The 115,343-nt window shown below is 37.7% G+C and carries 92 protein-coding genes and 1 tRNA gene (1 of these 93 running past the window's edge); 37 read left to right on the forward strand and 56 right to left on the reverse strand.

Annotation, left to right across the window (positions count from 1 at the left end; all coding sequences use genetic code 11):
* On the forward strand, window positions 1-1,009 hold a 1,009-nt coding region (locus tag GQR44_RS04080), incomplete at its 5' end, for an IS30 family transposase (RefSeq protein ID WP_240923555.1).
* Here GQR44_RS04080 and GQR44_RS04085 read toward each other — a convergent pair.
* The 4 genes from GQR44_RS04085 to GQR44_RS04100 form a co-directional block, all read right to left on the reverse strand.
* Entirely contained in the window at window positions 1,006-1,737 is a 732-nt protein-coding gene (locus GQR44_RS04085) for a hypothetical protein (RefSeq protein ID WP_166369549.1), read from the reverse strand. The two genes, GQR44_RS04080 and GQR44_RS04085, sit on opposite strands and share 4 nt — an antisense overlap.
* An 83-nt stretch (window positions 1,738-1,820) precedes the next feature.
* Complete coding sequence (locus tag GQR44_RS04090; protein ID WP_166369551.1) at window positions 1,821-2,366, reverse strand: hypothetical protein; 546 nt, start codon at window positions 2,364-2,366, stop codon at window positions 1,821-1,823.
* A 414-nt stretch (window positions 2,367-2,780) separates the two neighbouring features.
* Entirely contained in the window at window positions 2,781-3,386 is a 606-nt protein-coding gene (locus GQR44_RS04095) for a DUF1043 family protein (RefSeq protein ID WP_166369553.1), read from the reverse strand.
* Window positions 3,387-4,011: 625 nt separating this feature from the next.
* A complete protein-coding gene (locus tag GQR44_RS04100) occupies window positions 4,012-4,503 on the reverse strand; it encodes an Hsp20 family protein (protein ID WP_166369555.1) in 492 nt (163 codons plus the stop codon).
* A 425-nt stretch (window positions 4,504-4,928) separates the two neighbouring features.
* Between GQR44_RS04100 and GQR44_RS04105 the strand changes: the two genes are divergently transcribed.
* The gene (locus GQR44_RS04105; RefSeq protein ID WP_166369557.1) at window positions 4,929-5,270 is read left to right on the forward strand and encodes a winged helix-turn-helix domain-containing protein; all 342 of its coding nucleotides are present in this window, start codon (window positions 4,929-4,931) and stop codon (window positions 5,268-5,270) included.
* Window positions 5,271-5,368: 98 nt separating this feature from the next.
* Complete coding sequence (gene arsB / locus GQR44_RS04110; RefSeq protein ID WP_166369559.1) at window positions 5,369-6,421, forward strand: ACR3 family arsenite efflux transporter; 1,053 nt, start codon at window positions 5,369-5,371, stop codon at window positions 6,419-6,421.
* A gap of 314 nt (window positions 6,422-6,735) precedes the next feature.
* Here arsB and GQR44_RS04115 read toward each other — a convergent pair whose 3' ends face one another.
* Window positions 6,736-7,635: a LysR family transcriptional regulator gene (locus tag GQR44_RS04115; RefSeq protein ID WP_166369561.1), complete on the reverse strand. Its 900-nt coding sequence runs from the start codon at window positions 7,633-7,635 to the stop codon at window positions 6,736-6,738.
* A gap of 123 nt (window positions 7,636-7,758) precedes the next feature.
* Here GQR44_RS04115 and GQR44_RS04120 point away from each other — a divergent pair, with 123 nt between their 5' ends.
* The gene (locus GQR44_RS04120; RefSeq protein ID WP_166369563.1) at window positions 7,759-8,907 is read left to right on the forward strand and encodes an alpha-hydroxy acid oxidase; all 1,149 of its coding nucleotides are present in this window, start codon (window positions 7,759-7,761) and stop codon (window positions 8,905-8,907) included.
* A gap of 116 nt (window positions 8,908-9,023) precedes the next feature.
* Here the strand turns inward: GQR44_RS04120 and GQR44_RS04125 are convergent, their stop codons facing one another.
* From GQR44_RS04125 to queC, 5 genes are all read right to left on the reverse strand, one after another.
* Entirely contained in the window at window positions 9,024-9,728 is a 705-nt protein-coding gene (locus GQR44_RS04125; protein ID WP_166369565.1) for a DUF3581 family protein, read from the reverse strand.
* Between the two features lie 389 nt (window positions 9,729-10,117).
* Window positions 10,118-10,774: a cupin domain-containing protein gene (locus GQR44_RS04130; protein WP_166369567.1), complete on the reverse strand. Its 657-nt coding sequence runs from the start codon at window positions 10,772-10,774 to the stop codon at window positions 10,118-10,120.
* Window positions 10,775-11,069: 295 nt separating this feature from the next.
* A complete protein-coding gene (locus GQR44_RS19955) occupies window positions 11,070-12,182 on the reverse strand; it encodes a methyl-accepting chemotaxis protein (RefSeq protein ID WP_166369569.1) in 1,113 nt (370 codons plus the stop codon).
* 85 nt (window positions 12,183-12,267) lie between these two features.
* Complete coding sequence (locus GQR44_RS04140) at window positions 12,268-12,459, reverse strand: hypothetical protein (RefSeq protein ID WP_166369571.1); 192 nt, start codon at window positions 12,457-12,459, stop codon at window positions 12,268-12,270.
* A gap of 231 nt (window positions 12,460-12,690) precedes the next feature.
* Window positions 12,691-13,350: a 7-cyano-7-deazaguanine synthase QueC gene (queC, locus tag GQR44_RS04145; protein ID WP_166369573.1), complete on the reverse strand. Its 660-nt coding sequence runs from the start codon at window positions 13,348-13,350 to the stop codon at window positions 12,691-12,693.
* Window positions 13,351-13,523: 173 nt separating this feature from the next.
* Here queC and queE point away from each other — a divergent pair, with 173 nt between their 5' ends.
* Window positions 13,524-14,201: a 7-carboxy-7-deazaguanine synthase QueE gene (queE, locus tag GQR44_RS04150; RefSeq protein WP_166369575.1), complete on the forward strand. Its 678-nt coding sequence runs from the start codon at window positions 13,524-13,526 to the stop codon at window positions 14,199-14,201.
* Between the two features lie 190 nt (window positions 14,202-14,391).
* Entirely contained in the window at window positions 14,392-15,342 is a 951-nt protein-coding gene (locus tag GQR44_RS04155; RefSeq protein WP_166369577.1) for an AEC family transporter, read from the forward strand.
* 179 nt (window positions 15,343-15,521) lie between these two features.
* On the opposite strand, the gene GQR44_RS04160 is transcribed toward GQR44_RS04155, so the two are convergent.
* From GQR44_RS04160 to GQR44_RS04170, 3 genes are all read right to left on the reverse strand, one after another.
* Complete coding sequence (locus GQR44_RS04160) at window positions 15,522-16,544, reverse strand: zinc-binding dehydrogenase (RefSeq protein WP_166369579.1); 1,023 nt, start codon at window positions 16,542-16,544, stop codon at window positions 15,522-15,524.
* A gap of 604 nt (window positions 16,545-17,148) precedes the next feature.
* The gene (locus GQR44_RS04165) at window positions 17,149-20,283 is read right to left on the reverse strand and encodes a multidrug efflux RND transporter permease subunit (RefSeq protein ID WP_166369581.1); all 3,135 of its coding nucleotides are present in this window, start codon (window positions 20,281-20,283) and stop codon (window positions 17,149-17,151) included.
* Window positions 20,283-21,458 carry an efflux RND transporter periplasmic adaptor subunit gene (locus GQR44_RS04170; protein ID WP_166369583.1) on the reverse strand — a complete coding sequence of 392 codons (1,176 nt, stop codon included), beginning with the start codon at window positions 21,456-21,458 and terminating at the stop codon, window positions 20,283-20,285. Before GQR44_RS04170 ends, GQR44_RS04165 begins: the two co-directional genes overlap by 1 nt.
* A gap of 129 nt (window positions 21,459-21,587) precedes the next feature.
* Here GQR44_RS04170 and GQR44_RS04175 point away from each other — a divergent pair, with 129 nt between their 5' ends.
* On the forward strand, window positions 21,588-22,532 hold the full coding sequence (locus GQR44_RS04175; RefSeq protein ID WP_166369585.1) for a LysR family transcriptional regulator: 945 nt from the start codon (window positions 21,588-21,590) through the stop codon (window positions 22,530-22,532).
* A 171-nt stretch (window positions 22,533-22,703) separates the two neighbouring features.
* Here GQR44_RS04175 and GQR44_RS04180 read toward each other — a convergent pair whose 3' ends face one another.
* From GQR44_RS04180 to GQR44_RS04195, 4 genes are all read right to left on the reverse strand, one after another.
* The gene (locus GQR44_RS04180; RefSeq protein ID WP_166369587.1) at window positions 22,704-24,044 is read right to left on the reverse strand and encodes a DUF2254 domain-containing protein; all 1,341 of its coding nucleotides are present in this window, start codon (window positions 24,042-24,044) and stop codon (window positions 22,704-22,706) included.
* Window positions 24,045-24,217: 173 nt separating this feature from the next.
* Window positions 24,218-24,649 carry a hypothetical protein gene (locus GQR44_RS20025; RefSeq protein WP_346774322.1) on the reverse strand — a complete coding sequence of 144 codons (432 nt, stop codon included), beginning with the start codon at window positions 24,647-24,649 and terminating at the stop codon, window positions 24,218-24,220.
* Window positions 24,650-25,010: 361 nt separating this feature from the next.
* Window positions 25,011-26,606, reverse strand: a complete 1,596-nt coding sequence (locus GQR44_RS04190; RefSeq protein ID WP_166369589.1) for an isocitrate lyase — start codon at window positions 26,604-26,606, stop codon at window positions 25,011-25,013.
* Window positions 26,607-26,693: 87 nt separating this feature from the next.
* A complete protein-coding gene (locus GQR44_RS04195) occupies window positions 26,694-28,847 on the reverse strand; it encodes a malate synthase G (RefSeq protein WP_166369591.1) in 2,154 nt (717 codons plus the stop codon).
* A 255-nt stretch (window positions 28,848-29,102) separates the two neighbouring features.
* Here GQR44_RS04195 and GQR44_RS04200 point away from each other — a divergent pair, with 255 nt between their 5' ends.
* Window positions 29,103-30,641, forward strand: coding sequence for a DUF3612 domain-containing protein (locus GQR44_RS04200; RefSeq protein WP_166369593.1), 1,539 nt, complete (start codon window positions 29,103-29,105; stop codon window positions 30,639-30,641).
* A 76-nt stretch (window positions 30,642-30,717) separates the two neighbouring features.
* Here the strand turns inward: GQR44_RS04200 and GQR44_RS04205 are convergent, their stop codons facing one another.
* The gene (locus GQR44_RS04205) at window positions 30,718-31,071 is read right to left on the reverse strand and encodes a hypothetical protein (RefSeq protein ID WP_166369595.1); all 354 of its coding nucleotides are present in this window, start codon (window positions 31,069-31,071) and stop codon (window positions 30,718-30,720) included.
* A 262-nt stretch (window positions 31,072-31,333) separates the two neighbouring features.
* Here GQR44_RS04205 and GQR44_RS04210 point away from each other — a divergent pair, with 262 nt between their 5' ends.
* Window positions 31,334-32,461, forward strand: a complete 1,128-nt coding sequence (locus GQR44_RS04210; RefSeq protein WP_166369597.1) for a M14-type cytosolic carboxypeptidase — start codon at window positions 31,334-31,336, stop codon at window positions 32,459-32,461.
* Between the two features lie 122 nt (window positions 32,462-32,583).
* Here GQR44_RS04210 and GQR44_RS04215 read toward each other — a convergent pair whose 3' ends face one another.
* Together GQR44_RS04215 and GQR44_RS04220 are read right to left on the reverse strand one after the other, a co-directional pair.
* Window positions 32,584-33,840 (reverse strand): leucine-rich repeat-containing protein kinase family protein, encoded by a 1,257-nt coding sequence (locus GQR44_RS04215; RefSeq protein WP_166369599.1) that lies wholly within the window; start codon window positions 33,838-33,840, stop codon window positions 32,584-32,586.
* A gap of 25 nt (window positions 33,841-33,865) precedes the next feature.
* Entirely contained in the window at window positions 33,866-34,480 is a 615-nt protein-coding gene (locus GQR44_RS04220) for a LysE/ArgO family amino acid transporter (RefSeq protein WP_166369601.1), read from the reverse strand.
* Window positions 34,481-34,718: 238 nt separating this feature from the next.
* On the opposite strand from GQR44_RS04220, the gene GQR44_RS04225 reads away from it, so the two are divergent.
* Window positions 34,719-35,615, forward strand: a complete 897-nt coding sequence (locus GQR44_RS04225; RefSeq protein ID WP_166369603.1) for a LysR family transcriptional regulator ArgP — start codon at window positions 34,719-34,721, stop codon at window positions 35,613-35,615.
* Window positions 35,616-35,749: 134 nt separating this feature from the next.
* Here the strand turns inward: GQR44_RS04225 and GQR44_RS04230 are convergent, their stop codons facing one another.
* Window positions 35,750-36,196, reverse strand: a complete 447-nt coding sequence (locus GQR44_RS04230) for an Rrf2 family transcriptional regulator (protein WP_166369605.1) — start codon at window positions 36,194-36,196, stop codon at window positions 35,750-35,752.
* Between the two features lie 179 nt (window positions 36,197-36,375).
* Here GQR44_RS04230 and hmpA point away from each other — a divergent pair, with 179 nt between their 5' ends.
* Window positions 36,376-37,566, forward strand: a complete 1,191-nt coding sequence (gene hmpA, locus GQR44_RS04235) for an NO-inducible flavohemoprotein (protein WP_166369607.1) — start codon at window positions 36,376-36,378, stop codon at window positions 37,564-37,566.
* Between the two features lie 76 nt (window positions 37,567-37,642).
* Here hmpA and GQR44_RS04240 read toward each other — a convergent pair whose 3' ends face one another.
* Window positions 37,643-39,286, reverse strand: a complete 1,644-nt coding sequence (locus GQR44_RS04240) for a response regulator (RefSeq protein WP_166369609.1) — start codon at window positions 39,284-39,286, stop codon at window positions 37,643-37,645.
* A gap of 330 nt (window positions 39,287-39,616) precedes the next feature.
* A tRNA-Tyr gene (locus GQR44_RS04245) sits at window positions 39,617-39,700 on the reverse strand.
* 125 nt (window positions 39,701-39,825) lie between these two features.
* Between GQR44_RS04245 and GQR44_RS04250 the strand changes: the two genes are divergently transcribed.
* Window positions 39,826-40,401: a VC2046/SO_2500 family protein gene (locus tag GQR44_RS04250; protein ID WP_166369611.1), complete on the forward strand. Its 576-nt coding sequence runs from the start codon at window positions 39,826-39,828 to the stop codon at window positions 40,399-40,401.
* A 277-nt stretch (window positions 40,402-40,678) separates the two neighbouring features.
* Window positions 40,679-41,302 (forward strand): DUF3332 family protein, encoded by a 624-nt coding sequence (locus GQR44_RS04255; protein WP_240923556.1) that lies wholly within the window; start codon window positions 40,679-40,681, stop codon window positions 41,300-41,302.
* 191 nt (window positions 41,303-41,493) lie between these two features.
* Here the strand turns inward: GQR44_RS04255 and purU are convergent, their stop codons facing one another.
* The 16 genes from purU to nrdA form a co-directional block, all read right to left on the reverse strand.
* On the reverse strand, window positions 41,494-42,333 hold the full coding sequence (gene purU, locus GQR44_RS04260; protein WP_166370008.1) for a formyltetrahydrofolate deformylase: 840 nt from the start codon (window positions 42,331-42,333) through the stop codon (window positions 41,494-41,496).
* Between the two features lie 28 nt (window positions 42,334-42,361).
* On the reverse strand, window positions 42,362-42,826 hold the full coding sequence (locus GQR44_RS04265) for a YchJ family protein (protein ID WP_166369613.1): 465 nt from the start codon (window positions 42,824-42,826) through the stop codon (window positions 42,362-42,364).
* A 97-nt stretch (window positions 42,827-42,923) separates the two neighbouring features.
* The gene (asnB, locus tag GQR44_RS04270; RefSeq protein WP_166369615.1) at window positions 42,924-44,594 is read right to left on the reverse strand and encodes an asparagine synthase B; all 1,671 of its coding nucleotides are present in this window, start codon (window positions 44,592-44,594) and stop codon (window positions 42,924-42,926) included.
* A gap of 207 nt (window positions 44,595-44,801) precedes the next feature.
* Window positions 44,802-46,418, reverse strand: a complete 1,617-nt coding sequence (locus tag GQR44_RS04275; RefSeq protein WP_166369617.1) for a cation:proton antiporter family protein — start codon at window positions 46,416-46,418, stop codon at window positions 44,802-44,804.
* A gap of 331 nt (window positions 46,419-46,749) precedes the next feature.
* Window positions 46,750-48,480 carry an SEL1-like repeat protein gene (locus tag GQR44_RS04280; protein WP_166369619.1) on the reverse strand — a complete coding sequence of 577 codons (1,731 nt, stop codon included), beginning with the start codon at window positions 48,478-48,480 and terminating at the stop codon, window positions 46,750-46,752.
* A gap of 266 nt (window positions 48,481-48,746) precedes the next feature.
* Window positions 48,747-49,208 (reverse strand): hypothetical protein, encoded by a 462-nt coding sequence (locus GQR44_RS04285; RefSeq protein WP_166369621.1) that lies wholly within the window; start codon window positions 49,206-49,208, stop codon window positions 48,747-48,749.
* 258 nt (window positions 49,209-49,466) lie between these two features.
* A complete protein-coding gene (gene yfaE / locus GQR44_RS04290; RefSeq protein ID WP_166369623.1) occupies window positions 49,467-49,718 on the reverse strand; it encodes a class I ribonucleotide reductase maintenance protein YfaE in 252 nt (83 codons plus the stop codon).
* Between the two features lie 13 nt (window positions 49,719-49,731).
* Window positions 49,732-50,877 carry a class Ia ribonucleoside-diphosphate reductase subunit beta gene (gene nrdB / locus GQR44_RS04295; RefSeq protein ID WP_166369625.1) on the reverse strand — a complete coding sequence of 382 codons (1,146 nt, stop codon included), beginning with the start codon at window positions 50,875-50,877 and terminating at the stop codon, window positions 49,732-49,734.
* A 111-nt stretch (window positions 50,878-50,988) separates the two neighbouring features.
* Window positions 50,989-51,798 (reverse strand): sterol desaturase family protein, encoded by an 810-nt coding sequence (locus GQR44_RS04300; RefSeq protein WP_166369627.1) that lies wholly within the window; start codon window positions 51,796-51,798, stop codon window positions 50,989-50,991.
* Window positions 51,799-51,800: 2 nt separating this feature from the next.
* Window positions 51,801-52,454 carry a CDP-alcohol phosphatidyltransferase family protein gene (locus GQR44_RS04305; RefSeq protein WP_166369629.1) on the reverse strand — a complete coding sequence of 218 codons (654 nt, stop codon included), beginning with the start codon at window positions 52,452-52,454 and terminating at the stop codon, window positions 51,801-51,803.
* Window positions 52,455-52,475: 21 nt separating this feature from the next.
* On the reverse strand, window positions 52,476-53,153 hold the full coding sequence (locus GQR44_RS04310; protein ID WP_166369631.1) for an ATP-binding cassette domain-containing protein: 678 nt from the start codon (window positions 53,151-53,153) through the stop codon (window positions 52,476-52,478).
* Window positions 53,154-53,161: 8 nt separating this feature from the next.
* Window positions 53,162-54,871 (reverse strand): ABC transporter permease subunit, encoded by a 1,710-nt coding sequence (locus GQR44_RS04315; protein WP_166369633.1) that lies wholly within the window; start codon window positions 54,869-54,871, stop codon window positions 53,162-53,164.
* Window positions 54,868-56,151, reverse strand: coding sequence for an ABC transporter substrate-binding protein (locus GQR44_RS04320; RefSeq protein WP_240923557.1), 1,284 nt, complete (start codon window positions 56,149-56,151; stop codon window positions 54,868-54,870). Before GQR44_RS04320 ends, GQR44_RS04315 begins: the two co-directional genes overlap by 4 nt.
* Window positions 56,138-56,986 (reverse strand): DUF547 domain-containing protein, encoded by an 849-nt coding sequence (locus GQR44_RS04325; RefSeq protein WP_166369635.1) that lies wholly within the window; start codon window positions 56,984-56,986, stop codon window positions 56,138-56,140. Before GQR44_RS04325 ends, GQR44_RS04320 begins: the two co-directional genes overlap by 14 nt.
* Entirely contained in the window at window positions 56,986-59,139 is a 2,154-nt protein-coding gene (locus tag GQR44_RS04330; RefSeq protein WP_166369637.1) for a bifunctional TVP38/TMEM64 family protein/FAD-dependent oxidoreductase, read from the reverse strand. Before GQR44_RS04330 ends, GQR44_RS04325 begins: the two co-directional genes overlap by 1 nt.
* 426 nt (window positions 59,140-59,565) lie before the next feature.
* Window positions 59,566-61,836: a class 1a ribonucleoside-diphosphate reductase subunit alpha gene (gene nrdA / locus GQR44_RS04335; protein WP_166369639.1), complete on the reverse strand. Its 2,271-nt coding sequence runs from the start codon at window positions 61,834-61,836 to the stop codon at window positions 59,566-59,568.
* A 684-nt stretch (window positions 61,837-62,520) separates the two neighbouring features.
* Between nrdA and GQR44_RS04340 the strand changes: the two genes are divergently transcribed.
* Window positions 62,521-63,162: a hypothetical protein gene (locus tag GQR44_RS04340; protein ID WP_166369641.1), complete on the forward strand. Its 642-nt coding sequence runs from the start codon at window positions 62,521-62,523 to the stop codon at window positions 63,160-63,162.
* Window positions 63,163-63,332: 170 nt separating this feature from the next.
* On the opposite strand, the gene GQR44_RS04345 is transcribed toward GQR44_RS04340, so the two are convergent.
* The 3 genes from GQR44_RS04345 to GQR44_RS04360 form a co-directional block, all read right to left on the reverse strand.
* Window positions 63,333-63,569 carry a YecH family metal-binding protein gene (locus GQR44_RS04345; protein ID WP_166369643.1) on the reverse strand — a complete coding sequence of 79 codons (237 nt, stop codon included), beginning with the start codon at window positions 63,567-63,569 and terminating at the stop codon, window positions 63,333-63,335.
* 327 nt (window positions 63,570-63,896) lie between these two features.
* Entirely contained in the window at window positions 63,897-65,171 is a 1,275-nt protein-coding gene (locus GQR44_RS04350) for a dicarboxylate/amino acid:cation symporter (RefSeq protein WP_166369645.1), read from the reverse strand.
* Between the two features lie 774 nt (window positions 65,172-65,945).
* Window positions 65,946-67,448 (reverse strand): PLP-dependent aminotransferase family protein, encoded by a 1,503-nt coding sequence (locus GQR44_RS04360; protein ID WP_166369647.1) that lies wholly within the window; start codon window positions 67,446-67,448, stop codon window positions 65,946-65,948.
* Between the two features lie 985 nt (window positions 67,449-68,433).
* Here GQR44_RS04360 and GQR44_RS04365 point away from each other — a divergent pair.
* The 4 genes from GQR44_RS04365 to GQR44_RS04380 all read left to right on the forward strand — a co-directional run bounded on the left by GQR44_RS04365 (window position 68,434) and on the right by GQR44_RS04380 (window position 73,186).
* Complete coding sequence (locus tag GQR44_RS04365; protein WP_205962962.1) at window positions 68,434-69,444, forward strand: TRAP transporter substrate-binding protein; 1,011 nt, start codon at window positions 68,434-68,436, stop codon at window positions 69,442-69,444.
* A gap of 61 nt (window positions 69,445-69,505) precedes the next feature.
* Complete coding sequence (locus GQR44_RS04370; protein ID WP_166369649.1) at window positions 69,506-70,267, forward strand: TRAP transporter small permease; 762 nt, start codon at window positions 69,506-69,508, stop codon at window positions 70,265-70,267.
* Window positions 70,257-71,576, forward strand: coding sequence for a TRAP transporter large permease subunit (locus tag GQR44_RS04375; protein ID WP_166369651.1), 1,320 nt, complete (start codon window positions 70,257-70,259; stop codon window positions 71,574-71,576). The genes GQR44_RS04370 and GQR44_RS04375 overlap by 11 nt, the downstream gene beginning before the upstream one ends.
* 665 nt (window positions 71,577-72,241) lie before the next feature.
* Window positions 72,242-73,186, forward strand: a complete 945-nt coding sequence (locus tag GQR44_RS04380) for a glyoxylate/hydroxypyruvate reductase A (RefSeq protein WP_166369653.1) — start codon at window positions 72,242-72,244, stop codon at window positions 73,184-73,186.
* Between the two features lie 206 nt (window positions 73,187-73,392).
* Here the strand turns inward: GQR44_RS04380 and GQR44_RS04385 are convergent, their stop codons facing one another.
* The 9 genes from GQR44_RS04385 to GQR44_RS04425 form a co-directional block, all read right to left on the reverse strand.
* The gene (locus GQR44_RS04385; RefSeq protein ID WP_166369655.1) at window positions 73,393-73,740 is read right to left on the reverse strand and encodes a thioredoxin family protein; all 348 of its coding nucleotides are present in this window, start codon (window positions 73,738-73,740) and stop codon (window positions 73,393-73,395) included.
* Window positions 73,741-73,812: 72 nt separating this feature from the next.
* Window positions 73,813-74,421 carry a class I SAM-dependent methyltransferase gene (locus GQR44_RS04390; protein ID WP_166369657.1) on the reverse strand — a complete coding sequence of 203 codons (609 nt, stop codon included), beginning with the start codon at window positions 74,419-74,421 and terminating at the stop codon, window positions 73,813-73,815.
* Window positions 74,422-74,597: 176 nt separating this feature from the next.
* A complete protein-coding gene (locus GQR44_RS04395) occupies window positions 74,598-74,885 on the reverse strand; it encodes a ferritin-like domain-containing protein (protein ID WP_028869728.1) in 288 nt (95 codons plus the stop codon).
* Window positions 74,886-75,159: 274 nt separating this feature from the next.
* Window positions 75,160-75,840 carry a monofunctional biosynthetic peptidoglycan transglycosylase gene (gene mtgA / locus GQR44_RS04400; protein WP_166369659.1) on the reverse strand — a complete coding sequence of 227 codons (681 nt, stop codon included), beginning with the start codon at window positions 75,838-75,840 and terminating at the stop codon, window positions 75,160-75,162.
* Window positions 75,841-77,029: 1,189 nt separating this feature from the next.
* Window positions 77,030-77,530 (reverse strand): TIGR00645 family protein, encoded by a 501-nt coding sequence (locus GQR44_RS04405; RefSeq protein WP_166369661.1) that lies wholly within the window; start codon window positions 77,528-77,530, stop codon window positions 77,030-77,032.
* Window positions 77,531-77,931: 401 nt separating this feature from the next.
* On the reverse strand, window positions 77,932-79,443 hold the full coding sequence (locus GQR44_RS04410; RefSeq protein WP_166369663.1) for a DUF3360 family protein: 1,512 nt from the start codon (window positions 79,441-79,443) through the stop codon (window positions 77,932-77,934).
* 325 nt (window positions 79,444-79,768) lie between these two features.
* Window positions 79,769-80,356, reverse strand: coding sequence for a GNAT family protein (locus GQR44_RS04415; RefSeq protein WP_166369665.1), 588 nt, complete (start codon window positions 80,354-80,356; stop codon window positions 79,769-79,771).
* Window positions 80,357-80,419: 63 nt separating this feature from the next.
* Window positions 80,420-80,932 carry a DinB family protein gene (locus GQR44_RS04420; RefSeq protein WP_166369667.1) on the reverse strand — a complete coding sequence of 171 codons (513 nt, stop codon included), beginning with the start codon at window positions 80,930-80,932 and terminating at the stop codon, window positions 80,420-80,422.
* A gap of 157 nt (window positions 80,933-81,089) precedes the next feature.
* A complete protein-coding gene (locus GQR44_RS04425; protein ID WP_166369669.1) occupies window positions 81,090-82,202 on the reverse strand; it encodes a PQQ-dependent sugar dehydrogenase in 1,113 nt (370 codons plus the stop codon).
* A 479-nt stretch (window positions 82,203-82,681) separates the two neighbouring features.
* Here GQR44_RS04425 and GQR44_RS04430 point away from each other — a divergent pair, with 479 nt between their 5' ends.
* Window positions 82,682-83,860 (forward strand): hypothetical protein, encoded by a 1,179-nt coding sequence (locus GQR44_RS04430; protein WP_166369670.1) that lies wholly within the window; start codon window positions 82,682-82,684, stop codon window positions 83,858-83,860.
* A gap of 143 nt (window positions 83,861-84,003) precedes the next feature.
* On the opposite strand, the gene GQR44_RS04435 is transcribed toward GQR44_RS04430, so the two are convergent.
* Both GQR44_RS04435 and GQR44_RS20030 read right to left on the reverse strand, forming a co-directional pair.
* A complete protein-coding gene (locus GQR44_RS04435) occupies window positions 84,004-84,903 on the reverse strand; it encodes a bile acid:sodium symporter family protein (RefSeq protein ID WP_166369672.1) in 900 nt (299 codons plus the stop codon).
* Between the two features lie 145 nt (window positions 84,904-85,048).
* A complete protein-coding gene (locus GQR44_RS20030; RefSeq protein ID WP_166369674.1) occupies window positions 85,049-85,447 on the reverse strand; it encodes a DUF2061 domain-containing protein in 399 nt (132 codons plus the stop codon).
* 392 nt (window positions 85,448-85,839) lie between these two features.
* Between GQR44_RS20030 and GQR44_RS04445 the strand changes: the two genes are divergently transcribed.
* The 4 genes from GQR44_RS04445 to GQR44_RS04460 all read left to right on the forward strand — a co-directional run bounded on the left by GQR44_RS04445 (window position 85,840) and on the right by GQR44_RS04460 (window position 91,210).
* Window positions 85,840-86,178: a hypothetical protein gene (locus tag GQR44_RS04445; RefSeq protein WP_166369676.1), complete on the forward strand. Its 339-nt coding sequence runs from the start codon at window positions 85,840-85,842 to the stop codon at window positions 86,176-86,178.
* Window positions 86,179-86,444: 266 nt separating this feature from the next.
* Complete coding sequence (locus GQR44_RS04450; RefSeq protein WP_166369678.1) at window positions 86,445-88,268, forward strand: protein adenylyltransferase SelO family protein; 1,824 nt, start codon at window positions 86,445-86,447, stop codon at window positions 88,266-88,268.
* Between the two features lie 789 nt (window positions 88,269-89,057).
* Window positions 89,058-90,050 carry a DUF1852 domain-containing protein gene (locus GQR44_RS04455; protein WP_166369680.1) on the forward strand — a complete coding sequence of 331 codons (993 nt, stop codon included), beginning with the start codon at window positions 89,058-89,060 and terminating at the stop codon, window positions 90,048-90,050.
* A 131-nt stretch (window positions 90,051-90,181) separates the two neighbouring features.
* The gene (locus GQR44_RS04460) at window positions 90,182-91,210 is read left to right on the forward strand and encodes a methionine synthase (RefSeq protein ID WP_166369682.1); all 1,029 of its coding nucleotides are present in this window, start codon (window positions 90,182-90,184) and stop codon (window positions 91,208-91,210) included.
* A 326-nt stretch (window positions 91,211-91,536) separates the two neighbouring features.
* Here GQR44_RS04460 and GQR44_RS04465 read toward each other — a convergent pair whose 3' ends face one another.
* The gene (locus GQR44_RS04465; RefSeq protein ID WP_166369684.1) at window positions 91,537-92,385 is read right to left on the reverse strand and encodes an enoyl-CoA hydratase-related protein; all 849 of its coding nucleotides are present in this window, start codon (window positions 92,383-92,385) and stop codon (window positions 91,537-91,539) included.
* Between the two features lie 454 nt (window positions 92,386-92,839).
* Here GQR44_RS04465 and GQR44_RS04470 point away from each other — a divergent pair, with 454 nt between their 5' ends.
* A complete protein-coding gene (locus GQR44_RS04470; RefSeq protein ID WP_166369686.1) occupies window positions 92,840-93,286 on the forward strand; it encodes a hypothetical protein in 447 nt (148 codons plus the stop codon).
* A gap of 93 nt (window positions 93,287-93,379) precedes the next feature.
* On the opposite strand, the gene GQR44_RS04475 is transcribed toward GQR44_RS04470, so the two are convergent.
* Window positions 93,380-93,922 carry an RNA methyltransferase gene (locus tag GQR44_RS04475; RefSeq protein WP_166369688.1) on the reverse strand — a complete coding sequence of 181 codons (543 nt, stop codon included), beginning with the start codon at window positions 93,920-93,922 and terminating at the stop codon, window positions 93,380-93,382.
* Between the two features lie 978 nt (window positions 93,923-94,900).
* Here GQR44_RS04475 and GQR44_RS04480 point away from each other — a divergent pair.
* A complete protein-coding gene (locus GQR44_RS04480) occupies window positions 94,901-95,881 on the forward strand; it encodes a reverse transcriptase domain-containing protein (protein ID WP_166369690.1) in 981 nt (326 codons plus the stop codon).
* Window positions 95,882-95,886: 5 nt separating this feature from the next.
* A complete protein-coding gene (locus GQR44_RS04485) occupies window positions 95,887-97,257 on the forward strand; it encodes an AAA family ATPase (RefSeq protein ID WP_166369692.1) in 1,371 nt (456 codons plus the stop codon).
* Between the two features lie 595 nt (window positions 97,258-97,852).
* Here the strand turns inward: GQR44_RS04485 and ubiG are convergent.
* The gene (ubiG, locus tag GQR44_RS04490; protein WP_277344350.1) at window positions 97,853-98,557 is read right to left on the reverse strand and encodes a bifunctional 2-polyprenyl-6-hydroxyphenol methylase/3-demethylubiquinol 3-O-methyltransferase UbiG; all 705 of its coding nucleotides are present in this window, start codon (window positions 98,555-98,557) and stop codon (window positions 97,853-97,855) included.
* A gap of 476 nt (window positions 98,558-99,033) precedes the next feature.
* On the opposite strand from ubiG, the gene gyrA reads away from it, so the two are divergent.
* The 11 genes from gyrA to GQR44_RS04545 form a co-directional block, all read left to right on the forward strand.
* A complete protein-coding gene (gyrA, locus tag GQR44_RS04495; protein ID WP_166369694.1) occupies window positions 99,034-101,769 on the forward strand; it encodes a DNA topoisomerase (ATP-hydrolyzing) subunit A in 2,736 nt (911 codons plus the stop codon).
* Window positions 101,770-101,846: 77 nt separating this feature from the next.
* Window positions 101,847-102,935: a 3-phosphoserine/phosphohydroxythreonine transaminase gene (gene serC / locus GQR44_RS04500; protein WP_166369696.1), complete on the forward strand. Its 1,089-nt coding sequence runs from the start codon at window positions 101,847-101,849 to the stop codon at window positions 102,933-102,935.
* Between the two features lie 172 nt (window positions 102,936-103,107).
* Complete coding sequence (gene hisC / locus GQR44_RS04505) at window positions 103,108-104,244, forward strand: histidinol-phosphate transaminase (RefSeq protein ID WP_166369698.1); 1,137 nt, start codon at window positions 103,108-103,110, stop codon at window positions 104,242-104,244.
* A gap of 13 nt (window positions 104,245-104,257) precedes the next feature.
* Window positions 104,258-105,550 (forward strand): 3-phosphoshikimate 1-carboxyvinyltransferase, encoded by a 1,293-nt coding sequence (gene aroA / locus GQR44_RS04510; RefSeq protein WP_166369700.1) that lies wholly within the window; start codon window positions 104,258-104,260, stop codon window positions 105,548-105,550.
* A 581-nt stretch (window positions 105,551-106,131) separates the two neighbouring features.
* Window positions 106,132-107,169 carry a rod shape-determining protein gene (locus GQR44_RS04515; RefSeq protein ID WP_166369702.1) on the forward strand — a complete coding sequence of 346 codons (1,038 nt, stop codon included), beginning with the start codon at window positions 106,132-106,134 and terminating at the stop codon, window positions 107,167-107,169.
* A 49-nt stretch (window positions 107,170-107,218) separates the two neighbouring features.
* On the forward strand, window positions 107,219-108,100 hold the full coding sequence (gene mreC, locus GQR44_RS04520; protein ID WP_166369704.1) for a rod shape-determining protein MreC: 882 nt from the start codon (window positions 107,219-107,221) through the stop codon (window positions 108,098-108,100).
* Window positions 108,084-108,566: a rod shape-determining protein MreD gene (gene mreD / locus GQR44_RS04525; protein ID WP_166369706.1), complete on the forward strand. Its 483-nt coding sequence runs from the start codon at window positions 108,084-108,086 to the stop codon at window positions 108,564-108,566. The genes mreC and mreD overlap by 17 nt, the downstream gene beginning before the upstream one ends.
* Window positions 108,567-108,568: 2 nt before the next feature.
* Window positions 108,569-109,129, forward strand: a complete 561-nt coding sequence (locus GQR44_RS04530) for a Maf family protein (RefSeq protein WP_166369708.1) — start codon at window positions 108,569-108,571, stop codon at window positions 109,127-109,129.
* Between the two features lie 4 nt (window positions 109,130-109,133).
* Window positions 109,134-110,606 (forward strand): ribonuclease G, encoded by a 1,473-nt coding sequence (gene rng / locus GQR44_RS04535; protein WP_166369710.1) that lies wholly within the window; start codon window positions 109,134-109,136, stop codon window positions 110,604-110,606.
* A 95-nt stretch (window positions 110,607-110,701) separates the two neighbouring features.
* Window positions 110,702-114,790 carry a YhdP family protein gene (locus GQR44_RS04540; protein WP_166369712.1) on the forward strand — a complete coding sequence of 1,363 codons (4,089 nt, stop codon included), beginning with the start codon at window positions 110,702-110,704 and terminating at the stop codon, window positions 114,788-114,790.
* 345 nt (window positions 114,791-115,135) lie between these two features.
* Window positions 115,136-115,343, forward strand: the 5' portion of a protein-coding gene (locus GQR44_RS04545) for a carbon-nitrogen hydrolase family protein (protein ID WP_166369714.1). It continues 671 nt past the right edge of the window; only the first 208 of its 879 coding nucleotides appear in the window; its start codon is at window positions 115,136-115,138; its stop codon lies off the right edge, out of view.

Raw genomic sequence — 115,343 nt, forward strand, 5'->3', positions numbered from 1 at the left:
TATGCTTATCGCTTTTTCTCCGGCAAGAGATGCAACAATGAAAACATATAAACAACTGACCTACGAACAACGATGCCAGATTTATGCGCTAAAGAAAATAGGCATGAGTCAAAATAAAATAGCTAAACAACTGAATGTGAATCAATCAACGCTTAGTAGGGAGCTTTCTCGCAATACAGGTAAGCGAGGTTATCGAATTAACCAGGCCCAACAAGCTGCAGTTAAAAGGCGTATTGAAGCGCGTAAAGCGATTAAAATGACATCTACTCTGATTGCATTAATAAATGTAAAACTAGGTGAAAAATGGAGTCCTGACCAAATCTCAGGATGGCTTAAGAAAGAGCATGGTACCAGTATTAGCGATGAAACTATTTACCAACATATTTGCTCCAATAAGCGGAGTGGTGGTCAATTATTCCAATATCTGCGTCGAAAAGGCAAGGCTTACCAAGCGCGCAATAAAGATAAACAAGCTGGTCGAGGTTTTATCAAGAACCGCGTCAGTATTGATGAGCGACCTAATATCGTTGATACACGTAGCCGAGTTGGTGATTGGGAAATAGATTTAGTCATTGGTAAAGGGCACAGCGGCGCATTAGTGACTATTGTTGAGCGTAAAACGCGTTTTACAGTATCGACACGTATTGATGATAAGTCAGCAAAGACTGTCACTGCGGCCACACTTGCATTATTAAAACCATTTAAAAATGCAGTATTAACCATCACCGCTGATAACGGTAAAGAGTTCGCTTATCACGAAGAGTTAACCAAAAAATTAAAGTGTGCAGTCTATTTTGCAGACCCATACTGTTCATGGCAACGTGGTTTGAATGAAAATACAAATGGTTTGTTAAGACAATATTGGCCCAAATCTACCGACTTTAAAAAAGTATCGAATTCATTAGTAAAAGAGGTAATATTGAAACTCAATGACAGACCAAGAAAGAAATTAGATTACAATACGCCAGCCAAATTAATGGCTGAACATATGGCAGCTATAGCTGCTTAGTCGTTATGCACTTCAGAGTTGAATCCGCCATCTTTAAAATGTTCGATTAAAAAGTTAATACCTCTATGGAACTTAAGCCCAGCAACATTTCTTAATGTTAATTCATCACTTGCAAACAACAGAGCATTAGCACCTCGAATATAATAACCAAATTCTTTTTTTTTTGAGGTATCAAGTTCTAAATAAAGTGGTAATGTTTTTCTTACATTCTTATCAAATAGAGTTTTTGATTTTTTAATTCTCTGGGTTCGTTCATAACTTTCTTTTACTAACTCTAAACTATGCGAAGCAGTATTATTATATGCTTTTAAAGTTTCATCTAATGAGTCAACTAATAATTTAATTGTTAATAATTCTGACGTCACTTCATCATTATTAGTTAAGGAAGTATTTTCACTACCCTCAACCTTTGCGGAATGTAGTTCTATAAATTTAGGATCACGAAGGCTTTTAGAACCCTCTGCTAAAAGTTTTAAGCCTGTTTGTAATTGAACACTTAATACTTTCATTTCGTCAGGATCATTTGACAAGAAAGAGCGCTGTGTAGCACTAGTAACCATCTCGACACCACGACTGACAGAATTACTTGCATCAGAAAAAGGAACAATTAAATTATTTTGAGTATCAAGCCTTTGATTTATTGTTGTTAACTCGTAGAGGCTAAGACCAACTAGCGAAACGATCAATATTAATTGAGATACTATTGCGAACAGGAATTTCTTTTGCATTATTTTCTATCTCTTTTATTGATTAGATCGAATTTAGTAGAGCACAATACATGTGCTCTATTTGGCCTATATTTATTACCTATTTATTGAAGTGAGTCTTTCATAAGTTGAAGGTGATGAAGTACTTCTTGTAACTCTTCTTTTATAAGAGTCAAATGTTCTTCATTCTTATCTTTTTCCCACATTTGAATAGCTATAATTGCAGTTGCTGGATGTACAACAGCACCTTTAGGGTTATGGAAATCTTCTACATCTTCATCATCAATATCAAAGTCAGTTTTGTATTTGCCTTCAGTAAATATACCGTTATCATGCCACTGCTCTTCAATACTCTCTAAAGACAAAGTCTGCATAGAATCTGCATTATCAATAATTGCCTGCATCATCTTTTGGCTTTGCGGATACTTTTCTTGGTAGGCTTTACTGAATTCAACGCCGATTGCAATTAATTTCTTATTATCAGCAATCATGGTTGGTACATCAACATCACCAGATACTACCGATTGAATAATGGACTCCGTAATTTTTTTATAATCAGTAATTTGTGCATCTAAGTTTGCTGCTGACAGATTAAAACTTAAGCACGTAAAAAATATGATTGGTACTATTCTAGATAGCGATTTAAACATTATGTTCTCCAGTTATTTTTTTATAAAATTACTTATAAAATTACTTATAAAATTCATTATTTTATGTCGAGTGATAGTGATTAGTATTTGAAAGAAAAGAATTAAATACTACTACTAAAGTAATATAGACCAAAATAAAGATAGCTAATTCTTAAAGTTATCCATAATAAGACACAAATTTAATTTTATTGAACAAAAAACTGAAGAGGTAGGCAAAAGTGGACAGTCGGGTATAAAATCGAGGACAGCCATTAACTTTGAGTATTATTCAGCCCCAAACTATCTTTTAATGTTGTAGTTTTAAATGCGCTCTAAAAAAGATAATTGTGCAGATTTCAGGACGGGAACAGGCTATATAGTCGAATTATTTACAGGATCACAATTACGATTATATAGCCTGTATTCTTATGAGTTTTATTTTGTTTCTTCTTTTTTTACTTCAGTTGCAGTGGGTTCAGCTTCTTCTGATTTAACTTCAGTTACGGTTACTTCATCTTCTTCTGTTTTAACTTCGGTTACAGTTACTTCATCTTCTTCTGTTTTAACTTCATTTACAGTTACTTCATCTTCTTCTAATTTAACTTCAGCTTCTTCTGTTTTAACTCCATTTACAGTTGCTTCATCTTCTTCCGGTTTAACTTCAGTTACCGTTGTTTCAACTTCTTCCGATTCACTACTTTCTGGCGTGACCACTTTTTCTTGATCAGTGTCCTCTGATGTTTTTAATAACGGAAAGTGAGTTGTTGCGGTGTCACCTAATAATGACTCTGATTGGCCTGCCATATGATTGTAAAGGGCTTGGTAGCTATTCGCTACTTGTCCCATTAGTTCTGCACTCTCATTAAAGTGATCATTTACTTGTGCTTTGTATTTTTCTAATTCTATTTTGTTTTTATCAAGCTCTTTTTGTTGTTCAGAAGCTTTGCTTTTCCCAAGTGTTATATGATAAATAACAAAGCCAATAAGACCACCGGCAAGAAGCGAGAAGATAAGAGGTAACAATTCATTAGATTCGTTCATATTTATTTTCCTATATTGAGATTGTTTTAGATTGTAAGCATCAAGGCTATTTAATGATGAAAGTTATGCTGTAATTGTTTCATAGTTGATTAACTATACTATAAATAGCTTCCATACAAGGTGATCAAAATGTATTAACTTTGACCAATAAATCAGTTTTTGTCTAAAACTTTTTACTCTTGGGGTTTTAAAAAATAGGTGTGGTTCGTTAGATGCCTACCAAATTTCATGTATTCAGTAATTTTTAAACTAAATGGAGCTTAGTAAGTGAAAGTAAGTTTGTTATTTATCAATATCTTGCTGTAAAATGTAATTTAATTACAGTTTGGTTTTTATTAATAAATACAGGATAGTCATGCGTACATGTGAATTTTGCAAAAAAGAACTCCCCCTTATGAAAACTCGCCGAACTTGGAAAGAGAAATATTTAAGCCATAGAAATGAATCTAAATATCAATGTGTTCACTGCAATAAAATAACATTTATAAAAACAATCTTGTAGATTTGGAGATTTCCGTACTTTGTAGCTAAAAGTAGCGAAGATTAAAGAGGCAGTGCTCACTGCCTCTTTTAAATATATTAACGTTCACTCGATGTGTTTATAGTTTACATAAATACATGCTATTTAAGCGACTTTATCTTTACTGTTATCATTAATTACCTTTTCTTCTTTATGGTGTGTTAATGATTTATTCATTTGATTAATGGATATCTTCTTCGGCTTCATGGTTTCTGGAATCTCTTTGACTAAGTTTATATTCAATAAACCATTGGAGAGATCTGCACCTGTCACTTCAACATAATCTGCTAAGTTGAATTTACGTTCGAACGCTTGATTTGGAATGCCTTGGTGCAAGTATTTACGGTCATTATCAGTGTTTTGCCTATTACCAGAAACACTTAAGACTCCTTTTTCAACTTGAATATCCAGTTCCTCTTGTGTAAATCCTGGTACCGTAAGTGAAATGGTGTATTTATTTTCACCGAGTATTTCGATGTTGTAAGGAGGGTAACCAGTTGCTTTTGTTTCTGAAGTTAATGCATTATCAATCAATGATGCTAAACGGTCAAAGCCAACGCTGTTACGATAAAGGGGAGTTAAATCAATTGTATTCATAATAAGTTCTCCTTAGAGTAAATAACCTCAGTTCTGGATAAGCAAAGCGATACAACACCGTTATTTCCGCGGATTTCTTCGTTAAACACTCTATCAATAACCAGTTATTGCTTCAATAATTAGCCTTGAACTGTCAACTGCGCAAAACTAGCGGCACTGTATAGCCAAAAAATATAGCCTTATGATTTTAAATATAATTCCACTTTTATTAACCAGATTTGAGGTTAAACAAAATAAAACAATAAGCGATGCGGTGTTTTTAACGTGTCATCGCATTACATTTATATATTTAGGGACACTAAAAATTGTTTTCAATAGTAGGAGTGTAATTTTTTTAAAATTATTTTTACCCTCTAAAGCGCTTTATTTCTAAAATGATCCTAGCATATTAATCGTTAATCGACGATTAACTATATAGAGGCTTTATGAATACAAAATGTATCGTTGTAGATAAACAACTTTTACAGGCTAATGAGCTGCAGTTAGCTAATGAACAACAACTGGCTGCTCAAGCAAAAGCACTTGCACATCCTGCACGGTTGCGAATACTGAGTATTTTGGTTGCGCTTGAGAAGTCAGGAGGATGCTTAAATAGCGACTTAGTGTCTGAACTTGGTCTGGCGCAATCAACGGTATCAGAACATTTGCGGATTCTAAAAAAAGCCGAATTTATTACTGCGGAGGCGATGCCACCAAAAATGTGTTACCGCATTAATAAAAAACAATTCGAGCTTTTTTCAACTCTATTTGCTGAGCTATATAGATAAGGTAAGTATAGATAAAGTAAGAATAGATAAACTAAGGCGGATAGTTGTGAAAAATTTTAAACCAAGTTTGAGCAATTACTTTTAACAAGGGCATCACCATGAATAAGAATATAAGCATCGATACTCCGATTGCAAAACTGAGCTTTTTAGATCGATTTTTAACACTATGGATATTTGTTGCCATGGCAATTGGTGTTGCTATCGGTTTTTTATTCCCGCAGATAGCGACATTAAACGAAGAAATGTCCGTTGGTAGCACTAATATTCCATTAGCGATCGGGCTCATTTTAATGATGTACCCGCCACTGGCAAAGGTAAATTATCGGCTGTTAGGTAAGGTTACAAAAGACAAACAAGCGATTACTTTATCATTAATAATGAACTGGTTAGTCGGACCTATTTTAATGTTTGCCTTAGCATTGACCTTTTTGGGCGATCACCCGGGGTACATGGTCGGTATTATCTTAATCGGTATTGCACGTTGTATTGCCATGGTCTTGGTGTGGAATGATATCGGCGGCGGAAATAAAGAGTATGGTGCCGCATTAGTTGCATTAAATAGTGTATTTCAAATTGTGACGTATAGCTTTATGGCATGGTTATTCATTACGGTGTTACCTCCTGTGTTTGGTTACACCGGTATGATGGTTGATATATCGATGTTGGATATTGCCCATAGCGTATTCATTTATCTTGGTGTGCCTTTTTTAGCTGGGTTTCTTGGCCGAGAGATATTAGTAAAAGTGAAAGGGGAAGATTGGTACAACAATACGTACATTCCTCGTATTTCGCCTATTACTCTGATTGCTTTGCTGTGTACGATCGTGCTGATGTTTAGTTTAAAAGGTGAAATGATTATTGAGTTACCGTTAGATGTATTGCGCATTGCTATCCCGTTAACTATCTATTTTGTCTTGATGTTTTTTATTAGCTTTTTTATTGGTAAAAAGATGGGGATTGAATACGATAAAAATGCCTCTATCGCTTATACCGCAACGGGTAATAACTTTGAATTGGCGATTGCTGTCTCGATTGCTGTATTTGGGATCAGTTCTGATCAAGCTTTTGCAGGTGTCATTGGCCCTTTAATTGAAGTGCCCGTATTAATTGCATTGGTTAATGTGGCATTACGAATGAAAAAGAATTATTAATAAAAAGAATTATTAATAAAAAGAATTACTAATAAAAAGCATTATTAATAAAAAATAACGCTAACTAACTGCTCGACTGGCACGAGCTTTAACCAATATTCTAATAGAAACTATCTTTTAGTGACCTCGTGCTAAGTGCTAAGTGCTAAGGGATAGTTTTTTCTCAAAAAATATCAATAACCTACTGATGCACCTTATCGAAAGCCAATCAAGCGAAATAGGGGGCAAGCGTTCATCACATTTATCGAAGATGCTTAATAATGGCTAGCCATTAAAATCAATTACGACTTGGCTTTTAAATATGGAGTTAGCGTTTAAAAATACTCTTTTTTATCCTGGTAAGCTTGTTTAATGTGTGCAATAAGTAGCCTTAGTTTTTCAGGTAAGTGCTTAGTGAAAGGGTAGATGGCATAAACGCCGAGTTGTCTGGGAGTAAAATCAGGCAAAATTTTAATCAATGTGCCTTTTTGTAAATCTTCATAAACACTACAACGGGGCACATAAACAATACCAAACCCAGCTAAGGCTGCTTTACGTAAGGCTTGTGCATTGTTGGTCGCTAAGCTGCCGCTAATTCGAACCGTTTCTTCAATACCTTCTTTTGTGAATCGCCAATCAAATGAACCTTGAGCTTGATAGGTATAAGCAAGGCAATTGTGTTTTTTGAGCGCATCAATGGTAGTGACTTCACCATATTTATCTGTGTAGCTTGGCGAACAGCATAGTACCCAGTTAGATTTGATTAATGGCTTGGCGATTAAACTTGAGTCTTCCAACTTACCAGTTCGAACGGCTAGGTCTAAACCTTCTTCAACGAGGTTAACGAAGTTATTTTCAAGGCGCATATCCACGCTGATGTTAGGGTATTTCTGACAAAAATCAGCAATAGCTTCGGAGAGCAGTAGTTCTCCTGAAATAGTGGGGACAGATATTTTTATATGCCCGTTTAAACCTTGGCTAAAAGCTGAAACAGAAGCAATGGCATCACTGACTTGGCCCTCTATACTTTTAGCGTGAATATAAAGATTTTCCCCCGCTTCGGTTAAGCTTAAGCGACGCGTAGTACGGTGAATAAGCTGCACTCCCAGAGAACGCTCTAATTTAGTAATTCTTTTACTTAAGGCGGGGGTTGATAAGTCTGCTTGCAGTGCTGCTTTACTGAATGATCCGGTATCTGCAACATAGGCAAAAAGTGTTAAATCTGCTGAATTCAATTTATTAGGCCGTTTTAGGAAAGAGTTTATTATTTTATGTTGTATTTATTAGAAATCAATCAAGGACTATAGTGGGTCACAAGATCCTATTCACAAAAAATTAAAAAGATAAGGAAGATCGTAATGAGATTAAAGGATTGCCATAACTTTCAAGATTTTCGTACCTTGGCGAAAAAACGTTTACCTAGCCCTATTTTTAATTACATCGACGGTGGTGCCGACGATGAAACAACCTATCGACGTAATACTGCAGCCTTTGAAGATTGTGATTTAATACCTAGTGTATTGGCCGGTGTTAAAGATGTCGATTTATCGGTCACCGTGATGGGACAAAAATTAGATATGCCTGTTTATTGTTCTCCAACGGCATTACAGCGTTTATTTCATCACCAAGGTGAACGAGCAGTCGCTGCGGCTGCAGAAAAATATGGCACTATGTTTGGTGTATCTTCGCTGGGTACGGTAAGTATGGAAGAAATTGCAAAGCAAACCAATACTCCTCAAGTCTATCAATTTTATTTCCACAAAGACCGAGCATTAAATAAAGCAATGATGGAACGTGCAAAAACCGCGGGAGTACAGGTGATGATGCTAACCGTCGATTCAATTACTGGCGGCAATCGTGAGCGTGATTTGCGTACTGGATTTTCAATTCCATTTAAATTGAACCTACGCGGCATGTTGCAGTTTGTGCTTAAACCAATGTGGGGAATTAATTATGTGACCCATGAACCTTTTAGATTACCGCAACTAGAACAGCATGTTGATATGGGCTCCGGTGCGACCTCTATTGGTGATTATTTTACTAATATGTTGGATCCTTCGATGAATTGGGATGATGTTGCTGAAATGGTTAAATTTTGGGATGGAGAGTTTTGTTTAAAAGGGATCATGAGCCGAGAAGATGCGAGAAAAGCGGTGGAGATTGGCTGTACGGGTATTGTGATTTCTAACCATGGCGGACGTCAATTAGATGGTTCTCGAAGCTCCTTCGATCAGCTTGCTGAAATAGTGGCAGAGGTCGGTGATGAAATTGATGTTATTTTTGATAGTGGTGTACAGCGTGGGACACATGTATTAAAAGCATTATCACTCGGTGCAAAGGCAGTAGGTATTGGTCGAATGTATTTATACCCGCTTGCAGCCGCTGGGCAACCTGGGGTTGAAAGGGCATTAGGATTAATGCGAGCAGAATTAGAGCGTGATATGAAATTAATGGGAAAAACCGCAGTGGATCAGCTATCCAGTGATAATTTACGTTTTCGTACTTAATCTTAATATTATAAAAAAGAGCTATATAAAAGGGCTAGAAAAATACGATAAAAAAACAGCTATAAAAAAGCCAGTTTATGAACTGGCTTCTTTTTATTTGATGGTCTTATAGCAAATTAAAATGCGTTACGGTTGGCTAAATAGTTTTCAGCAAACGCGGTAATAGAATCATGATCGTAGGGTTTTAATCCGCCAACAACCACTGTTTTAACACCTCGGCCAATTACTTTGTCACCGTCATAAATATCAAAATGTAAGAACTCATTGGCACGTTTTGATTCAACTTCAAGTTTACTTTCTGCTAATTCAACATGTAGTGGGTTTGTAAACGTTAAACAGTCCAATTCAAAGTTCATGCTGTTGTACATTACAAGTGGGCGTGCTGGATTGAACATCACTTGATGTTTTTCCATCAATGGCATTAATAATGTTGGGAAATTTTGTCCCGAAAAAACCACATAGTTTTTAATTAATGATTCAAGTAATTCTAGGTCGTGGCTAGTAGCACCACTTTTTGTTATTTCTAATACACTTTTACCCTGTGCATTTGTCACAACAATATCTTCACCTTCGGCAGCAGGAAAGTTAAGAGGAATACTATCACCGACCATATTAGTAAAAGCAAAGCTCATAGATTTACTCACACCGTACTCTTTTAAAGCCAATGAGAATAATAAATCACCAGGAACACAAAAACGTTTTGAATCAGGATCATGAATAGGATTAAAATCTTGGCATTCTTTTTTAGCAAAATGACTTGCTTGCTCTGCGCTAATCGTAATGGTGTCGTTTTGCTGGATATAATACGGATCTAATAACATTTCAGCTCTCTAATATAAAACGATAAAAGTTTATCAAGGAAAGAAAATAAGTGCCAAATACAGGCGTAACTTCACATTTTATAAAAAAAAATACTTTTAGGGAATAGTAAATGTTAACAAATATCATGCAGGAAGTTAAAAGAAAGGTTTTCATCTATAAAAATCAACATGATATTGTTAAATATTAATAAGTAAATTATTTTTATTGTCATTACATTGTCTGCTTCTGATCGTGCCTTTTAAATTTAACAAAACCCATTATCATAATGTGATCACTCCGCTATGCGACTTAACTGATTTAGCTAAGGATTTTTACTAAACCTTCTAACGAAACCTTTTAACATAAACCTCTAGCTAGAGAAGTTAAATAAACGACCTAAAAAGACAGCTTAAGCAAAAGGTAAGTGACCAGTTTTAACTAAGATAATTGTATCTTGTTCAACAAAAGGTTGGTGTTGGCTCATGTGCGGGCTGCGTATCCATGTGTGCTTAGGATAACTAGCAAATTCATCTTTAAACTCGCCTGAAAGCACCAGTATTTCTTCTCCGCCAAAATGTTTATGTGGTTGAAAATGTTCTCCGGCAGGCCACTTTACCAACGCGGTATGTTCACCTTCAAAGTCATGCAAGGGCATAACCTGTAAATTACCTATGCCTTGTAACCATTGTGTTTGATTGGTATCGATTGTGACTGATGTGAGGTCTGTACTTGCAAACTGGTTAAGCTTGACAAAAATAAGGCAACCTTGCTCACTAAAGGGGGTGTGTCGACTACCGGGTGGGTTACGAATATAGGTACCCGCCGGATTATCACCATTTTGATCTGAAAACACACCTTCTAGTACAAAAATCTCTTCGCCCTGTGGGTGAGCGTGTTCGCTAAAATATGAGCCTGCTGCATATTCTACAATACTGGTGATGTGAACTTCATCTTCTGCGCGTGCTAACGGCTTACGTCGAACGCCTGCCATTGGGCTATTGATCCAAGGTTGTTGTTCTGTGTCGATGAAGACTTTTTTTGCAAAGTCGAGGTTTATATCAGCCATGTCATACCTATTTGAAAATATTTGTTATTCGCGGGGGATCTTGAATTTTCTAAGAATCATTATACTTGGTAATCGCTGTGATGGATCAATTTAACTACTGAGGTAAGCCATCACATTTTTTATGACCTTAACTTTTTTAAACTTGTAATGCGTTAATCAAGTTAATCAAGTTAATCAATAGCACCCCAAGATATCAGATCGATTTTGAGGCTAATGCTTACTTGCAAGTTAAAGGTTATTTATAATTTGTTCTCTGTTGTCCAGTTGTTACACAACTTATTCTGCTGCAATGCATTTATTGATAGGTGGTTGTGGTTATTTCACTTGATAAAGCAGAGAGTAAATCTACCACTTTAAAGCTTGCGCTTTCCATCAAGGTTAGCTTCTTAATTGCTTCTTTTTCATTCCCTTGGTCAAAGGCTAATAATGCCGCTAAGCCATTTTTATGTACCTCCGCATGAGGGCCTTCTATTTTTTTGAATGCATCATAACTTGTATATTTCTCACTACCTTCACCTTGATAGTACCATTTACCTAAACGGCACATAGTATGATCTGCAAAGTCCTGCGCGGATTTACTCGACATACCGAGTATCACTTGATAAACCTCAAGTTTCCACACAACATGATCCATTTTAACCGTCTGGATAAACGAATCGGCCGTTGATTGCGTGATCACTGAGTACATATGCTGCGATAAGTTGACAATCTCATTGGCGGTATTTTCAATTGACGCTGTGCTGGTTGAGATATCACTACTTTTTTTGCCGACATTATTAATACCAGAAATAACGTCAGTCATATTACGGTTAACTTTTTCTATTAAGGTTGATATTTCGTTAGAGGCTGTAGAAGAGCGTTGTGCTAATGTTCGAACTTCATCGGCCACTACTGCAAAGCCCCTACCTTGCTCTCCTGCTCGCGCTGCTTCTATTGCTGCATTTAATGCCAACAAGTTAGTTTGGTCTGAAATGCCTTTAATGATATTTACAAAGTCATTAATGTCGGTAATCACTGTGTCTAGTTGGCCCACGGCCACCGAAGATTTTTCAGTATCCTGCGCTATTTGAGTCGTAGAGGTGATTGTTTCAGTGAGCATCGACATTATTTTATCAAATAATATTTGCGAAGATTGAAAGCTGTCTCGATGTTCAATTAATTCTGTTGTCGATTGTGCCAAGCTTTCTCTTATTTGGTTTACTAAATCTGAGGATTGTAACCATAATTGATTTAACTCTTCTTGGTTCTGATAGCGCTTGTTGGTTTCATACAATTTTTCTGTCAATTCGCTATTAGATCGAGTCGCTTCCTCTAGTGCATTTTGAATACTATTATTGTCTTTTTGTAAGATCTCTATTTGTGCTTTTAATTGCGTTATTTCTTTGTTCTTATTGAAATTAAATATCATGATGACCTCTAGAAGTGCCGCTTTATTGTATAATTTTTATCCGTAAGTATTGAGAGTAGACAGGCTTAACACAAACTGCAAATATCTATAAAGAGATAGATGGGTTTAATGAAAAAGGTTTGATATTACGCAATAAAATGGTCAATAAAATGGTCAATAAAATGGTCAATAAAATGGTCAATAAAATGGTCAATAAAATGGTCAATAAAATGGTCAATAAAATGGTCAATAAAATGGTCAATAAAATGGTCAATAAAATGTTCAATAAAACGAGCATTTATTACTTGAACTAAAGTGACTATTTAGAGAGTGAGTTGAGAATAAAAAACAGCTATGGATGAGGGGATCTATTAACGTATTAGCACTGAAAGTGGCGATCTGGAGTGTTACTGAGTGGCCGTTCAAAGTGATATCTAAAGGCTATATTTTAAAATCGCAGTGAATAGAGTAAGGCCTAAACAACAAACCTTACTTTAGCTTTTATTAGTTATTGGCCACTTATTACTGGTTATTCATAAGCAATTGGATCGCGTATATCATTTTTCTCAAAGGCTTGTAAACGTTCTACACAGCTACCGCATTGGCCACAGGCCTTTTCTCGTCCGTTATAACAGGTCCACGTTTTACTGTAATCTAGCCCCATTCTTAGGCCATCTTTTAAAATACCAATTTTGTCTGTTTTTAAATAAGGTGCGTGGATTTCCGTCTTTTCATAATTAGCAACTGCTGCTACATCGTTCATCTTTTCAAGAAAAATAGGGCGGCAATCAGGATAAATATCATGGTCTCCGGAATGTGCGCCGTAATAAACTTGCTCAGCCTTTAACGAAACGGCATAACCAATCGCTAATGATAATAAAATCATATTGCGATTAGGCACCACGGTATTGAGCATATTGCTTTCTTCGTAATCACCTTGCGCAACGTCTATCGTGTTATCAGTTAATGATGACCCACCTATGATTTGATTAATTGAAGTAATATCAATAACCTTGTGCTGCACACCCAGCTCTTGGCAGACCTGTCGAGCAATTTCTACTTCTTTTACATGACGCTGACCATAATCAAAGGTCAATGCGTAAGGGGTTAACCCTTCTTCAATGGCTTTGTGTAAAACAGTGTATGAGTCCATTCCACCTGAATATATAACCACGACTTTTTTGCTCATAGCACTTATTTTCCTATTGGTATTGTTTGATAGCGATGCAACTTCTTTAACACTGAAACACGGTAGCTGCATAATGCGCTATTTATGTTGCTGGCTTTACATCTTGCGATATCACGAGTATAAAAACAGCCCACAAAAAGAGTGAGCAAGATCAAATAAGGTATTTTACGTCAATGACACAAAACTATAAAGTAAATGAACTGTTTCAAACTATCCAAGGGGAAGGTGTTTACACCGGCGTTCCTGCCATTTTTGTTCGTTTACAAGGTTGTGACGTAGGTTGTGCTTGGTGTGATACTAAACATACTTGGGATATTGACCCGTCAAAACAATCAGAATTAATGCTATTAACTGACAAAAGTACCGAGTCTGATCGTTGGGCTGATGTTTCAGCAAAAGAGATTGTTGATGAAATTAAACGTTTAGGTTACACCGCTAACCTGATCGTGATCACCGGTGGCGAACCGTGCATGTTTGATTTGCGAGAGTTAACCCAAGTATTACATGAATTTGGGTTTCAAATACAATTAGAAACTAGCGGTACTTATCCAGTGTTGGTTGATGATCAAACCTGGGTTACGCTGTCTCCTAAAATTAATATGCGTGGCAAAAAAGAAGTGCTAAAAACAGCATTAGTCAGAGCCAATGAAATCAAACATCCAGTTGGAACGGAAAAGGATATTGAACAATTAGATGCGTTATTGCAGCAACTCAAATCTGTAAATGACAAAACTATTTGTTTGCAACCGATCTCTCAAAAGCCTAAAGCAACGGCTTTATGTATGAAAACATGCATTGAACGAAACTGGCGCTTATCAATACAAATGCACAAATATTTAGATATTGATTAAGCATCGATTAAAGGTTTATTAAAACAAGAGTTTGACCCTGATTAATCATTTGGATTTATGTTTATTTAGCTGATTTAAAGGGTATTTGTAGTCTTTTATCAATAGATTGTATATTGTTTGAGCTAAGTGTTTATTTCTGTTTATCGCTATTTCTAGTGGTTGATATACAGCCTTCATTCGAGAGCGTTTTATGTTTTTTGAGTCGTTACAATTTTCATTTTCTATTATTGGTCCCATTTGTTTACTGCTATTTTTAGGCTGGTTGCTAAGAAAGACGGGGACTATTAACGATGCATTTATTGAAACAGGATCAAAGGTTGTTTTTAAAGTCACGTTACCGACTTTATTATTTCTTGGGATTATTAATACTAACCGTGATGCAGAAATCGACTTCCCTTTAATTGTTTACTCCATTATTGCAAATTTTGCTTTTTTTCTATTCAGCATTTTAGTGACCAAATATTGGGTCAAAGATAAGCAGGATCATGGTGTGATCATCCAAGGTGCGTTCCGTAGTAATACGGCGATTATCGGTTTAGCCTACGTAGCAAATGTTTATGGTGATGCGGGTATTGGGTTAGCGGCTGTTTATGTGGCTTTTCATACCATGCTATATAACATTTTATCAGTGATCATATTATCGCCTAAAAAAGAGGGCGTTAACCCTGTAATGTTAATCAGCGTGTTTAAATCGATCGCTAAAAATCCACTTATTATTGGCATTATGCTCGGTTTGGTGTTTTTTGTTCTTGCCATTCCAGTACCGGATATTGTGATTAATACCGGGCAGTACTTTTCAGATATGACCTTACCGTTGGCACTGTTATGCACCGGAGGGAGCTTAAATATTCAAGCATTAAAAGATAATAGCTTTAATTGCCGATTTTCAACGTTATTAAAAATTATAGTGGGGCCGATCTTTATAACAGGGGGCGCTTATTTATTTGGTTTTACTGGCATCGAGCTAGGTATTGTGTTCTTTATGTCTGCGGCGCCGACGGCAGCCGCTAGCTATGTAATGGCACGTGCAATGGGCCATAATGCAGATTTGGCAGCAAATGTGATTGCGATGACGACCATAGGGTCACTGCTTACTTGTAGCCTCGGTGTGTCATTACTGTATTGGTTGCAGTTGATGTAACACAATAGGGAAAGAAGCTAAAGTTGAGGCTTAACACTCGGTTTTAATGCTATGCCTCACTGCTTCTTTCAATGCTATCTTTCAATGTTTTTCCTCAACAGCTGCTTCATTGCAAAGCCCTAATTCTAAGTACTACTAAGTACTATTAAGCGCTAATGTTGAGCTATTTTGTCTGGATATTAAGCGCTAATCTTAACCACTTTTTTGCCGGTAAAACTTCCATCAAGTTGTCCTTTTAGGGCTGCTGAAACTGCATCAGCAGTAAAATCAACCGTGCTTATTTGTGGCACTTTAATTTCTCCACTAGCGACACCTTCAAGCAGTACATTATTCATAAAGCTCATTTTTTGTTGTGCACATAAGCTTTTTGCAAGCCAAGCGCCAGCAAGCGATACGATACAGATAGTTGGGCCTTTACGGAACATTTGCTCACGTTCAAAGGCGGGTAGTGCTTTTAAACAAGCAATACGACCACAAAAACGCATCAAATCTATATTGCGTACGGTGTTTTCACCGCCAATGGTGTCGATCACTGCATCAAACCCCTGTGGACCTAATTCACGACGAATTTTTTCACATAACTTTTTATCGTGATAATCAAATACCGCATCGGCCCCTAATTTTTTAAGTAACTTGTGATTATGTGGCGAAGCGGTAGCAAAAACCGTAGCACCACGTTGTTTTGCAAATTGAATCGCAAATTGTCCAACGGCGCCTGCACCTCCGTCTATAAATATCGCTTCACCATCTGTAACATCAAGCTTTTCTAATGCAATTAATGCGGTCATACCAGCACAGGGTAAGGCAGCTGCAGTAATCGCTGGAATGCTATTAGGCACAACAGAAACTGCACAATTAGTCACTTTTGCATAACCGCTTAATACACCTTGATCGCCAAGACTCGCATGCCACATTACACGGTCACCAATATTAGGATAAACTCCTTTTTTGGCTTTAACGACAATGCCTACCGCATCTAAACCTAAAACATGTGGGTACTGCCATTGGAAAAAGCCTTTCCCGGCGAACAGCGCATCGACGGAATTTAATCCTGCATATTCAACCTTAATTAATAATTCATTATCATCACATTCAGGTACAGGTAAATCCACCTTTGATAAGGTGATATCTTGGTTTGGTTCATCTAATACAATGCCGGACATTGTTGATGGGATATTTATTGTAGTATTTGCTATTGTCATGGTTAAACTCTATCTCTTAAGGCCTATAAGGAAAGCACCCAATAAGCAATGTTAAAATTGTACGATTTGTAAATTCCGCACGGTGACAACATCCTGTCTTATATTCAAAAAGGTACTTTAAATTAGGTTATAACAAAGTTAAAAAGCCATCCTCTCGAGTCATTTATTTATCGACTTACTCACCTTATCTTTACTTATATTTTGATGAGCTTTGAGGCAGATATAACCTGCTTGTATAATCTAATTATTGCTAGTTTGAATTAATTTATATCAATATATTAGCTTTTTTACTTTAAACTAACATATTGATTTAAATTAATTTTATCTAATAAAATGTTGTGCAATATTGATATGAATAACAAAATTGATGTAAATTACAAAAGCACAACATTTATATTTTTCTTTAAAATTTTTAATACAATAAAATAGTATATTGATGAAAACAGCCTGAAGGTTGATGTGTTTCAGACTGTGGTTTGACTTGCATAACTACTGTACCCATCAGATACAAGTTTATTAGGCCAAGCACTATCATCAAAATTTAATAGTAAGCTAGGTTTATATCCCTAGCTTACCAAGCTACTTTCGTTATATTTTTTGCTGCTTATTTTAACTGCTTAGTTTTACTCATCAGCATATAAAATACAGGTGTAAATAATAAACCAAACACTGTTACACCGATCATTCCTGCAAATACTGCATTACCCATGGCATGACGCATTTCTGAACCCGCGCCAGTGGCTAATACTAATGGAATAACACCCGCAGTAAATGCGATAGAGGTCATTAAAATAGGGCGTAAACGCATACGACACGCTTCAATCATGGCATCTAAATGAGAGAGTCCTTGATCATTTCTGTCTTTAGCAAACTCGACCATTAATATTGCATTCTTGGATGCTAATGCAACTAATACAATCAAAGCAATCTGAGTAAAGATATTATTATCCGAGTCAACTAACCACACTCCTAATAGTGCTGAGAAGATGGTCATTGGTACAATCAAAATAATTGCTAGCGGTAAACGCAGGCTTTCATATTGTGCAGCCAGTACCATAAACACTAACAACACAACTAACGGGAATACATAAACCATGGTATTACCCGCTAATATTTGTTGGAAGGTAACATCTGTCCACTCGTATGCGATTCCTGCCGGTAACGTATCCGCTAGAATCTTTTCAATTGCTTGTTGCGCTTGGTCTGAGCTATAACCAGGTGCTGGGCTACCATTTAGTTCAGCACTTGGGTAACCGTTGTAATGCATTACACGGTCTGGACCAATTGCTGGTGTAACGGTTAACACTGAACCTAGTGGCACCATATCACCGCGTCGATTACGCACTTTCAAATTAAGAATTTGCGACGGGTCTTCACGGAATTCCGCTTCTGCCTGTGCATTTACTTTATAGGTACGGCCAAATAAATTGAAATCATTAACATATACGGAGCCTAAGTAGACTTGTAGTGCGTTAAATACTTCATCTAATGGAATACCTTGAATTAATGCTTGTTCACGGTCGACATCAATATCCATTTGTGGAACTTGAATACGGAAGCTTGAAAAGAGTCCTGTCAATGCAGGATCTTGACGAGCCTTACCTATTACTGCTTGTAAACTATCAAATAAAGGTTCAAAACCTTTGTTATTACGGTCTTCAATCTGTAATTTGAAACCACCTGTTGTACCTAAACCTTGGATTGGTGGTGGTGGGAACACAGCAACAAAAGCTTCATCGATAGCAGTAAATTGTTGGTTTAATTTTCCAGCAATGGCCATCGCAGATCGGCTTGGGTCTGTACGTTCAGAAAAAGCATCTAATGTTGTGAATATAATGGCGCTATTGGGGCTATTAGTAAAACCATTCACCGATAGACCAGGGAAAGCAACGGTATGCGCTACACCAGGAACTTGCAGTGCAATTTTTTCCATCTCTTTAACTACTGCTTCAGTACGATCTAAACTTGCCGCATCAGGTAATTGCGCAATCGCCACGAGGTATTGTTTATCCTGTGGAGGAATAAACCCACCCGGTACTGAGTTAAATAGACTAATTGTTCCACCTAATAAAGCGACATAAGCGACCATTACAACCACTGCCATACGTATTAGCTTTTTAACTAGTTTTTGGTAACCCTGTGCTCCTCGGTCAAACAATTTATTAAACGGTTTAAATAACCAACGTCCAAATAGGGCATTTAAAAAGCGTGTTAGTCGGTCCGGTTCGCTATCGTGAGGCTTAAGCAGTAATGCCGATAAAGCCGGTGATAATGTCAATGAATTAAACGCTGAAATAACTGTAGAAATAGTAATCGTCAGTGCAAACTGTTTGTAGAATTGACCCGATAAACCACTGATGAATGCTGTTGGAATAAATACCGCACATAACACCAATGCAATCGCAATAATTGGGCCGGTTACTTCACTCATCGCAACACGCGTTGCTTCTATTGGTGATAGGCCTTTTTCAATGTTTCGCTCAACATTTTCTACCACCACAATCGCATCATCTACCACAATACCGATCGCCAGTACTAAGCCAAATAACGACAGTGTATTAATAGAAAGACCCAACCAGTTCATGACGGCAAAAGTACCAATCAAGGAAACAGGCACAGCAATAAGTGGAATAATAGATGCACGCCATGTTTGTAAAAACAGAATAACAACAATTACTACCAGTACGATAGCTTCAAGTAATGTCTCAATAACGGCATCAATAGAATCACGAACAAAAATAGTTGGATCGTAAACAATATCGTATTCTACCCCAGCCGGAAAGGCTTTAGATAATTGCTTCATCGTTTCACGTACTTGATCTGACAAGTCAATGGCATTGGCGTCAGGGCGTTGGAAGATTGGAATAGCCAGCGCAGGTTGGCTGTCTAACATCGACCTAAGAGAGTAATTATCTTGTCCTAATTCAATGCGAGCAACATCATTAAGACGGGTTAATTGTCCATTGTCACCTACTTTAATAATAACTTGCTCAAACTCTTCCACACTTTCAAGACGACCTTTCACATTCAATAAAATTTGAAATTGACTGTCCGTTACAGCGGGTTGAGCGCCTAAACTACCGGCAGCAACCTGTTGGTTTTGCTCGCGTAATGCAAGTATAACGTCCATTGCTGTAATTTCACGAGCGGCTAATGCATCGGGATTTAGCCAAACTCGCATTGAGTATTGACCTCCACCAAATAAACGTACATCACCGACACCACCTAAACGCGCTAACTGGTCTTTAACATATAAGTCAGCATAGTTAGATAAGTAGGTTGTATCGTGTGTTTTTTCCGGTGAAAAAAGATGCACTACCATGGTTAAATCTGGCGAAGATTTTTCTGCTACCACACCTAATCGTTGCACTTCTTCTGGTAAACGTGGCAGTGCACTATTGACGCGGTTTTGTACTTGCGTTTGTGCTCGGTCAAGGTCTGTACCCAGAGCAAAAGTAACCGTTAGCGTCATACGTCCATCACTGGTCGCTTGAGAAAACATGTACAGCATGTTTTCTGTGCCGTTGATCTCTTGCTCCAGCGGTGTTGCTACCGTTTGTGCAATAACCGTTGGATTAGCACCAGGGTAATTAGCAGTCACCACTACAGTCGGAGGCACGACTTCAGGGTATTCACTGATTGGTAATTGAAATAACGAGATGCTACCCGCAATTAAAATTACCAATGACAGCATAGCCGCAAAAATAGGGCGCTGAATAAAAAAGTGTGAAAATTTCATTATGGTTCCTTACGGCTTGCTGCTAATTGTTGTTCTGGTTCACTTAACGTAAAGGAAGCACTGCTACTATCAATCATGGTCACATTTGGAGAAATTGGCATACCCGGACCTACACGTGCTGGGCCGTTAACCGCAATAACATCACCTTTCTTTAAACCTGATGAAATTGCACGAAGGCTACCGTAACGTTCGCCAACTTCGACTAATTTATATTGTAAAATATCGCCTTCACCCACGGTTAAAACAAAGCGATTTTTTAAATCTGTGCCGATTGCACGATCCGGTATTATTACCTGTTTGGTCACTTCATTTGCCGCTAATCGAATACGTGCAAATGATCCTGAACGTAACTCATCACTCGCTTCATGGAAAATAGCGCGGATACGTAACGTACCCGTTGCAGAGTTAATGCGGTTATCAATGAAGTTGATGTAACCTGAATACGGGAAGTCCTCTTGACCTACTTTTTGCATCACAACCTGTTGCTTGCTTGATGCAGTTACATCGTTAAACGAACGATTCCAAGTACGTTCATCAACATCAAAGTAAGCGTACATTGCTTTGTTTGATACAATTGACGTCAATACGCTTTGCCCTGCAATTACATTATTTCCTTTGGTGATATTAGCGCGAGAAATAATGCCATCAATAGGGGAACGGATAGCTGTAAATTCCAAATCTAATTGTGCAGCTGTTAGCTGTGCTTTTAATGCAGCAAGTTGTGCTTGGCGTTGACGCAATGTGGATGTGCGTGATTCAGCTTCTTCCGTAGAAATAGCTTTGCGTTGTCTCAAACTAACTGCACGCTTTGCTTCACTTTCAGCTTGGCTTAATGCCGCTTGTGCGCTCATTACTTGTGCTTTTAAGCTCGCAACTACAGCGGCAAAAGGGCGGCTATCTAGTTTAAATAATAAATCGCCTTGCTTAACATGGTCGCCTTCTTTAAAGCTAATTTCTTCTATCAATCCTGAAATACGTGGCATTAATGCAACTTCTTCAGGCGACTCTAAGCGAGACGTGTAGGTGTGCCAACTTTGAGTTGGTTTAATTAAAACCTCTGCAACATCAATCGATTGTAAAGGTGCTTGGCTTACTGCCGGTACAGGTTCTTCAGCACAGCTGATTAATGTAAAGCTTGCCGCTGCAATAGACGCGGCGATTAGGTGTTTCTTCATGACGAGGCTCCAATAAAATATTGAGGCTATAATACGAAACTAAGTAGTGATAAAAAAGAATGGTTTTTTAATTTCATTAATGCCAATATCGCATCAATGTTTTAATAATTAACTATTTTGGATGAAAAAATGGATACGACCAGTCGCCTTTTAATGTTACTTGAAGTGGTTGAGCAAGGATCTTTTGCTAAAGCCGCTGAAGTTCGAAATGTAGATCGCTCTGTTATGTCAAAACAGATAGGCCGCTTAGAGGATGAGTTAGGCGTAAGATTATTGAATCGTTCCACACGATCATTTTCATTAACCGCAGCCGGTGCTGAAATGATTAAAAAAGCCACTGAGTTGCGGCAGGTATTATCTGAAACATTGCGTATGGCTGAAAATTATCACCAAGAACCTCGCGGTTTATTAAAAATTACTGCTTCCGCTATTATTGGTCAACGTTATTTACAACCTGTAATTAATGATTTTCAAAAACGTTTTCCACAGGTTGAAGTGGAGATGCGTTTAGATGACCGTTTGGTTGATATTATTTCTGAAGGGTTTGATTTAGCATTTAGAGTAGGTAAACCAAAAGACTCTTCATTGATTGCTAGACCGATTGCGCGTAATCGTTGGTTAATCTTAGCTACTTCAGAATTCATTGAAACCTATGGGCTTCCAAAAACCATTGAAGATTTAACTGACTTTCCGGCTGCCAACTATGCTAACTCGCAGGTAAGAATAGATCGAATCACCTATATCGATGAAGATGGCAAGGATTGTGAGCAAAAGATGCGTAGTATTTTTAGGGCAAATGATGGTGAAGTATTAAAAATGAAAATACTATCGGGCACCGCTTATGGTTTATTACCTTCTTTTTTAATTAAAGATGAAGTGAAAGATGGCACCTTAGTTCCTTTGTTAACGGACCTTAAGATGGCTGAAGATAACCCAATGTATGCTGTTTATCCGCATCGTGATTTACCGGTAAGAACACGTTTGTTTTTAGATGCTGTACGCGAATTTATTGGTAAGGATAAACCTATATGGGAAGAGGCGATCCCAAATTTTGATAACCTTTATAAAGGATAAAATATCATTACTCGCCTAGGTATTTGCTTGGGACTAGAGAGCCTGAAATTTTCGGTTCTTAACGATTTAGGCTTTAAAATATTAAGGGGCTGTCTGTTTAAGCGATCAAACTTGCCGTGCTTAAGCTTATACTCGAATCCATTGGGTATAAGCATATAAGCATAAGCAAAGTTATTGCTTGCCCGCGTGTTTTGAAAAGCTGGCTGCTTTTTCAACAATTGCTATGTCTTCCTCCACATCAAGGGCGATTCGAGCACGCTTTAATGCTAATCGGGCATGGTATAATGCCGCTTCATTCATTTTAGTATCTCCGATTGCAGACAAGGTATTCAATGCTTTTTGTAAACGCACTGACACTTCTATAGCGCCTGCACCATCCCTTGCAATGGCTGTGAATGCATCATCAAACATATCTTGTACGGAAAGAGTAGGGACAGCTATTCGGTCATATTTGCATTGCTCTTCCTCACTTTCTGTTTCTTGATCTGGATGAATAGTCGCCCCATTCCACAGAGTTAATAATCGTAATAGAGAGCCTATAACGTTGATCGCCGTGCCAGAATCATTGACTGCAGGCGATAGGGCGCGAGCAGCTATTTCAGATAAAACCACCAGACCAAAACGAGGATCATCTTCAAACAGTCGATTATTTCCAATCTGAAACGCTTTAATCACCCTGCTGCAGTCGACGGCTGATTTGTCATGGGATAATTTATTCTGTGGAGCGCTATTGACCAGATGATTAGAAGTACTGATGTAAGCTAATGCGCTATCCGGAGCGGCGAGCGTTCCGGGTAGCGCAGCAATTAAAACTTGTGAGTGAGTTTCTTCAGCCCAACTTTGAATTGCCGCCATATCAATATGTTGAACATATCCGACGCTGGTGGCAAATATTGGCTGTCCTTGTAACTCGGTACTCGTTTCTGGCATCGCACACAAAGTGGGGTATTTTTTTCGCTGTTGTAAAGCTCGCTCAGTGGCTTTTTCAACTTTATCTATGGTTGAGCCAAGCCTTCCTAAGCGAGCAATGTTATCTACCCAACGTACAAAAGTGACAATCACGATGGCGAAAACCATTGCCGTTAGAATAAATAATATGAATAAACCTGGTTTTTCAAAGTAAGCATTTTTAACTGCCATTAATGCTACTACGCTAAAAATAAAAGCACCTACAAAGGTCGATAATGCATTTTGTGATACATCATCTGCGACCACTAAACTAAAGGATCGTGGTGTTGCTGTATTACTGGTTGATGCATAGGCTGATACCATTGAAGATACAGAAAAAGTGGCGATCATTAACATGCTGCTTGCCATGATAGCTAATAGTGTTTCGATTGAGTCCAGCGTTACTTCGGGAACAAAGTCTGCTAACCCACTGTCATCAGCCAGTTTTGCGGTAAAAACCGCTACAATCGATATTAAACAAACGGCTAATGGTCTGACCCAAAGGCGTTCTCGCAATCTATTGAGTAAAAAGCGCAAACGATCTGTTGAAATAGGAGATTGCATGGTGATTTCCTTTACGCTGCCTAATGAGAATGGAGAGTGTAGGTTTTTATGCCTATGTTGATGACAATGCTCATAATACAAAAAAATACAGTAATTTACATTTACTTGATCTTCAATGATTTATTCTATTTTCAGCAATTGTTTGATTAAACTGTGTCGTGGGTAGGGATTTGCTAATTCAACTCTTTATTATGGAGAGGATATGAAGCTTCCTTGTGCTGATTTTTGTTCTGGCGGCTTTCAACACTAATTTCGACGCTACTTTGAATGCTATTTTCGATGCTATTTTCAATATTACTTTCAACACTGTTGATTTCAATACTATTTTCAAAACAACCTTTATAATGACTTTTAGTTTCGTTATGGGGAGTGTGTGCAGCCTTTATATCGGCTTCACGCTTCATTAATAGAATGGTCAAAAATATTTTAGTGGGTAAGGAAAATATGAATCCTATTGCGATACAGGTTGCACTGATAATAATGCCTGTGACACCAAGTTGATGCATTTTTTCACTGAACAAGTGTAAGTAAATACCCAATGCGATTAAACATAAGCCGATAGTAATTGATATTTTTAGCATATTTAATAACGTATTTTGGGTCATTGATAGATTAACTTTCATTGCCAATAAGTATTAAGAAACATATCTTTTTTAAGAGCAAAAGAAGTTAAGCTACATCAATACCAGCTAAATAATTTTCAGCTCTTTGATTATTTTTTGCGTTTTTCTGTTTTTAGTCACTTAATCTAGTTAGGCTCTGGCTACTATTCTTATTTCTATTTCTATTTCTATTTTTATTCCTATTGCCATAAAAAAACCAATCACTTGGATTGGTTTTTGTTGAGTGGCAAAGCCTGTCATTATTGCCTTACCTGCTTTACTTAGCGTCATCACCTATCGGCGATTGCTTATCGACAAGAGCCTATAAACCAGAGCTTATGGACAAGCACTTATAGACAACTTCTTATGAAAACTGACTCATTGTATTATTGACACCGGATGCTTTCAGCGCTTGATCTCCAGAGAAGTATTCCTTGTGATCATCACCAATGTTAGAGCCGGACATGTCTTGATGTTTCACAGAAGCTAATCCTTCTCTGATCTCTTTGCGTTGAACATTATCAACATAAGCTAGCATGCCTCGTTCACCAAAGTACTCTTTTGCCAAGTTATCAGTAGAAAGTGCCGCCGTGTGATAAGTCGGTAGGGTGATCAAGTGATGGAAAATCCCTGCCTGCTGTGACGCTTCCTGTTGGAAGTTTTGGATTTTAAAATCCGCTTCTATTGCTAATTCGGTAGCATCGTACAACTGACTCATTAAATCGCCACGTTGGTATGAGGATAAGTCTTTACCTGCAGCTTGCCATGCATCAAATACTTGCTGACGGAAGTTAAGCGTCCAGTTAAATGATGGGCTATTGTTGTAAACTAATTTTGCATTTGGTACCACCTCTCTAATACGGTTTACCATGCCCGCAATTTGTTGCACGTTAGGCGCTTCTGTTTCAATCCATAATAGGTCTGCACCGTGTTGCAATGAGGTGATGCAATCTAATACCACTCTGTCTTCGCCCGTATCAGCTTTGAAGCGTACTAAACCATTTGCCAAACGATGGGGTTTAATCAGTTCTCCGCCTCGACTTAATACCATATCACCGGATTGTAATTGGTCTAATGATGTTAACGATTCACCATCAATAAAATCATTATATTGCTCAGCCAAATCACCAGGATATTGCGATACAGGAATTTTTTGGGTTAAACCTGCTCCTAATGAATCTGTACGCGCAACAATAATTCCATCTTCTACACCCAGTTCCATAAACGCGTAGCGTACGGCATTAATTTTTGCCAAGAAGTCTTCGTGTGGTACCGTAACTTTGCCATCTTGATGACCACATTGTTTTGCGTCAGAAACTTGGTTTTCAATTTGAATACAACATGCACCGGCTTCAATCATCTTTTTCGCTAATAGGTAAGTTGCTTCTTCGTTACCAAAACCGGCATCAATATCAGCAATGATTGGCACAATATGTGTTTCAAATTCATTGATACGTTTATGAATGGCCTGTTGTGCTAATTGATCCCCACTCTCGACGGCACGGTCTAACTCCTGAAAAACATGATTTAACTCACGCGCATCTGCCTGCTTGAGGAAGGTATATAACTCCTCGATAAGCATAGGCACAGTGGTTTTTTCATGCATTGATTGGTCGGGTAGTGGACCAAACTCGGAACGCATCGCTGCTACCATCCAACCTGACAAATACAAGTAAGTACCTTTAGTGGTTTGAAAATGCTTTTTAATGGAGATCATTTTCTGTTGACCTATAAAACCATGCCAACAACCTAATGACTGCGTATAGTTGCTGCTGTCAGCATCATAGGCATCCATATCTTCACGCATTATTTTGGCAGTATACTTGGCAATATCTAACCCCGTTTTAAAACGGTTTTGTAAGCGCATACGTGCAATATATTCCGGATTAATGGCATTCCACGTTTGTCCTTGTTGTTCAGTAAACTGGCGAGCATTATTTGTTTCAGTTCTATAGTTCATGATATTTCTCCATTTGATGTCATTAAGTTATGTAAGCACTTTAAGAGTGTTATAAACGCTAGCGAAAATTGGAAAGAGCAATAGACACTAGTGATTTTTGGCAAATAATCGATATTCATGTAATAAAGGTTCGGTATATCCGTTAGGTTGTTGTGCGCCTTTAAAGATTAAATCTCGGGCGGCTTTGAATGCCATATTGTTAGAAAAATTCGGCATCATACTTTGGTAACCCGCAACGCCTTGGTTTTGTGTATCCACTATGCTGGCCATATTCTGTAAAACTTGCTCAACCTGCTGCGCATTACATATATTGTGATGTAACCAGTTGCAGATATGCTGACTAGAAATGCGTAATGTCGCGCGGTCTTCCATTAAGCCTGTGTTGCTAATATCTGGTACTTTTGAACAGCCCACGCCTAACTCAACCCAGCGCACCACATAGCCTAAAATCCCTTGAATATTATTTTCTAATTCGCTGATAATTTGATCTTCAGTTAGTACCATAGATGCAGGCATCACCGGCATGCGCAACAAATCGCGTAATTTTGCTGCTGGCTGTTGTTGAATTACTTTCTGCTGCTTAAAGACATCAACACTGTGATAATGCAATGCGTGTAAAGTAGCAGCAGTGGGCGAAGGAACCCAAGCTGTATTAGCACCCGATTGCGGGTGTGCTATTTTTTGTTGCATCATTTGTTGCATTTCATCGGGCATTGCCCACATGCCTTTGCCTATTTGTGCTCGGCCACTAAAACCACAACGTAATCCAACTTGTACATTATTGTCCTCGTAAGCCTGGATCCAAGGTTGTTGTTTGATTTGAGCTTTTGGATAAAACGGACCGGCTTCATTACTGGTATGGATTTCATCACCTGTACGGTCTAAAAAGCCGGTGTTAATAAATACCACACGTGATTTTGCCGCTTTGATGCAGGCTTTTAAATTAAGTGTGGTTCTTCGCTCTTCATCCATAATGCCCATTTTAATGGTGTTCTCTGGCAGGTTTAACATCTGTTCAACACGTTCGAAAAGCAGATTAGTAAAAGCAACTTCATCGGGACCGTGCATTTTGGGCTTAACGATGTAGATACTGCCAGTGCGTGAATTACGTAGCCCAGATGTTTTTTGCAAATCGATGCTTGCAATCAATGAGGTCACTACCGCGTCAACAATGCCTTCCGGCGCATTGTTACCAGCGCTGTCTTTAATCAGCTCAGTGCCCATTAAGTGCCCAACATTACGTACTAGTAGTAATGAGCGGCCATGCACGTTATAGGGGCAACCGCTTTTATCGGTGTAACTACGATCTGGATTCATATTGCGAGTGATTAACTGATCTTGCTTTTTAAACGTCGCGCTTAAGTCTCCGTTAATTAACCCTAACCAATTTTTATAGGCATCAACTTTATCTTCCGCATCAACGGCCGCAATAGAGTCCTCAAAGTCGACAATCGTTGTTAGAGCCGATTCAACTTCAATATCATCAATATTTGCAATATCGTTTGCACCTATTTTTCCGTATTTATCAATGGTGATGCCGATATGTAAGCCATTGTTTTTAAGTAGTAAATATTTTGGTTCATGTTTTGAACCATCGAAGGCTACAAATTGACAAGGGCTACGTAAACCACTTTCTGAACCATCAGGGAAAAAAGCTAAAAGATGTTGAAAATAAACTAAGTAGCTAGACACATCTTTGTGCGAACCGTTATTCAACGGGAAAGCCTCATCTAAAAATGTTTTAGCTGCATCAATAACACTTGCACCACGTTGAGCATCAAAGCCTGACTCTGTAGAAAGTGGTGCGATTGCATCGGTACCGTAATAGGCGTCATATAAACTGCCCCATCTTGCATTGGCTGCATTTAATGCAAAGCGTGCATTTTGAACTGGCACGACTAATTGTGGTCCCGCCATGGTTGCAATCTCCGCATCAACATTTTCTGTTTCGATACAAAAATCTTCTACTTCAGGTTGCAAGTAACCAATCTCGCGTAAAAAAGCTTCGTATTCAGTCGGGTCATTTGCAGGGTTATTACGGTGCCATTGATTGATTTGTTGTTGCATGTTTTTACGAATGCTAAGTAAGTTGACATTCTGTGGCGTTAGGTCACTGATCAAACTATTAAAGTCATACCAAAAATTAGTCGGACTAATCTCTGTGTGGGGTAATACTTGGTTATTGATGAAATCGTAAAAACCAAGATCTATTTGATTTTGTTGCTGTTGTAGTAGGCTCATCATTTAATTCCTTATATGGGTTAGTTAATGCGTTGTTTGTGATTGTTGAAAACCGATTCTTGAAAACCGACAGTTGAAAACTGCTTGTTAGCTATCGTTTTTCACAAACTTGGATCACAAACTTGGATCACAAACTTGCTTTTCATCGCGTTAACCGTTCACTACTCATTGTTTGCTTTGTGACCGATGTGAGAGATATTAGATTATTTTTTTATATAATTTCACAAAGAAAATTACACAGTGTGAATTTTACAAATGAAATCAAATAAAAGTTTAACTAGACAGTCACATTTTCTCGGTACAAAAATCCGTAACTTACGGAAACGTAACCATTTAACCTTGGATGACTTATCATCTAGGTGTGTAAAATTAGCACCTGAAAATGCACCATCCGTTTCTTACCTTTCTATGATAGAACGCGGAAAACGTATCCCTAGTGAAGAAATGCTAGAGGTAATTGCACAGGTTTTTCAAAAAAACGTGCAATGGTTCTTAGATGATGCACCCGCGCCCGATGAGTTAACGCCTGAAAAGGGGAGTCGAGGCGGCATTAGCGGCATGGCGCTTGAGCCTAGCTTTTTGTTTTCTCAAGATATTCTGCAAATAGCGATTCCTGAAATGCTGTCTCAAACGGGTACCACGGGACGCCAATTTGCGCATTTATTAATACGTGCTTACCAAGAGCACCATCAAAATCATTTTCCCGACCTAGAGCGTGCTGCAGAAGAGGTTGGGCAAAAAAGAATGCCGTTATATGTGGAAGATCTACAAGAAATTGCTGAGCAGAAAGGATTAAGTATTCGCTGGTTCAGTGATCTTAAAGATCAAAAGAACTTATCGGAGGACGAACAATCTCAAAGTATGAAAAGCATGGTGACTTCTTATCTACAACCACCATCTACTGTGTATTTAAATAAGAAATTGAAAAAAAATTCGGCACGTTTGAAATATGAATTAGCTGTACATATTGCACACTGTGTTTTACATAACAATGACGGTGAAAAAAGCATTATGGTCGCGGGGGATAGAGCCCAATATGATGTGCAAAAGAAACGACCAAACAGTTCGGCCCCATCTACTCAGTTAGAATCCCAGGATATTTTACACGCATGGCGTGATTTCGAATGCAGCTTTTTTGCCGCGGCTTTGTTATGCCCTAAAGTGGCGTTTAGACAATTGTTAGATAGACACGGTTATGAAATCAATATCGGTAAAGTGATTGATGTTTCTTCATCGGTGGTGATGCGCAGAATGACCGCGGTGTCAGCTTATCCTCACTGGCATTATTTTGATGCCTATAGTCCCGGTAAACTAAAAGCGGTATATCGTGGTAATGGTATTCCACTACCTTGGGGAAATATGCGTATTGTTAATGACCCTTGTCAACATTGGTCTGTGTTTCGAATGCTCGCGGCTAATCAGGAAGGCACTGCCGCACAGTTATCTATTCTTAATGACGGTGATATACCAAAAATCTATTGTTGTGAGTCGATTAAAGTTAAAGATTTAACCGATGCATCGCATGTTTTGTGTGCAGGCATTGAGTTAAGTCCTGCGATCACTGCGCAAGGCTATGACGCGTTAGCTTTAGTTAATGAATTAAAAAAATTGTGTATTGAGAATGGTGGTGAAGCGGTGATCCCCGCGCATATTAAAAAGGTGTTAATTGCCGTTGCACGTATTCTTAATATTAATTGGATAGAGCGAGGGATCGAAGAAAAAGCACGTTTAATCTGCTCGCGTGGGGCGGTTTGTCCACGTAAACCTGGATGTTACTCAATACCAAAAATGTAATGTTGCTCGCATTACATTTTTGGCGCTTTAGAGACGATGCTATTTTAACTAGTTTTTATTATTTAGGTTTACCCTATTAGGGCTGTAATAAGAGGGCGGCAATAAGAGGGGATGAGATTAATAGTATGGCCATCGATAAAAATAGATACACAACGACTAAAAATAGTCTGTGTTTTTTTCGGTTGTAGGGTACTGGTTCGCCTGTTAGTAAGTCTGTTTGATAGTAGTATTTAGCCGTCAACATTCCCACTAAACAGATTAAATAAGCACTTAATAAAACTAATGCCCAATAACCATCTATTTTCACTAAAAATCCTGCTAGTACGGGCAATAAGATGGCTGCACCCATGCACATTAACCAGAGGGTTAATATAGAAAAATCACTTAACCATTTAAACTGGCGGGCTAATAATTTGGGAAGGTATTCCATTATATTTCCTGTTCATAGGTTAACGGTTTTAAAAGTGATGTTATGTTTTTGTACATTTAGCTATTTTCTATATTTAGCTTTTTTCTACACTCAGTCATTTTTGTAAGCATTACTTATTCTGAGTTGAGATCACATATCTAATTTATGGCGTTATTAAAAACACTTTCCCTAGGCGCTTGCCGTGGGATCGTTTATGCTATTTATACTCTTGAAATATTATGGGTATCAACTCTTCAAAGCAACTTATTAAAAAGGAAAGACTATGCGTATCACTGCTAATTTCGATGCAGGCAATATTGAAGTTATTAATTTAGATGATAAAAAAGATATTCAGCTGGCTATTCGTCCTGATGTTGGAAACGAGTTCTTTCAGTGGTTTAACTTTCGCATAGAGGGTGAGGTTGGTGAACAATATATTCTTAATATTCTCAATGCTGGTCAAGCCTCTTACATTGAAGGCTGGGAAAACTACCAAGCGGTAGCTTCCTATGACCGTCAACATTGGTTTAGATTACCAACATTTTATAAAGATGGAAAACTCACTATTGTCGCCGATATGGACTGCGAAAACATTCAGATTGCTTATTTCGCTCCCTACAGTTATGAACGTCATCAAGACTTATTAGCGGCAGTGCAGATGCATCCATTAGTCAGTTTAGAGCATCTTGGTGAAACCATTGACCAACGTGATTTAACCTTGGTTAAAATCGGAGACGGGGATACTAATAAACGTAATATTTGGATCACAGCACGTCAGCATCCTGGTGAAACAATGGCGGAATGGCTGGTGGATGGGCTCTTACATAGTTTGTTAGATAGCGATAATTCAACTGCTAAATTATTGTTAGATAAAGCGAATTTTTATGTGGTGCCAAACATGAATCCTGATGGCAGTGTGCGTGGACATCTGCGTACTAATGCTCTTGGTGTGAATTTAAATCGTGAATGGTTAAACCCAAGTTTAGAAAAAAGCCCTGAAGTATTTCATGTTGTGAATAAGATGAAAGAGACTGGTGTGGATCTATTTTATGATGTTCATGGCGATGAAGCTTTGCCTTTTGTATTTTTAGCTGGCTCTGAAGGTGCTCCAAGTTATAATCTACGACTTGCTGGATTACGTGAACGTTTTTCTGACGTACTTAAACTAGCCAGTGCCGATTTCCAATCTCAATTTGGTTATGACGTTGATGCGCCAGGTGAAGCAAATATGACCGTGGCAACTAATTGGGTTGCAGAACAATTTGATTGTCTTGCAAATACTTTAGAAATGCCATTTAAAGATAACGATAACTTACCCGACCCAACCATGGGTTGGTCGCCTGAGCGTTCAATAAAACTAGGTGAAGCATCTTTAGTAGCAATGTTAGCTGTGGTTGATGATTTACGTTAATTTCCGCTATTGGAAGTGTTGAATATAACGTATCAAATGAGTCGTTTACAAAGGCGACTCATTTGATTGCTGATTAAGTTGATTACTATTAATAAAAATTCAGGATAAAAACTTAGCGTATTCTAACTTTTGAGAACACGCTCCTTTAAAGTATGATAATCCTCTGTGTGCCTATCTTTGGTAACACAAATACTGAGTAAATCTGCAATAAAATGAATTAATGCACGATGCTCTATCCCTCTAATCACAGTTTGAATTTCAGGCGTTAGCATGTGGTACATACTAGCGGCACCAAAATCTCCAAAAATAATATTAGCTTCCTGATCAAATAAAGTATTGTGTGCATACAAGTCACCATGACAAACCTGATTATCATGCAAGTGTTCAAATACTTGTTGCATTTGATCTACTATTTTTTTAATCGCAGTTATCGGTAGGCTAAACTCTGGATCAAAGGTATCGCGAGTACAAGTGTTAAAATCCGGTGGCAACCCTAAGTTTTTAAAGTGTGTTGGAATCAATGCCATGATCAATGCTAGATAACCCTTTTCATTAACCTGTGCGATAGACTGAATAAGGTTGTTATGACCACCTACTTTTAAACAAGCTTGTAATTCATCTTGAGGATAACCATCACTAGTGACTTCGCCTTTGAATACCTTAACTGCTACCTGTTCAGGAAAGTCACAGAGAGTGGTTGCAGTTGTTTCATGCCATTGTGCTTTATAGATAACGCCCGATGCGCCCTGACCAAGTACTTCTAATAACGTGTAATGATCCGATGATACTTCGGGTACAGTTTGAATATGCAAATCGGTTTGACAAAAAGGATTACCAGCAAAAGCAAACCAAGCCAGTTTAGGCAGCGTTAACAACTGTTTTGGAAATGTGCTTAGTTGATTGGCTGAAATACGTAATAACGCTAAATTCTCTAATCTACTAACACTTTCCGGTAGGTGTGTTAAACGATTGCCTGCTAATGCGAGTTTTTGCAAACGAGGACGCTCGCCTAATGTTTCTGGCAAGGTAACTATCTGATTATCGGTTAAAATTAACCAACGTAATAACAGAGGTAATGAATTTGCTGGTACCTCTTTTATTTGGTTGGCTTTAAAACCCACCATTTCTAATAATGGGCATGCCCCTAAGGCAACGGGTAATACTTCAAAACAGTTGTTAGAGGCAAAAATAATCTTCAGTTTAGTGAGTTGAGATATTTGCTCTGGCAGTGTGCTTAGTTGATTATTGGATAGATCTAATATCTCCAAGGTATCTGCGAGTGTTAAAATTTCCATTGGAAATTCAGTTAATTTTTCAGAAATTTGTAGGCGTTTAATACCTATTAATTGACCTGCTTTCAGTTGTGCAATGGTGTGCAAATTATTTCCTCATGAGCGTAAATCATTATTTTATTAGCACATAATATAATAAATAAGCTGCTAATACCCACATCAGAATAGCGATCACAAAATCAATGATCTGTTGGCTTTTCGGTTTGGATAAAATAGGTGCTAGTTTTTGACCCAATAAAGCCAGAGCAAAAAACCATATAAATGAAGCACTCACACCTCCTAATACAAACCATGGGCGTTGTTCAGCTGTTAAGTTGGCGGCAAAACCACCTAAAATGACAATAGTATCAATGTAAACATGCGGGTTTAAGATAGTGAATGCACAACAGGCAATTAAAATAGCTTTGAACCCACGGTTTTTATGGTCGGTAGTGAGGTTATTACCACCCTTAAATGCGCTTTTAAAACATAAAAAACCGTAATAGGCCATAAATACAGAACCGATAACGCCAATACTTGTTAATAACCAAGGGTAGGCATTAAATACTTTTGCCCCTCCCCATACACCCGCAGACATAAATACGGCATCGGCAATAGAGCAGAAACTGGCAACAAATAGGTGATATTGACGCTTAATACCCTGGTTTAATACAAACGCGTTTTGCATTCCAATGGGCATTATTAAAGTCGCCATCAAGGTGAGGCCGGTAAAATAAGTGCTTAACATAATTACTCATTAATAATGATTATCTGAAAGAGGGCGTTACTATAAATATTTTATTGGTGTTAGTATAATTAATGTATTTAATATTAGATTAGTTTTACTAATGAAGTGATCATGTGAACAAGTCATTCTCTGATTAGATAATGAGTCGTTTGCGTAAGGTGAGTGCTTGAGCTAAATAGTGAAGCCCAGCATTTAAGTTCTGATCTTGGGTTATCGTTTCAAACAAAAGGTGTAAGTGATGGATTTAAGTAATATCGATTATAAATTACTAAAAGCACTCGATGCAGTGGTAACCGAGCAAAGCTTTGAGCGAGCGGCCCAACGCCTTTTTATTACCCAGTCTGCAGTATCGCAGCGTATTAAGTTATTAGAAAAACACTTTGGCGAGCCATTATTAATTCGCTCTTCACCACCACAGTCATCCAATCTCGGACGCTTGCTATTAGGCCATTATCAACGCGTTTTACAATTGGAAGTGGAGTTAAATCAGCAGCTAGATCTGCAAAGTAACAAGGTACAAACCTTACCTTTGGCGGTTAATGCAGACAGCTTAGCGAGTTGGTTAATCACTGCATTAAGTCCATTGTTACAGGAGAAAAATGTACAGCTTAATTTGTTTGTGCAAGACGAGTCGACTACCTGGGAAAGAATGCGCAGTGGTGAAGCATTAGCTTGTTTGAGTAGCAAAGCTAAGGCGATTAGTGGTAGTGATAGCCATTTTTTAGGTTATATGGAATATGTATGTGTTGCCAGCCCTGAATTTATTGATCGATTTTTTAAACAGGGAGTCAATAAACAAACTTTACAGCTTGCTCCGGCCATGTCTTTTGACCAAAGCGATGATATTCATTTAGCTTTTTTACGTGAACATTTTCAATTACAAATGGGGCAATACCCTTGCCATACAGTACGTTCATCTGAAGCTTTTGTAGACATAACATTAGCCAGTGGAGCTTATAGTTTCAACAGTATATTTAATGTTCAAAGCCACTTAAAATCTGGTCGATTGATTGATATTTTGCCTGACTATAAGTTACGAGTTCCCTTGTACTGGCATTGTTGGCAGTTAGGAGGAGAGTTGATGCAACAACTAAGCGAGCAAGTAATAACCTATGCTAGGCAGGTATTAAAGTAGTAGTAAATAGCCCTTAGCGTTTCAGCTTGTTAGTTTTTTTGTCTTTCTCTTTTACCTTTTGTCTTTGGCATCTGGATGGCTATAAGTTCAGCTATTATGAATGTAATTGCGTTATTTATGACAATTACTATTATTTATGACAGTTTTAGCTGCCACACATCATTATTTTCTTCGATGCAAATATCCGCAAGTGTATATTTTTTCAATTCTTCAATAAAGGCATTCATTGCTTTATCTAAAATAGGTTTTACTAAGCAAGCACTTCTTAGTCGACAGGGAGGTTCGGCACAGTTGACAGGGTCCAATGACTTTTCCATTGCTTGTACCACCTCACCTAAGTTAATTAAGTGAGCGGATCTGGCCAATTTTACGCCACCACTTTTGCCTCTAACCGTTTCAATAAAGCCTGCTTGCCCCAAGTGTTGCACGACCTTAGTAAGGTGATTAAAAGAGATATTAAATACCGACGCAATATCCGTTGCTGTCGATAATGAGTCTTTCCCATCCTGCATTTCAATATATCGTTTTTCTAAATAAATCAAAACGCGAATTGCATAGTCCGTATGTTTAGTTAACTGCATTTTAATCCTTTGCACGCCGATAGGCATCGAGTGTGTTTATTATTTCAAGCGACTCATGCAAAGCGAGTGACTTTTAGTGAAACTTATTATGCATTTAGTTTGCATGTTTTAAAAGAAGCATTTAAGATGCGTATTATAAATTTTAACAAGTATTTTAAATGCAACTTATGGGGTAGGTCATGTTAACTGATAATGAAATAAAAATAATTAAAGCAAGTGCACCAGCATTGGCAGAGTATGGCGAGCAGATCACTGGCCGTTTTTACCAAATTTTATTGCAAAATAATCCTGAACTATGCAATATTTTTAACATGACCAATCAAAAAACGGGCAATCAAAAACAAGCGTTAGCAATGGCTGTATATGCCTTTGCAAAGTACGTTGATAATTTATCGGTTATTTTAGGCGATGTTGAACGCATTGCTCAAAAGCACGCGAGTTTAGGTATTAAAGCTGAACATTACCCATTAGTTGGCAGTGCTTTATTAGCTGCTATTAAAGAGATATTAAACCCTGGTGATGAAGTGCTTGCTGCTTGGGCAAGTGGTTATGGTTTGTTGGCTAATGTGTTTATTGAGCGAGAAAAAGAACTGTATCAAGAAAGTGCTGAAAAAGAAGGTGGTTGGGTAGCAACGCGTGAATTCACTGTTGTTTCAAAACGACAAGAAACGCCTTTAATTACATCATTTTATTTGCAACCTACAGACCAAGGTGCAGTGAGTCAATATGAAGCAGGACAATATATAGCATTGCATTTACATCCCGTTGGCCATCAGCATCATCAAATTCGTCAATACAGTCTTTCGGGCGCTTTTGATGCTAAAGGTTATCGAATTTCTGTTAAAAAAGAAGCAAGTGAGCAGGGTGAAGGCGTTATTTCTAATTACCTACATAAGCAACTCAATGAAGGTGATGTTATTCAAGTGTCTAATCCCTATGGTGAGTTTGTATTAACAGCTTCGCAAAACCCAGTGGTATTGATCAGTGGTGGTGTTGGTATTACGCCAATGCAAGCAATGTTAGAAACACTAGTCGTTGATTATCCGACTCGAGAAGTACATTTTGTACATGGTGCGCTAGATCAAGAGCATCATGCCTTCAAACCCTATTTAGATAAGTTAATCGCAGATAATAAAGCTAACGGACATCTTTTTTATCAACAAGCTGGCACTGTCAATCAAGGACAGCATCAAGGCATGATCAATATGGAAACTATTAAAGCAGACTTACCAATGGCTGAAGCTGAATTTTATCTGTGTGGTCCGTTAGCGATGATGAAAGCTGTTTATCAACAACTTAAAACCTTACAAGTAGCCGATTCGCAAATTTTCTATGAAGTATTTGGTCCAGCTAAAACATTAGCCGATTAATGATGTTTATGGCCTGCTTTATCGATTACAAGATAAAGTAGGCTGAGCATGCACTTATTTTTAAGTGCTATTTAAGCTACTTAACCTTTGCTCGAATATCTGCTAACTCTTGTTGTAATGCTTTTAAACGTTTTGCATATTGTTCAGGTAGGTGCGTATTATTAAGCAATATAAAACTATTTTGACATTGCTTAATTAGTGCTTGATGATCTTTTCGCTGCGGCATTTCTTGCAGCATTTTAATAAATACCTGAGAGCGGTTTAATAATGCCCCGGTATTCACTGGCTCTAATGCTAATGCTTGATCAAAGCTCTCAATTGCTTGCGAGAATTGTTTTTCTCTAAAAAACTTAATACCTAATTTATTATAATTAGTGAAACTGTTAATACGGTTATCAAGTAATTCGCCAGTATGTTTTTTAATACTAAGCTGAGTACTTTGATCTACAATATTACGTTGCTCAAGTTCAGCTAAAAAAGGGCTAGCCTCTTCAAATTCTCCTATATCTAGCAATGAAAATAAACTTTCAGTTAAAAAAGTGGTATCAAAATCTGCAACTTCTTCAGTCGTATTGCTTAAAGTATTAAATATACGGCGCTTTGCTTTTAATGGTTCATTAAGTGCTAACAGCACATTCGCCTGATATATTTGGTCAAAACCATCAAAATTAAAATCTTTATTTTTACCCTCTTCAAAGCGACTTTGGTAGAGTGTTGAAGCTACTTTTTTTAATATATCTTTGCGCTTTTTCATATCATCTTCTTTCTTTGCAAAGGCAACAATACTGCGCAAATAATTGGCAAGATGACAGGGGTCAGGATAAAACGAGTTACGACTTAAGTGCAAGATAGAGGCATAACTGCTTAGCATTAAAATGTATTCTTCCATTTCCGTGGCTAATAATGCCACTTCCTGATGGCGTTCAATACTATGATGAGTTGTTGTCGCCGCGTGGCTTAATATATTCAAGGCATTTTGCAATTGCCCATCATGTTTGTAAGCACGGGCTAACCATTGATAAGCTTCCATTTGCATCGGCGCATAGGAAATTAAGCGCGTTAATACTTCAATAGACTTTGTATAATCTTCCTGTAAAAAATATAACCTACCTAAACTGATGCTCGGGTGTACTAATGGTCTTAGGTCTACCATTGGTTTCAAAATTCTTTCTGCATTACTAAATTGCCCCATTTGAATATAAATGTCAGCTAATACATTTTTACATAGGGCACGAAATTTAGGTTCTGCATCAATCTTTTGTTGGCAAAGTGAAATCGCCACCTCAAACTTATCATTATTGACTGCTTCATTTATTTCCTGCAGTACTTGCTTTCGTTGCATTGCTGCTGTGAGACGATTACTTAGTTGTATAGGTGAAAATGGTTTCATTAGGTAGTCATCGGGCGATTTTTCCATGGCAGTCAATACCATTTTTTTATTACTGTCCCCGGTGATAATGAAGCACAACGCATGCTCAGGTATTAAGTCATTTCGCTTCAGGTAATCAAATAATTGCACTCCATTTTTACCGCCACCTAAGTTGTAGTCCAACAGGTAGATGTCAAATTGATCAAGGTTAGTTATACGCGCCGCTTGCTCTGCAGATTCTGCAAACGTGATGTTTTCTGCCCCCTGATTAGTGAGCATTGCTTTAAGCATTACATGGAATGCTTTTTGGTCATCGACGATGAGTATTTTTTTATTACGATAACTAAACATTGTGAGGATCTTTAATTAATAACAAAAAGTAATAATAAAGCATTTAATTTTGCACCATTTATACACTAGTTAATGAACTGCCAACTGCTAAGCACAGCTTAATATTGATAATTATTAGTTATAAAGCACTTAATTCAATTACAAATGTAACAATAATTAATACCAACCACTTTATCAAATGATTGATTAACATTCAGTAAAGCAGATCAAAGACTAAAGGCAAGGCAATAATAAAAACAGATAAATTTTAGTGAATAAAAAATAGTAGTTAAATAGAGATAAATAAAGGGGATTTTATATATTTGCAATGAAGTTGCATGGGGAGTGAAATGGTGGAGGGAGGTGGATTCGAACCACCGAAGCTTTCGCGACAGATTTACAATCTGTTCCCTTTGGCCACTCGGGAACCCCTCCGTTATTTCGAGTGAGATAATATCAGAAAAAATTCGCTTGTGAAGAAGAAACTTTAAAAAAACATTAAATAAAATCAATTTGTTGCCGATAAAGAGAATACTTCAACAAGGAATCTTTCTTTTAGTATGAATATTGAGCAACTTAATCAACAGATAGTAATCAACGAGTGGCAATTAGGACAGCAGCTAAACACTGCTGTGCAAAATGGCACTCGTGATAAATTTAATTTGTTATTAAGTTTGTTATCCGATGATGCGCGTGATTTTGCGCAATTCACTGGGCGAGTTGAGCAAAGCGAAGTAGAAAAGAAGATTGATCTACGCGCTTATTTTGATTTGCCAAAAGCACAACCTCTAGTTAATACTGGGCCAAGCGCGAATGTTTTAGCCGAGTTGAACAGTGACTTACATAATAACAAACTCACTGATATTCGTTTTAAACAACTGCTGGCTAATGAAGCATTATTATCAAAGCAAGTCAGTGGCGAGTTCCCTGATGATGTTTTAGACAACTTACCTCTTTTGAAAAAACAACGCGTAAATGCCGCTTATCAATCAACACTCTCGGGTTCTGTAAATGATAAAGAGGTGAGTGCCTACGCTACTGATGCATCCTCTCCGATCGGTATGGATGTGAGTTTATTAGATGAATATAAAAACTTAGACTTAGAAAATAAACCGTTACGCGTACATTACGCTTAAGTTGCGTTTAGATTCATTTAATTATAAATAATGATAGTTTTTATTACAGTCTCGATTTTTTACTTGAACTGCTCGATCTTTGTTAATGACCCTGTAAATAATTTTACCTATCACCTTCTTATTATATGAATATTTTTATTGGTTAGAGATTAATACTGGCCGCTCTGAACTTGATGTTCAATGTGCGGTCATAAATTCAAGTTTTCATTTTAAAGTATAATTAATACCTTAAAATATCTTATTAATTATAATGTTATAAATCAGGATAAACGTGTTTATGGGAAGTAAAATAGCTAAATTCGCAACTAAATTCGCAACTAAATTCACAACTAAAAGAGCCACTAAAACCACGGCGATGATAGTGATTGTTGGCTCTCTAACCACCTCATTGTCAGCTTGTGTGGGTAGTAATGCAGTGACTGACAAGGTGATGCAGTTCAATTTGGAAGTGGTAGACAATCGCTATGGTCGTGGTGGTATTAATATTCTATTGATCCCTGTGTATGCATTAACACTGGCTGTTGATGTTGTTATTTTTAATGCACTTGAGTTTTGGACAGGTGAAAACCCATTAAATGGCGAACCACATATTTTTGATTCTAAAGTTAAAACTATGTACAAAGTGAATGAAAAAGTGGACCCTGCCTTAACTAGACCCCCTCTAAAACCATTACAAAAAACACAAGTGGATCATAACTCAGCTGAAAAATCGGTGTATTCGATGCAAGTTAATCCAGTTAATAGTAAAACAATTGATTATAATATTGTTTATACAAATGGTGAAAAAGCGGTATTACGAGGAGAGAAAGTAGGGGAATTAGTGACTTTTTCTTTAAATGGTGAGTTTGTCACAATGGCTTCGCTTGATGAATTAAGCGACTTTATGACACCAAAGTCTTAATACTAATAACGCTAAATAGTTGATCTATTGTTTAGTGACCAATTACAAACAAAAAAACCTTAACAATTGTTAAGGTTTTTTATTATCAGCTATTGCTCGCTTTTTACTCTTAAACGGAAAGCTAGCTATACAAGACAACTATACAAGACAACTATACAAGACAACTATAAAAGAGATAAGTATAAAAGCTATTACCTAAAAACAACGGTGCGGTTAGCATATACAAATACTTTATCATCTAACACTCGTTGTAATGCGCGGCTTAATACTGATTTCTCTACATCTCGGCCTGCTTTTGCTAATGCTTCCGCATCATAAGCATGGTCAATATGTGCTACATCCTGAGTAATAATAGGACCTTCATCGAGGTCATTATTAACAAAATGCGCCGTTGCACCAATGATTTTAACACCACGGTCAAACGCTTGCTGATAAGGTTTAGCACCAATAAAAGCTGGTAAGAAAGAGTGGTGAATGTTAATTAATTTGTTGGCATAGGTTTCAACAAAATTTGGCGTTAAAATACGCATATATTTAGCTAAAATCACGTAATCCGGTGTATACGGTGCAATCGCTTCTAATACCTTTTGTTCGTGCTCTTCACGTGTAAGACCGTCATGGCTTACTGTGTGGTAAGGAATATTGAACTTAGTGACTAAATCTTCTAAGGTATCGTAATTCCCAATTACCGCAGCAATCTCTACATCAATACCGCCATAGGTACTTTTCATTAAAATATCACCAATACAATGTGCTTCCTTAGTGACTAAAATAACAATGCGTTTACGTTGGTTTGCACTGATCAAAGAGCGAGTAGAACCCTTTGGTAGATTTAAATCTAAATCTGCTAATAGCGTATGGTCGTTAAAAATGCCTTCAATCTCTGTGCGCATAAAAAAACGATTATATTGATGGTCAACAAACTCATCATTCTTAACGATGTTTAATTGGTGTTTTTGACAGATATTAGTAATTTGTGCGATTAACCCTTTTGAGTCGGGGCAATTTGTTAGTAATGTTTTCTTTTCCATTATTTTCTCTATTGGTTCAATTTTGCTGTTAAGCACAGCATTTTTTATATTTTTTGCCACTACCGCAGGGGCATGTGTCATTGCGCCGTATCTTACCTGATCTTTCACTAGGATAAAAAGTTCCGTCGCAATAAAGCCATTGTTGATGATCTTTCACAAAGTTAGAAAGTTCGTGATGGCAACTTAATTGTCCTTGATCTTCATACCAAGCTTTAAATTCTACGGTTCCCGTATCTGCAGCCATTGTTGTATTAATAATATCGAGGCGTTTCCAATCTAATGACTTTTCAGATAATTGTGCCACGGTTAAATCACCTCGATAATCAAGGTGATAGGTCGAGAATAAATATTCACCGAGTTGTAAGCAGAATGCGCTAAAACGAGATCGCATTAATTGTTCACAGGTAGCTGGCTTTTGTTGTAGGTCATGAAAGGGTTGGCAGCAGTCTTGATAGATTTTTCCACTACAACAAACACAAAGTGTATTCTTCATTTCTCTCTTTCCTATAAAAGTCCATAAAAGGTCAATAAAAAAAGCCCATAAAAAAAGCGCTCATTGAGCGCTTTATTGTATCAATCAATAATAATACTTATTTTTGTGCGTAAGCGTCATTATGGATGCCTGCAGCACGACCCGAAGGATCTGCATTATTTTGGAAACTTGCGTCCCATGCTAATGCTTCAACCGTTGAACAAGCAACAGATTTGCCATGAGGAACACATTCTGCCGCACTGTCTAGTGGGAAATGGCCTTCAAAAATACTACGGTAGAAGTAAGCTTCTTTAGTATCTGGCGTGTTAATAGGGAATTTGAACTCTGCTGCAGCAAGTTGTTGATCCGTCACTAGCGTCGCAACATGCTCTTTTAGTGTATCAATCCAGTTGTAACCAACACCGTCAGAGAACTGTTCTTTTTGACGCCATAATACTTCAGGTAATAATTGACCATCAAAGGCTTCGCGAAGAATATTTTTCTCAATTTTACCGTCTTTGATCATTTTAAGTTCAGGGTTAGTACGCATTGCTATGTCTAAGAACTCTTTGTCTAAGAAAGGTACACGCGCTTCAACACCCCAAGCGGCCATTGATTTGTTAGCACGTAAACAGTCAAACATATGTAGCTTGCTTAATTTACGGTTTAACTCTTCATGGAACTCTTTTGCATTAGGCGCTTTATGGAAGTATAAGTAACCACCGAATATTTCATCAGCACCTTCACCAGAAAGTACCATTTTAATACCCATTGCTTTGATTTTTCGTGCCATCAAGTACATTGGTGTAGAAGCTCGAATAGTCGTTACATCGTAAGTTTCTAAGTGGTAAATTACTTCTTTTAATGCATCAATACCATTTTGTACGGTAAAGATAATCGGGTGGTGAATAGTACCTAGTTCATCAGCAACTTTTTGTGCTGCTGCTAAATCAGGTGAACCTTCAAGACCAACAGAGAAAGAGTGAAGTTGTGGCCACCAAGCGCCAGTTTCATCATTGTCTTCGATACGCTGTTTAGCAAATTTTTGCGTGATTGCAGAAATAACTGATGAATCTAAACCACCAGATAATAAAACACCGTAAGGTACATCACACATCAATTGACGTTTAACAGAATCTTCTAGTGCTTTACCAATTTCAGCAGCACTGCCACCATTATCTTTAACTGCATCATATTCCATCCAATCACGAACGTAATATTTAGTTAATTCACCGATTTCACTGTCTAAGTAATGCCCTGGTGGGAACTCAGATACTTTTGAACAAATTGGTGTTAAAGCTTTCATTTCAGATGCAACATAGTAGTTACCATGCTCATCCCAACCTTGATACAAAGGAATAATCCCCATGTGGTCACGGCCGATTAAGTATTTGCCTTTTTCTTCGTCATATAAACAAAAAGCAAAGATACCGTTTAGATCATCTAAAAACGCATTACCTTTCTCTTCATATAAACCAAGAATGATTTCACAGTCTGATTTAGTTTTAAATTGGTAACCACAAGTTAATTCAGCTTCTAATTCTTTGTGATTGTAGATTTCACCATTAACCGCAAGTATGTGTGTATTATTTTGATTGTATAAAGGCTGTGCACCATTATCCACGTCAACGATAGAAAGACGTTCATGAACAAGGATCGCTTTATCAGAAGAATAAACACCAGACCAATCTGGGCCACGATGACGAAGCAGTTTTGACATTTCAATTGCTTGTTGGCGCAATGCGATAGGATCGCTTTTAATGTCGAGCACACCAAAAATAGAACACATAAGGTTACCTTTTTTATTGTAAACGGGGATTAAAGTAGCCCGTTACTTCTTGAATTACTTCTAAGCGTAAGATTATTAAACAATTCGCTTAGTGATCAAACTAGATCAACATATTGAGGTTTATGATTTTTGCAGAATAAACATCAAAAGTCACATGAAATCAGTACAATTTAGTAACAAAAAAAACTGATTCCATAATATTTGGTTCTATAAGTCGAGTTTATAGGGACTATCCGGTAAAACGTTCTCCAAATCTGACCAAACATGGCGGGCAAAACCTGCTCCGGCTTCTTCGTACATGTTAAAAACTAAATGCACGCCTAATTCGTTTAATTCGACTTCATCGGTTTTATAGTGCGCTAATGCGGCGACTTTGAAGGTATGACCATCAATTTTATTTAATTGCTCTGCGGCATAACGATTACCATTATGGTCGGGCATGGCTAATAAAATTAACTTCACATTGTCTGTAAGTTGTAATTTGCTCCAAAAATCTGAATCCAATGCATCGCCGGTGATCACGCGACGACCTGCTTCACGATGTTGCACGGTGGTATGATGGTTGTAATCAATACCCATCACTTTTTCACCGTAGGTATCTTTTAATGCGTCGTAAGCACCGACACCAATTCGGCCCATTCCCATTACTAAGATTTGAGCATCACCAACACGAACTGGTCGATCATCTTGATGTAAACGCGTTGATTGGTAACGTTTTAAGGCTAAGCTATAACGCATATAAAGCGCATCAGCATATTTATTTAATAAAGCAGAAATAATAAAACTCAGGGAGACAGCAATGGCAATAATAATTAACCAGTCCTGACTTAACCAACCTTTATGAGTTGCTAATGATGCGACAATTAAGCCGAACTCACTGTAATTGGCTAAACTGAAAGCAGCGAATAATGAGGTACGTGAACGTAGTTTAAATTTACTTAAGGTTAAGAAGTAAAAGATGATTTTACCCGCTAATAAAAGGGATAAGATACCAGCGACCATAAGGTGATCAACGTTAGGCAGACCAGATAATCCAATACTTAAAAAGAAACAAACCAGAAACAGCTCTTTTAAATTAAACAATGACCGAGCCATCTCTTTAGCACTAGGGTGACCTGCTAGCAGCATACCAGCAATCAAAGCACCTAAGTCAGCTTTCATACCGACACTTTCAAATAACCCCGCACCGACCACTAACGCTAAAAAGAAACCATATAGGACCAGTAGTTCACCATGCCCAGCCTTGTCTAATAGTTTATATAAAATAGGTCTGATTAAAGGTAAAGCCAGTAACCCTAGTGCCCACAAAGAGGGGATTTTTCCGACTGAAATAGTTAAAAATAGTACCGCAAAAATATCCTGCATGATCAGGATACCAATGGCGATACGACCATAAAGAGAGTTACTCTCACTCTTTTCTTCTAAAATTTTCACCGCAAATACGGTACTGGAAAAGCTTAATGCAAAGGCGATGAGGACAATGCCTGCAATATCTAACTCAGAGAAAAGTGAGACACCAATTTGTTTGATCGCAAATAGCAATAACGTATAAAACACAATACTGGAAACAAGGTGGATAGTCGTTCCTGCCCACACTTCGGATTTAAATAAAGTGCGAATGTTGAGTTTTAAGCCGATAGAAAAAAGCAACAAGGTCACGCCTAAATCTGCAAACGTTACTAAAGCATCGGTGGATTCAAAACCAAAAAAATTAAGGCTAAAACCGGCTAATAAAAAACCAACCATAGGCGGTAGTCCGGTTAAATTAATTAACATTCCAAAGCTAAAGGCAACGCCTATAAAGAGTAATATTGTGCTATCCATGAGTTCTCTTATTGTAAATGGGTGATTGTTTTTATCTGAATTTAAGTTTTTAAATCATTTTCAGTATTGTTATTCAACATCTTTGAAATTTTAAGTCTTATTTTTTTATAAATATGTATTGTAAATATGCGTCGTAAATATATTTCTAAATTTTAGTGTCACCATTGTTATCTTTGTATTTTTTCATAAGCATGAAGAAAAAGGCATTACTTTACTTAAATAAATTTATGACCTTATTGCGACATAGTTTATGAGATTGGTGTAGCTAGGACAACGACTCATTGCTTGAGAGGTCAGTACTCTTATCTGCAAATCGCATTTAAAAGTTCACTTAAAACAATGTCATTGGAGTCGAAGTTGTTGATTCGGATTGTTGTTCTGATTCAGGCCTGAATGCATGTTCCATTGATTGTTGCTGTTGGTTCTTTTGCAATTGCAGGTTTTGCGGTTGAATATATTCAACAAAAGTAGTGGTATCGGGCCAGAAACGATATACGTTTAATATAATACTGTCTTTCAGTGTCCATTGAAAACTCGCTTCACCTTTAAGTGCTTCACCAATAGATAAGTGGGGTTGCCCATAACGTTCAGTTAATTGTTGTTTTATTTTACCTATCAATGCCGGATTATTACGGCCAACAAAAGTATAGGTAGCTTTGACGAATTGATTTTCTCGTGTGTAGTTAATGTTCAGCTCACTAGAGCCTTTGATCATGGCGCCGGTAAAATAACGATCTGCCCATTGACTATTATCTTCTGACAAAACTTTAATCGATTGCTGCTTTATTTTTTCACGTAATAAAGCGCGGTCGGCACAACTGATTAACTCAGAGAATAATAAAGTTGTCGCGGTAGCTAAACATTGCTCATGGCTTACTAGTTTTTCTAACTTTGTTTTTGCCCAAGTCTGCGATGCTTTTTTATACAATGCTATCGCTTCAGCTTTGTTAACCTTAGTAAAAATGCCATGTTCATAAAAGTAAGCTAATTTAGCATGCGCTAATTTAAAATCTAATGCGGAAGCATATTGATAATTTTTAAATGCCTTCTGTAAGTTTCTACTTATATCATGTGGATAACCAGAAGTACCATATTCATATATTTGTGCCAGTTGATAATAAGCTTGTGCGTGGTCACGGCGCGATGCTTGCGTATACCATTCTATAGCCACCTGAATATTTTTAGCGGTGCCTTTACCCATCTGTGATAAATAACCAAGTCGATATTGAGCATCGGTATTGCCTTGCAATGCCGCTTGACGAAACCAAACTAAAGCCTGTGGGAAATTTGCAGGTGAGCCTTGTCCTAGTTCTAACAATCGCCCTAATTGATAAGCTGAGGGGGAATAACCGTTATTAGCAGATTTTGTATAAAGCTGAATAGCTTTAGGGTAGCTTTGCTTTTCTCCTAAGCCTTTTTCATAAATCATCGCTAATTCATATTGAGCTGCAAAGTTTTTTTGATTCGCGGCTTTTTGATACCAATAAATGGATTTTTTATAGTCTTGCTTTATGCCTAAGTTATTATCGGGAGGGCTTTGATATAACTTACCTAAGCTTACTTGCGCATTAACATGACCTTGTTCTGCAGATTGTTGATACCAATAGATGCTTTGTTTGATGTCCCGTTCGGTGCCAATCGCGTTGAAATAATAATCACCCGCTTGGTATTGTGAAATGGCATCACCTTGTTTTGCAGCGAGCAAAAAATAGTGCAGTGCTTGGCTATAATCTTGCTTAATACCAGCTCCTTTAGCATACATGGTCGCAGTTACATATTGTGCAGCAGGGTTACCTTGCATCGCTGCTTTTTGATACCAATAAATTGCTTTTTTGAAATCTTTTGGCACACCTTGTCCACTTTCATACATCCAACCGATTGTATATTGAGCTGCAGGGTCGCCTTGTGTTGCGAGTGGAAGCCAGATTTGTACTGCTTTTTTATAATTTCCAGACTGCGCTGCTTCATAGCCATCGGTGAATTTAGCTTGCGCGAAAAGGTGTCCTGAAAAACAGAACAGTAAAATAGATGAAATAAGTAAGAGGGGTACTTTCAGCATCATGCCGATGATAAATTCCATGTATAAAAAATTGATATCATTTTATTATAACACTACCCATTTAGTTAGGCTTATTTATATTTATTTAATGAGAAGTAGTATCAGTCAAATTAATATTGGTCAGCTCATTAATTTTATATCAAAAATCAGTTTACCTTGCTGATTTTTGTATCTTTAAAGGTAACGAGTATAAACTCTCTCAATGAAAATATGAGCAAAAATATCCAGAGTTTGAGCACTAATCATTGCTTAAAAACAGCTGATGTTATTTATATTAAGGGCTTGTTTTGAATTGAGGTAATTATTTTTTTAATGTCTTCTTCTGATAGGTGCTTGGTCGCTTTATCTAAATCGCTATTTCCAAACCAATCATGGCTTATTGATGCACCTTGTTTAATGGTGTGTATGACTGAATCAGCAGACAGATATAAGTTGTGGATTATAAGAGGTTGTACCGAAAAGGTATCCCCAGTATTGGCTATTTCTAAAGACAATACGCCATCAATTAAACTAGCCACGGCCACCCAACCTTTTTGTACAATATATGTTTCTTTAATCGCTTGATGATGATGGCTGTTTTGCCAGACCCCATGCTTTGCGTTTACAGTTCGTATATAGGAACTTCCATCCTCACTTATTAATCTAAAGCGCAGCTCTCCACTTTGCATTTTTTCGTGTTGAAATGTGATCCCATAATCACTTGTTGCAATGTTATTAGTAATTTTAGCCATAATTATTCCATTTAAGAAAAGCTTTAAAGAATAACTTTATAATACCTTCAAAATACCAATCCTACTAAATAGATGCTCAATATTGTTGGTTAATATTACATCGTTTTTGCTTAATTAGTCTGCTAAAAGCAGAAGGCTCTGGGCCTAAATCGTTATAATGGTTAGCTCTGATTAAATGTGAAACTTAGTATTATTGTTCTTCGAGTGAAATAGAAGGGGGGGAGTTGAGAGATAAAGAGCAAAACAGCATGTGTGCTGTTATTGACTCTTAATACAGATGTCGTCTTCGCTTTTGCTGCAGCAGAGTAATACTTCACCATCTTTCAAATAAGCTAATGGGAAATCGCTATAATTTGCAGTGCCAGCTAGCAAAATAGAACGGCAAGCGCCACAGTGCCCATCTCGACAATGAAACTCAACGGACACCGCTTGAGACTCTAAATTCTCAAGCAATGTCTTGTTCGGATCAAGCGGGTAGGGTTTGCCGTTATAAGTCAGTGTTGATGACATTTTTTAAACTGTTTTACAGTTCAAAAGTACTAAGATCTGCACTGTCCACGGAACTGTTAATTTGTCCTACTAAGTAAGAACTAATTTCTGCTTCCTGCGGTGCAACTTGTACATTGTCACTGACTAACCAATGGTTAATCCAAGGGATTGGGTTACTTTTAACTTCAAAGGGTGCTTCATAACCAATCGCTTGCATACGTTGGTTAGCAATGTATTCAACGTATTGACATAAAATTTGTTCATTTAAGCCGATCATTGAGCCATCTTTAAACAGGTATTGTGCCCATTCTTTCTCTTGCTCAGCGGCTTTCATGAAAATAGCGCGACCTTCAGCAAAACACTCTAACGCTATCTCTGCCATTTCTGGATCATCTTTACCGTCAGCCCATAGATTTAACATTTGCTGTGTAGAGTTCAAGTGTAACGCTTCATCACGAGCAATCAACTTGATGATTTTTGCATTACCTTCTAATAAATCACGCTCAGCAAAAGCAAATGAACAAGCAAATGACACGTAGAAACGGATCGCTTCTAAGGCATTCGTTGAACAGATACATAGATATAATTTTTTCTTAATATCACGTAGTGTTAATGCTTCTGTTTTACCTTGAATATTGACGTATTTTACTTCCGTTTGCTCAAATCCGTGTAACTGCATGAATTGCACTGCATGGATAAGTTCATCGTAATAAAAAGAGATATCGATAGCACGTTTTTGAATCTCATTATTATTAACAATATCTTCAAATACTTCATTCGGGTCAGTAAATAGGTTACGTAAAATATGCGTGTAACTACGGCTATGAATTGTTTCTGAGAAAGCCCATGTTTCAATCCAAGTTTCTAACTCAGGTAATGAAACAATCGGTAGTAGTGCAACATTTGGGCTACGGCCTTGAATTGAATCCAACAGCGTTTGATATTTTAAGTTAGAGATAAAAATATGCTGTTCATGATCCGGTAGATTTAAAAAATCGATGCGATCACGGCTAACGTCAATTTCTTCTGGACGCCAAAAGAAAGACAGCTGTTTTTCAATAAGCTTCTCAAATACCTCAAATTTTTGTTGATCGTAACGAGCCACGTTAACTGGGTTACCAAAGAACATAGGTTCTTTCATAGCATCGTTGGAAAGGGTTGAGAATGTTGTATAAGCCATGTGACTCTCCGTCAGAATTCTAATTTCGCGTATCTTAACAACTTACTACGATCCGATCACGGCTTTAGTTTAATTTTGTTTTTATTTTTAATGCAAAAAAATAATGCAACCTTATTTTTTGTGCTTAAAAGGCATAGTCAATAATCCCCACAAATTTGCATTGTCTTTTGCATCTGGAAATTCTGTGATACCAATATCGATCTCCAAATCGGGTTTAGTGGCTTGTGCAGAATAACTACCAAATAATCGATCCCACCATATGACACTGAAACCATAATTCGAGTTACTTTCTTTAAATAACTGGCTGTGGTGAATACGATGTAATATCTGAGTCATTAAAATTAATCGTGTTATTTTCTCTACTTTTTTAGGTAAGCGTATATTGGCGTGATTAAACAAAGCAAACCCGTTTAATAGCACTTCAAATAAGATAACCGCATAGGCTGGAATGCCTAAAGTCATGATTGCAATTGCTTTAATAAACAGGCTCGCAACAATCTCTAATGGGTGAAAACGCAACCCTGTACTGGCATCTACATGTAAATCTGCATGGTGTACTTTATGTAGTTGCCATAGTAAGGGCACTTTATGAAATAATCGATGCTGCCAATAAATGAGCATATCTAACAACAGTAAACTGAAGGTAATAGTTAGCCAACCTGGTAGTTGAACAAGATTAAATAACCCCCATTGCTGTTCAGTGCAATAAAGTGCAAATCCTGTTAATCCAAGGGGAAGGGCTAATCTCGCGGATAAACCGGAGATAAAAACAATACCAAAGTTACCGATTAAACGTGTTGTTTTTGTGGGGGCTGTTTTTGTTGTGGGTAGCTGTCGTGCAGGGAAAGCATGCTCCCAGCCTATCATTACCGCTAATATAGTAAAAAATATACCTAGTCGAATAAGTGCATCATCAGCCATGGTTATTTATCCTGCTCTTTGCTTTGTTGAGCATCCGTAACAGTATGACTTTTTAACGTTTGGTAACCGCCATTGATGCGAGTAAAAATAGTGATCGCTCCTAAAAAAGCAAAACTGTAAGCCAATTCAGGAAAGTAAGCTGGCCATAAACAAAAAGCCACAAAAAAGGCGATAGTTTCTGTGCCCTCGGTCAAACCATTTAAAAAATAAAAACTCTTATTAGCAAACTGTGGACGTGCTAGGTTTAATTTTTCAGCGGGAATAGCAAAGGCTAAAAAGCTTGAACCTGTGCCAATAAAGACGGTTAATAATACCGATGCGGCTAATGCATTTTGAACCGGATCCGCTAAAGCAAAGCCTAAGGGAATAGCAGCATAGAACAAAAAATCGACACAAATATCTAAAAAACCACCCGCGCTACTACTACGTTGTTGATAACGAGCCAGCGCACCATCTAAACCATCAAAGACACGATTAAGGATGATCATCACTAAAGCTGCTGTCCAAAGTTGTGCCGCTAATAAAGGAACCGCTAATAAACCAATAACAAAACCAACCACGGTAATTTGATCCGCGTGTACACCACGTTTATCTAGTTGCGTTACTAAGGGCATTAATAAGGGTTTGATGTAGGGAGTGACAAATTTATCTAGCATCTCTTTTCCTATTATTTGGTTTTATGAAGCGACTTCATTTAAAGATACAGTATCTAATGTGATCACTTTACCCTGTGCTGCAAGCGCATCACTTTGGTCATGTGTCACCATCACCGCAGGTAAGCTATAACGCTGTATTTGTTCAAACACTAATTGGCGCGTTTCTTGGCGCAATTGGCTATCTAATTTACTGAAAGGTTCATCTAATAAAATTGCTTTTGGTTTGCTTAATAATACACGTAACAAAGCAACTCGCGCTTGTTGACCACCCGATAATTGTTGTGGACAACGTTTTTCCATGCCAGCAAGACCTACTTGATTTAATGCTTCGCTAATTTCATCTTGACGCGTTTGTTTATCACCCTTAGGCATCGCAAAGGCAATATTGCCTGCTACGGTTAGATGCGGAAACAATAAAGGATCTTGATATAACAAACCAATATGGCGAAGGTGGCTTGCGGTATTAGTGATATCTTGGCCATTTAAATACAGCTCTCCAGTGGCAGTAAAATCGCTGGGTAACATGCCTACTAACCAATTTAACAAGGTCGATTTACCACTACCAGAAGGCCCCATAATGGTTAGCACTTCACCGCCTTTAACTTCTTCATTAAGAGATAATAAAGACGTTCCTTGTTGTTTCAATTGCAAGTGACTAATGTTCAGTGATGGTATTTTCTGAGTCAATGTTGATTTCATTTGATTTCCTAACCTCTCTTACGAAAGAAAAATTTTGGTACAGCCCAAGCTAATATAAAAAATAGTGCAGGTAATAACATCTGCATTAATGCGTAAACCGCACTGGTTCTTCTACTCGCACCATTAGCAAGGGTAACCGCTTCCGTTGTGATGGTATTAATTCGACCTGCACCCGATAACAGCGTCGGTAAATATTGGCTAAAGCTAATAGCTAAACCTAACGCGCTGGCAATTAAAATAGGTGAGATTAAAAGTGGCAATTTTAACTGCCAAAATATTTTTGAGGGCGGCACGCCAAGACTTGCTGCTACTGAGCTAAAGCGAGGATCTAAACGACGATAGCTGTTGGCCAGAGATAAAAACACATAGGGTAAAACAAACAATAAATGCGAAAAAACAACATTAACATAAGCATGTTGGCTGTTTACTTGCTCAAATAACCAAACGATGCCAAATAGAAAAGCGATACTTGGAATAAGCAACGGTAGATAAATAATAAAACCACTGATCGCAGAGATGGTTTTAGTATTTTGTTGTTCAGCTTCAAGTACCAGCAATGTTAACGCAATAGCAATTAAAGTAGTGCTGATGGCTATTACCAATGTGTTAAATAAGGGCGTTTGCATCTGTAATAAGGCCGATGTCCAATGCAAGCTAACCAGTTGTTGCGGCAGAATATCAGGGTAGGACCAAAAACCTGCAAAAGACCATAACACCATTGCAACTAAGGCTAAGCCAATAATGGTGAGCATCGCGACTGTGATCATATCTGTTAATCGTTTGATTAACATGCCGCCGTGTTCTCGTTCGCCATTAATTAAAAATGCCGCGCTGCACTTTTTAACCAATAATTCTAATAACCACCAACTACCTAATAACGAGAGAGTAATTACAATTTGTAAAATTGCCCCCGATGACGCTTTAATACGTAAGCTTAAATCAACATCGCTAAACCACTGCATGATTGCAACGGCTAAGGTTGGGGGAGTGTTTGGTCCTAAAATTAAGGGAATTTCTACACTCGCGCTTGAATAAGCTAATACTGCGAGAAGCGGTAAACGCATATAACCGTAAAGGCTTGGTAAAATGACTTTAAAAAAGCCAGTCATTGGGCAATAGCCTAAACTTGATGCCACTTTATGTTGTGCTCGAAGGGTTTTACCAATTTCAGGTTGTGCTAATACCCCTAGGGCGATTAACAGTAAAAAGGGGAGTTCTTTAAGGGTCAGTCCGAAGATGATGCTTAAGCCATAGGGATCATGTGGCAGAAGCCAATCTGGTGGAGTGTCCCAACCTGTTAACCAAGGTGAAACAAGTCGAGATAAAAAACCAGAAGGGGTGATTAAAAAACCAATTGCTATCGCGGCTGCTGCATGAGGAATAACTAATATCGGGCCTAATAAACGCTGGATCCGTTTTAACCATGGGCTATTAAAATAACTTGCGAGTATTAAAATAGTGATTATAAAAGCTAATAATGTACTGACTAAGCTTGTACCAAAGCTGAGCAATACCATACGCTCAATGCCTGGAGTTTGAAAAAGTTGAACAAACCCAAACAAACCAAATTCATGCGCACCAAGTGCGGGAAACCAACCAAAAGCAGGTAACAACACACCTAATAGACCACCTAATACAGGCACTACTAATAATGCAATTAACAGGTATGGACTATTACGCACTACACGCGTAAACAGGGTATTAGCAACTATCATCATTGTACTCCATAGCGGGTAAGCCACTGTTCTGTGATGACTTTAACCCAGCTAGGGTGTAACTCGCCTAACAAACGGGTGTTATCTATATTGATGATATTCGCGCTTGCATGTTGTTTTTCAGGAACATCAAAGAGCATTTTTTGTGCTGCAGTTAATTGTGATAAATCGAGTACACTACTATCGCCCCAGACAGCTGTCTTTTGTTTTCTAGATTGTGCTTCTGGGCTTAATAAAAAGTTAGCTACTAATTTAGCGCCCTCAATATGAGGTGAGTTATAAGGAATTGCTACAAAGTGGATATTACTTAAACTACCATCTTTCATTCTATAGCTGCGCGTACTATCTGGTAAGTCATAGCGAGAAATCGCAGAAGGGATTTCAGCGGCTGAAAAGGTAAATGAGACTTGTAGCTCTGTATCGCCCATTAGACGGCGTAATGCTAACCCATTAGATACAAAGTGTTTACCTTGACGCCATAAAGTTGGGTGCAATCGGTCTAAAAACTGCCATAACTGCGGTAATAATTGCACTTGGCTTTCTACTGTCGCTTCTTGGTAGAGTTTTTCTTTAATATTCGCCGGCTGTTGTTCATTTAAAATGATCAACGCGTATTTGAGAAAGCTCATGCCTAAAAAGTCGGGTGGTTTAGGGTAAGTGAAATGACCTGGGTGATTTTCACTCCAAGTTAATAGTTCGGGTAATGTTTGTGGCACATCATTTACTTTTAAACTATCAAAGTAAAAAGTCAGGGCGGCTTGTCCCCATGGTGCTTCCATTCCCTGTGTTGGGACACCAAAATCGCGTGTCATCGCAGGGTTATTAGTGGGATTGGTTAATTCAAAATTAGGCAACTCTCCCGCCCAATCTGCTGCGAGTAATTCATATTTGGCCATCGATGCAAAGTTAGCCCCGTTGATCCAAACTAAATCAACTTGGCCATTACGATGATTGTCTGCTGCTTTTTCTGCTAAAACACGACTGACTGCTTCACTGGTATCTGTGAGTTTTACATGGTGTAAATTTATCTGATATTTTTGCTTAACTTGATCAGAAACCCATTGAATATAATTATTAATTTGTTGATCGCCTCCCCACGCATGAAAGTATACGTCTTGCTTTGTGCCACGTTTTTCAACATTATGCCAAGCACGGGAAGTCGATTTAGCTTCAATATTTACTTCATTTGCAAATACATTGCTGCTAAGCGAAATAACGCTTAGCAGACAAAGACTCATGATCAATTGACGGTAATAGTTATTTAAACATTTACTTAGTCGCATTAAGTTTCCAATTGTAATCTAAAAATTTAACATTAAAATCTTGGTTTTTTAATGTTAATGCTTGCTGCGTATTCAATGTCAAAGCCTCTGCATAAAGCCCTATAAAGCTTTGTATTGACTTAGTACCACGAAACCCAACTTCAAAGTCATCACCATACCATTTAAAGATTGACGACAGATAAAAACTATCACCCTTGATGTAGTTACGACTTGTATCTGTTAAGAAACGCTCAGTTTGTTGCGTTAATTGCTGCTCAAGGTTATCGGCTGTGTAAGCTTCTTCTCGAAGTGCAGGGCAGCCAATACTGGCACAGTTTACGGCAAAATGAATACGTGGATCGTTATAGCGGTCACTACCTCGAATAAGATCATGCTCGATATTGTTTAAACTTATTTTTTTACCTAACAGCGGAATAAATTTTTTATCCCACGGAGAACTAAATAAACTTCCTAAATCTTTAATCGATTCTAGGTCAGGGTATTCAGTTAAAATAAACTCAACAGTCCATGCATTATAAGCATTGATTAAAAATGCTAATTGCTTCTCTTTCGACCAAGCATCAAAATCTGCACGAGAGACTTCACTTAATTTATCAAGGTAAACTTGTAGTTCGCTTTCTTGACTCTTAAAAGCAGCGTAGTCAACCGCTGTGCTGTGTCCTTTATTAATTGGGGAGGTATTTTGCTCAAGTAATTCAGTCCAACTAGCATGTAAATTAGTGCTTGTATCAGCATAAACATTACTTAGCATTGAACTGCTCAATAGTGCAGCCCCTAAGGTGAAGCGCACTAGGGCGCTTACCTTATTGGTTGTATTTGCTATGACAGATGCCATTAACCACGTCTCCATGTATGGTATTTCTCTAACCAGTTTAATACTGTTTGTGGTGCATGATTACGCTTCCATTCACCGGCTGCGTACTTATTACCTTCAGCCCATGTTGGGTAACTGTGGATCGTACCTAGAATCTTATTCAGTCCTAGGCCGTGTTTCATGGCTAAAACAAACTCTGCGATTAAATCACCAGCGTGTTCTGAAACAATGGTTACCCCTAAAATCTTATCTTTACCTTTAGGCGTGATGACCTTGATAAAACCTTTAGTCGCACTATCTGTGATTGCGCGATCCAGCTCTTCAAAATCAAAGCGAGTAATTTCATAATCAATACCACGTTCTTTAGCTTCTGCTTCATTAATACCAACACGAGCAACTTCAGGGTCAATAAAGGTTGTCCATGGGATCACGCGGTAATCCACTTTAAATTTCTTCAAGTTACCGAATAAACCATTGACTGCAGCGTACCAACCTTGATGCGCAGCAACATGTGTAAATTGATAAGGACCAACAATGTCACCAGCAGCAAAGATGTTCGGGTAAAGAGTTTCTAAATACTCGTTAGTTAAAATAGTACGGTTTGTTTCAATACCTAACTCTTCTAAACCATAACCCGTTAAACGTGCACTTCGACCTACCGCACATAATAATTGGTCATACTCAATTTCAATCTCTTGTTCGTTATGTTTAACGATGATGAACTTCTTACCGTCTTTCATTTCACAACGTAATGCTTGATGTGAAGTCAGGATATTAACGCCACTTTCTTTTAGCGATTCAGTTGCAAATTCAGACACTTCAAGATCTTCTTTGATCATGATGCGTTCAGCCATTTCAATTTGCGTCACGTTAGAACCTAAGCGTGCAAAACTTTGTGCTAATTCTGAACCGATTGGACCGCCACCTAATACCACTAACTTTCTCGGAGCTTGTTCAAGCTTAGCGAACTCATTCCATAATGTATCACTGGTCACATAACCTGTTTCTTCAATACCTGGTAGTGGTGGTACAAATGGACGTGCACCGGTTGCAATAACAATACTGCGTGTTGTTAGTTTCTTGGTTGTTCCATCTTCATAGCTAATTTGTACAGTCCAAGGGTCAAGGATTTTTGCATAACCTTTCTCTACTTCAACACCTAAGTTAGTATAACGTTCAACACTATCGTGAGGTGCTACATCGGCAACAACTTGATGAACACGTTCCATTACTTTTTTGAATGAAAATTGTGGTGTTGTATCTTCTAAACCGTAGTGGTGCGCATTACGAATTTGTTCAGCAATTTTTGCACTTTTAATAATAGCTTTACTCGGAACACAACCATAGTTAAGACAGTCACCACCCATCTCTCCGGCTTCAATTAAAGTAACCTTCGCTTTTACTGCGGCTGCAATATAACTAGTAACAAGGCCACCTGCGCCAGCACCAATAACAACCATATTACGGTCGAATTTAGCTGGTTTAGTCCATTTCTTGTAGACTTGACGTTTTTTAATCATATTAACAATACCTTTTGCAATGAGCGGGAATACACCCAATAAAACGAATGAGATAATTAAACCGAAAGATAAAATACCTGACAGGCTCTCTATTTGCGCTAACTGTGTACCTGCGTTTACGAAGATAAACGTACCTGCTAGCATACCTAATTGGCTAACCCAGTAGAATGTCCAAGCTTTAAGTGCAGTAACACCCATTAATAGGTTGATTAAGAAAAATGGAAATATCGGTACCAAACGCAACGTAAATAAGTAAAAAGCACCTTCTTTTTTGATCCCTGCATCAATGGCAGCTAAACGCTCTGGGAAACGTTTCTTGAGTGAGTCGCGTAATAAGTAACGCGATACTAAGAATGATGCCAAAGCACCTAAACTTGAAGCAAATGAAGCAATCACAAAGCCTTCAAACAATCCAAATAAAGCGCCAGCAGCTAGTGTTAAAATAGCCGCTCCGGGTAATGCTAAAGCGGTAACTAAAACATACAGAACAAAGAAACCACCAATAACTAAAAGCGGGGATTGCTCTCTCAACTCACTGAATTGATCCATTGATCCTTTCAATCCATCTAAGGTTAAGAGTTGGTGTAAGTTGAAATGAAAAAACAATCCTATTAATACGATTGCCAATAACAGTAGTACGATCTTCTTTAACATAGTTTATAACCTTTATATGGATGCGATGTGGTGGTCTTCAATTGAGCAACAACTTCTTAAGCACCAACGTCGAATTTTCATACCCATGACTTTATTATTTTAAAATCGCTGCCTTATTTTCGAACAGCTTTTCATCGTGCAATGGATAACTCAAACATAAAGACCTTAGTAAGCTGTTTTTAATTGCTTATTAATCTAAAAAAAGTGAAAAAAGTTAATTGAGATGTTTTTTGGAACAAAAAGTATAGGAGAGATAGTAGAAATGATCTGGTTATTTTTTTGTTTAAAAGCAAAATGTTAGTTTTGTCTGCAAACGCACGAAACATAGATTATAGGCAAAAAAAAAGAATGTACTCAGTACATTCTTTTTATAACAATTAATTGTAACTTATCCACAATAATGACACATTTAATTAAACACAACGGTTATATCTTACAAGCGCCACCGGCACAGCCATCGTCTTCAATTACTTTTTCATCATCAGCACCATCACGGGTGTTATGGTAATAAAGTGTTTTAAGACCCATTTTGTAAGCCATTAACAGATCTTTAAGTAACGTAGTCATCGGCACTTTGCCATCATCAAAACGTTTAGGGTCATAGTTAGTGTTTGCTGAAATAGCTTGGTCAACAAACTTTTGCATGATACCTACTAACTCTAAATAACCTTGGTTATTAGGAATGGTCCATAACAGTTCGTAGTTTGCTTTGTATTTATCAAACTCAGGAACAACCTGTTTTAAAATCCCATCTTTACTCGCTTTGATACTGATGAAACCACGTGGTGGTTCAATACCATTGGTTGCATTAGATATCTGGCTTGATGTTTCAGAAGGCATCAATGCTGATAATGTTGAGTTACGTAAACCATCTTTAACGATATCTGCACGTAATGTTTCCCAATCTAGGTGATAGGCTTCATCACAAATCGCATCTAGCGATTTTTTATAGGTATCTAATGGAAGAATACCTTTTGCGTAATTAGTTTCATTAAATAGTGGGCAAGCACCACGTTCTTTGGCTAATTTGTTTGATGCTTTCAATAGGTAGAATTGAATCGCTTCAAAGGTTTTATGTGTCAGGTTGTTTGCACTGCCATCTGAGTACTTCACGCCATTTTTTGCTAGGTAGTAAGCATAGTTAATTACGCCTATACCTAACGTACGGCGGTTCATGCTGCTTTTTTCTGCCGCTAAAATTGGGTAATCTTGATAATCTAATAAGTTATCTAAAGCACGTACCGCTAGCTCTGATAGTTCTTCAATTTCATCCAATGACTTAATCGCGCCTAAGTTGATGGCTGACAAAGTACATAACGCAATTTCGCCTTCTTCATCTTTAATATGACTTAACGGCTTAGTCGGCAATGCAATTTCTAAACATAGGTTACTCTGACGAACCGGTGCAACTTTACTATCAAATGGGCTATGCGTATTACAATGGTCGACATTTTGAATGTAAATACGACCTGTACTTGCACGTTCCTGCATCAGTAGTGAGAATAATTGTACTGATGGAATCGAAGTTTGACGAATAGACTCATCACTTTCATATAGGTGGTATAAACGCTCAAATTCATCTTGGTCTTCAAAGAAAGCATCGTATAGTCCCGGTGTATCAGATGGACTAAATAAAGTGATGTCTTTCTTGTCGATTAAACGTTGGTAGAATAAACGGCCCAGTTGTACACCATAATCAAGATGACGAACACGGTTTGAGTCGATACCACGGTTATTTTTAAGTACTAATAATGATTCAACTTCTAAATGCCAAATAGGGTAGAAGACCGTTGCTGCACCACCACGAACACCACCTTGAGAACAAGATTTAACCGCCGTTTGGAAGTGTTTGTAAAAGGGAATACAACCTGTGTGGAAGGCTTCGCCACCACGGATTGTACTACCCATTGCGCGAATACGACCTGCATTGATACCAATACCCGCACGTTGCGATACATATTTCACAATGGCGCTTGAGGTCGCGTTGATAGAGTCTAAGCTATCATCTGCTTCAATAAGTACACATGAACTAAATTGACGTGTTGGTGTACGTACGCCAGACATAATAGGCGTCGGTAATGATATTTTAAATTGAGACGTTGCGTCGTAAAAACGTTTTACATAATCTAAACGCACATCTTTATCGTAATCAGCAAATAAACAAGCAGACACCATCAGGTATAAAAACTGTGCACTCTCATAAATCTCGCCGGTAACACGGTTTTGAATCAGGTATTTACCTTCTAACTGCTTTACTGCCGCATAAGAGAAGTTCAAGTCACGATCATGGTCGATAAACTTGTCCATTTCTTCAAATTCTTGTTTGGTGTAATCGGCTAATAGATGCTCATCGTATTTGCCTTTTGACACCATTTTACTGACATGTTCAAACACACTTGGTGGCGTGAAACGACGGTAAGCACGTTTACGTAAATGGAATACCGCTAAATGAGCTGCCAAATATTGATAATCAGGCGACTCTTCTGATATCAAATCAGCAGCTGCTTTAATAATAGTTTCATGGATGTCATCAGTACGAATGCCATCATAGAACTGGATATGTGAATTTAACTCTACCTGTGAAACAGAAACATTACTTAGCCCTTCAGCCGCCCATGTGATCACGCGGTGAATTTTCTCAAGATCAATGCTTTCTCTCTTTCCGTTTCGTTTGGTCACAGATAGGTTTTTATTCATTTTTTTACCTTTTTCGAAGAACAAAATAATTACTTTAGCGATTACAAGCAGTTATTTCTTATAGTGTTGATTGTTCATTTAAAACACAAGATGTAGTGTTGGTTTTAAGGAAGAGGCACAAGATAAAGCTTTTTGAAAATTTTTCAAGGGATAACTATTATTAAATTAGTGGATAAAATTGTGGACAAATTGGCATGGTTTATATCTGTTAGTACTTACTAACAAAATGCTGTAAGTGAGGTCTGTTTTATACAAATTGCAATAACTATTTTGGTTTTTTTTAAATGTAAAAATTGCGTTTTATAGCAGCAATAATTTTTAAAAATTTATTTTTTGATATCTCAATTTTACAATTCTTTATGTTGATAGATTATTGATAAAACCTATCAACTTAGTTTTTAAATAATATAATAACGATACCTTTTATATTAACTCTCCTTGTTCGTCGACTCTTCATCCTCAGTTATCATTAACTTTCGTTGATCCCATAATTTAATTTTTTGCTTTTAAGTTATTGATCTTTGTTAAGAGTGTAGTAGACTCCAGTGAAAATTTATTGTCATAAATTAGTCATTTATATAATCACTAAGTGTTATTTTGTCGGCGATGATTGTTGATGTGTTTATTAGGCTTCTATTCGTCCTAGCCTACTATTCAAATATTGATAGGACGTGAGATATTAAAATGAAAAAAGTAATATTATTATTAATGGTGTCAGTGTTAGCCGGATGTGCAACTCATGCAGAAATTAAAATGCCAGTCGTCGTAAAAATACATGATACGGCCTATGAAAATAAGTCGCTAAATTATGAAATATTATATAGCCAACCTAAGCCTGGTATCTTCACTGGAGGAGAACAATTACCTTTAGCTCCATTAGAAGAAGCTGAGTTATCTGTTGCATCGGCATCAACTTTAAAAGAGCTGCCTAAACTTATATTTGAACAGTTACCTATTTCGGTTAGGTATTTAGTTGATAATCCTGACTTAACGTTAAAAATTGAACTGACCGCATATAACAAGCTCGGGCCTGCTTATGCAGATTATGAATTTGCAAAAAGCCTTGGTAAAGACTTATTAACGTTGGGTTTTGCATCTTCTGAGTACGATATTATTGCAGACTTTGACGCGAGATATATTTTACAGCAAAAAGGCGAAGTTATTTTTAGTAAAAACTTTAAAGTAAGAGACCAAGTTGACCATGAAAGAGGTGATTTTGAGTCTTATAACACATTAAATGACTTTACATCTCAAATACTAGAAAAGCACCTGATCTTGACTTTACACGCCTTTTTTAAAGATGCGGCAGTGAATGTAAAAGGTTAATTGTTAAGTTGCTGTAAATATTTACAGGGGCTTCAAAATACTAGTACAGGCCCTTAGATTATTATTAAACGTGCCTATTGATAAAGGAGTGCTTAATCACTCTTTTATCAATGCTCTACATTAAACCTCATCTGACAGCATTCATTTAACAATTAATAGCGTTTATAAATTTAACAAAGGTGCTCTTCTGGCATTTTAATCCCCTCAACTGATTCTATAAACTTTCCCTTCGATGCTAGAAACTCAATCAACTGATCCGCGTTTAAGTCGCTGCCCATGCAAGTATGAAAACGTGCATTCTCACCAAAACTAGTAGCAATTTCTGCTTTTAACGCTTGTTTAGTATAAGTTTGTTCTGATTTTGCCATCATTTCCATAACCTGATGACCGTGTATAGATTGATTCATGTTTAATCTTCGCTCCGATTTTTACCAATTATCCACAGTAGTGGATGAGTTAACTTCGGCACACTATAACCAAACCAATTACCTAGGTATTGATGCAAAACAAATTGTGTCTATAAGCAAAGTGTCAGCAATAGATTTATATAGATTGAGGCTTATGAGTAGATATCAGGTGAGAGGTAGTGACTGCTAGTGTTATTGCTGGGGTTTGAGTATTAATGGTGTTTACTTGAAAATTTTTTGAAGTGTTTTATTGTTGGAATTCAGCGCAAATAAGGTTTAAAAAAACGCCACTAGTCAGCGGCGTTTGATCTTATTAAGAGTCAGTTTTTATACCGTTTCTTGGAATGCTTTTTTGCCTTCGAAGATCTCTTCATCAAGCTCTCCTTCATTTTTAGCAACCAATAATGAAACCATCATATCGCCACAAATATTAACTGTAGTACGCGCCATATCAAGAATACGGTCGATACCAGCAACAATCGCTAATCCTTCCAGTGGAAGGCCGACGGTTGTTAATACTAATGAAAGCATGATCAGACCAGCACCAGGGACACCTGCGGTACCTACTGACGCTAATGTAGCCGTTAGTATGATCGTAATGTAGTCAGCAGCCTCAAGGTCAACACCAAATGCTTGTGCGATAAACAGAGCACAAACCCCTTGATATAAAGCCGTTCCATCCATGTTAATGGTTGTACCAAGTGGTAGAACGAAACTTGCGATACCTTTAGAAACTCCTAGTTCTTCACGTGAAGCTTTAATTGTCGCTGGCAGAGTGCCTGAACTACTTGCTGTGGTAAATGCAACGGCAGCTGGGTTTGTTAAGCTTTTTAAGTAACGAACAGGGTTTAGGCGGCCCACAATAGCAATCACACCACTGTAAAATACAACAATATGGATTAATGCCCCTAAATACACAACGGCAATTACTTTTATTAATGGTAGTAATACGTCTGCACCATACTTGCCTGAAACCCAAGCCATTAGGCCAAATACGCCATAAGGAGCAAGTTTCATCACTAACTCAGTTAGTTTATACATCGCTTCTGCAAGGCTTTCAAAAAGCTTGATCGCAGGATCGGCTTTTTCACCAATCAACGCTAAAGAAACACCTAAACCAATAGCAAACACGATAATTTGTAAAATATTACCCGCGGCTAATGCGCCTACTGGGTTTTTAGGGATCATATTAAGTAATGTTTGGACCAAAGTCGGCGCATTAGGTATCGCTGCATCTGATGATACTGCAACCATCTCCAATCCTGCGCCCGGTGTGAAAATAGTAGCAAGCCCAAGACCAATAGTGATTGCAAAAGCCGTGGTTCCTAAATAAAGCACAATTGCTTTAAGCCCAATTCGTCCCATTTTTTTGGTATCTTGCATTGAAGTGATACCGACAATAAGTGAGAAAAAAACCAACGGAACAATCAGCATTTTAATGGCATTAATGAAAAGTGTACCTAATGGTTTAAGAATTTCAGCACTAGGCCCCATCAAAGTACCAACCATCACACCGAGAAGCATTCCTATCAGAATTTTTTTCCATAGTTCCAGGCGTGACCATACTCCACCTGATTGAGCTGAGTTATTTTTGTTGTTCATAACAAGTCCATAAAGTCGTTAAAAGTGATAAAAAATGAATTTTTAATAATATAAATTGTTGAGGGAGCACATCATAATCACTTGATCTGTTAATTGATATAGATTGGTTTTTATTTTATTTATGAAAATAATATCTGTTTTTAAGGTTATAGGAGGAGAAAACCTTGCTATTTTAGGTGTTTATTATTTTTTCAGGGAGGTGTCTGGGAGGAGGCCGGTGTTTAGTTTTATGCCGCTTTGATTGAGCGAGATCAAAACCGTAGAGCTTAAAAACGTTGGTGTATGAGAAGAAAAATTCACCAACGTCCATTGAATGAGTTAATTATAGAGCTTCGTTATTTTAATATGAATTGACGAACTTGGTCTGCGCTTAATGGCCTAACTAAACGGTCAACTTCTTTACCATCGCGTAATAATATTAACATTGGTCAAAGTTTTACCTTAAATACGCGACCTAAAACTTTGCCTTTACGGTCATAAATTTTGATATGAGGGAGCTTTGACTGTGTAGTTAAGCAATACTCAGTTAATACCTCTTTTATTGCGCTTGTTGCTGTCTGACAGTGAGCATACCAAGGAGCACCAAATTCTATAATAATATCACCCCTTAACTTGCTAATTTCTTAAAATGTAAGGGGTTCTTCTTCGTGATCAGGGGTATAGCTAATCTCATGATTTTTCATGCGGTTTACTCTCTATTATTAGTGATAGTGAGTAACAGAAATTGCTTATTAAAAAGGATATAATATTACACTAATTTAATTAATAATATCCCTACGATTTCATCGTCAGATTATTCGTTATATTAGTATGTTGCTCCATGTATTTTAAGAGTTGTTTAAATGCTACTTCCATTTGTACTTCTGTAGCGCTAGCAAAGCCGATTAATAAACCTTTTCGGGCATGAGTTTGCATGTAGTAACGTGATAATGGTCTTACCAAAATACCTTCGGCATTAGCGGCTTGGCAAATAGCCACATCATTCGTACTGTCGGGTAAATTGAGAACAATATGCAATCCTGCATTATCGCTATATTGACTCAATAGATCGGCACCTAAGTATTCGCTGATTAAATCACAAAGAAAGGCTCTGCGTTTTGCATACAACAGGCGCATTCGGCGAATATGCGCGGCGTAGTATCCTTCCTCTATAAACTGTGCAATTGCATTTTGAATTAACAAGTGGCCACCACGATAAAGTTCTGAATGAGCTGTTTTTAAGGCATTCATTAATACTTTAGGTAACACAACATAACCGATACGTAATGCCGGATATAATGTTTTACTGAAAGTGCCTATATAAATAACCGGGGCGTTTTCTGTTAGTCCTTGAAGAGCTGGAATAGGGTGTCCAGAAAACCTGAACTCACTATCGTAATCATCTTCCACAATCCAACTGCCAGATGCAGAAGCGAATGCTAATAATTTCTGTCTGCGTGCTAAACTCATCACAGAACCCAATGGGTATTGATGCGATGGGGTCACAAAAATCAACCGTGGAGTCTCGGCAACTTGTTTAGGTATTTGCATACCATGTTTGTCAACTTGCTGCGGTGTCACTTTTATCTGATTCATACGCAGAATATTACGAATCCCCCAATAACCTGGTTCTTCTATCCATGCTTCGTCGCCAGCATTGCAAAGCATACGAGTAATCAAATCAATTGCTTGATGTATACCTTCTGTGATTAAAATTTGTTCTGAGTCACAGCGTACGGAACGAGCAACGCGCAGGTAGTCAACCAAAGCTTCTTGTAAGTGTGGACTGCCACCTGAGTTGCTATAAGTTAATGAATGCGGATTTGGGCGACGATTAATACGTGCTTGGATTTTACTGAAAAGTTGGTGTGGGAATGCATTAACATCGGGTACGCCTGGAATAAATGGCCCCCATTGTTGTTGGGCAGCACTGGCATTTTCCAACAGTACCATACCAAGTTTTGATAACTCGAGTTGTGTTTCGGTATTACTATCACCTAATTCGGTGTTAACAGCGGAGAGGTAACTATCCGGTATCGTTTCAACAACAAAGGTACCACTCCCACTTCGAGAAAATATATACCCTTCTGCTAATAATTGTTCAAAAACGGTTAATACCGTATTACGCGATATACCAACAACCTTTGCTAAGTCTCGAGATGCCGGCAGGCGGCTTAATGGCCGTAGACTAACATCGAGTATACTACTGCGGATCGCATTATAAAGACGTTGATATAATTTACCTTCTGTCTCTTCACTAAAGCGTTGCAGGATAAGATCACTACTTAATACACTCAATTGGTCCCCTTAATTAATCCTAATTGGCACTAGTTTATGTAGCCACATAACGTATAAATCATACCCATGGTTATATGAATGTGCAAATACAGCATCAATATTATCAGCATTGTTATGCAAGCGATGTAATTAGTTAAAGAAAAGAGTTTGGTTTGACTACGTATATTGTCACCAATAATGCAGTAAGGGCATATTGCACTCCTGGGTCTTTAGAATATTGAATAGTCGGCGTAAATGCCAAGTTAATTTCCAATCAAGCAACTCTTTTGGTGGCATAAAAAAATATTGATGAGTTCGCAAAGGATCGCATTACGCTAGTGAAGACTATTTAGATTTCAAATATCTTTGCACAGATGTTGGTGAATAATTAATTTAACCTCAGCTTTCTAGTTACTATCTTTCGAATAAATCGAATAAATCGAATAAATTATTTTAAAGTAGTAATGTTTTTTTATTTTATATGTACCTTTTTTTACATTTAAGCGGCATTAAAATAAAGTTATTTTGATTTTATTTTTATGTTAGCTTCTCTTTTAGGGTGATTTCAGCTCTTGAATTACCACTACCTATTTAAAAATTAAATTTAAATTTATAAAATAATTATTTATATAGTCAATTGATTTTATTATCTTTTATTTTTATGTATATATATATTACTTTAAAATAAAAGCTTCGTACCTATATAGTGCTCAATGTCTCAATATTGATCATAATTATTTATTTTTTTAACGTTAATTTAACATTTTATTTTTATTTTCTGTTTTTTTTGCATCTTAAGTGCATGTTTTTAATGCGTTTATTTTATTTTATTGTTTGTTTTCTTGTTTTTTGGCTCTTAAGTTTCATAGTGTTGGCTACTAGTGTTTTTATTGCATTTCTGTATATTGTGTAATGCATGCTGTATTTAAAAGTGCTTTAGTAAATAATGATTGTACCAAGCAAAATATAGCTAAAATAACTCACGTAAACATAAAGGATTTGTATAATGAATTTTAAAAGAAATAAACTAATAAATGGTTTGTTAGCATTATCACTTGGAGCGAGTTGCTTCGCTGCATCAGCAATGGCTAGCGCCGCTGAATATAACTGGCGTTTTGCTAATCTCTACGGGCGTGGGACTGCATATGGTGCAATTTATGAAAATTTAGGAAAAAACATTGAGACCATGTCTAACGGTCGTATTGCAGTACAGGTCTTATATTCAGGTGAAGGTGTTGGTACTACAGGGATTTTATCGGCGGTTAAATCGGGCCTTATTACTATGGGTGCCCCATTTCAATCAATGCATGCAGGTGAATTACCTGCTGGCATCGTAGAGATTGGTTTACCTGGAGGTACTGATGATGTGGGTGAGTTATCAACACTTTTTCATGAAAAAGGTTGGGCTGATGTACTTAAAAAAGCATATGGAGAACAGGGAATGGTTTGGTTAGACCCTTACATTCAACCACCTGTTTATATTATTACTAAAAATGAGATTAAGTCGGTTGAAGACTTTAAAGGCATGAAAATTCGTGCGCCAGGAGCTTACGGTAAATTCTTGCGTAATCTTGGTGCAGCCCCGGTATCGTTAGCGTGGAGTGAGATTTATACTTCGCTTGCTACTGGTGTCATTGATGGTTCAATTGGTTCAAATATGATCGATCACCGTGATGGGAACCATGTAGAAGTTGCAAAATATATGTATCGTTTACCACTTGCTGGTGCACAGGTATTACCTATTGTAGTTAATCAAAAGGCTTGGAGTAAATTAACGCCAGATCTACAAGCTATCGTCAGTGCTGCCACTACGGTTCATGCTCAAGAGCAAATGACTAAGTCAATCTTATGGGAATCTCAAGCAATAGGTGAGATGGAATCTAAAGGTCTATTATGGAGCCCAGCGCCTTCAGATGCAGATAAAAAAGCATGGAAAGAAGCAGGCGAATCATTAGCTAAATTTTATTCAGAACAAGATAAATATTCAAAAGAGCTTGTTGATATTTCAAAAAAATAAGAATCATTAACTGCTAAAGGGTGGGCCTATGGGACCACCCTTATTCAGTTTGGAGCTGAGTATGATCGAACAACTATTAAAGAGATATTGCCGTTTTGTACGTTATTGCGTCAAGCTAATTGGGCGAGCGGTCCCCATCTTACTACCAATATTATCCGGCCTTGTTGCCTTTGAAGTCTTTGCTCGCTACGTTTTAGGTTCCCCTACCATTTGGGTCTACGATACTTCACTGTTTTTGTTCGGTTATATTTCCGCACTTGGCGGTGCATATGCACAACAGAGAAAGTCACATATTAATGTCGATATTATCTACCTCAAAGCCCCAAAATATATGCGCAGTATTTTTAATCTGATCACTATCACGCTTGCGGTTGGTTTTTTAATCTTGCTAGCGAAAATGAGTTTTGAAAGATTCAATGAAAGTTTGCAGTTTAATTACAGAACAAAGAGTGAGTGGGCAGCAGAGGTTTATCATTTTTGGTTAATGATGACGGTTGCAGCAGTTATTTTTATTGCCGAGTACTCCGCTGAATTCATAGAGAATATTTTTTACCTTTGCACACGTAGAAAACTTTTCACTAAAGAAGAGTCAGCTGCCGATGCAGCAAAAAAACCTGTCTTATCTATATTGCGCTTTTTACGTCTTACTAAATTATCTGACTATTTAACTGATTTTTCAGTAAAAAGTCAGTTAAAAAATGAACCAGAAGATCATGTTGATTTTGATGATTTGATTGAGCAACGACAAAAAAAAATAGAATTAGAAGATGCAAAGAAACTCGTGAAACGAAAAGAAAAAAGAGGATCTAACTATGGAGATTGAATTATTAACCGCTGTTTTATTAGTGTGTATCCTCACCGCTTTTGCATTAGGAGCACAGGTTGGCTTAGCACTCGCAGGCATTGCAATGGGCGTTGGATATTTAGTCTGGGGTGAAGCATTATTTAATGTTATTCCGAGTACAGTTGAAGGTACATTTTTTAACTTTATTTTACTCGCTATTCCTCTGTACATTTATATGGGGCAGATTCTGACCCGTTCAGGGATTGGGGATGCAATGTTTAATGCTAGCCAGTTAGTGATTGGCCGAGTACGAGGTTCCCTAGCAATTAGTGTTATTGGTGTGTGTTCGATGATCGGTGCGATGGTTGGTATTATTGGCGCGGGCATTATGACCTCTAGTAGTATTGCACTGAAACCTATGTTAGAACGCGGTTACGATAAAAGATTAGCGCTTGGCGTTATTATGGCGGGAGGATCATTAGGTATCTTAATTCCGCCAAGTATCCCGATGATTATGTTTGCAGCGGCGACTCAGAATTCAGTGGGGCGTATGTTTTTAGCTGCCATGGTGCCTGCACTCATTACTATTGTTTTGCTTATTACCTACGTCATTATTACGTGTAAATTAAACCCAGAAAAAGCACCCTTTGATTCAGAAAGTGATATTGAAGTACCAAAAGGCTTGGAACTATTCAACACGATACGAGATGGTTTTTCTTCATTATTATTAATTGTTGCTGTGCTCGGTAGTATTATTTTGGGCATAGCTACGCCAACGGAATCTGGCGCAATTGGTGTAGTAGGGGCCATCATATTATCCATACTCTTCAAGCGTTTTAAACCTACCATTATGATCAAGGCCGGTTTACAAACGTCTATATTAGTAAGTGTTGCGATGTGGATTATTTTAGGCGCTTCTGTATTTAGTAACTTCCATCTTTTGATGGGGGTACAAAGTATGGTGGCAGGATTTGCAACGAATCTAGATTTACCGCCAATTATGATCATCATCATGTTCCAGTTGATCATGTTATTGCTGGGTTTCATTATTGATGAATTCATTATCGTGCTTATGTGTGCGCCTATCTTTACGCCTGTTGCCGTTGCCTTGGGTTATGATCCGATTTGGTTTGGTGTGTTAATGATATTAAATATTGTGATTGCAGTGCAGACACCTCCCTATGGTTTTGCGCTGTTTTATCTAAAAGGTATTGCACCAAAAGGGATCACGATGATGGATATCTATAAATCGGTCACACCATTTATCTTGGTACAGTTATTGGTTTTGATTATCTGTATGGTTTTCCCAGAACTCGTGTTGTGGTTACCTAATAAAATCATGAATTAGCGAAGCTGGCGAGGTCAGTATTTATTAACCGATGGGAAGGTAATGTTGTTGTACTTTAATTTTGTGTGGCAATATTCCTTTCCTTGGTTATGTTTAATTCTCTGCCAGCATTTGCCTGAGTTGATTCAGATAAACACAATATGGAGGGATGTATCCACAATGAACATCGAGCTTCTTTATTAGTTAATTAAAGGTCCAACTGTAAAAATGTAAAGGGTTAATCGGCCGTTGGCATGGCTGAATATCAGCGCTATTTAAATTGTAAAGTGAGCAAAGAAGTGTGATATTTCATTTGTTCGATTAAAGCCGATGCTAACGATTTTTTCAAGTAGTTAGAAAATATTGGAGTATAGAAAATTAGTTACATTGGGTACTTGATGTAAGTTTTAATTAGAATTTAAATAGAGTAAGGCGGCATAATGTCTCATAAAACATATCAGTTTTAAGGCATTTAATACTTGATTTACTACGAAAAAAATAAATTTCAAGAAAAAGGATTGAAAGTTAAACGTTTCAAAACTGCATTACTATGCAAAGAAAGTCCTTCAGCTTGTTGTTTGAATACTAATGATCTAAACCTGAATCTGCTATTTTGATTGTTATTAATGTGCTGATATATTGATGCATTGATAATTCGAATTTTCTTCTGAATGGTGTATTTCTTTATGACTAAACAAATTGTATTTATTGGACAAATTTCAGATAAAGAAAAAACAGCTTGGATAACGTCTATTCAAGCGCAATTAACAGGCGTGAATATTATCGCTTATGAGGCGCTATCCCCAGAGCAAAAGCTCAATATTGAGGTCGCGATCGTGGCGAACCCTGACCCTAAACAACTCACCGAGCTACCTAAATTAGTCTGGATACAAAGCTTATGGGCAGGGGTAGAAAGGTTAGTGTCAGAACTACCTAATACAAAATTTGATATCGTGCGTATGGAAGACCCAAACTTAGCTGAAACAATGGCAGAGGCAGTCGTCGCATGGACTTTTTATTTACATCGAGATATGCCCAAATACCTTCAACAACAAAGACAAAAAATTTGGCGTGAACTTGATTTAGTAGAACTAAAAGATAGAAGAATCGGAATATTAGGGTTAGGGATACTGGGTAGTACATCTACAAAGAAACTACGACTTAATGGTTTTAATGTTACAGGGTGGAGCCGTAAACTGGCGAGTATAGAAGGCGTACAATGCTTTAATGGTAAAGATGGGCTACAGAAAGTATTAACACAGTCAGATATTTTAGTGAGCTTATTGCCATTAACACATGAAACGCAACACTTATTAAATGACCACAACCTAAGCCTATTACCTCAAGGTGCATCGATTATTAATTTTTCACGTGGAAAGGTAATAGATGAAAAAGCATTATTATCTCACCTAGAAAGCGGTCACTTAAATCATGCTGTGTTAGATGTTTTTAAAATAGAACCTTTACCGGTTGATAATGCACTCTGGGAGTCGCCAAAGGTAACTATTTTGCCTCACATATCAGCACCGACTAATACCAGAACTGCATCAAAGTTAGTTGCTAAGAATTTGCTTAACTATTTTGATACCGGTGAGATCCCCAACGCAATTGACCGTACTAAAGGTTATTAATAGCGAGCGTGATGAGTTAATTTTCATTGAAAACCTCAATTCTGGTTAATGAAAGCGGAATTGAGGATAGTTAAAATCATAAAATCATAAAATCATAAAATCATAAAATCATAAGATTATATTTTGGGGCTATACAGTGCCGTTAGTTTTGCGTAGTTCAAGGCGAATTATTAAAGCTTGAATCTAAGGTTAACTGTAGATATTCATTATTTTAATATTAATTGACGAACTTGGTCTGCGCTTAATGGCCTTACTAGACGGTCAACTTCTTTACCATCGCGAAGCAATATTAACGTTGGCCAAAGTTTTACCTTAAATCCGCGACCTAAAACTTTGCCTTTACCGTCATATATTTTGATATGAGGCAGCTTTGACTGTGTAGTTAAGGAGTGCTCGGTTAATACTTCTTTTATTGCGCCTGTTGCTGCCTGACAGTGAGCACACCAAGGTGCACCGAACTCTATAATAGCATCGCCCGTTAACTCGCTAATTTGTTCAAATGTAAGCGTTTCTTCTTCGTAATCAGGGTTAAAACCGGTTTCATTAATTTTCATATTATTTATTCCTCTTATAGAGTGCAAACCTGTTTAAGGTAATTTTCTGCTGTGCTAACGGATCAAATCCGGTTACCTATTAGCTTGACTAATATTGGCGCTATTTTTACCTATCGCCATTAAAACAGGCATCTGGCCCTTTGAACTGTTCATATTAAAAGGCGTTGTTATAGTCGTATTCACTAAGTTATTCGTCGCAAAGGCTTGTTTAACTCTTTTTACTGATAACCCCATTTCATTCGAATCATTATCTGATAGCCAATCCCATTGTACGAAGCTGCCTTGCTCTTTTAATAATGATGCTAATAAACTTAATGTCGTTTCATAATCAGGTAAGAAGCTACAAACGGAGGAGGCGACAATCAGAGCAAATTGCTCGATTAACTCTGGCTGGTGGCTAATGAGATCTTCAGACAAATAATCAGCAACAGAGACCACGTTATTTAATGCCTTGTTATTTAAATGCTTTATCATTTCTGAAGATGGGTCAATCGCTACTATTTTTCTTACGCTTGGACTAATCAGTTCAGTTAATGCCCCTGTACCACAACCGAAATCAAGCACCCTCAAACCATCAATATTTATGGTTGCGACAAGCGCTGAAAATGCGTTTTTTGCATATTCTTTAACACTAGGATCACTGTCCCAACTATCGGCATATTGGTCCCATTCATTACTCAAGATATTCTCCAAAAATAACTTATAAAATCGTTTACAGGACAGAGAACTAACTTAATAAAGGTTATAAGTCTGCTAGGGAAGGTAGTTATATCCGTTACCAATTAACGTTGAATGATAACGGTTATAGTAAGGCGTGTTAGGTAGAAAAATCGCCTTGTATTTGTGCGTTACCCATTTTATTTGTGAGCAATAGGCTTATCAGTAAAAAGGTAGTCCTTTAATTCTTTGTCAAAGGTCGGATCCTGTCGTCTGATCCACTCAAGCACCATTGCGGCGTGCTCTTTTTCTTCATCTCTATTATGTGCAAGTATTGCTTTTAATTCTTCATTCTTACAGGCATCGACTCGCTGGTTATACCAATCCACAGCTTCAAGTTCTTCCATCAGAGAAGTAATAGCTCGATGCATATCTCTGGTTTCATTTGACAGTTCATCTATTGGTTCGTGATAGCCTTCATTTGACATTTTTATCTCCTCAATAATTGATGTGATGATTGTAATGTATACCCAGGTTGTTATATTTCTAAATTTCACCCTGCTTATTACAATAAAAATACAATAAATTACATTGAGTTGAGGTTCAATAGATTCTTGTGTTTTCAATGCAATAAGTGGTGCTGTAGCAAACTTTATTGCGAGTGATTGAGCATTTTCATTTTTTCGTTCGAAAGGGCAGTGCTTTTAAAAAGATAAACTTAGTCTTGATGTGCTTTATCTGTTTTAGCCTTTAATATCCGCTTCAGTCTTTAATAATCGGCGCTAGATAGTTTGACCCAAGCTGACGCATTTGTCGCTCAACCCAAGTCACTCTTTGGTTAAGTTCAACACTTAAATCTCGAGGATCTCGTGTTTGTGGGCTAGGCAGTAATACTGCTAATTGTGCCGCTTGATTATTGGAGAGGTAACGTGCTGATTTTTTAAAATAATGTTGGCTAGCAGCTTCAACACCATAAATCCCTTTACCAAATTCAGCGATGTTCAAATACACCTCTAAAATACGCTTTTTACCCCAAACTGCCTCGAGGCTAATCGCTAAACCAGCCTCTAGACCTTTACGTATAAAGCTTCGACCCGACCATAGGAAAATATTCTTTGCCGTTTGTTGTGTGATAGTACTTGCACCACGAAGCCCATCACCATCACCGTATTGTTCAACAGCTTTAATGATCGCACTAAAATCAACACCATAATGCAGAGGAAAACGTTGGTCTTCAGACGCGACCACGGCCAAAGAGATCGAGGATGGCAGTTTATCAATACTGATCCATTTTTGTGTCACAGGATAAGGGCTTTGCATCATAAACGCCGTTGTTGGCAAAGGCACAAAGCGGAATGCTAATAAGATTAAAGTTATAACCAATAATAAGCGCCACAGGACGAACCATATTTTTCTCAAAAAACTCGATTTACGCTTTGCCATGGGTTATCTCTAATTGGGTTAAACGAGGTGGTTAAGGTAACCAACTCGAAAAAATATTGATGATTAATCTAAACTTGCTCGTTTGTAATGAAAACAAGCAGTGTCATATAATGCCACATTTTAAGTTTTTTGCTTTTAAAAAATTAAAGCAACCACTAAGCACTGCGCTTCACGAAGGACACGAAGACAAAATTAAAAAGTTAAGATACTTATTATATTTTGACTTAACCTTCTTTTAACTTCGTGCCTTCGTGGTTAATGGTTTTTTCTTTTAAAAGATTAAAGCAACCACGAAGCGCTGCACTTCACGAAGGACACGAAGAAAAATTAAAAGATTAAGCAGTTTATCTTTTGATCTTGCCTTCTTTTAACTTCGTGCCTTCGTGGTTAATCGCTTTTGACCTTATCTTTTATCAACTAAGTAAGTTTGTGGTTAATGGTTTTTTCTTTTAAAAAATTAAAGCAACCACGAAGCGCTCCACTTCACGAAGGACACGAAGAAAAAATTTAAAAGTTAAGCTGTTTATCTTTTGACCTAACCTTCTTTTAACTTCGTGCCTTCGTGGTTAATTGCTTTTGACCTAATCTTTTTCAACTCATTAAGTTTGTGGTTAATGGTTTTGTGTTTAAAAGCATAAAGCAACCACGAAGCGCTACATTTCACGAAGGACACGAAGAAAAAATTTAAAAGTTAAGCTGTTTATCTTTTGACCTAACCTTCTATTAACTTCGTGCCTTCGTGGTTAATTGCTTTTGACCTAATCTTTTTCAACTCAGTAACTTTGTGGTTAATGGTTTTGTGTTTAAAAGCATAAAGCAACCACGAAGCCCTGCGCTTCACGAAGGACACGAAGAAAAAATTAAAAAGTTAAGATACTTATAGCAATTTATCTTTTGACTTAACCTTCTTTTAACTTCGTGCCTTCGTGGTTAATTGCTTTTGACCTAATCTTTTCAACTCAGTAACTTTGTGGTTAATGGTTTTTGCTTTTAAAAGATTAAAGCAACCACGAAGCGCTGCGCTTCACGAAGGAAAAAATTAAAAAATTAAAATACTTATCGCTGTTTATATTTTGACCTAACCTTCTCTTAACTTCGTGCTAAAAAAAACTAGGTAATAAAAAAGGCCTTGGTTTTAACATCAAGGCCTTTTCTAAGTAACTTTAAAACTTCACGTCTCAATCATTCATTAATACTTTTTATTTTTTTGCGATACGTTGTCTAAATATCCCATTACAAAAGCAGAAAGCACAAACGTTAGGTGGATGATCACAAACCACATCAGCTTATCATTGGCAATATTTTGCGCATCCATAAAAACACGTAAAAGGTGGATTGATGAAATAGCAACAATTGCTGCTGCAACCTTATTTTTCAGTGAGCCAGAATCGATAGTCCCTAACCAAGCAAGTTTCTCTTTATTCTCGTCAATATCCAATTTAGAAACGAAATTTTCATAACCTGCAAACATTACCATCACAAGTAATCCGCCTACTAATGTCATATCAATCAGTGATAACAATAATAAAATAAGGTCATTTTCAGTCACGCTTAAAATATTAGGCAATAAATGAATTAATTCCTGAAAAAACTTGATTGTTAAAGCTAATAAACCCAATGATAATCCCGCATATATAGGGGCTAATAGCCAGCGAGAAGAGTAGATAAGGTTTTCAATAAAACGTTCCATAAAGCCCAACTTAGTAAAGTAAAAAAAGATGACAATATATACACCTATTGAAAAGATGCAATGATAAAAGAGGTTAGATATAGCAATAATTGGATAGGAAAATAGGTTGCTTTGAGATCATCATTGGTAAGTGATTTGTTATTGATTAAAGGCGTGAAAGCTTAATAGGCGATATTGTTGCTTTAGCCCTGAATGATGACATAAAGCTGATGGCAGCCTTGAGCTGATGATAGAGAAGAGCGGAGGATAGTGCAGAGTGGAAAAATGTAAAATGGGTGAGGAGATGCCAGTAAAGCCAGTGTAAAATTAAATCTCTTGATCGCTTTAACTTTACACTGACGCTTATGGCTCTTTATTAACGTTTATAAATAGTCATTATTCTATGTTGAATAATCCTTAGATCATTGACGGAAGCTTGATATTAAAGCTGGAATACCAGGCAACATACCTACTGCCGCCATCACCGTTGTTAACACCACAAACATAATTCCCGGTATGATCCACCGATTCATCTTACTCAATTCAGAGCTACGCTCTTTACAACCAATCAAACCAAGGTTATCAAGTAACATAGTAATCGACCAACCAAAAGCAGGGTTCACTAATGCAGAAGCAAAAACAACAATCGCTGCTGATTGAGTTGTTTTGCCTTCGCGTGTCATCTCCATTCCAGCTTCAAGTAATGGAATAAAAACCCCTACGATTAATGCAACGCATAACACTGGCTGCCAGATGGCTAAATCCATTGGATAACCCCATATTGCTGCTATCACACAAAATAGTGCAGTTAATAAAGCACCAGCGGGAATAGGGCGCTTAGCGATAGCTGCAGGTATTAAATAAGTCCCCCATGATGAAGTGAAGTTAGAACCACCTAAAAGAGAACCAAACACTTGACGAATAGATGCGGTGGTCATCGTATCATCTATATTCATTTGTACTTTTTCAGTACGCTCTGGGTAACTGATCTTTTGAAATACTTGATGCCCCAAGAAATCTGGTGACCACATTGCCACTGCTAAGATGGCAAAAGGTAATACGACCACAAAATTTTCTATTGTAGGCATACCTAACATCCACCCCGTATCCTCTCCCCACCAATACATCGGATTCAGGTTAGGCAAACCAGGGCTAGTCATAAACTCAAAAGGGGCGCCCATAGCAAAAGCCAGCGAACCACCTAACAAACAACTCAAAGGAACGGCCAACCAGCGTTTCCGCCAATGTTCAAGTAAAGCGTACAATATAATGGTGCTAATAATGACGATAAAAGGGATGTGCGACATACCAATATCGTCTCCCCAAGAAAGCAATTTTTTAACTTGTGAAATAGTGCCTACAAAACCGAGATACAGTAATAACCCACCACAAACCCCTTTACTGGTCAGGTTGGCTAATCGACTTCCTCCTTTACTAATAGCCAAGATCAAACCAAATGCACCAATCAATAACCCAAATGCCATTGGATGCCCGCCTGCTGCCACTACAATAGGAATAAGCGGAATCAGTGGCCCGTGAGTACCCGCTAAGTTAGCCGTGGGCAGTAGAAAGCCGGAAAAAAGAACAATAAAAATGGAAACGATTAATAACTCATAGCGTACGTTTTCTAAAATAAAGCCATCATCAAGTCCGAGTGGTCCTGCAAAAGTTGCAGCTATTGCTCCGACCATTACGATTTTACCAATTGTGGCTGCCATCGCAGGTATGGTGTCTTCTATCTCAAATCGATAATCTTTGAAGGGTAAATTGGGGCGCCAACGTTTAGGTGCCATGATTTGTAACTCGTGCTCTAAGTATTCTTCTCGTGTATCAAATTCTGAACTCGGTTTATGTTTTTGCGCGTAATTCAGTTGCTCTATACTTTTTTGAGATGTTGACTCTTGTTCTGGTGTGGCGTTAGAAGCATTGTGCATTATCAGTCCCTATGGTCACTATTAAAAAATCACTAAGAATTTCAATGCTGTAAACTAACTCAAGGTGATACTTATTACTAACAACGATATACAACCATTAGCACTAGCTCATGTTTTTAATTAATTTAGCGTTATCTTTTGAATACTATTTTTTTATCGGGTTGGTCATGAAGTTAATCATTTAGAGGGGAGAAGTTTCAATCTAGAGCCAGTTATTTCAGTGGATAAACTACTTTATAAAGAATGATTAGATTAACAATGTATTTTTGTTTATCTAATCATACAAGTTTATAGGTGCACGTATTTTTGTTTCGCTGTAATACTTTTAATATTTTTCCATCTTAAATATCAAATTCTTTTTAACCGCTGCCCATTCAATGTTGATGATAGAAAATACAACTGTATCTCTGTAAGCACCATCGGGCATTTTTTGATGATTCCTTAATATACCGTCTTGCTTTGCACCCAAACGTGCAATTGCCGCACGTGACTTTTGATTGTGCCAATGCGTTCTAAACTCTACGGCAATGACATCAAGGACTTCGAATGCATGCTGTAATAGCATGAGTTTACATTCGCTATTTATTGATGAGCGTTGATAGCTTTTTGAATACCAAGTGTAACCTATCTCGAGACGACGATTGACAGGATCTGCATTACAAAAACGTGTTGAACCAATGATTTTACCGCTGTGTTTAGCAACAATAACAAAGGGTAACGAGAGTCCTTTTTCCTGTTGTGCTAAGGCCGTGGAGATATAATCATTAATAGACGCTGAAGAAGGAACTGAAGTGAACCAGAGATCCCAAAGGTTACCATCTGATGCTGCCTCGACCAAAGCGTCGGCATGTTCGCGACGTAATGGCATTAACGTTACGGAATGAGATGCTAACTCGATTTCTTTTAAAAACATGTTTTACCCTTTACCTTTACCCATTGCGCTTAGTGAAGTTAGTCAAATTATTTAATGTCTATATTAAGTGGTATTACGCTCTATAGCCTGTGGCAACCAAATTAGATCCGTCACACCGCAATCCTTACCACATTGATTTAATAATGTGCTTAATTGACCACGATGGTGTGTTTGATGGTTGAAAAAATGTGTAACTGCAAACCAATATTCGTATTGTCTAGGTTCGGGGTTAACAATGCTTGTATAAAGCAATTGTCCCGATAACACCTGATCGGAGAGTGAGTTTATCCATGCTAAAATTGCTTCATCGGTTTCTTTGCGTGCAAGAGTTAACTGGTTGAAATCTTGATAGAGCTCCTGATCAAGCCCATCTATTGGAAAAGGGGTACCTAAGAATCGACCAAGCCAGAGTTTATCGGCCAGCAATAGATGATTAAGCGTGCCATGGATTGATTTAAAAAATGCACCTTTATCACTTCGCCTCTCGGCATCAGGTATATCTGCACAAACTGAATAAATGCGTTCATTCATCCATTGATTATATAGCGCCATATCTTTAGCTTGTTTCAGATGCATCTTCGTTCCTGTTATAAATGGATATAAAGTTTCTATTTAACGGGTGATATCTTCACCTTATGCCTGAATAGAAAGTAAGTAAATAGAGTTAGTTCATCACGAATTAGAAGCTGCACAGGTAGTAGCAATTGCTTGTCATTATTTGCAATTAGCTATTTTAAGGCATTAATCTTAGGATCCCTTTTCCATCAATACCTAAGTAAATATACCCATCACTACCTTGAATTACATTTCTGACTCTGCCGATATCAACTAACAACTTAGTTTGTTTGACAACGCTTTCGTTATTTAACTCTAATAACACTAAATGCCCAAACTTCATTGAACCAAGTAATATTTTACCTTGCCATTGAGGGTATTTATTACTGCTAATATAGACCATGCCAGAAGGCGCAATTGAAGGATCCCAGTACAATTTAGGTTGCTCCATCCCGCTCTTTTCAGTGATGTCAGTATAATTAGTACCAATATAATTAACACCATAGCCGATAACTGGCCAACCATAATTTTTACCCGATTCAATCAGATTAACTTCATCGCCGCCTCTTGGACCATGTTCGTGTGACCAAACTTGGTTGCGATCAGGCAGATTAATTAGCCCCTGAGGGTTCCTATGCCCATAGGAGTAAATTGCTTTTTTAGCGTTAGCTTGTTGATAAAAAGGATTGGAGGTTGGGATGCTACCATCAAGATTTAATCGATAAATTTTACCGCCATCCAATGATACATTTTGAGGGTTTTTATCACGTTGTCCGCGGTCACCGATTGAAAAGTAAATAAACTCATCAGTGATGGCAATCCGACTACCGTAATGCTGGCCCTTATTTGAGTCACCTGTAGCAAGGTATAAATTTTTCTGTTCAATTAACTGATTATTCTTAATATCTAACTTAGCTCGCATTAAAGCTGTATTGCTGCCCGTCGCATTTTTACTGGAATAGGTGAAAAAGATGAGCTGATTTTTGGCAAAGTCAGGATGTAATGCAATATCAAGTAAACCACCTTGCCCATTGTCATGTATTTTGGGCAAACCTGTAATCTCAATTGACGATTTTCCTTCAGTTAATAACCATAATTTGCCTGAACGTTCCGTTGCTAACATTTTTCCATTAGGTAACTGAACCATTCCCCAAGGAATTTTTATATCAGACCAGATCGTTTCTGTTTTGTATTGGGTTTTATCTTCAATAATAGGAAGTGGTTGCATAGCCTGTGATGAAGTCGCTATAAGGCTTAGATAAATGAACAGTAGTCGATACCAATATTTCATATTTGCTCCTTCATAGATGGGAGTAAGCGCTTACTAAAATAATGATTGATGCTGGTGGTTGAATTTTAGTCACTTCACTATACGAATCTAGCATGAAGTTTACAAGGTTGGTTTTAAAAGTCCGGAAAGGTTAAAATTCTGAGCTTTAGATAATACGAGCCTCTTTTTTAACCTATCTATATTCAATTCTATGCTAAAAAATATCTTTTAATTATGCCTATAAATTTTCATTGACTTTTTGTTTGATATAAAAATTATATTTTTGACATGTGACTCAGTATCTATTGAAGTAATTGTTTATCTTTTGAATCGGTATGTGTTTTAGTTTGTATGAGGCATTATTTTAGTGCCTTTTAAAATTTAATTCTTCTAGGGAGCAGCTAATTTACAGGCTTAAAGGGATAAGCTTATGAAAGTAATAGATCTATTAACTTTGTACACTAAAAATATAAAATTTTCTAAATTAAAAGGAGATCGTTATGAAAAACATTTATCTTTTATTATTAGGGGCAACATTATCTTTAATGGGTTGTAATAGCAGTAATAATGACTCGAAGACTAATGAAGGCAATTTTTTAGACAGTGCTGTAATAAATATAGGTTATAAAACAGATACATTAGAAGGTGTAACAGATGCTTTTGGTAAGTTCGATTATGTAGAAGGAGAGTCAGTAATATTCTTTATTGGTGATCTAGAATTCCCCCCTGTACTAGCATCCCCCACAATCACTCCATTAGATATCGCTGCTTCTAACGATACATCAGATCCTAAGGTTGTTAATATTTTACGCTTGCTTCAGACAATTGATGAGGATGGAGATCCAAGTAATGGTATTACGATTACTGAAACAGCAAAAGAAGTTGCAACTCCCGTCAACTTCAATCTACCCGTAGATGAGTTTGCGTCCTCTGAAAGTGTAATTGGATTAGTTAATAATTCAGGTTCGAAAAAAACTATTTTAGTTTCTCAAAGTGAGGCCATCGCACATTTTGAAACAACATTACTTGATGAAGGTGTAGAGTTTATTGCTAATTCCACAATTGTCGGTACTTGGAGAGCAACTGACAATGTAAATGATTTATTATTATTTATTTTCTTTGATGATGGCACATATATTCACGCAGAAGTTTATACAACAGAACTCGATGAAGACAGCGGAATGGAATGGGGAACCTACACCCTAGATAGTGAAACCGGTCTTATCACTGCGACTCAAAATTTTGATTCAAATGATGGTGGTGGACTTAGTGATGTCGAAACAATAACAGCACAAGTTTCAGGTAACCAATTAACACTTATTGCAAGTGATGTTAGTGAGCCCATTGAGTTTGAACGTATTACATCAGAAGGTATATTAGGTACTTGGGTTGCAGATGTAGGTGATGACCATTTGTTATCTTTTGTATATTTAGATGATGGGTCATATGTCCATTTAGAAGTAATAGATCAATTCGCTGGAGTGGAGTGGGCTAATTATTCACTAAATAGTGAAACAGGCGAATTTAATATTACAAATCTTATCTTTGATGAAAACGGAGAAGCAGGTTTAACTGATATCGATTCTTTGGTTATCGATGTTACAGAGGATGTTATGACCTATGAAGTCACTGAACCAGGAGAATCAGATAGTCACACTATAGAGTTTGAGCGTAAATAATGATTTTATATTAATTATTTATTCTAATAAAAAACTATTGCATTAATTGCTTATTATATTCATAGCTACCTTTCATTAATGATATCGAGTCTTAATGTAAGGTAGCTATTTTGTTAGCTGACTACTTATTTTTATTATTGATTCTAAGGAGTTACCTTGATTGGCATAATCACTTTCTCTTTGTTTAGAAGCCAATATACAAAAATGAACGCAGGTATATTCATTAACAGTCCATACATTAAAGGGATCGTCGCTAATGCGGGTTGATTCATGATAGTGAATGCAATCATCATCGCTGTGCCAGCATTTTGAACACCCACTTCTATGGCAATGGTTTTTCTATCGGTGTCGTTAACATTCAACTTTCCTGCAATAAAATAAGCAATGATTAGCGCTAGGCTACACAAAGTTATCACCGCAAAACCCTGTAAAGAAAGCATCGCAGGAATGATTTTTAAGTTTGTTAAAACAAGCGCAGTAACCACTAATAACATGGCAATTGTTGAAACCTTTTTCATAAAAGGAATAACAGACTGTGACCATTGATCTGCGAAATAACGAATGCTCATACCAATCACTATTGGTAGCAAGGTGACGACGGTAAGTTGTTTGATGGCAGGTAATAAAGGTAAGTTAAAATGTTGGCTATCTGCGCTACCGCTATAATGAATAAAGCCAACAAAGGCGATAGGGATGATAAATGGCGATAACATACTCATGACACTGGTTAAGCAGACACTTAAGGCGAGGTTACCTTTGGCAATAAATGAAAATAAGTTTGATGTCGCACCACCGGGACATAAAGCCAACAAAAAAAGTCCGGCTGCCGCTGTTTGATTAAGGGAAAAAGCTTTAATAATAAACAGCGCTAATATTGGTAGTAAAAGTAATTGTAATAAAAAACCAATGATGGCGACTTTAGGCGCTTTTAATACCGCTTTAAAATCTTTTATCTGTAAACTTAATCCCATCCCTAACATCACAATACCTAATACAATAGGTAACATAACTTGAGAAACAGTTTTAGCGATAATTGGATCCATAACACCCCTTAATTTACGTAGTTTAGGAACGACTCGATGACGTTAATATTACTGGGTATTGTGGTTTTTCGTTTTGATATGGCGCATTCTTTACTGTTTTTCTAAAAGGTATTTCTACACTTTTACTTGTATTTTGGGTGTTTCATTAAGCACGCAGAGGATGTTCAATGTTGTGCTCCGCATTTTTCTTTTTGAAAACCCAGGCTTTTTCATGAAAGAAATAAGCAAAAGAGTTGATCGTTGGTTCAATAGTTGCCATTAGTCCGCCTAAGAAAGCGTCGCCAGTTAAAAGGTAAGTGACAATGAAAGCAACATTAAAGTGAATAATTGCAAAGCTCACTGTTTTGACTTTTGTCATTGATTCTCTCTTTTTAAGGAACGGTGTATGTTGCCAAACTTTTTCATGAAAATAGAAGGCGACAGTATTAACCGCAGGTTCGATAATCGCGATCAAACTACCTAATAAAAAATCGCCTGTTAAAGTAAAAGCAACTAAGGTTGCGATGCTGAAATGGATCACTGCAAAAGTCATTGTTTTAATCATTGTGTATCCCTCATGGTCTATTTTCTTTCTCTGCAAACATTATTGATAATCATTATCATTTAGTCAAGGTGAAAATTCCTATATTATTGATAGGTTTTACTGTTTCTTTTGGATTTTTTAATCGACATTTTTATTTTTTAACGGTAACCAATTGAATAATTTACATTATTGATGTTGGCTAGCTAGATAATCGATTGCGTTTGTAGAGCGAATTAATAGTCGTATATGGCTGTTTGTAAGGAATGGATATTGTTAGGCCCAATTTGTGGATGTTCCACACTTGATTCGTACTTAGTTATTGCAGGCAATGTTAATAGTTAATGGAGTTATTGTTTTCCTGTTAAGGTTAAATATAATGATTCACCTAATCAATCAGAACTGAAGTTAATAATATGATACCCATGGGAAGTGTTGTTACTGCGTGTATGTTCGCAGGTTTAATCGTTGCCGTACCACCAATGGCAAAAGTGTGTCCTCGCCCGATCCGTCTTAGCATTGGCGTTATTTTACTCTCCGCAGGGTTATGGAATATATTCTGGTACGCGAGCCAACATTTTAGAGAGTTTTGGGGGCTTGCTGCCTTATGTTCTGGTGTGTTAATGGTGCTGACTTCACTCTATATTGTTAAAGCAAGCTGGCTACCGTTGTTTTTGCGTCGTGCAAAACCAGTTGTGTTATTAATGCTATTGGGTTTTGCGGCACTCTATGCGATAACGATATATCGATTATAAACTTAAACCTCTGTGAGGAGGTTTTGCCTCTTACCTTAAACATACGTGTATGAGCTTCACCATTAAACGATTTATGCGACAGCTAATAAAAATCAAACAGCCTTCACCAGCTTAGAGGGGGCAACATAACTATGGTTTGCTGAGACATTTTGAACAAGTAAAGAACTCTCTAAAATAACAGGGTAAGATAGTAATCATTAATACTTATCTCTATGCTCCTTTATCTCTATCAACCTTTATTTCTATCAACGCAGGTATAAAAAATTATGACAAATCGACTGCCTCAGAAAAACAACTCGACTGTATCTGCTATACCTACTAAAGATATTAGATCTACTTCTCCAACGCCTACTATTTCTACATTCGATGATCTGGCTAAACAGGCAAATTATTCCCTGATGGATACACTCAATTGCGATCCAGATGCGACAGAAAATGGCAATGATCATAGCGCACGACAAGTATTCTCAGGTCACTATGTTCCTGTTAATCCAACACCTATTAAAAACCCTGAATATGTTGCGCACAGTAACACTTTTTTTGCCGAACTTGGCTTAGCTGACACGATGGCAGAGTCTGCTGATTTTATGCGCATGTTTTCCGGTGACATTTCTCAAGTGCCAGAGCCGATGCGCAAGGTTGGTTGGGCGACGGGATACGCACTTTCTATTTACGGTATTGAATACACTCATCAATGTCCGTTCCAAACTGGCAATGGTTATGGGGACGGGCGTGCAATTTCTGTACTTGAAGCTGTCATTAACGGTCAACGCTGGGAAATGCAGTTAAAAGGCGGTGGCCCAACACCTTATTGCCGCGGGGCGGATGGTCGTGCTGTTTTACGATCTAGTATTCGTGAGTTCTTGGCGCAGGAACACATACATGCTCTTGGTGTTCCTACTTCACGATCTTTGAGTTTGTACGTATCAAAAACGGAAAAGGTAAAGCGCCCGTGGTACTCGGAAGGCTCGCGTTTGGAAAATCCGGATATGATGGTATCTGAAGCCGTCGCCATTTCGACACGTGTTGCACCGTCATTCATTCGTGTTGGCCAACTCGAACTTTTCGCTCGCCGTACTCGTGAAGATGATCTGCTCGATGAACAACTTCATGCGATGCAAGAACTCGAAAAAATGGTGTTGCATTTGATTGACCGTGAATACGCAGATGTTGTCGATAGTCAGCTACCTATGCCAGAAAAAGTGCTGTTGTTGGCGCGCGAATTTCGTAGCCGCCTGACGTCCCTGATAGCTAATTGGATCCGTGTTGGCTTCTGCCAAGGTAACTTTAACAGTGATAATTGCGCCGCTGGTGGCTTTACACTTGATTATGGTCCCTTCGGATTTTGCGATGTGTTCAACCCGTATTATCAACCTTGGACGGGCGGTGGTAATCACTACTCCTTCATGAATCAACCTAAAGCAGCACAAAGTAACTTCGAGATGTTTTGCTCGGCTTTACGTCCGTTGCTGGCATCAGATCAAGACGACTTGCTAGTACTTGATGAGATTCAAAGTGAATTCTCGACAATCATGCATTCGAAAATGCAAGATATGTGGGCTGCCAAGTTAGGCCTTAGCACGCTAGAACCCGCTGCACACAAAGCATTGCTTAACGAATTACAAATGCTAATGATGCAAACGCCTATCGATTATACTATTTTCTTTCGAGAGCTATCGTTGATACCCAAGGATATTCGTCCACTCAAAAAAAGCTTTTATAATAGTTCAAGTGATCTAAACGACTCAGACTCCCAGCAAACGGACACACGTTGGATGGAGTGGTTTGTTAAATGGAAAACACTCCTCAGTTGTGACTGTGATGCAAATGCGATTGCGCCGAGAACTCTTGAACAAGTCTCTAGTCAGATGAAGCTAGTTAATCCAAAATACATTTTACGAGAGTGGTTCGTTAAGCCTGCTTACCAGCAAGCAACAGTCGGGAATTACACTTTAATTCGAGAATTACAAGAGGTGATGACACAGCCCTATACAGAGCAGTCGCAGGAAGTAGAAGATAAATACTATCGATTGAAGCCGCTTGAGTTCTTTAAACTAGGAGGCGTATCTCATCTTAGTTGCTCGTCGTAAACCTTTAGGTTTATAGCAAAACCTGACCTGCAGATCTTGTTGTAGGTTGGGGGATTTAGCGGCTGGACTAGCGAACTACTGTGTTAACTCGTCTGCGCTCGTCCAGTCACTTGGATGTTAATTTGCTTTGGGTATCGCCCTGTCGGCGGACAAACTTTTTTATCAGAAAAGACTTTTTACCCACAACGTGCAAAGAAACTGACACCGACTCGCTTTCTGATCCAAATAATAAATTGCTTTTTTAACGCACCAGCTGTTACTGGCCATCCTTGGCCAGAACGAGCCTAAGCCAAACATCCTGTTTGGCTTTACTAAAATGAATTGGTTGATTGGAAAAGCTCAACGGTGGAGAGTTGTCGTCGCATTGAGTCTCGACATTTCCAATCACTCATTGATATACCTATTTTAATTGTATGTGGGACAGCACGGAAATGTTCAAAACAATGAACAAATAGGCCCGACGAGTACAGACGCGTCAACCAAAGCCAACCTACACCAAACCTAATCCAACTTCAATCTTCATAAACCGTCCAAGCTTATCGCTAATTTTATCCTGCACTATTCACAACCAAAATCTTTATATTAGTTTTATTCATGTTTATTTGAAAATTAATCATTTTTATTCATGATTGATTTAACGTATAAAATACACACTGCTTTTGAACGCTAGGCGATATTACCGTGAGTTTTTAATTTAGCGTCGTAAAAATCGGTAAGGTTGTTGACTAGAAAATCCTGAGTGAACAGGGAATGTGCAGATTTTATGATAGAAAATTGGAGCTAAAGACGATGAAGACAGATTTTACATTTACGATTAAGAGCACTTGTTTAAATGAACATTATCAGCCCACTGACAATACACGTGCGACGACTAACTTTGCCAATTTAGCGCGCGGCAAAAACCGCCAACATAATCTTCGTAATGCGTTAACAATGATCGATAATCGATTTAATGCCTTAGCTAATTGGGATAACCCACAGGGTGACCGTTATGCAGTGGAGCTTGAGATTATTTCTGTTGAAATAGACATTGAGAATAGCGGACAAACATTTCCATCCATTGAAGTTCTAAAAACTAATATTGTGGATCATCAAACCAATCAACGCATTGAAGGCATTGTTGGCAATAACTTTTCATCGTACGTGCGAGATTATGACTTTAGTATTTTGTTGTCTGAGCATAACAAGAATCAATCTTCATTTAGTATTCCAGATGATTTTGGTGAATTGCATGGCAAATTATTTCAGTCCTTTTTAAATTCAGCGGTTTATAAAGGGCATTTTAATAAACCGCCTGTTATCTGTTTAAGTGTGGCGGAAACTAAAACTTATCAACGAACTGAAAATCAACATCCTGTGTTAGGTGTTGAATTTCAGCCTAATGCATCTTCTTTAACGGAGCAATATTTCAAAAAGATGGGCTTACAGGTGCGTTACTTTATGCCTCCCAATAGTGCTGCGCCGTTAGCTTTTTATTTTGTTGGTGATTTGTTGAATGATTATACAAACCTTGAATTGATAAGCACTATCAGCACCATGGAAACGTTCCAGAAAATATATCGTCCTGAAATTTATAATGCCAATGCGGTGGCTGGGCAAACTTATCAACCGAATCTAAAGAACTTAGATTATTCATTAACACATATTGTTTATGACCGAGAAGAACGAAGCCGATTAGGCATTGCGCAGGGCAAGTTTGCTGAAGCGCACTTCATCAAACCGAATAAAAATATACTTGAGCAGTGGTCTGCAAGTTATAGCCAGCAACCTTGTGTAGCTTAATGAAACGATAAAACTAAATAGCAAAAATTAAATAGCCAAAGCTAAATAATAAAAACTAAGCAACAAAAGTTAAATAATAAAAAGCTAAGTAATAAAAGCGCTAAATACCGAATATAGGAAAAATATTGATTATGAAAAAATTATTACCAACGTCTACCGCAGGCAGCTTGCCTAAACCGTCTTGGCTTGCAGAGTCTGAAACATTATGGTCTCCATGGAAACTACAGGATCAAGCATTAGTAGATGGTAAAAAAGACGCGTTATGTGTGTCATTACACGAGCAACAACAAGCAGGCATCGATATAGTCAGCGATGGTGAACAAACCCGTCAACACTTTGTGACCACCTTTATTGAACACCTTAATGGTGTTGATTTCGAAAACCGTAAAATCGTTAAAATTCGTGACCGTTATGATGCAAGTGTACCCACGGTAGTTGGCCCTGTGAGTCGACAAAAACCAGTGTTTGTTGAAGATGCTAAGTTTTTACGTCAACAAACTGATCAGCCAATAAAATGGGCGCTGCCAGGTCCAATGACTATGATCGATACGCTGTATGACGATCATTATAAAAGCCGTGAGAAACTCGCTTGGGAATTTGCGATCATTCTTAATCAAGAGGCCAAAGAGTTAGAGGCCGCTGGCGTTGATATTATTCAATTTGATGAGCCAGCTTTTAATGTGTTTTTTGATGATGTTAATGAGTGGGGTATTGCTTGCTTAGAAAGAGCGATTGAAGGGCTTAAGTGTGAAACCGCTGTCCATATTTGTTACGGCTATGGCATTAAAGCCAATACCGATTGGAAAAAAACCTTAGGTAACGAGTGGCGTCAATATGAGCAAGCTTTTCCTAAGTTACAAGCATCCAATATCGATATTATCTCGTTAGAATGTCATAATTCTCATGTGCCGATGGATCTACTTGAGCTTATTCGCGGTAAAAAAGTAATGGTAGGGGCTATTGATGTAGCAAGCAATACGATCGAAACGCCAGAAGAAGTGGCGGCCACGTTACGAGAAGCTCTTAAATATGTTGATGCAGATAAACTTTATCCTTGTACTAACTGTGGCATGGCACCGTTATCGCGTGAAGTAGCAAGAGGCAAGTTAAAAGCCCTCAGCGCGGGTACTGCCATTGTTCGAAAAGAGCTTTCGGCTTAACTTTTTAAGCGTAGTGTTTTGGACGAGTATTCATACACTCGTCTTAACTAAGCCAAACATTCTGTTTGGCTTTACTAAAATTAATTTACTGATTGGGACAGTTTAACGGTGGAGAGTTGTCGCCGCATTGAGTATTGGAACTCCCAGCAAATCTTTGATATACATACTTTAATTGTATGTGGCAGCACTTTTATTTAGCTTGAAATCAAAAAATAATAATGCCAGATTTTTTAATGAAAATGAAAGGCTTGACTCCCTTGGTGTAAAAAGACTTGACCCCTTGGTGTTAATTTCAATGTTTGGGTGCAGCACTTCGTATTTCCCGTTCAGTCTAATGCAGCCTTACTTTCCATTTTTTGCTTTTCTATAAACGTTGCAATAGCGGCATGTATATCGGGGGAGGTTGCAAGTTGATCAAAGGTGAGTTGATCATTGATAAGTGCCTCTTTAAAAGTCTCGCTATGAGAAAGTGCCATACGTTTTTTAAACTGTGCAAGGGCTTTCTTATTTAAGTTGTCATTTAATTGCTGGGCTAAACTAACTGCTTTTAAAACCACCTCAGAATCAGGAACCACTGTTGTAACTAAGCCAATAGAAAGCGCTTCAACAGCTCCGACATAGCGACCTGTTAGCATTATTTCCATAGCGCGACTTTGCCCAACTAAGCGTGGAAGTCTTTGCATTCCACCAAAACCAGGGATCAATCCAGCTTGGAGTTCGTGTTGGCGGAACTGAGCACTTTCTCCTGCGATTCGAATATCGCAAGACATAGCAAGCTCATTACCACCGCCTGCACTTATACCTGAAATTGCGGCGATCACTGGCTTTGGAAAGCTCTCGATGCGGTTATAAACTTTATGTGCAATAGCTGCATGCGTCATTTCACCTTTATCCACACCTTTGAGGCTTTCACCACCCGCCCCAGCGGAGAAAACTTTATTTGTTCCTGTAATAACAACCGCGCCAATATTTTCATCACTTTCAGCTAAATTAAGGGCTGTATTGATCTCCGCTAGTACGGCTTTTGAAACTGTATTACGGGGAGGGACATTGATACTCAATAATAAAACATTGTGTTGATTAGTTACTTCAATATTTTCAAATGTAGTTTCGGCCACTTGGGCAGTAACGGCTGAACTCATTGTAAATAGTAATATAATCAATAGCTTTTTCATCACTTTCCCTTTGATATTTAATAAAATTTATCTTTCTTTCTATTTCAGTGGCTACGGGGCACTACACTCAGTGCAACGTTTAATAATCGATGCTTTTCATGTTTTTAATATTGAGCATTGTTGATTGCTAACATTATTGATGATGAATGATAGACGAAAAATAAAGTAAGGGGTAAGGAGAAACAACCCAATAACAATGGGCTATTTTACCCATAATGATATGTGCTTGCTTAGATTTTTGAGGTGTGTTGGAGGCATTGTCGAGTGAGCTATCTTAGTTGAAAATTTGTTTCCTTTTTGATCGCATTATTGATTACCTTTTTTAGGTAAAAATGAAAAAGTAGATAAACCAAGTTATTAAATGAAAAAAGAAACCGAAAATTAAATGGAGTCAAATTTTATTGTAACCATCTGATATTAATTATTTAAATGTGTGGGTGCCCAGTGTTTTGTAATGCAAAATGAAAGACTTGACCCCGTTGGTTTTTCCTTTCGAGAGCTATCGTCGATACCCAATGACATTCGTCCATTGAAAAAAAGCTTTTACAGCAGTTCAAATGAATCAGATACCCATCAAATGGACACGCGTTGGATAGAGTGGTTTGCAAAATGGAAAACGATTCTTAATAACGACTGTGATGCAAATGCACCGAGAAGTATTGAAGAAGTGTCTAAGCAGATGAAGTCGGTTAATCCAAAATACATTTTACGAGAGTGGTTAGTGAAACCGGCTTACCAGCAAGCTGCCGTTGGAAACTATACTTTATTGCGAGAGTTGCAGAGTGTGATGACACAGCCATACGCAGAGCAGTCGCAGGAAGTGGAAGATAAATACTATCGCTTAAAAGCGCGTGAGTTTTTTAATTTGGGTGGCGTTTCCCATCTTAGTTGTTCATCGTGATCATTAAGCTTTAAAAAATATTGCATGATCATACATTGATTCGTTGCCTATTCGTTTTATACCTATTTGTTTCAATGTATGAATGTTCGTACTTTATTTTTTTTGACGAAGTTGTTTTGCACATTCCGCTAATACAATTGCACCTGCTGTAGAAACATTAAGTGAATTGCCCATGCCAGACATTGGGATATGGATGTGTTGATGGCTTAATGTTAAAGCCGCTTCACTCACCCCTTTACGTTCATTACCTAACACTAATACGGTGGAAGATGGATAATTAACCTCACTGTAATCAACTGAATCATGACAGAGTTCTACGCTATAAATCGTGTAATTTTTATCTAATAATGTTTGTAAGCTTTTTGACGTACTATCGCTATATTCAACATTCACCCATTTAGCTTCATTTCTAGACGCTTTTTTTAGTTTTTTATCTGAGATAGTTAATTCACCGCAAACAATAATTTTTTCAATCGAAAAGGCATCCGCTAAACGAATAAAAGATCCAACGTTGTAACTATTGGTGACGTGATCTAAAACGAGAATCAAAGGTGTTTTGGGTTGCGTTAAATATTCATCTCTCGCTGGCTTCGTTTCTCTGAGCTCCGTTTTACTTAATTGTATATTTTGTTGCATTGATTTATTGCTCATGTGATTTTTAATAATAGGTTTCAGATAACCAGTACTCAGTTGATTTATTGACTGCTCAAGCAGAGTATTTGGGTGCACGCACTTTAACACTTATCTGATAGTGATACTTGGGATTGTTTAGATTGTTCCATCACGAGAACCTGAACCGTAATGCTTACCGTGTTTTATTGTTACTGATTGATATTATTTATTTTAACGAATGATTGGAGAAAGCTTAGCGGTGGGGGATCTGTGGCTGTTTTTGTGTTAACTCGTCTACGCTCGTCCAGTCTAATTGATGTTTATTAACAGTGTTTTCACCCTGTCGGCGACATACTTTTTCTTACCAGAAGAATACTTTTTACCCACAACATGCAAAAAGACTGGCTCCCAATTCATTTTTTAATCTCCTTTTTTGTAAATAAAGTAATGACAGCCTTCTTAACGCACCGCTCATACTCGACATCCATGTCTCGAAATGAGCTAGCAACGGCAAAGGGCACGCAGAGCTTAGCCCGCTCATATAACTATGCTGTCGCATAATTCGCTCCATGCCTAACCTTGCTAAAGGCAATCATTAATTCAGAAAAACTCAACGGGAGGAATGGACGTAGCCATATTGAATAAGGTTTTATTTTTAGCTTAAAGGCAAAAAAAAAGACCTGACCCTCTGATCTTGTTAACTTTGGTTTGCTATTATCTAAAATAGATTATAATATATTTTTGCTGACCGACTAGGAGTATCTCCAGTCATCTGAGTTAGCCTCTAAAAGTGATTAGAAATGTTTAACCTTGCCTATCCGCAACTATATAAAAATGGCCATGGATAGGCAAAGTTGTAAATATAATGTTTTAATTAGTAATTGCATTTATTTATGCATATCACCTACTCACCTACAAAGATCCAAAGCCTCATTATCAGGCTTCTGCTTTTTGATATTTAATATCAATCTCGACTTTATTATTAAAGAATAAGAAAGCAATATGAATGATATAACTCACTCTGAAAAAAAAAGCCTACAATCTATATTTAAGTCTCATTATCATGAGAAATACTCCTTCGAAGATTTTTTGAATTTTGATCAAGAAAAAGAATTTTCTACTATTGAAATAGATACAAAGAAAGGAGCTAAAAAAGAAATATTTAAACCGTCAGATAAGCTACAGGATTATTTACGTTTTTTAAATAATTATATTTTTCAATATGCGGATACAAATACAAATGTTGTTTACTCGTATAGAAAAGGTACGAATCCTTATCAAGCAGTAGTTAAACATTCAGCTAACAACTTTTTTTTTCAAGCTGATATAAAAGGTTTCTTTAGTAGTGTAAAGCGTCAAGATATTGAGTACGTGTTGAATAATAAACTAGCTCAGTCTCCAATATCAGATTTAAATATTTATATAAATAGAATTTTAAACCTTATAATGGTTAATGATTCATTGCCAATTGGTTTTGCCAGCTCTCCAATTTTAACTAATTCATTACTAAATGATTTCGATAATGAATTAGAAAAATACTGTCTTGACCAGGATGTTATTTACACTCGTTATTCCGATGATCTAATTCTTTCAGCAAAGACTAAAACTCCGCTAATTAATTTAGAAGATTATATATCTGAGATGTTGGTGAAATTTTTTAATGAACGTTTAAAATTAAATGAAGAAAAAACTAAGCTAACCCAGAAAGGTAATAAAATAAAGATATTAGGTATGGTAATTTTACCCACTGGAAAAGTAACGGTTGATATTAAGGTGAAAAAAAATATTGAAATATTATTCCATTATTTTATTAATGATAAGAATAAATTTGTAGATATTTCTGGTGGAAATTATGAAGCTGCTTTAGATAAATTATCAGGAAAAATTAACTATATAAACACGATTGACCCAGATTACTTGATTAAACTAAGAAAAAAATATGGTAACTACATCGTAGACATGTTTTTTCATAAGTCTTATTGATAATTATGCAACTCAATATAAAAATATCTAACGTGCAACATGTAAAAGAATTGATTTTTTCAGTAGATCTAACTAAAAATAAATTACAGTGCCTTGTCGGTAAAAATGGTGTAGGAAAAACAACTTTAATAAGGGCTCTTAAAAACATTCAATCAACTGATACATTCAAAAAAACAGCATCCCCATATATATTTCATAAACATAGCCGAATTGTTTATACAATTGATAATAATATTTATAAGTATGAATATCATCCGCAACTTAAAATGATTGATTCTAAAAAAATAATACCTAAAGAAATTAAAGACAATATTTTCGTTGAACTGCCAATTCCTCATGGTTCAAGGTTTTCACATTTTCAGTCTCTCGGTGAAATAGATGATGAATTACGAAAAAGTATTCCTTTAGAAAATTATACTGTTCCAACTGAGTTAATTAATTTTTTATCTAAAATATATGACACTGATAAATTTTCAGCTTTAAAAGAAGTAGTAATAAAAAGAAAACGTTATTACTTTATTTTGAAAGAAGATGATTATTATATAAGGGAGGATTATTTAAGTTCTGGTGAATACTTTGTTATTTCTTTATTTAAAATGGTCCAAAGTAGATGTAAGTGCATTGTAATTGATGAAATAGATATTAGTTTGGATTCTTCTGCACAAATTAATTTGTTAGATGAATTAAGGATACTATGCGATAAATATGAAATTAATGTTATTTTTACAACGCATTCTTTAGCGATAATGAGAAAACTTAAATATTCAGAACTTCAATATATGGAATCTCATGATGGGATAGTGAGTATTACAAATAAATCATACAATTTTATAAAAAGTATGCTTTTTGGATTTAAAGGTTGGGATAAGTATATTATTACAGAGGATGAAGTTTTAAAAAACTTTATTGAGTACCTTCTCTATAAAAATGGAAATAATTTTTTTCATAAATATATAATTTTATATATTGGAGGAAGCAGCAATGTTGCTGATTTAGTTGAAAGAAATAAACAACAAAATTTCTTTTCAACTGACGAAAATATTATGGTTATTTATGATGGCGATCAATCTGAAGCAAAATTTACAATTAATATTGAAAATGCTGAATGTATACCTTTTGAAAGCATAGAAAAAGAGCTATATGACTCATATAAAACGACTCCAACTGATTTTCCACATATTCCTAAGTTACAGAATCAAATAAATCAGATTAATAAAGAAAGTAAGAAGGGGAAAAGAGTTTTTGATGCCTTAATAACTGCGTATGACAGTGGTTGGTCAGAAAACGATATATTTGAATATTTAATTAAAAAAAATCCAGAAGAAATTCAAAATTTTACTACAAAAATAATAAATTTTCTGTCGTCAGTAGATTAAAATAATCGACAGTTTTAGTTTTTATTAAACGATAGCCAACGCGGCTACAACTCCCCACCGTGAAGCTTTCCCAAATTATGAATCCCTTTCAGCAACAGCAAACAGGACGTTTGCTGTAAGTTCATTCGGCGCATGGACGCGCCGTATGAACTGGTGCGTTAAGAAAGGCGATCATAGTTTGGGATCAAAAAGCGATTCGGTGCCAGCTCTCTTTGCTTACTTTCTCTACTGGTTTAGAGAAAGTAAAGTCGCCGACAAGGGCGAAATCAAAGCTAATAAATATCAAACTGCCTCGACGAGCGCAGACGAGCAACAACCTCCCCGTCAAGTTTTTCTGAATCAATCACTGCCTTTAGCAAGCTAAGGCAGGGAAGCCGTTGCTAGCTCAGTTCGAGACATGGATGTCGAGTCTGAGCGGTGCGTTAAGAAGGCAGTTATTTATTCAGGTTAAAAAACGTTACGGGTGCCTTTTTCTTTGGTTACTTTCTTTTGGGCACGCAAAAGAAAGTAACACGCCGTTAGGGCGGAACACAAAGCTGGAAATATCAATTCAACGCGATGAGCGAAGCCGAACCAATACCTACATCAATACAAATCAAAGAACCTTGGTACACTTCAACATATAATTAACATCCACATTTTGCGTGATCTTAAACCCATTCATCAATGGACTATATTCCACACCACACAGATCATCACAATGTAACTGGGTTGCATCAATCGCAGTTAATAACTGCGAAGGACGAATAAATTTCTCATATTCATGCGTACCTTTAGGTACCCAACGTAACACATGCTCTGCGCCTAAAATCATCATCACATAGGCTTTCCATGTTTTATTAATGGTCGAAAAATAAACCGTGCCACCGGGTTTGACCAAATCACAACAGGCTTGAATAACAGAGGCTGGGTCTGGCACATGCTCTAACATCTCCATGCATGTCACTAGATCAAACTGCTGTGGATGCGCTTGCGCAAAATTCTCTGCGGTGGTTTTTTGATAATCAACCTTAGTTTCAGTCTCTAAAGCATGTAAACGTGCAATTTGTAATGACGCATGTGCCATATCAATGCCCGTTACGTCAGCACCTTTAATTGCCATGCTCTCTGCTAAAATGCCGCCGCCACAACCAACATCGACTACTTTTTTGCCAAATAACCCATCAACACCTTGTTCTATATATTCCAAGCGTGTTGGGTTTAGCATATGCAACGGCTTGAAATCACCTTCTAAATCCCACCATTGCTCCGCCATCGCAGAAAACTTTTCAATTTCTTGCTGATCGACATTCGCTTCCAGCGCATTATCTTGTAATGAGGTCGTTTGTGCTGCGTTATTCTGTGATGGGGTGTTTTCAGCCACGCTATTGTCATCCTATTGAGTTGCGATTTTTATCCCCATGATACTTCAAGATGCAAAATCAACAAACCAAATTGTGCTTAGTCGATAGGTGTAAAATTGAACTTTCGAGAGATTAACTTGGTTAACCTTGTATCGTGAGAATCGTTAAAAGGTATGATCAAATTGAGAATAACGCTCATTATGTGACAACAATAACGAAGAGGAAATTTATTTTGCGATTCTAAGGGGCTTAAAATGCCACATGTGGTTGTGTGAAAAATGAGCGGTTAGTTAATAAATGCCCCATATTGCGCCATAAAACGATTCTCAGGCGATTTTGCTCATTAAAACGCTTCTGCCAAGGTGCATTTGTGCTACTATCGGCCTCTTACTAAATTCAGTCTATTTCCACTAAATTAAGGATTTCAGTTTCTATGAGCGAATTTGCCTCTGACGTTTCTCCAATTAATATTGAAGATGAATTAAAAAATTCTTATCTTGAATACGCAATGAGCGTGATCGTAGGTCGTGCATTGCCCGATGTACGTGATGGCCTAAAACCCGTTCACCGTCGTGTTCTGTTTGCCATGAATGTACTACGTAATGATTGGAACAAACCTTACAAAAAATCGGCACGTGTTGTTGGTGATGTTATCGGTAAATACCATCCACATGGTGACACTGCGGTATACGATACAATCGTTCGTATGGCGCAAGACTTCTCTCTACGTTACATGTTAGTTGATGGTCAAGGTAACTTTGGTTCTGTTGATGGCGATAGCGCCGCGGCGATGCGTTATACGGAAATCCGTATGCAGAAATTAGCGCATGAATTATTAGCCGATTTAGAAAAAGAAACCGTTGATTACGTACCTAACTATGATGGTACTGAGTTCATTCCTGAAGTGCTACCAACAAAAATCCCGAACCTATTAATTAATGGTTCATCGGGTATTGCGGTTGGTATGGCAACGAACATTCCACCTCATAACTTAGGTGAAGTGATTAGCGCTTGTTTGGCATTAATCAAGAATGAAGATATTACTATCAATGAGTTGATTGAACATATCCCAGGCCCTGACTTCCCAACGGCTGGTATTATCAATGGCCGTAAAGGTATTGTTGAAGCTTACCATACGGGTCGCGGTAAAATTAAAGTACGCGCTAAAGCTGACATTGAAGTTAATGAAAAAACTGGTCGTGAAACGATCGTGGTTCATGAACTACCGTACCAAGTTAATAAAGCCCGCTTAATTGAAAAAATTGCTGAATTTGTTAAAGATAAAAAAATTGAAGGTATCAGCGCACTACGTGACGAGTCGGATAAAGATGGTATGCGCATGGTGGTTGAAGTTAAACGTGGCGAAGTGGGTGAAGTAGTTTTAAATAACCTTTACGCACAAACGCAAATGCAAGTGACATTCGGTATTAATGCCGTTGCACTTGACCACGGTCAGCCTAAATTATTTAACCTAAAAGAGATGTTAGAAGCGTTTATTCTGCATCGTCGTGAAGTAGTTACTCGCCGTACTGTATTTGAGTTACGTAAAGCGCGTGACCGTGCACATATCCTTGAAGGGTTAGCGATTTCATTGGTTAACATTGAAGCCATCATTGAAATGATCCGTAAATCTCCAACACCAGCTGAAGCGAAATTAGCGCTACAGTCTCGTGGTTGGGATTTAGGTGCTGTTGCTTCAATGTTAGAAGCAAGTGGTGTTGATGCTGCGCGTCCTGATGGATTAGCAATTGAGTTTGGTATTCGTGATAACCAATACTTCATGACTGAAATTCAAGCACAAGCGATTCTAGATTTACGTCTACACAAATTAACTGGCCTTGAGCACGAGAAAATTTTAGGCGAGTACAAAGAGCTATTAGAAATCATTGCTGCTTTATTATTCATTCTTGAAAGTCCTGCTCGTTTGATGGAAGTGATTGAAGAAGAATTAGAAGAAGTACGTGATAACTTTGCCGATGAACGTCGTACTGAAATCACTGAATCTGAATCTGATTTATGTATGGAAGATTTGATCGTTGAAGAAGATGTGGTAGTAACACTGTCTCACGAAGGTTACGTTAAGTACCAACCATTATCAGATTACGAAGCACAGCGTCGTGGTGGTAAAGGTAAAGCAGCGACTAAGATGAAAGATCAAGATTTTATTGAGAAACTGTTAGTAGCAAGTACGCACGATACGATTTTATGTTTCTCTACCCGTGGTCGTCTGTACTGGTTGAAAACATTCCAATTACCATTAGCGTCTCGTCAAGCACGTGGTCGTCCGATTGTGAATATTCTGCCGCTTGAAGAGGGTGAACGTATTACTGCAATCTTGCCAGTACGTGAATATGAAGATGATAAATATGTCTTCATGGCAACGGCTAACGGTACGGTTAAGAAAACGGCATTAAGTGCTTATAGTCGTCCACGTTCAAGTGGTTTAATTGCGATTAACTTAAATGATGACAATGAATTAATTGGTGTTGCGTTAACCGACGGCACTAATGAAATTATGTTGTTCTCGGACGCGGGTAAAGTGGTTCGCTTTAAAGAAGCGGAAGAAAGCGAAGTAACCGATGAAGAAGGTAATGTTGTATTAGATGAAGAGGGTAACCCTGAGATTAAATTCAAAGGTGTTCGTCCAATGGGTCGTACGGCAACGGGTGTTCGTGGTATTAAATTAAATGAAGGCGGTAAAGTTGTTTCATTAATCGTACCAAATGCAACGGGCCACATCTTAACAACAACAGAAAATGGTTACGGTAAACGTACGCCATTAGAAGATTACTCATCTAAGAGTCGTGCAACACAAGGTGTTATCTCAATCAAAGTGAGTGAGCGTAACGGTAAAGTGGTTGGTGCGGTTCAGGTTGATGATAATGATGAAATCATGTTGATCTCTAACCGCGGTACGTTAGTACGTACACGTGTTTCTGAGGTGTCGGTGGTCGGTCGTAATACACAAGGCGTGACATTAATACGTACAGCTGAAGATGAAAAAATCGTTGCATTACAACGTATTGAAGAAATCAAAGATGTACCTGTTTATGATGAAAACGGTGACTTAGTATTACAAGCACCAGCGGTAGTTGAGGGTGAAGTAGAAGAAAGTGAATCAGAGGCATTAGATAATGTCGAAGAGCAACCAACAGACGCACCTGAATAACAGTTAATTACAATTTAATAAGCGGCAATAGCCGCTTATTTTGTTTTAAAAGAGTCAACTTTTTAAGAGAATTAGCAATGACAAAAATATATAACTTTTGTGCGGGTCCCGCGATGTTACCTGAAGCTGTAATGCAACAGGCGCAAAGTGAGTTTTGTAACTGGCAAGGTTTAGGTGTTTCGGCGATGGAAGTGAGTCACCGTAGTCCTGAATATGTTGCTATGGCAAAACAATCTGAACTTGATTTACGTGAATTAATGGCTATTCCTGATAATTATAAAGTGCTGTTTTGTCATGGTGGCGGACGCGGCCAATTCGCTGCTGTACCGCTTAATTTATTGGGTGATAAATTAGACGCTGATTATATCGTTACTGGGCAGTGGTCTAAATCTGCCGTGGCGGAAGCTAAAAAACACGCTCGCATTCATGAAACCGATATCATGCTAACTACAGAGCAAGGTAAAGTTGCAGTTAAACCAAGTGCGGATTGGAATGTTAATGCCGGTGCGGCTTATGTGCATTATTGCCCTAATGAAACCATTGAAGGCATCGAAATATTTGATGTGCCTGAAACGGGTGTTGTGCCGCTAATAGCGGATATGAGCTCAACCATTTTGTCGCGCACCATTGATGTTTCAAAATTTGGTGTTATTTATGCCAGCGCGCAGAAAAACATTGGTCCATCTGGTTTGGCGATTGTGATTGTACGTGAAGATTTAATTGGCCATGCACGCAAAGCGATCCCGTCTATTTTTGATTATCAAATTCAAAGCGACTTTGACTCAATGTACAACACACCACCTACTTACTCATGGTATTTAGCCGGTCTAGTGTTTAAATGGTTATTAGCGGAAGGTGGCATAGCGGCTATTGAGCAAAAGAATATTGCTAAAGCAGAGTTGCTTTATAACGCAATTGATAAGTCTGCTTTTTATACTAATAATGTTGATGCAAGTGTTCGTAGCCGTATGAATATTCCTTTCACATTAGCTGACGATAGCTTGAATGAAACCTTCTTAAGTGAAGCTAAAGCTGCGGGTCTATTAACTTTAAAAGGGCATAAATTAGTTGGCGGAATGCGCGCTAGCATTTATAACGCAATGCCGATTGAAGGCGTACAAGCTTTAGTTGATTTTATGGCTGTTTTCGAGAAGAAATACGCCTAAGTTAAGGTCCAAAAATCATCTGTTTTTAAAGTGTTATGTTTGAGTCATTAAACTAGCACTTTTTTTACATGGATTTTATAAGTCATGCGTTACACCACACTCTTTAAAGAATCGCTTTTAAGAACACCTATAAAGAGCAGATTCAAAAAATAAAGCATTGTAAGGAACTGGAATGAGTAATTATTTTTTAAGCTTGGCCAATGTTGGAGTACAAAAATTACGCCCGTACCAAGCAGGTAAACCAACCGATGAGTTAGAACGTGAATTAGGAATTACTGATATTGTAAAGCTTGCCTCAAATGAAAACCCGCTCGGGTTAAGTGAGTCAGTTAAATTAGCATTACAAAAAGAGTTAACGGAATTAACGCGTTATCCAGATGCTAATGGTTTTTATCTAAAGCAAGCACTTGCCACTAAGTATTCGGTTAATAACGATCAAATTACTTTGGGCAATGGTTCAAATGATCTGTTAGAACTTATTGCGCGTGCTTTTGTTGATAGCAGTCACGAAGTGATGTTTGCAGAGCATGCATTTGTGGTTTATCCGTTAGTGACACAGGCGATTGGCGCGACAGCAGTCGTGGTTAAAGCGAAAGACTATGGTCATGATTTAAGCGCGATGGCAGCCGCTATCACCGATAAAACTAAGCTTATCTTCATTGCTAACCCAAATAATCCAACGGGTACGTTTTTAGAGCAAGCAGAAATCAAAGATTTTTTAGCAAAAGTACCGGCGCGAGTATTAGTGGTATTAGATGAAGCTTATTTTGAATATGCAGACAATACACGTCGCGGTAATGCCATTGCTTGGATTAAAGAGTTCCCTAACTTAATCGTTTCTCGTACTTTCTCAAAAGCCTATGGTTTAGCAGGATTACGTGTTGGTTATAGTATTTCACATCCTGAAATTGCTGATATTTTAAATCGTGTTCGTCAGCCCTTTAATTGTAATGCACTAGCGTTAAAAGCCGCTGAAACTGTTTTGCAAGATGAGCAATATCTAGCTGAAGGTGTGGCATTAAATAATGCCGGTATGCAGGATTTATGTGCTTTTTTTGATGAGAAGAACTTAGCGTATATTCCTTCGATGGGTAACTTTATTACCGTCAATGTAGCCAGCTTTGCTGATAAGAAAATGGCTGATAAAAAGACAGGCGATCAGGTTTATCAAGCGTTATTAGAAGAAGGCGTGATTGTACGTCCAATCACTGGTTACGGTTTACCTAACCATTTACGTATCAGTATTGGTACAGAAGCGGAAAATCAGCGCTTCAAGCAAGCACTTACTAAAGTTTTAAATTTGCAATAAGAGAACGAATACTATGGAACAGTTATTATTAAACCCGATTAAGAAAGTCGATGGTGAGATTAATTTACCGGGCTCAAAAAGCTTGTCGAATCGTGCCTTATTGTTAGCGGCATTGGCAAAAGGTACAACCACGTTAACCAACTTATTAGACAGTGATGATATTCGTCATATGTTAAATGCGTTAACCAAGTTGGGTGTAAATTACCAATTGTCTGCGGATAAAAAGCAATGTGTCGTGGAAGGGTTAGGACATGCGTTTAATACTCAAGCGTTAGGTGATATTGAGCTGTTTTTAGGTAATGCAGGTACGGCAATGCGCCCATTATGTGCGGCACTATGTTTAGGTCAAGGTGAATATACTTTGACTGGTGAACCGCGTATGCTTGAGCGCCCAATTGGCTCTTTAGTGGATTCATTAAAGCAAGCTGGCGCAGACGTGACTTACTTAAAAAATGAAAACTATCCACCATTAAAAATCAAAGGAACTGGCCTTAAGGGCGGTACTATTTCAATTGATGGTAGCGTTTCAAGTCAGTTTTTAACGGCGTTTTTGATGTCTGCACCGATGGCTTCTGAAGATACAACCATTAACATCGTGGGTGAATTAGTATCAAAACCTTACATCAAAATCACGCTACAAATTATGCAAGACTTTGGTGTTGAAGTAGATAATGTCGATGGTAATTACCAGACCTTTGTTATCAAAGGTGGACAAACTTACCAAGCACCTGGCGACTATTTGGTAGAAGGCGATGCTTCATCTGCTTCTTACTTTTTAGCGGCAGCGGCGATTGGCGGCGGCAGTATTAAAGTGACCGGAATTGGTAAAAAATCAGTCCAAGGTGATATTCAATTTGCTGATGCATTAGAAGCAATGGGCGCTAATATTGAATGGGGTGACGATTACATTAAAGCCAGCAAAGGTGAGCTTAAAGCCATTGATATGGATATGAATCATATTCCTGATGCGGCAATGACCATTGCGGTAGCGGCTTTGTTTGCTGAAGGTACTACTAAAATCACTAATGTTTATAACTGGCGTGTGAAAGAAACCGATCGCTTATACGCGATGGCGACTGAGCTACGTAAAGTGGGCGCAGAAGTAGTTGAAGGGCATGACTTTATCGAAGTGACAGCACCTACACAAATCAAACATGCAGAGATTGATACCTACGATGATCACCGTATCGCGATGTGTTTTTCATTAGTTGCTTTAAGTGGTACACCAGTAACCATTAACGACCCTAAATGTACTTCAAAAACATTCCCAGATTACTTTGAAAAATTAGCATCAGTTAGTTTTTAAATGTGTTCATTTGATGCCATAAAAAGCGTTTATATTCACTGTTCTTAAATGCTTAATAAAAACCTACTTCGGTAGGTTTTTATTATCTCAGCGTTTATTACCTCTGTATTCATTACTTAAAGCTTTCCTGTTTATTTCACGAGACGCTGTTTAAATTTCATCAGGCGCTATTTTAAATTCATTAGACGCTGTTTAAATTTCATCAGGCGCTATTTTAAATTCATTAGACACTATTTAAATTTCATCAGGCATTATTATGAATTTTATAAGTACTAATGATTAGTGCAGTAAAAACGAATAGTTAATGTTGTAAGCCCTAATTATTCAATTAAGCACTCACTTACCGCAATATTTTGCCATTACTTTTTTAAAAGCCAGAGGTTTAAATTGTCAATATTTTGTCAGTTATTTTTATATCTTTGTTAACATCTTTTAAATATCGAACTGGCATAGGGAAAATCTATCCCTTTAGGGCGTTGTATCGCTCTTTAAACAAGCTTTTCGCTTTCTTTTCTTGCTGTATTTTTAGTGGGTTGGTAGAGTACGCGAATTACTTTTATTCGCTTCTTTTGGAAATCTTCATGTTTAAAATGTTCCGTGGTATGTTCTCTAACGATTTATCAATCGATTTAGGAACTGCAAATACCCTTATTTATGTAAAAAACCAAGGTATTGTATTGGATGAGCCTTCAGTGGTTGCAATCCGTATGGATAAAAATGGCAAAAGAGTTGCTGCTGTTGGTAGTGCTGCAAAGCAAATGTTAGGGAAAACACCTGGAAATATTCAAGCGATTCGTCCTATGAAAGATGGGGTTATTGCTGACTTCTATATTACTGAAAAAATGTTGCAACATTTTATCAAGCAAGTACATAACAATAGTTGGATGCGTCCTAGCCCACGTGTTTTAGTGTGTGTGCCTTGTGGTTCAACACAAGTTGAACGCCGTGCTATTCGTGAATCTGCAATGGGCGCTGGTGCACGTGATGTGTTTTTAATCGATGAGCCAATGGCTGCTGCAATCGGTGCTGGTATGCCAGTATCTGAAGCAAAAGGTTCAATGGTTGTTGATATTGGTGGCGGTACGACGGAAGTTGCTGTTATCTCATTAAACGGTATTGTTTACTCTGCTTCTGTGCGTATTGGTGGCGATAAGTTTGATGAAGCGATCATCAATTATGTACGTCGTAACTATGGTTGTACTATCGGTGAGATTACCGCTGAGCGTATCAAACATAGCATTGCAATTGCTTACCCAATTGACGAAATTAAAGAGATTGAAGTACGTGGTGTTAATGTTGCTGAAGGCGTTCCTCGCAGCTTTACATTAAACAGCAACGAAATTCTAGAAGCATTACAAGAGCCATTAAGTGGTATTGTCGCTGCTGTGATGGTTGCGTTAGAGAAAACACCACCAGAACTGGCTGCTGACATAGCAGAGCAGGGTATGGTATTAACAGGTGGTGGCGCATTGTTATGCGAAATAGACCGCTTGTTGTCAGAAGAATCTGGCATTCCCGTTATTATTGCTGATGATCCCCTTACCTGTGTTGCACGTGGCGGCGGTATGGCATTAGAGATGATCGATACGCATGGCGGCGATGTCTTTAACGGAGATTGATATTTCTAGCGCAGGCTAAATCCTGCGCTCTGATTCAATAGAAATACCCATGAAAACAATTTTTACCCGCGGTCCTTCTTTTACGTTAAGGCTATTCATTGTAATAGCCTGTTGCGTAGGTTTGCTGATCGCCGATAGTCAGTTTAATCTTTTCTCCTCCGTACGTGTTTACCTCAATTCTATTGTTTCTCCTATTCAGTATGTTGCCGATGCGCCACAAAAATTGTTCAGTGCCTTCTCTGAAAATATTATGACTAGGCAAGCGTTAGTGGATCGCAACCAACAGCTTGAGAAAGATAATTTACATTTAAAAGCAGACCGTTTGTTACTTGGCCAGTTGCAAAGTGAAAACAAACAATTACGTGAATTATTGAACTCTAAAAAACAATTTAAAAACAAACGTATGATCACCGAAGTGATGAGCTTACGTTCAGACCCGTTTACACATCAACTATTGATCGATAAAGGGGCCATCAATGGTGTCTATCTCGGACAACCGGTGATTAATGAACAAGGTGTGGTTGGCCAAGTGTCACAAGTGGGTAGTACCACCAGTCGCGTTGTGTTAATTGTTGATGCTAGCCATGGTATTCCTGTACGCGTGCAGCGTAACGATGCAATTGCTGTGGTACATGGTAGTGGTGCATGGGATAAGTTGAATGTGCCTTTTGTACAAAGTAATGCCGATATTAAAGAAGGTGACTTGCTGGTGACATCGGGATTAGGTGGGCGTTTTCCTGCTGGTTATCCTGTTGCTAAAATTAGCCGTTTTGAATATCAAGAAGGTGAGTTATATGCAACGGTGACGGCGACGCCTGTGGCGGACTTAGATAGAAGCCGTTATTTATTATTGTTGTGGAATAATGATCCGTTAGCGGGTGCAGATTTAACCTTAGACTCGCCGGAAATGTTCGATGAACCTGTTCAATAGTTATAAAATAATTTATTTCACATTTTTTGTTTGTTTGGTTGCTGCTATTTTTCCGCTACCGATCATACTTAATGCGTTTCGTCCGGATTGGATGGTGTTAGTTCTGTGTTATTGGATCATCGCTTTACCGCACCGAGTAAATATTGGACATGCTTTTATTCTGGGCCTATTTTTAGACCTGCTGCTCGGCTCGATTCTTGGTATGCATGCCATGCTATTGTCGTTACTCGCCTATATCACCAGTATTAACTTTCAACGTTTTCGAAACTTCACCTTAGTACAAACAACGTTACTGTTAGGTGCGTTTATTTTTATGTCCAAACTTGCCTTGTATTGGATCGCATCGAGTATGCAAGATATTATTTTACACCGTCATTATTTTTGGTCAGTGTTTACTTCCATGTTGGTGTGGCCATGGTTTTTTCTGTTTATGCGTTTTTTACGTATTCGCTTTAAGGTCAGCTAACAATGCCTATCTTCCTTGCCTCGAATTCACCCCGCAGAGGTGAATTATTATCGCAAATTAATATTCAATATGAACGAATTACTGCAGGTATTGACGAAGTTCAACAAGCTCATGAAAGTAGCTCAGAATATGTGCAACGATTAGCATTAGAGAAAGCATTAGCGGGTTTAGATAACAATAATCAGCAAGGTGTGGTGTTAGGAGCGGATACTATTGTAGTTTGTGGTGAAACTGTGATGGAGAAGCCAAAAAATAAGCAACATGCTCGACAAATGATGACATTATTGTCGGATAATACTCATCAAGTGTTAACTGCGGTTGCGGTTGTTTCTGCACATCAACAGCGCGTTAAGTTAGTTACCACTGATGTCACATTTAAAGCATTAACAGAACAAGAAATTTCGGACTATTGGGAAACAGGTGAACCACAGGATAAAGCGGGTGGTTACGGTATTCAAGGTATTGCGGGTCAATTTGTGACTCATCTCTCCGGTAGCTATAGTGCTGTGGTAGGGCTTCCCCTCTACGAAACAGCTCAACTGATCAAAAGTGTTAAAGGATAACAGCATGTCTGTTGAATTATTAATGAACATTACCCCAACTGAAACGCGTGTTGCGTTAATTGAAGGGGGAGTTTTACAAGAGTTACATATTGAACGCCAGGCGAGTAAGGGCATTGCAGGTAATATTTATAAAGGCAAAGTGACACGTGTTCTCCCTGGTATGCAAGCGGCTTTCATTGATATCGGTTTAGAAAAAGCGGCTTTTTTACATGCCTCAGATATCGACCCTCGTACTGAATGTGTGGCAGATCCTGAAAGAGATAAATTCAAAGTTGCTGATATTTCGACCTTAGTTCGTCCGGGGCAAAATATTATTGTGCAAGTGGTTAAAGATCCACTCGGTACAAAAGGCGCACGCTTAACGACAGATATTACGTTACCTTCTCGTTATTTAGTGTTTATGCCCGATACACAGCATGTCGGTGTGTCACAGCGTATTGAAAGCGCTGAGGAAAGAGAGCGTCTTAAAGAGATTACTCAATCCTGTGTTAACGAATTAGGTGGTTTTATCATTCGCACCGCTGCTGAAGGTGCACCTGAAGAAGAATTAAGAAATGATGCCGCTTTTCTGCAGCGTGTGTGGAATAAAGTGATCACACGTAAACAGCGTACTCAAACTAAAAATAAGATGTTATATCAAGATCTTGGATTGGCATTTCGTATTCTGCGTGATTTTGTAGGCAATGAAATTGATCGTATTCGTATAGATTCAAAGTTGAGCTTTAAGCAACTTTCTAAGTTTAGCGTGGAGTTTGTCCCTGAATTAGCCAAAAAAGTCGAATATTATGATGGTGCAAGTCCTATTTTTGACCTGTTTGATGTTGAAAATGAAGTGCAGCGAGCATTAAATAGAAAGGTTGAATTAAAATCTGGTGGTTATTTAATTATTGACCAAACGGAAGCGATGACTACGGTAGATATCAATACCGGTGCGTTTGTGGGACATCGTAACCTTGAAGAGACCATTTTTAATACTAACATTGAAGCAACCTTAGCAATTGCACGTCAATTAAGATTACGTAATTTAGGTGGGATCATTATACTCGATTTCATTGATATGAAGCTTTTAGAGCATAGACGCCGTGTATTTAATAGTTTAGAACAAGCGTTATCTAAAGATCGAGTGAAAACACATATTAATGATTTCTCGCCGCTGGGTTTGATTGAGATGACACGTAAGCGTACCCACGAAAGTTTAGAGCATATTTTTTGTGGCGAATGTAGTACTTGTAATGGCCGTGGTTACGTTAAAACGGTAGAAACAGTTTGTTATGAAATATTGCGTGAAATATTACGTGTTGACCGTGCCTTTACTGCTGAGCGTTTTGTTGTTTATAGCTCTGTTGGGGTTGCTGAAGCGTTACAGGGCGACGAGTCCTATAACCTTGGTGAGTTAATTGTGTTTATGCAAAAACGCGTAGAAATTCATGCTGAACCTTTATATGGTCCAGAGCAGTTTGATGTCGTTATGATGTAGCTATTATACGGCTATAGTAAGGCTATAGTACGGTTATAGTACCGTTAGTATGCGGCTATGAAGTAGGAGAAAGTAGGTTTAATGGGTTATCATTTTTGAAACATGTCACCTTTAAATGGTTAAAGCGACTCTGGGTACTGCTCGCTGCCAAATTAATTATTATTGCAGTGTTATTGACCATTGCACGCTTTGCTATCAATAGCGTTGATGATTATAAAGAGCAGCTAGTAGAGTGGGTGGCAGCGGAGCAGAATATCAATGTTAATGCTGAAAAAGTCTCGGCAGGCATTGACTTTTCTGGCTTAGTATTAACCTTAAAAGACGTGACCTTGATTGATACTCAAGTGTTACCCTTTGAGTTAAAAATTGAACACCTATTTTTACATTTCGACTTTATTGACAGCTTAACTAAGCAAAAGCTTATCTTTAATGATATTTCATTAAAGGGAGCAAATTTATCATTAAAATCAGCACAAAAGCAGAACCTAGTTGTTGCTGCGAATTCTCAGCAATTAACTTCTCAAGCTATTGCCACTCAATCTGCCGCTAGTGCATCGGTTTCATCTCAAGCGATTACTAGCCAGCCTGCATCACCCACATCTGCAGAAGATCAAGCACAATCAGAGTTAACGCTTGATGCACTTAAAAATATATTTTTATTGCACTTGAGTTCATTTTCTATCACCGATAGCCAAATTAATTTTATCGATCATCTAAATAATAAAAAGACTATTTTAATCCAAGATCTTAGTTGGGTTAACGATGACAAACGCCATCAAGGTGTTGGTAAAGCATCATTACCTAATACACAGGGTGAGAATACATTACAGTTTGTGATTGATATTACAGGTGATGCAGAAGCCGACAATGACCAGTTGATTGGTCGTTTTTACGCACAGGCTGAAAACCTAAATGCAACCGAATACTTACAACCTCAAGTAAATCCATTAGCAGAGCTTAAAAAAGCCATTGTTTCTTTTGAAGTTTGGAGTGACTTTGATTTTAATGGACCTAAGAGTATGCAGTTGCAATGGGGTAATTCAGAGATTGCCTGGTCGATGTTAAACCAATCTCATGAATGGCAAATTAATGATGGTTTATTACAATTTACGGATCAAGATAAACATTGGTTATTCGATAGTTACGATTTAAATATTACCCACAATTACATTCCGCTTAATGATGCTAATTTTTCTGGGGCGGGTATTGATAATGAATTTGGTGAATTTGACCTAGCAGGCGTTAATGTTAATTCAATCGTGCCCTTTGCTCTTTTATTTTCAACATTGCCTGAAGCGAATATTGAGCAAATACTAGCCCTTGAGCTGGGTGGCGATGTAAATAAAGTAGGATTATTAGTGGATCAATCCGGCGAATATTCAATAAGTGCGAATATTGATGCCTTTAATAATCAAGCGGTGGGTGCATTTCCTGGTATTAGTGATGCTAATATTTCATTAGTTAGCAATCAACGAGCAGGTCGCGCTAGTATTCAACTTGGTCCTCAATCTATCCTTTTTGATAAGCAGTTTAGTCGTAGTATGCCATTGCAAAAAGGGCAATTTGAACTGCGTTGGGAGAACCAACAAGATGGATTCAAACTGGTCAGTGATAAAAGTATATTAGTGACTGATGAACTTGATAGCAGCAGTCAATTTACGCTGTTTTTTCCAAACGATAGTAAGGCGAGTAGCCCATTTTTGAGCTTGTATACTTATGCCTCTTTAAGTGATGTAGAAAAAGCACAATACTACCTGCCGATGTTAGCCATGGGTAAAGATGTTTTTGATTATTTACAACCTACCCTTAAAAAAGGCTCCGTTTCTGGCGCTAAAATTGTATGGCATGGTGCACTTTCGGATTACCCTTACCAAAATAACCAAGGTGTTTTTCAAGCATCAGTACCCGTTAAAAATGGTCAGTATGACTTCTATCCAGGTTGGGAAGGGTTAAGTGATTTAGATTTAGACCTGTTATTTGAAAATGACTCATTGTTAATGAGTAGTGACAAAGCGAAATTAGGTGATATGCAAGTCGATTCATTGTCGGCTGTGATTGACCATTTAAGACCCGATGGGATATTGACCATCGATGCTAAAGTCGCAGAAGAGTCTACATCAATTGCTGATTACCTGATCGCTTCTCCACTGCAAAACAGTGTCGGCAAGGTGGTGCAAATGATCCGTCTTGCTGGCCAAGTGACAGGTGCTTTAACCTTAGAAATTCCATTGGATTCCACGGCTAAAGAAACCGTTGCTAAAGGTAAGCTGGATTTAAACGATAATGATATTGATATTGAATTAACCAGCGATGTGATCCTGCCATTTAAACAAGTAAAAGGTCAGTTTAGTTTCATTAATGGTGACCTAACGGCCAATGGCCTGACCGCTACTTTATTTGAGCAACCGGTTAATTTATCTTTTTCCAGTAAAGAATCAGCGGAACAATACCAACTCACTGCCAACCTTTCTGGACTTTGGAATGTGGCGAAGTTAAGTCGCTATGAAAAACAGTTAGCACCGCTGCAGTCTATTGGTAATTTAGATTGGCAGGGGCAACTCGATTTTACTCAACGTCCAAATAACAGCTATCAATTCGCCGTGAACTTATCGTCTCAATTACAGGGAGTTAAGGTCGGGTTACCCGCACCATTTAATAAAAATTCATTACAAGCATGGCCGACCTCTATTAAGATCAGCGGTAATCAACGTGCGACACAATGGGATGCTCGGATTAATAATAAGTTGAAATCCGAAGGGGAAATATTACACCCGCTGAATTCTAATGATGAAAGAGTGCCGGTGCTTAAATATCTTTATCTAGGACTTGGCTCTGGACAATCGATTGACGTTGATAAGAGTAAAAACATTGTTCGTATTAGCGGTGATAATATTAACTTAACACCTTGGGCCGAGGTGGTGAATAATTGGTTTGCTAGCAATAAAAGCGAAACAGCTGATAAGCAAACAACGTCAAAGGAACCATCAATATTTAAAATTAATGACGTTTATGTGGATATCAAACACGCAGAGCTATTTCAACAACCTTTAGTTAACCTTGATGCAAAAGCCAGTTACAGCAATGATTTTTGGGCGGTTAAACTTAATGCCGATAATTTACAGGGCAATATAGAATATCGACAGGGTGTGCCTGAACGTTATGATATTAATATTAAAAAAATGGATTTTAAGTTGTTTGATATTGACGGCTTACAACAATTATTGGCACAACAGGAAACGACATCATTACCTAAGATCAGTGATAACTTACGAAAAGACTATCCAGAAGTATTTTTAGAATGTGTGCAATGTAACCTTGAAAAAATGCAATTGTCACCGCTTAAAGCACATGTGTACCCGAGTAAAACAAGCTTTAATATTGATTACTTAAAGATAGGAAAAGAAGGTCAGGCAACCAATATTTCAGGTGTTTGGGACCAGCGCCGTACAAATATTATTGTGGATAGCAAAGGTAACAGCGATAACAGTATTGTTCATCGTTTAGGCTATAGCAGCCCAATGGTTTATGAACAAGCGGCGCTAAATGGTGCGTTAAATTGGATTGGTGCACCTTGGAAGTTTAACTTAGATTCGTTGAACGGTGAGCTTTCAGTGAAAGCTGAGAATGGCCAAATCACTGAAGTTGATGATAAAGGTGCTCGCCTCTTAAGCTTCTTAAGCCTTGATGGTATTCGCCGTAGTTTGAACCTAGAGTTTGGTAATATTTTTTCTAAAGGACTAGGTTTTGACGATATGTCGCTTTCCGCCAATATTAGTAATGGTATTTTGAAAAATGATGATTATTTTTTAAATGGTTCGGCGGGGAAAATATCAGGCGAAGGTTTAATTGACTTACCCAACCTCAATGTTAACTATCGTTTTAGTTATAGTCCCGCTGTGACCTCTAGCTTACCGGTGTTGGCTGCCTTTGCTATTAACCCATTAACTGGCGCTGCGGTATTAATGATGACCAAAATACTTGAACCGGTTGTGGATAGTATTATTCGTGTCGACTTTTCTGTTAAAGGTGCCTTAGAGGATCCAGACGTTAAAATAGAAGACAGACAAAGAGGCGTGGTTAAACTGCAAAATAGCGAAGTGTTAGAAGAGATTGAAGATAGTGTTGTTGGCAATAGTAATGGTAAGGTTAAAAACAGCGCTGCCGTAAGTGACGTCAAAAAATAGATGTGTTCGACGCTAAGAGTTAAGTACTAAGTGACAGGTGTTAAGTGCTAAGTGTTAAATAGTAAGTACCAAGAGTTAAGTGCTAATACTTTGAAGCGCATTGTTAACGCACCGCATAAGTAAAAATTTTAGGAGGAGTACAAATTTCAGGACAGAGGAAAATTTTGCAGTGGGTCAATAGACACAATGTTAATCCTTTGCTGTTAACTACTTGCTTTTCACTACTTGTTTACGGCTGTCATTTTTTGACGTATTTTGCTGTAGGCTACTACTATAAAATGTCACTATAAACTTTCACACTAAACTATCGTTACAAATTATCACCTGAAAATGAGGTCATGTTAAATGAGCACTAAAAATAGTCACACTGCAACATGTCAACTGGTTGCCATTCAAGTAGTAAGTAATGATTGTATTGAAGATAATTTTCAACAGATTATTGAGCAATTACAGGCACTACCTGAATCAGAAGAAGTGGTAAATCGATTGGTGTTATTACCAGAAAATGCACTTTGTTTTTCCAGTAGAAAGCATTATTTAAGTGTCGCTGAAG

The sequence above is a fragment of the Psychromonas sp. SA13A genome (genome assembly GCF_011378715.1).
Lineage (GTDB): Bacteria > Pseudomonadota > Gammaproteobacteria > Enterobacterales > Psychromonadaceae > Psychromonas.

Coding starts and splice junctions, on each gene's coding strand:
- GQR44_RS04085 (WP_166369549.1), bottom strand. CDS start 1,737: ATGCAAAAGAAATTCCTGTTCGCAATAGTATCTCAATTAATATTGATC.
- GQR44_RS04090 (WP_166369551.1), bottom strand. CDS start 2,366: ATGTTTAAATCGCTATCTAGAATAGTACCAATCATATTTTTTACGTGC.
- GQR44_RS04095 (WP_166369553.1), bottom strand. CDS start 3,386: ATGAACGAATCTAATGAATTGTTACCTCTTATCTTCTCGCTTCTTGCC.
- GQR44_RS04100 (WP_166369555.1), bottom strand. CDS start 4,503: ATGAATACAATTGATTTAACTCCCCTTTATCGTAACAGCGTTGGCTTT.
- GQR44_RS04105 (WP_166369557.1), top strand. CDS start 4,929: ATGAATACAAAATGTATCGTTGTAGATAAACAACTTTTACAGGCTAAT.
- arsB (WP_166369559.1), top strand. CDS start 5,369: ATGAATAAGAATATAAGCATCGATACTCCGATTGCAAAACTGAGCTTT.
- GQR44_RS04120 (WP_166369563.1), top strand. CDS start 7,759: ATGAGATTAAAGGATTGCCATAACTTTCAAGATTTTCGTACCTTGGCG.
- GQR44_RS04125 (WP_166369565.1), bottom strand. CDS start 9,728: ATGTTATTAGATCCGTATTATATCCAGCAAAACGACACCATTACGATT.
- GQR44_RS04130 (WP_166369567.1), bottom strand. CDS start 10,774: ATGGCTGATATAAACCTCGACTTTGCAAAAAAAGTCTTCATCGACACA.
- GQR44_RS19955 (WP_166369569.1), bottom strand. CDS start 12,182: ATGATATTTAATTTCAATAAGAACAAAGAAATAACGCAATTAAAAGCA.
- GQR44_RS04140 (WP_166369571.1), bottom strand. CDS start 12,459: ATGCTCGTTTTATTGAACATTTTATTGACCATTTTATTGACCATTTTA.
- queC (WP_166369573.1), bottom strand. CDS start 13,350: ATGAGCAAAAAAGTCGTGGTTATATATTCAGGTGGAATGGACTCATAC.
- queE (WP_166369575.1), top strand. CDS start 13,524: ATGACACAAAACTATAAAGTAAATGAACTGTTTCAAACTATCCAAGGG.
- GQR44_RS04155 (WP_166369577.1), top strand. CDS start 14,392: ATGTTTTTTGAGTCGTTACAATTTTCATTTTCTATTATTGGTCCCATT.
- GQR44_RS04160 (WP_166369579.1), bottom strand. CDS start 16,544: ATGACAATAGCAAATACTACAATAAATATCCCATCAACAATGTCCGGC.
- GQR44_RS04165 (WP_166369581.1), bottom strand. CDS start 20,283: ATGAAATTTTCACACTTTTTTATTCAGCGCCCTATTTTTGCGGCTATG.
- GQR44_RS04170 (WP_166369583.1), bottom strand. CDS start 21,458: ATGAAGAAACACCTAATCGCCGCGTCTATTGCAGCGGCAAGCTTTACA.
- GQR44_RS04175 (WP_166369585.1), top strand. CDS start 21,588: ATGGATACGACCAGTCGCCTTTTAATGTTACTTGAAGTGGTTGAGCAA.
- GQR44_RS04180 (WP_166369587.1), bottom strand. CDS start 24,044: ATGCAATCTCCTATTTCAACAGATCGTTTGCGCTTTTTACTCAATAGA.
- GQR44_RS20025 (WP_346774322.1), bottom strand. CDS start 24,649: ATGACCCAAAATACGTTATTAAATATGCTAAAAATATCAATTACTATC.
- GQR44_RS04190 (WP_166369589.1), bottom strand. CDS start 26,606: ATGAACTATAGAACTGAAACAAATAATGCTCGCCAGTTTACTGAACAA.
- GQR44_RS04195 (WP_166369591.1), bottom strand. CDS start 28,847: ATGAGCCTACTACAACAGCAACAAAATCAAATAGATCTTGGTTTTTAC.
- GQR44_RS04200 (WP_166369593.1), top strand. CDS start 29,103: ATGAAATCAAATAAAAGTTTAACTAGACAGTCACATTTTCTCGGTACA.
- GQR44_RS04205 (WP_166369595.1), bottom strand. CDS start 31,071: ATGGAATACCTTCCCAAATTATTAGCCCGCCAGTTTAAATGGTTAAGT.
- GQR44_RS04210 (WP_166369597.1), top strand. CDS start 31,334: ATGCGTATCACTGCTAATTTCGATGCAGGCAATATTGAAGTTATTAAT.
- GQR44_RS04220 (WP_166369601.1), bottom strand. CDS start 34,480: ATGTTAAGCACTTATTTTACCGGCCTCACCTTGATGGCGACTTTAATA.
- GQR44_RS04225 (WP_166369603.1), top strand. CDS start 34,719: ATGGATTTAAGTAATATCGATTATAAATTACTAAAAGCACTCGATGCA.
- GQR44_RS04230 (WP_166369605.1), bottom strand. CDS start 36,196: ATGCAGTTAACTAAACATACGGACTATGCAATTCGCGTTTTGATTTAT.
- hmpA (WP_166369607.1), top strand. CDS start 36,376: ATGTTAACTGATAATGAAATAAAAATAATTAAAGCAAGTGCACCAGCA.
- GQR44_RS04240 (WP_166369609.1), bottom strand. CDS start 39,286: ATGTTTAGTTATCGTAATAAAAAAATACTCATCGTCGATGACCAAAAA.
- GQR44_RS04250 (WP_166369611.1), top strand. CDS start 39,826: ATGAATATTGAGCAACTTAATCAACAGATAGTAATCAACGAGTGGCAA.
- GQR44_RS04255 (WP_240923556.1), top strand. CDS start 40,679: ATGGGAAGTAAAATAGCTAAATTCGCAACTAAATTCGCAACTAAATTC.
- purU (WP_166370008.1), bottom strand. CDS start 42,333: ATGGAAAAGAAAACATTACTAACAAATTGCCCCGACTCAAAAGGGTTA.
- GQR44_RS04265 (WP_166369613.1), bottom strand. CDS start 42,826: ATGAAGAATACACTTTGTGTTTGTTGTAGTGGAAAAATCTATCAAGAC.
- asnB (WP_166369615.1), bottom strand. CDS start 44,594: ATGTGTTCTATTTTTGGTGTGCTCGACATTAAAAGCGATCCTATCGCA.
- GQR44_RS04275 (WP_166369617.1), bottom strand. CDS start 46,418: ATGGATAGCACAATATTACTCTTTATAGGCGTTGCCTTTAGCTTTGGA.
- GQR44_RS04280 (WP_166369619.1), bottom strand. CDS start 48,480: ATGATGCTGAAAGTACCCCTCTTACTTATTTCATCTATTTTACTGTTC.
- GQR44_RS04285 (WP_166369621.1), bottom strand. CDS start 49,208: ATGGCTAAAATTACTAATAACATTGCAACAAGTGATTATGGGATCACA.
- yfaE (WP_166369623.1), bottom strand. CDS start 49,718: ATGTCATCAACACTGACTTATAACGGCAAACCCTACCCGCTTGATCCG.
- nrdB (WP_166369625.1), bottom strand. CDS start 50,877: ATGGCTTATACAACATTCTCAACCCTTTCCAACGATGCTATGAAAGAA.
- GQR44_RS04300 (WP_166369627.1), bottom strand. CDS start 51,798: ATGGCTGATGATGCACTTATTCGACTAGGTATATTTTTTACTATATTA.
- GQR44_RS04305 (WP_166369629.1), bottom strand. CDS start 52,454: ATGCTAGATAAATTTGTCACTCCCTACATCAAACCCTTATTAATGCCC.
- GQR44_RS04310 (WP_166369631.1), bottom strand. CDS start 53,153: ATGAAATCAACATTGACTCAGAAAATACCATCACTGAACATTAGTCAC.
- GQR44_RS04315 (WP_166369633.1), bottom strand. CDS start 54,871: ATGATGATAGTTGCTAATACCCTGTTTACGCGTGTAGTGCGTAATAGT.
- GQR44_RS04320 (WP_240923557.1), bottom strand. CDS start 56,151: ATGCGACTAAGTAAATGTTTAAATAACTATTACCGTCAATTGATCATG.
- GQR44_RS04325 (WP_166369635.1), bottom strand. CDS start 56,986: ATGGCATCTGTCATAGCAAATACAACCAATAAGGTAAGCGCCCTAGTG.
- GQR44_RS04330 (WP_166369637.1), bottom strand. CDS start 59,139: ATGTTAAAGAAGATCGTACTACTGTTATTGGCAATCGTATTAATAGGA.
- nrdA (WP_166369639.1), bottom strand. CDS start 61,836: ATGAATAAAAACCTATCTGTGACCAAACGAAACGGAAAGAGAGAAAGC.
- GQR44_RS04340 (WP_166369641.1), top strand. CDS start 62,521: ATGAAAAAAGTAATATTATTATTAATGGTGTCAGTGTTAGCCGGATGT.
- GQR44_RS04345 (WP_166369643.1), bottom strand. CDS start 63,569: ATGAATCAATCTATACACGGTCATCAGGTTATGGAAATGATGGCAAAA.
- GQR44_RS04350 (WP_166369645.1), bottom strand. CDS start 65,171: ATGAACAACAAAAATAACTCAGCTCAATCAGGTGGAGTATGGTCACGC.
- GQR44_RS04365 (WP_205962962.1), top strand. CDS start 68,434: ATGAATTTTAAAAGAAATAAACTAATAAATGGTTTGTTAGCATTATCA.
- GQR44_RS04370 (WP_166369649.1), top strand. CDS start 69,506: ATGATCGAACAACTATTAAAGAGATATTGCCGTTTTGTACGTTATTGC.
- GQR44_RS04375 (WP_166369651.1), top strand. CDS start 70,257: ATGGAGATTGAATTATTAACCGCTGTTTTATTAGTGTGTATCCTCACC.
- GQR44_RS04380 (WP_166369653.1), top strand. CDS start 72,242: ATGACTAAACAAATTGTATTTATTGGACAAATTTCAGATAAAGAAAAA.
- GQR44_RS04385 (WP_166369655.1), bottom strand. CDS start 73,740: ATGAAAATTAATGAAACCGGTTTTAACCCTGATTACGAAGAAGAAACG.
- GQR44_RS04395 (WP_028869728.1), bottom strand. CDS start 74,885: ATGTCAAATGAAGGCTATCACGAACCAATAGATGAACTGTCAAATGAA.
- mtgA (WP_166369659.1), bottom strand. CDS start 75,840: ATGGCAAAGCGTAAATCGAGTTTTTTGAGAAAAATATGGTTCGTCCTG.
- GQR44_RS04405 (WP_166369661.1), bottom strand. CDS start 77,530: ATGGAACGTTTTATTGAAAACCTTATCTACTCTTCTCGCTGGCTATTA.
- GQR44_RS04410 (WP_166369663.1), bottom strand. CDS start 79,443: ATGCACAATGCTTCTAACGCCACACCAGAACAAGAGTCAACATCTCAA.
- GQR44_RS04415 (WP_166369665.1), bottom strand. CDS start 80,356: ATGTTTTTAAAAGAAATCGAGTTAGCATCTCATTCCGTAACGTTAATG.
- GQR44_RS04420 (WP_166369667.1), bottom strand. CDS start 80,932: ATGCATCTGAAACAAGCTAAAGATATGGCGCTATATAATCAATGGATG.
- GQR44_RS04425 (WP_166369669.1), bottom strand. CDS start 82,202: ATGAAATATTGGTATCGACTACTGTTCATTTATCTAAGCCTTATAGCG.
- GQR44_RS04430 (WP_166369670.1), top strand. CDS start 82,682: ATGAAAAACATTTATCTTTTATTATTAGGGGCAACATTATCTTTAATG.
- GQR44_RS04435 (WP_166369672.1), bottom strand. CDS start 84,903: ATGGATCCAATTATCGCTAAAACTGTTTCTCAAGTTATGTTACCTATT.
- GQR44_RS20030 (WP_166369674.1), bottom strand. CDS start 85,447: ATGATTAAAACAATGACTTTTGCAGTGATCCATTTCAGCATCGCAACC.
- GQR44_RS04445 (WP_166369676.1), top strand. CDS start 85,840: ATGATACCCATGGGAAGTGTTGTTACTGCGTGTATGTTCGCAGGTTTA.
- GQR44_RS04450 (WP_166369678.1), top strand. CDS start 86,445: ATGACAAATCGACTGCCTCAGAAAAACAACTCGACTGTATCTGCTATA.
- GQR44_RS04455 (WP_166369680.1), top strand. CDS start 89,058: ATGAAGACAGATTTTACATTTACGATTAAGAGCACTTGTTTAAATGAA.
- GQR44_RS04460 (WP_166369682.1), top strand. CDS start 90,182: ATGAAAAAATTATTACCAACGTCTACCGCAGGCAGCTTGCCTAAACCG.
- GQR44_RS04465 (WP_166369684.1), bottom strand. CDS start 92,385: ATGAAAAAGCTATTGATTATATTACTATTTACAATGAGTTCAGCCGTT.
- GQR44_RS04470 (WP_166369686.1), top strand. CDS start 92,840: ATGCAAAATGAAAGACTTGACCCCGTTGGTTTTTCCTTTCGAGAGCTA.
- GQR44_RS04475 (WP_166369688.1), bottom strand. CDS start 93,922: ATGCAACAAAATATACAATTAAGTAAAACGGAGCTCAGAGAAACGAAG.
- GQR44_RS04480 (WP_166369690.1), top strand. CDS start 94,901: ATGAATGATATAACTCACTCTGAAAAAAAAAGCCTACAATCTATATTT.
- GQR44_RS04485 (WP_166369692.1), top strand. CDS start 95,887: ATGCAACTCAATATAAAAATATCTAACGTGCAACATGTAAAAGAATTG.
- gyrA (WP_166369694.1), top strand. CDS start 99,034: ATGAGCGAATTTGCCTCTGACGTTTCTCCAATTAATATTGAAGATGAA.
- serC (WP_166369696.1), top strand. CDS start 101,847: ATGACAAAAATATATAACTTTTGTGCGGGTCCCGCGATGTTACCTGAA.
- hisC (WP_166369698.1), top strand. CDS start 103,108: ATGAGTAATTATTTTTTAAGCTTGGCCAATGTTGGAGTACAAAAATTA.
- aroA (WP_166369700.1), top strand. CDS start 104,258: ATGGAACAGTTATTATTAAACCCGATTAAGAAAGTCGATGGTGAGATT.
- GQR44_RS04515 (WP_166369702.1), top strand. CDS start 106,132: ATGTTTAAAATGTTCCGTGGTATGTTCTCTAACGATTTATCAATCGAT.
- mreC (WP_166369704.1), top strand. CDS start 107,219: ATGAAAACAATTTTTACCCGCGGTCCTTCTTTTACGTTAAGGCTATTC.
- mreD (WP_166369706.1), top strand. CDS start 108,084: ATGAACCTGTTCAATAGTTATAAAATAATTTATTTCACATTTTTTGTT.
- GQR44_RS04530 (WP_166369708.1), top strand. CDS start 108,569: ATGCCTATCTTCCTTGCCTCGAATTCACCCCGCAGAGGTGAATTATTA.
- rng (WP_166369710.1), top strand. CDS start 109,134: ATGTCTGTTGAATTATTAATGAACATTACCCCAACTGAAACGCGTGTT.